This is a genomic window from Mucilaginibacter dorajii, assembly GCF_024808255.1.
Taxonomy (GTDB): domain Bacteria; phylum Bacteroidota; class Bacteroidia; order Sphingobacteriales; family Sphingobacteriaceae; genus Mucilaginibacter; species Mucilaginibacter dorajii.
This window is the reverse complement of the sequence record NZ_JANTYS010000002.1, coordinates 1-115,343: the sequence shown is the minus strand read 5'-3', so window position 1 is coordinate 115,343 and position 115,343 is coordinate 1. Positions and strand designations below refer to the sequence as shown.

91 protein-coding genes and 1 tRNA gene (1 of these 92 running past the window's edge) are annotated in these 115,343 nt (G+C 42.6%); 65 read left to right on the top strand and 27 right to left on the bottom strand.

Going from position 1 to position 115,343, the window contains the following annotated elements:
- The 3 genes from sucC to FHS10_RS02510 all read right to left on the bottom strand — a co-directional run.
- Positions 1–607 carry the 5' portion of an ADP-forming succinate--CoA ligase subunit beta gene (sucC, locus tag FHS10_RS02520; protein WP_259087356.1) on the bottom strand. It extends 587 nt beyond the left edge of the window, so the window shows 607 of its 1,194 coding nt (coding positions 1–607); it begins with the start codon at positions 605–607; the stop codon falls past the left edge of the window.
- 273 nt (positions 608–880) lie between these two features.
- Positions 881–1,345 carry a ribonuclease HI gene (gene rnhA / locus FHS10_RS02515; RefSeq protein WP_259087353.1) on the bottom strand — a complete coding sequence of 155 codons (465 nt, stop codon included), beginning with the start codon at positions 1,343–1,345 and terminating at the stop codon, positions 881–883.
- Positions 1,346–1,421: 76 nt separating this feature from the next.
- Positions 1,422–3,524, bottom strand: a complete 2,103-nt coding sequence (locus tag FHS10_RS02510) for a heavy metal translocating P-type ATPase (protein WP_259087346.1) — start codon at positions 3,522–3,524, stop codon at positions 1,422–1,424.
- A 116-nt stretch (positions 3,525–3,640) separates the two neighbouring features.
- Here FHS10_RS02510 and FHS10_RS02505 point away from each other — a divergent pair.
- A tRNA-His gene (locus FHS10_RS02505) sits at positions 3,641–3,714 on the top strand.
- Here FHS10_RS02505 and FHS10_RS02500 read toward each other — a convergent pair.
- Together FHS10_RS02500 and FHS10_RS02495 are read right to left on the bottom strand one after the other, a co-directional pair.
- Entirely contained in the window at positions 3,710–5,233 is a 1,524-nt protein-coding gene (locus FHS10_RS02500) for a recombinase family protein (RefSeq protein ID WP_259087345.1), read from the bottom strand. The genes FHS10_RS02505 and FHS10_RS02500 overlap by 5 nt on opposite strands.
- A 16-nt stretch (positions 5,234–5,249) precedes the next feature.
- Complete coding sequence (locus tag FHS10_RS02495; RefSeq protein WP_259087343.1) at positions 5,250–5,408, bottom strand: hypothetical protein; 159 nt, start codon at positions 5,406–5,408, stop codon at positions 5,250–5,252.
- 204 nt (positions 5,409–5,612) lie between these two features.
- Here FHS10_RS02495 and FHS10_RS02490 point away from each other — a divergent pair, with 204 nt between their 5' ends.
- The 33 genes from FHS10_RS02490 (at position 5,613) to FHS10_RS02330 (ending at position 45,519) form a co-directional block, all read left to right on the top strand.
- Positions 5,613–5,777 carry a hypothetical protein gene (locus tag FHS10_RS02490; protein ID WP_259087342.1) on the top strand — a complete coding sequence of 55 codons (165 nt, stop codon included), beginning with the start codon at positions 5,613–5,615 and terminating at the stop codon, positions 5,775–5,777.
- Positions 5,778–5,964: 187 nt separating this feature from the next.
- A complete protein-coding gene (locus FHS10_RS02485) occupies positions 5,965–6,372 on the top strand; it encodes a plasmid mobilization protein (protein WP_259087341.1) in 408 nt (135 codons plus the stop codon).
- Positions 6,357–7,634 (top strand): relaxase/mobilization nuclease domain-containing protein, encoded by a 1,278-nt coding sequence (locus FHS10_RS02480; protein ID WP_259087335.1) that lies wholly within the window; start codon positions 6,357–6,359, stop codon positions 7,632–7,634. The genes FHS10_RS02485 and FHS10_RS02480 overlap by 16 nt, the downstream gene beginning before the upstream one ends.
- 9 nt (positions 7,635–7,643) lie before the next feature.
- Complete coding sequence (gene mobC / locus FHS10_RS02475) at positions 7,644–9,716, top strand: conjugal transfer protein MobC (RefSeq protein WP_259087334.1); 2,073 nt, start codon at positions 7,644–7,646, stop codon at positions 9,714–9,716.
- Positions 9,717–9,814: 98 nt separating this feature from the next.
- Positions 9,815–10,417: an RNA polymerase sigma factor gene (locus FHS10_RS02470; RefSeq protein WP_259087329.1), complete on the top strand. Its 603-nt coding sequence runs from the start codon at positions 9,815–9,817 to the stop codon at positions 10,415–10,417.
- Positions 10,418–10,546: 129 nt separating this feature from the next.
- Positions 10,547–11,722, top strand: a complete 1,176-nt coding sequence (locus FHS10_RS02465; RefSeq protein ID WP_259087328.1) for a FecR family protein — start codon at positions 10,547–10,549, stop codon at positions 11,720–11,722.
- Between the two features lie 385 nt (positions 11,723–12,107).
- Entirely contained in the window at positions 12,108–15,398 is a 3,291-nt protein-coding gene (locus FHS10_RS02460) for a SusC/RagA family TonB-linked outer membrane protein (RefSeq protein WP_259087326.1), read from the top strand.
- A gap of 16 nt (positions 15,399–15,414) precedes the next feature.
- The gene (locus FHS10_RS02455) at positions 15,415–16,878 is read left to right on the top strand and encodes a RagB/SusD family nutrient uptake outer membrane protein (RefSeq protein WP_259087325.1); all 1,464 of its coding nucleotides are present in this window, start codon (positions 15,415–15,417) and stop codon (positions 16,876–16,878) included.
- A gap of 104 nt (positions 16,879–16,982) precedes the next feature.
- On the top strand, positions 16,983–19,688 hold the full coding sequence (locus tag FHS10_RS02450) for an alpha/beta hydrolase family protein (RefSeq protein WP_259087324.1): 2,706 nt from the start codon (positions 16,983–16,985) through the stop codon (positions 19,686–19,688).
- A gap of 137 nt (positions 19,689–19,825) precedes the next feature.
- Positions 19,826–22,474: a sugar-binding domain-containing protein gene (locus FHS10_RS02445; protein ID WP_259087323.1), complete on the top strand. Its 2,649-nt coding sequence runs from the start codon at positions 19,826–19,828 to the stop codon at positions 22,472–22,474.
- 8 nt (positions 22,475–22,482) lie between these two features.
- Positions 22,483–23,526 carry a thioredoxin family protein gene (locus FHS10_RS02440; RefSeq protein WP_259087322.1) on the top strand — a complete coding sequence of 348 codons (1,044 nt, stop codon included), beginning with the start codon at positions 22,483–22,485 and terminating at the stop codon, positions 23,524–23,526.
- An 8-nt stretch (positions 23,527–23,534) separates the two neighbouring features.
- Positions 23,535–24,668 (top strand): aldose epimerase family protein, encoded by a 1,134-nt coding sequence (locus FHS10_RS02435; RefSeq protein WP_259087320.1) that lies wholly within the window; start codon positions 23,535–23,537, stop codon positions 24,666–24,668.
- A 199-nt stretch (positions 24,669–24,867) separates the two neighbouring features.
- Positions 24,868–27,735: a M16 family metallopeptidase gene (locus FHS10_RS02430; protein WP_259087318.1), complete on the top strand. Its 2,868-nt coding sequence runs from the start codon at positions 24,868–24,870 to the stop codon at positions 27,733–27,735.
- A gap of 285 nt (positions 27,736–28,020) precedes the next feature.
- Positions 28,021–28,560, top strand: a complete 540-nt coding sequence (locus FHS10_RS02425; protein ID WP_259087316.1) for a GNAT family N-acetyltransferase — start codon at positions 28,021–28,023, stop codon at positions 28,558–28,560.
- Between the two features lie 48 nt (positions 28,561–28,608).
- Complete coding sequence (locus FHS10_RS02420) at positions 28,609–29,559, top strand: NAD-dependent epimerase/dehydratase family protein (RefSeq protein ID WP_259087315.1); 951 nt, start codon at positions 28,609–28,611, stop codon at positions 29,557–29,559.
- Positions 29,560–30,302: 743 nt separating this feature from the next.
- A complete protein-coding gene (gene ltrA / locus FHS10_RS02415) occupies positions 30,303–31,487 on the top strand; it encodes a group II intron reverse transcriptase/maturase (protein WP_259087310.1) in 1,185 nt (394 codons plus the stop codon).
- A 277-nt stretch (positions 31,488–31,764) separates the two neighbouring features.
- The gene (locus FHS10_RS02410) at positions 31,765–32,373 is read left to right on the top strand and encodes a Crp/Fnr family transcriptional regulator (RefSeq protein ID WP_259087305.1); all 609 of its coding nucleotides are present in this window, start codon (positions 31,765–31,767) and stop codon (positions 32,371–32,373) included.
- A 586-nt stretch (positions 32,374–32,959) separates the two neighbouring features.
- Positions 32,960–33,520: a helix-turn-helix transcriptional regulator gene (locus FHS10_RS02405; protein WP_259087304.1), complete on the top strand. Its 561-nt coding sequence runs from the start codon at positions 32,960–32,962 to the stop codon at positions 33,518–33,520.
- Positions 33,521–33,743: 223 nt separating this feature from the next.
- On the top strand, positions 33,744–34,661 hold the full coding sequence (locus tag FHS10_RS02400) for an RteC domain-containing protein (protein ID WP_259087303.1): 918 nt from the start codon (positions 33,744–33,746) through the stop codon (positions 34,659–34,661).
- 119 nt (positions 34,662–34,780) lie between these two features.
- Positions 34,781–35,284, top strand: a complete 504-nt coding sequence (locus FHS10_RS02395) for a hypothetical protein (RefSeq protein ID WP_259087302.1) — start codon at positions 34,781–34,783, stop codon at positions 35,282–35,284.
- A gap of 104 nt (positions 35,285–35,388) precedes the next feature.
- Positions 35,389–35,760: a DUF4134 domain-containing protein gene (locus FHS10_RS02390; protein ID WP_259087301.1), complete on the top strand. Its 372-nt coding sequence runs from the start codon at positions 35,389–35,391 to the stop codon at positions 35,758–35,760.
- Positions 35,761–35,861: 101 nt separating this feature from the next.
- On the top strand, positions 35,862–36,197 hold the full coding sequence (locus tag FHS10_RS02385) for a DUF4133 domain-containing protein (protein ID WP_259087298.1): 336 nt from the start codon (positions 35,862–35,864) through the stop codon (positions 36,195–36,197).
- Positions 36,194–38,665, top strand: a complete 2,472-nt coding sequence (locus FHS10_RS02380; protein WP_259087297.1) for a TraG family conjugative transposon ATPase — start codon at positions 36,194–36,196, stop codon at positions 38,663–38,665. Before FHS10_RS02385 ends, FHS10_RS02380 begins: the two co-directional genes overlap by 4 nt.
- Before the next feature lie 69 nt (positions 38,666–38,734).
- Complete coding sequence (locus FHS10_RS02375; protein ID WP_259087296.1) at positions 38,735–39,121, top strand: hypothetical protein; 387 nt, start codon at positions 38,735–38,737, stop codon at positions 39,119–39,121.
- 32 nt (positions 39,122–39,153) lie between these two features.
- Positions 39,154–39,837 carry a conjugal transfer protein TraI gene (locus FHS10_RS02370; RefSeq protein ID WP_259087294.1) on the top strand — a complete coding sequence of 228 codons (684 nt, stop codon included), beginning with the start codon at positions 39,154–39,156 and terminating at the stop codon, positions 39,835–39,837.
- Positions 39,824–40,471: a hypothetical protein gene (locus FHS10_RS02365; RefSeq protein ID WP_259087293.1), complete on the top strand. Its 648-nt coding sequence runs from the start codon at positions 39,824–39,826 to the stop codon at positions 40,469–40,471. Before FHS10_RS02370 ends, FHS10_RS02365 begins: the two co-directional genes overlap by 14 nt.
- Positions 40,458–41,093, top strand: coding sequence for a TerB family tellurite resistance protein (locus FHS10_RS02360; protein ID WP_259087291.1), 636 nt, complete (start codon positions 40,458–40,460; stop codon positions 41,091–41,093). Before FHS10_RS02365 ends, FHS10_RS02360 begins: the two co-directional genes overlap by 14 nt.
- A gap of 51 nt (positions 41,094–41,144) precedes the next feature.
- Positions 41,145–42,323: a conjugative transposon protein TraJ gene (gene traJ / locus FHS10_RS02355; protein WP_259087289.1), complete on the top strand. Its 1,179-nt coding sequence runs from the start codon at positions 41,145–41,147 to the stop codon at positions 42,321–42,323.
- A 9-nt stretch (positions 42,324–42,332) separates the two neighbouring features.
- Positions 42,333–42,956, top strand: coding sequence for a conjugative transposon protein TraK (gene traK / locus FHS10_RS02350; RefSeq protein ID WP_259087288.1), 624 nt, complete (start codon positions 42,333–42,335; stop codon positions 42,954–42,956).
- Complete coding sequence (locus FHS10_RS02345) at positions 42,953–43,186, top strand: hypothetical protein (protein WP_259087287.1); 234 nt, start codon at positions 42,953–42,955, stop codon at positions 43,184–43,186. Before traK ends, FHS10_RS02345 begins: the two co-directional genes overlap by 4 nt.
- An 18-nt stretch (positions 43,187–43,204) precedes the next feature.
- A complete protein-coding gene (traM, locus tag FHS10_RS02340; protein ID WP_259087286.1) occupies positions 43,205–44,260 on the top strand; it encodes a conjugative transposon protein TraM in 1,056 nt (351 codons plus the stop codon).
- Positions 44,261–44,281: 21 nt separating this feature from the next.
- On the top strand, positions 44,282–45,277 hold the full coding sequence (locus tag FHS10_RS02335; protein WP_259087284.1) for a hypothetical protein: 996 nt from the start codon (positions 44,282–44,284) through the stop codon (positions 45,275–45,277).
- Positions 45,278–45,336: 59 nt separating this feature from the next.
- The gene (locus FHS10_RS02330; protein WP_259087282.1) at positions 45,337–45,519 is read left to right on the top strand and encodes a BF3379 family histone-like protein; all 183 of its coding nucleotides are present in this window, start codon (positions 45,337–45,339) and stop codon (positions 45,517–45,519) included.
- 131 nt (positions 45,520–45,650) lie between these two features.
- On the opposite strand, the gene FHS10_RS02325 is transcribed toward FHS10_RS02330, so the two are convergent.
- The gene (locus FHS10_RS02325; RefSeq protein ID WP_259087280.1) at positions 45,651–46,079 is read right to left on the bottom strand and encodes a hypothetical protein; all 429 of its coding nucleotides are present in this window, start codon (positions 46,077–46,079) and stop codon (positions 45,651–45,653) included.
- Positions 46,080–46,681: 602 nt separating this feature from the next.
- Between FHS10_RS02325 and FHS10_RS02320 the strand changes: the two genes are divergently transcribed.
- Positions 46,682–47,806, top strand: a complete 1,125-nt coding sequence (locus tag FHS10_RS02320; protein WP_259087279.1) for a leucine-rich repeat domain-containing protein — start codon at positions 46,682–46,684, stop codon at positions 47,804–47,806.
- Between the two features lie 62 nt (positions 47,807–47,868).
- On the opposite strand, the gene FHS10_RS02315 is transcribed toward FHS10_RS02320, so the two are convergent.
- From FHS10_RS02315 to FHS10_RS02300, 4 genes are all read right to left on the bottom strand, one after another.
- Complete coding sequence (locus FHS10_RS02315; protein ID WP_259087277.1) at positions 47,869–48,627, bottom strand: HNH endonuclease; 759 nt, start codon at positions 48,625–48,627, stop codon at positions 47,869–47,871.
- A 77-nt stretch (positions 48,628–48,704) separates the two neighbouring features.
- Positions 48,705–49,733, bottom strand: a complete 1,029-nt coding sequence (locus FHS10_RS02310) for a reverse transcriptase domain-containing protein (RefSeq protein ID WP_259087276.1) — start codon at positions 49,731–49,733, stop codon at positions 48,705–48,707.
- A gap of 174 nt (positions 49,734–49,907) precedes the next feature.
- Positions 49,908–50,219: a hypothetical protein gene (locus tag FHS10_RS02305; protein WP_259087275.1), complete on the bottom strand. Its 312-nt coding sequence runs from the start codon at positions 50,217–50,219 to the stop codon at positions 49,908–49,910.
- A gap of 3 nt (positions 50,220–50,222) precedes the next feature.
- Complete coding sequence (locus FHS10_RS02300; RefSeq protein ID WP_259087274.1) at positions 50,223–51,068, bottom strand: phosphoribosyltransferase-like protein; 846 nt, start codon at positions 51,066–51,068, stop codon at positions 50,223–50,225.
- A 332-nt stretch (positions 51,069–51,400) separates the two neighbouring features.
- Here FHS10_RS02300 and FHS10_RS02295 point away from each other — a divergent pair, with 332 nt between their 5' ends.
- The 8 genes from FHS10_RS02295 to FHS10_RS02260 all read left to right on the top strand — a co-directional run bounded on the left by FHS10_RS02295 (position 51,401) and on the right by FHS10_RS02260 (position 60,990).
- The gene (locus FHS10_RS02295; protein WP_259087272.1) at positions 51,401–56,443 is read left to right on the top strand and encodes an NACHT domain-containing protein; all 5,043 of its coding nucleotides are present in this window, start codon (positions 51,401–51,403) and stop codon (positions 56,441–56,443) included.
- A 39-nt stretch (positions 56,444–56,482) separates the two neighbouring features.
- Positions 56,483–57,265 (top strand): hypothetical protein, encoded by a 783-nt coding sequence (locus tag FHS10_RS02290; RefSeq protein WP_259087271.1) that lies wholly within the window; start codon positions 56,483–56,485, stop codon positions 57,263–57,265.
- Between the two features lie 548 nt (positions 57,266–57,813).
- On the top strand, positions 57,814–58,404 hold the full coding sequence (locus tag FHS10_RS02285) for a UPF0758 domain-containing protein (protein WP_259087269.1): 591 nt from the start codon (positions 57,814–57,816) through the stop codon (positions 58,402–58,404).
- Between the two features lie 390 nt (positions 58,405–58,794).
- Positions 58,795–59,346 carry a hypothetical protein gene (locus tag FHS10_RS02280; protein ID WP_259087267.1) on the top strand — a complete coding sequence of 184 codons (552 nt, stop codon included), beginning with the start codon at positions 58,795–58,797 and terminating at the stop codon, positions 59,344–59,346.
- 81 nt (positions 59,347–59,427) lie between these two features.
- The gene (locus FHS10_RS02275; protein ID WP_259087266.1) at positions 59,428–59,556 is read left to right on the top strand and encodes a hypothetical protein; all 129 of its coding nucleotides are present in this window, start codon (positions 59,428–59,430) and stop codon (positions 59,554–59,556) included.
- A 3-nt stretch (positions 59,557–59,559) separates the two neighbouring features.
- Complete coding sequence (locus tag FHS10_RS02270; RefSeq protein ID WP_259087265.1) at positions 59,560–59,727, top strand: hypothetical protein; 168 nt, start codon at positions 59,560–59,562, stop codon at positions 59,725–59,727.
- Between the two features lie 5 nt (positions 59,728–59,732).
- Entirely contained in the window at positions 59,733–60,803 is a 1,071-nt protein-coding gene (locus tag FHS10_RS02265; protein WP_259087264.1) for a DUF932 domain-containing protein, read from the top strand.
- Positions 60,804–60,840: 37 nt separating this feature from the next.
- Positions 60,841–60,990, top strand: coding sequence for a hypothetical protein (locus FHS10_RS02260; RefSeq protein ID WP_259087262.1), 150 nt, complete (start codon positions 60,841–60,843; stop codon positions 60,988–60,990).
- Between the two features lie 85 nt (positions 60,991–61,075).
- On the opposite strand, the gene FHS10_RS02255 is transcribed toward FHS10_RS02260, so the two are convergent.
- Positions 61,076–61,765, bottom strand: coding sequence for an adenylate/guanylate cyclase domain-containing protein (locus tag FHS10_RS02255; protein ID WP_259087261.1), 690 nt, complete (start codon positions 61,763–61,765; stop codon positions 61,076–61,078).
- 114 nt (positions 61,766–61,879) lie between these two features.
- Between FHS10_RS02255 and FHS10_RS02250 the strand changes: the two genes are divergently transcribed.
- From FHS10_RS02250 to FHS10_RS02240, 3 genes are all read left to right on the top strand, one after another.
- On the top strand, positions 61,880–62,653 hold the full coding sequence (locus FHS10_RS02250) for an adenylate/guanylate cyclase domain-containing protein (protein WP_259087259.1): 774 nt from the start codon (positions 61,880–61,882) through the stop codon (positions 62,651–62,653).
- Between the two features lie 119 nt (positions 62,654–62,772).
- Positions 62,773–63,309, top strand: a complete 537-nt coding sequence (locus FHS10_RS02245; RefSeq protein ID WP_259087258.1) for a Pycsar system effector family protein — start codon at positions 62,773–62,775, stop codon at positions 63,307–63,309.
- Position 63,310: 1 nt separating this feature from the next.
- The gene (locus FHS10_RS02240) at positions 63,311–64,054 is read left to right on the top strand and encodes an adenylate/guanylate cyclase domain-containing protein (RefSeq protein ID WP_259087257.1); all 744 of its coding nucleotides are present in this window, start codon (positions 63,311–63,313) and stop codon (positions 64,052–64,054) included.
- A 274-nt stretch (positions 64,055–64,328) separates the two neighbouring features.
- Here the strand turns inward: FHS10_RS02240 and FHS10_RS02235 are convergent, their stop codons facing one another.
- Complete coding sequence (locus tag FHS10_RS02235) at positions 64,329–64,721, bottom strand: DUF5071 domain-containing protein (RefSeq protein WP_259087256.1); 393 nt, start codon at positions 64,719–64,721, stop codon at positions 64,329–64,331.
- A gap of 342 nt (positions 64,722–65,063) precedes the next feature.
- On the opposite strand from FHS10_RS02235, the gene FHS10_RS02230 reads away from it, so the two are divergent.
- From FHS10_RS02230 to FHS10_RS02210, 5 genes are all read left to right on the top strand, one after another.
- On the top strand, positions 65,064–67,400 hold the full coding sequence (locus FHS10_RS02230; RefSeq protein ID WP_259087255.1) for a TonB-dependent receptor: 2,337 nt from the start codon (positions 65,064–65,066) through the stop codon (positions 67,398–67,400).
- A 5-nt stretch (positions 67,401–67,405) separates the two neighbouring features.
- Positions 67,406–68,197 (top strand): DUF4249 family protein, encoded by a 792-nt coding sequence (locus FHS10_RS02225; RefSeq protein ID WP_259087253.1) that lies wholly within the window; start codon positions 67,406–67,408, stop codon positions 68,195–68,197.
- A gap of 75 nt (positions 68,198–68,272) precedes the next feature.
- On the top strand, positions 68,273–68,500 hold the full coding sequence (locus FHS10_RS02220) for a hypothetical protein (protein ID WP_259087252.1): 228 nt from the start codon (positions 68,273–68,275) through the stop codon (positions 68,498–68,500).
- Positions 68,501–68,618: 118 nt separating this feature from the next.
- On the top strand, positions 68,619–69,620 hold the full coding sequence (locus FHS10_RS02215) for a family 43 glycosylhydrolase (RefSeq protein WP_259087250.1): 1,002 nt from the start codon (positions 68,619–68,621) through the stop codon (positions 69,618–69,620).
- Positions 69,621–69,674: 54 nt separating this feature from the next.
- A complete protein-coding gene (locus FHS10_RS02210; RefSeq protein ID WP_259087246.1) occupies positions 69,675–70,994 on the top strand; it encodes a hypothetical protein in 1,320 nt (439 codons plus the stop codon).
- A 168-nt stretch (positions 70,995–71,162) separates the two neighbouring features.
- Here FHS10_RS02210 and FHS10_RS02205 read toward each other — a convergent pair whose 3' ends face one another.
- Positions 71,163–73,046: a chloride channel protein gene (locus tag FHS10_RS02205; protein WP_259087244.1), complete on the bottom strand. Its 1,884-nt coding sequence runs from the start codon at positions 73,044–73,046 to the stop codon at positions 71,163–71,165.
- Between the two features lie 230 nt (positions 73,047–73,276).
- Between FHS10_RS02205 and FHS10_RS02200 the strand changes: the two genes are divergently transcribed.
- Positions 73,277–73,975 carry a Crp/Fnr family transcriptional regulator gene (locus FHS10_RS02200; protein ID WP_259087243.1) on the top strand — a complete coding sequence of 233 codons (699 nt, stop codon included), beginning with the start codon at positions 73,277–73,279 and terminating at the stop codon, positions 73,973–73,975.
- Positions 73,976–74,047: 72 nt separating this feature from the next.
- Complete coding sequence (locus tag FHS10_RS29275; RefSeq protein ID WP_374759819.1) at positions 74,048–74,326, top strand: 2Fe-2S iron-sulfur cluster binding domain-containing protein; 279 nt, start codon at positions 74,048–74,050, stop codon at positions 74,324–74,326.
- 333 nt (positions 74,327–74,659) lie between these two features.
- On the opposite strand, the gene FHS10_RS02195 is transcribed toward FHS10_RS29275, so the two are convergent.
- The 6 genes from FHS10_RS02195 to FHS10_RS02170 form a co-directional block, all read right to left on the bottom strand.
- A complete protein-coding gene (locus FHS10_RS02195) occupies positions 74,660–76,717 on the bottom strand; it encodes a hypothetical protein (RefSeq protein ID WP_259087241.1) in 2,058 nt (685 codons plus the stop codon).
- Between the two features lie 29 nt (positions 76,718–76,746).
- Complete coding sequence (locus FHS10_RS02190; protein ID WP_259087240.1) at positions 76,747–78,192, bottom strand: trehalase family glycosidase; 1,446 nt, start codon at positions 78,190–78,192, stop codon at positions 76,747–76,749.
- 148 nt (positions 78,193–78,340) lie between these two features.
- A complete protein-coding gene (locus FHS10_RS02185; protein ID WP_259087234.1) occupies positions 78,341–79,939 on the bottom strand; it encodes a solute:sodium symporter family transporter in 1,599 nt (532 codons plus the stop codon).
- Between the two features lie 9 nt (positions 79,940–79,948).
- The gene (locus tag FHS10_RS02180; RefSeq protein ID WP_259087228.1) at positions 79,949–80,959 is read right to left on the bottom strand and encodes a winged helix-turn-helix domain-containing protein; all 1,011 of its coding nucleotides are present in this window, start codon (positions 80,957–80,959) and stop codon (positions 79,949–79,951) included.
- Positions 80,960–81,036: 77 nt separating this feature from the next.
- Entirely contained in the window at positions 81,037–82,686 is a 1,650-nt protein-coding gene (locus tag FHS10_RS02175; protein WP_259087227.1) for a RagB/SusD family nutrient uptake outer membrane protein, read from the bottom strand.
- Positions 82,687–82,698: 12 nt separating this feature from the next.
- Positions 82,699–85,797, bottom strand: a complete 3,099-nt coding sequence (locus tag FHS10_RS02170) for a SusC/RagA family TonB-linked outer membrane protein (protein ID WP_259087225.1) — start codon at positions 85,795–85,797, stop codon at positions 82,699–82,701.
- A gap of 635 nt (positions 85,798–86,432) precedes the next feature.
- On the opposite strand from FHS10_RS02170, the gene FHS10_RS02165 reads away from it, so the two are divergent.
- The 6 genes from FHS10_RS02165 (at position 86,433) to FHS10_RS02140 (ending at position 96,674) form a co-directional block, all read left to right on the top strand.
- Positions 86,433–86,810 carry a hypothetical protein gene (locus tag FHS10_RS02165; RefSeq protein WP_259087224.1) on the top strand — a complete coding sequence of 126 codons (378 nt, stop codon included), beginning with the start codon at positions 86,433–86,435 and terminating at the stop codon, positions 86,808–86,810.
- Between the two features lie 185 nt (positions 86,811–86,995).
- Positions 86,996–88,453, top strand: coding sequence for a TolC family protein (locus FHS10_RS02160; protein WP_259087222.1), 1,458 nt, complete (start codon positions 86,996–86,998; stop codon positions 88,451–88,453).
- A 19-nt stretch (positions 88,454–88,472) separates the two neighbouring features.
- Complete coding sequence (locus FHS10_RS02155) at positions 88,473–89,654, top strand: efflux RND transporter periplasmic adaptor subunit (RefSeq protein ID WP_259087220.1); 1,182 nt, start codon at positions 88,473–88,475, stop codon at positions 89,652–89,654.
- Between the two features lie 42 nt (positions 89,655–89,696).
- The gene (locus FHS10_RS02150) at positions 89,697–92,948 is read left to right on the top strand and encodes an efflux RND transporter permease subunit (RefSeq protein ID WP_259087218.1); all 3,252 of its coding nucleotides are present in this window, start codon (positions 89,697–89,699) and stop codon (positions 92,946–92,948) included.
- Positions 92,949–92,954: 6 nt separating this feature from the next.
- Positions 92,955–96,239, top strand: a complete 3,285-nt coding sequence (locus tag FHS10_RS02145) for an efflux RND transporter permease subunit (protein WP_259087217.1) — start codon at positions 92,955–92,957, stop codon at positions 96,237–96,239.
- 3 nt (positions 96,240–96,242) lie between these two features.
- Positions 96,243–96,674 carry a MarR family winged helix-turn-helix transcriptional regulator gene (locus FHS10_RS02140; protein ID WP_259087216.1) on the top strand — a complete coding sequence of 144 codons (432 nt, stop codon included), beginning with the start codon at positions 96,243–96,245 and terminating at the stop codon, positions 96,672–96,674.
- A gap of 665 nt (positions 96,675–97,339) precedes the next feature.
- On the opposite strand, the gene FHS10_RS02135 is transcribed toward FHS10_RS02140, so the two are convergent.
- Entirely contained in the window at positions 97,340–97,966 is a 627-nt protein-coding gene (locus tag FHS10_RS02135; protein WP_259087214.1) for a TetR/AcrR family transcriptional regulator, read from the bottom strand.
- A gap of 12 nt (positions 97,967–97,978) precedes the next feature.
- Positions 97,979–98,728 (bottom strand): SDR family NAD(P)-dependent oxidoreductase, encoded by a 750-nt coding sequence (locus FHS10_RS02130; RefSeq protein ID WP_259087212.1) that lies wholly within the window; start codon positions 98,726–98,728, stop codon positions 97,979–97,981.
- A 240-nt stretch (positions 98,729–98,968) separates the two neighbouring features.
- On the opposite strand from FHS10_RS02130, the gene FHS10_RS02125 reads away from it, so the two are divergent.
- On the top strand, positions 98,969–99,823 hold the full coding sequence (locus FHS10_RS02125) for a helix-turn-helix transcriptional regulator (protein WP_259087211.1): 855 nt from the start codon (positions 98,969–98,971) through the stop codon (positions 99,821–99,823).
- 61 nt (positions 99,824–99,884) lie between these two features.
- Positions 99,885–100,475: a cysteine hydrolase family protein gene (locus FHS10_RS02120; RefSeq protein WP_259087210.1), complete on the top strand. Its 591-nt coding sequence runs from the start codon at positions 99,885–99,887 to the stop codon at positions 100,473–100,475.
- A 182-nt stretch (positions 100,476–100,657) separates the two neighbouring features.
- On the opposite strand, the gene FHS10_RS02115 is transcribed toward FHS10_RS02120, so the two are convergent.
- The 5 genes from FHS10_RS02115 to FHS10_RS02095 form a co-directional block, all read right to left on the bottom strand.
- A complete protein-coding gene (locus FHS10_RS02115) occupies positions 100,658–101,419 on the bottom strand; it encodes an alpha/beta hydrolase (RefSeq protein WP_259087209.1) in 762 nt (253 codons plus the stop codon).
- Positions 101,420–101,467: 48 nt separating this feature from the next.
- On the bottom strand, positions 101,468–101,869 hold the full coding sequence (locus FHS10_RS02110; RefSeq protein ID WP_259087208.1) for a DUF1634 domain-containing protein: 402 nt from the start codon (positions 101,867–101,869) through the stop codon (positions 101,468–101,470).
- A gap of 18 nt (positions 101,870–101,887) precedes the next feature.
- Complete coding sequence (locus FHS10_RS02105; RefSeq protein WP_259087206.1) at positions 101,888–102,721, bottom strand: sulfite exporter TauE/SafE family protein; 834 nt, start codon at positions 102,719–102,721, stop codon at positions 101,888–101,890.
- A 243-nt stretch (positions 102,722–102,964) separates the two neighbouring features.
- Positions 102,965–103,606, bottom strand: a complete 642-nt coding sequence (locus FHS10_RS02100) for a FadR/GntR family transcriptional regulator (protein ID WP_259087205.1) — start codon at positions 103,604–103,606, stop codon at positions 102,965–102,967.
- Between the two features lie 129 nt (positions 103,607–103,735).
- Positions 103,736–104,740, bottom strand: coding sequence for an LLM class flavin-dependent oxidoreductase (locus FHS10_RS02095; protein WP_259087203.1), 1,005 nt, complete (start codon positions 104,738–104,740; stop codon positions 103,736–103,738).
- Positions 104,741–104,949: 209 nt separating this feature from the next.
- Here FHS10_RS02095 and FHS10_RS02090 point away from each other — a divergent pair, with 209 nt between their 5' ends.
- Together FHS10_RS02090 and FHS10_RS02085 are read left to right on the top strand one after the other, a co-directional pair.
- Positions 104,950–106,497: a DHA2 family efflux MFS transporter permease subunit gene (locus FHS10_RS02090; RefSeq protein ID WP_259087202.1), complete on the top strand. Its 1,548-nt coding sequence runs from the start codon at positions 104,950–104,952 to the stop codon at positions 106,495–106,497.
- Between the two features lie 678 nt (positions 106,498–107,175).
- The gene (locus FHS10_RS02085) at positions 107,176–107,793 is read left to right on the top strand and encodes a TetR/AcrR family transcriptional regulator (protein WP_259087196.1); all 618 of its coding nucleotides are present in this window, start codon (positions 107,176–107,178) and stop codon (positions 107,791–107,793) included.
- A gap of 75 nt (positions 107,794–107,868) precedes the next feature.
- Here FHS10_RS02085 and FHS10_RS02080 read toward each other — a convergent pair whose 3' ends face one another.
- Positions 107,869–110,238, bottom strand: coding sequence for a glycoside hydrolase family 127 protein (locus tag FHS10_RS02080; protein WP_259087194.1), 2,370 nt, complete (start codon positions 110,236–110,238; stop codon positions 107,869–107,871).
- Between the two features lie 375 nt (positions 110,239–110,613).
- On the opposite strand from FHS10_RS02080, the gene FHS10_RS02075 reads away from it, so the two are divergent.
- Positions 110,614–113,589, top strand: coding sequence for a SusC/RagA family TonB-linked outer membrane protein (locus FHS10_RS02075; RefSeq protein ID WP_259087193.1), 2,976 nt, complete (start codon positions 110,614–110,616; stop codon positions 113,587–113,589).
- Positions 113,590–113,614: 25 nt separating this feature from the next.
- Positions 113,615–115,000 (top strand): SusD/RagB family nutrient-binding outer membrane lipoprotein, encoded by a 1,386-nt coding sequence (locus tag FHS10_RS02070; protein WP_259087191.1) that lies wholly within the window; start codon positions 113,615–113,617, stop codon positions 114,998–115,000.
- Positions 115,001–115,343 lie beyond the last annotated feature (343 nt).

The following is a 115,343-nucleotide window of genomic DNA, read 5'->3' as shown; positions in this document are numbered from 1 at the left end:
ATGAATCAGTAGCATCGTAAGCTTTGTATAAAGCAGCGATGAACTTGGTCATATCTTTAAATGCCTCGCCCGATAAGCCTAAGTTAAAAGCTATTTTACGGGTTTGGAAACCTTGCAAACCAACTTTAGGGTCAATTTCTTCTTTAAAGATCAATTCCGGGGTTGAGTGTGCAACTTCTTCAATGTCCATACCACCTTCGGTGCTGTACATGATAATGTTGCGGCCTTTTGCCCTGTCAAGCAAAACGCTCATGTAAAATTCTTTGGTTTCGCTTTCGCCAGGGTAGTAAACATCCTGTGCTACTAAAATTTTCTTAACCTTTTTACCTTCTGGTCCGGTTTGAGGGGTAACCAATTGCATGCCAATGATGTTGCCTGCAATTTCTTTAACCTGATCGTGGTTTTTGGCCAGCTTTACGCCACCGCCTTTACCGCGACCACCAGCGTGGATCTGCGCTTTGATCACTACCCAGCTCGATCCCAGGTCTTCTTTCAATTTTTGGGCAGCTGCAACAGCCTCTTCGGGTGTATCAGCAACTATGCCTTCCTGTACTCTTACGCCAAAGCTTTTTAATATCGCTTTGCCCTGATATTCGTGAATATTCATGCTTTTTGAAGAATTTGCGGTAAATCTACAATTTTTGTTTAAACGTGCGGGACGTTTGTTGAGTTTATTTGCCTGTTAGGGATTTAATAACAATGCTTTTACATTGGAGGGATGAAGGATTGTTGGATTAAGGAGTAAGGACTTTTGGATTGTAGGACTATTGGATTAAGGAGCAAAGACTTTGGGACGATGGACTTTTGACTGTTAGACAAAGAAGCAAACCCAATGACTAATGACAGCGTAGCGAAATGACCAATGACGCGCAGCAAATGACTAAATAGACTTTGCGTGTTCTACTTCGAAAACGGAATCAATTAGTAGTGGGGTTTGTTTGCCGGCTGCCACGGCCAGCTGATCGCAGCGCTCGTTTTCGGGGTGGCCGTTGTGGCCGCGTACCCAGGTAAACCGTACCTGGTGCAGCTTGCTTACTTCAATGTAGCGTAGCCACAGGTCTTTGTTTTTTTTACCGGCGAAGCCTTTTTGCACCCAGCCGTTCAGCCATCTTTTCTCGATAGAATCGATCACGTATTTAGAGTCGGAAAAGATCATCACCTGCTGGTTTGGGGTTTTTATAGCTTCCAGTCCTTTGATAACGGCCAGTAGCTCCATGCGGTTATTGGTGGTTTTGCGGAAACCCTCGGCCAGCTCTTTATAATGCTTGCCCGACCGCAATATTACCCCATAACCACCCGGTCCCGGGTTACCACTTGATGCACCGTCTGTAAAAATCTCGATCATGGTGCAAATATAGTAAAGCCCCCTAACCCCCTAAAGGGGGAACAAGAATTTAAATGCTGACCTCAAAACTCCCCCTTTAGGGGGCCGGGGGGCTCACTTTCTTAATCTTCAGTCTCAATGAATTACCAATTACCACCACATCAGAAAAAGCCATGGCAAAGGCACCCACCATAGGGTTTAAAAAGCCGAATGCGGCTATGGGGATGGCTACAATGTTGTAAGCGAATGCCCAAAAGAGGTTTTGTTTTATGGTGATGAGGGTATGTTTGCTGATCTGCAAAAACTTGATCACCGAATGCAGGTCGGTATTTAACAGCACCACACTGGCCGATTGGATGGCTACCTGGCTGGCATCATTCATGGATACACCAACATCGGCCTTGGTAAGGGCAGGGGCATCGTTAATGCCATCGCCTATCATAATGGTTTTGCCTTTTTGTTTGTAAATGTCTATAACCGCAAGCTTTTCGTCGGGCAGTTTTTCGGAATGTACCTCGGTGATGCCTATCATGCTGGCTACTTTTAAGCAGCGGTCTTTTTTATCGCCGCTTAACAATACCGGCACAATTCCCATTTTTTTAAGCTGAATGATCAGCGAAGCTGTTTCGGGTTTAACCTCATCGTCGATAGCTACCTGGGCCAGTAATGCCTGGTTTTTGTAAAGCGAAAGATTGAAATGATCGTTGGTGTTTTGCTTGGCGGTGCCTAAAAAGTAGTGATTGCCATCTACATCTTCGGCGCGCATGCCCAGGCCTTTTTCCTCTTTAACGGTTTTGAGTATCACCTTTTGTTTAGGCAGTTTGCTTAAGCCGTCAACCAGTGATTTAGCTATAGGGTGATTTGAGCGTTCTTCAATAGCGGTTATGATCCCCCTGATCTGTTCAAGATCCGCGCCCGCTTCGGCTTTGATCTGGTTAATGGCAAATTTGCCGGTTGTTAAGGTGCCGGTTTTATCAAATACTACATATTTGGTGTGGGCTACGGCTTCAATAGTATCGCCACCTTTAATCAGGATGCCGTTTTTAGCAGCCCTGCCCAGGCCAACCATAATGGCGGTAGGCGTGGCCAAACCCATAGCGCAGGGGCAGGAGATCACCATAACGGCAATAGCGTTCATGAGCGAGCGCTGCAAGCCTGCACCACCCACGAAATAAGTAAGTATAAAGGTGATGAGCGCTATGAATAAAACAGCGGGCACAAAAATGGAAGCCACTTTATCGCCCAATTTTTGCACAGGGGGTTTTGCTGCCTGCGCTTTTTTCATCAGGTCGATAATTTGCGACAGGATGGTATTGGAGCCTACCTTGGTAGCCAGCATATGGATATTGCCGTTTACCAGGATGGTGCCGCCAATTACTTTATCGTATTTCTCTTTTTCAACAGGTAAGCTTTCGCCGGTAAGCATCGATTCATCAACAGAGGCGCTGCCAGACAGGATCTCGCCATCAACAGGGATTTTATCTCCCTGGTTAACCAGCAAAGTATCACCCGGGCGAACTTCTTTGGCGCTGATCACTTCCACGCTGCCGTTGATAATTCGGTTGGCATTAACGTGCTGAAATTTGATGAGGTCTTTTACTGCCGATGTAGTTTGGGTAACCGAACGTTTTTCAAACACGTTACCTAACAATACCAGCGTAATAATGGTAGCGCAGGTTTCGTAAAACTGGTATTGCTCGCCTAAATTTTGGATAGTACCCACCAAGCTATATATAAATGCCGATGTAGAGCCGATAAAGATCAACACATCCATGTTGGGCACACCACCTTTAACCGAACTCCAGGCGCTTTTGCCAAAATGCAGGCAGCCTACAATAAATACCGGCAGGCACAAAAATAATTGTACTATGGGCTGATGTAAAAAATGCCAGGGTAGCAACATGTGCAGCAAAAGTGGGGCGGTAAATACGGCGCAAAAGATAAATTTGTTCTCTACCTTGTCATAAAACGGCGGATTATGCGTCGCGATATCATCGATTACTTTAAATCCTAAATTTTCTATGCCTTTAATTACTTCGGGAAGTTTGCTGTTGTCGTCGGCAGAGAATTTTACCTCTTCGCCGGCAAAATCAACAAGGATATTTTTTAACCCCTTTTTTTCGAGGAGTTTATGGATAGACATGGCGCAATTGTTACAATGCATCCCGGTCACGTTCAGTTCAATTAATTGCTCAGCCATAGTTACAAATTTAACTATTAATGATAATCGTTCTAAATTAAACAGGTAAGCCAAATGTAATTTTAAAAATAGTTTGCAAATACTCGGGAGTTTTCTACTTTTGCACTCTCCAAACGGTAGATGTAGCTCAGTTGGTTAGAGCATCGGTTTGTGGTACCGAGGGTCGTGGGTTCGAGCCCCATCATTTACCCTTTATGGGGCAAGGTCTTTAAAACAGATTTTTGCCCCATTTTTTTTGCCTGTAACTCCTTGTTTTTCATATATATTACAGACGCAGCCTCGTTCATTTTAGTGGTTCGACATCCCCCCTCAGAATAGGTCAGTTTTTCAGGAAAAAGCATCCCTACTAAGTATCTTTGACCCCCAATTGTCGAATCATCAAACCACCTATCCAGCATTTCCAGGTTCAAAATCGCTTTTTCTGCTATCGGTTTGATGTTTAAAAGGTTCGAACTTTGTTCCATAACCGTGTTCAGCTTCGCTTCCAGTCGCAAGACCTGCTCGCTGGCATCATCCTTTATTTTACGGAACTCCCCTGCATCAATCTCATCCGATAACATCAATTCCCTGGCTTTATCAATGCGGTTGTTATGCTCGTTGATCTGCTGGATCAATTCCTTGCGTTCTTCTTTAATGGAACGGGTTTGATTGTTATAGCAGTCTGTTACGGTTTCTACAAATAACTCTGAATAACCTTTACGCGGCAAAAACATCATTAATTCTTCCATGAACGCTTTATTTACCTCTTCAGCTCTATAACGCACACCACAGGATGAACGGCAATGGTAATAAACCCGGTAAGTTGACCTGCCTTTGGAAGCGCTGCCGGTTAACATTCTCGGGCATTTAGGGCATTTTAAAAAGTTTCGAAGCGGTAAGTCTTTAGGAGTAGCAATCGCTAAACCATAAACTTTCTTCCTGCCATCAAGCACATCCTGCACCTTATAGAATAGCCCTTCGGATATCAAAGGTTCGTGTAAAGCCTGTACCAGCCTTGCGGGTTCGTCTTTATATTCTGCTAATCTTATTTTACCGCAGTAAGCCGGGTTTCTGACACAGGTGTAAAAGTTGTTTTTACTGCACTTGATGCCCTTTTCCCGAATGGCATTAAGTATGTGTTCGCCTGAAAAGATGCCCTCGCTTAATTGCTCGAATACCCATTTCATTACAGATGCTTCCGGCTCTTTTACAGCAATATACCTCCTGCCATCTTCGCGTGCTTTATTCGCATAACCCAGCGGCGCTTTGCCCATCCAGCGACCTTCTTTTTTGGCCTGGCGAATTCCAAAAAAGGTATTTAATCCCCTGCGGTCATTTTCGATTTCCGGTGTTGTCAGATAAATGGCCAGCATCATTTTGTTTTCCGGAACACTGGTGTCTAAAGGCTGTTCGATTGCCTGCGGCTCAACACCCAGTTTTTTTAGTGTCGTTATCATTTGATAAGCATCGGAAGTGTTTCTGCTGAACCTATCCCATTTCGTAAATAAAAGCAGGTCTGTTTTACCCTTGTGTTTCTTTAGGTTAATGAGCAGTTTTTTCCACTCGGGACGATTAAAGGTTTTTGCGGAATGATCTTCATGAATCACATTTCGGACGGTAATGTTGCGTATTTCGCAATACTGCCGGAGTACGTGTTCCTGGCTTCGGGGCGAGTAACCCTTTTTCTGTTCGTCCGTGCTGACGCGGACATATAAATCTGCAATCTTCATAATTTTTTCTTTTAATTCATGATTTTCTGTTTTTGGGCGAAATGCCATTTTTCTGCCTTGAAACGCTCAAAATGGCTTCCGATACAGACAAGTTACTCAATTTATACAGGAAATCCAACATCAGTTCAGCGGTTTCGAGGCTGATATGCGTACCATGTTCAGCTAGTATTTGCATGGCTTTTTTCGGTGTTACGGTGCGCTTTTCTTCTCTTAAATAAGGTTGCATATATGAATTTTATGCCGTCAAACATCGCTCAACTTCGCCAGCCTTCATCAGTACTACTGATGGATATATTTTTAAGATTTTTTATTTATCAGTACTACTGATGGGCAGATTTTAGGACATGGCACCTTTGGCCATTCATTAAATAATAAGCCAATGAAAGATCATAAAGATCCGAATGTAAAAGGCCGTAAATACCACGGCAGCCCCTACCTCAAACTGAAAAAGGTAGGCCAATCCCCGAGACGGGGAATCAAGCAGCGGTTACGGTCGGCGGTTTCACTTGAATACGCCGGTCAAGCGGATCAGGTCAGCCGCTGATGGCCCATCCATTCAGTCAATCATTTAACCATTAACCAAAGTTTACAGCACTTCGGGAGGAGCTTTTTTGTAGCCCGCGTGGTCTAGGCAAAGATGTATTTTTGCATGCGCAAAAAATCTTTGCCGTCCTACCGTCCGGGGCATCACTCGGAACTCGTGCTGCCTGAACTTTATATAAGTGATGTTTATGCCTAGAAGAAAAATGGGTAATCCCGAAGAGTTACTCAGCCACAATATCATCATCCGGGTAACTGAAAGTTTGTTCAACAAACTGGAAAAGCTGCGCAAAGAAAGCGGCGTACTGTCCATCGCAGACGTGTGCCGAAAGATATTACAAAACCAAAAGATCAAGCTGTTTACCTACGACGCTACTATGAACCCGGTAATGGAAGAACTGGCGCTGATCCGGAAAGAACTCAAAGCCATCGGCATTAACATTAACCAGATCACCAGGCATTTCAACGCTGATAAAGTGGAAACGCACAGGGGTTTCTACGCTTTGAAGGTAGCTGACCAGTACAAGAAAGTTGATGAACGGGTAGAAATCTTGCTAAAGATCATTTCCAAACTGGCTGAAAAATGGTTGCAAGAATAAGCACGGGTAAGAGCATAAGGGCCATGCTCTATTATAATGAAAACAAGGTTGGCGAAAAAGAAGCCAATCTGATCATGGCCAGTGGTTTTGCCGGGGATATTGAAAGCATGAGTGTGGGACAGAAACTGCACCGCTTTACCCACCTCACACAACTGAAGCCTAATGTAAAAACCAATGCGCTGCACATCTCCCTGAATTTTCATTCCAGCGAAGATTTAAGCAATGCGAAACTACAGCAGATTGCGGCGGCTTATATGGAAAAGATCGGGTTTGGTGACCAACCATTTTTGGTTTACCGCCACCATGATGCCGCACATCAGCACCTGCACATTGTGACCACGAACATCACTGCCGCCAGTGAACGCATCGACCTGCATGATATTGGCCGTAAGTTATCAGAACCAGCAAGAAAACAGATTGAAGAAGATTTTAAGCTAGTAAAAGCGGAGAGCAAAACATTTAATATGGAAGCCGCTATAAAGCCTGTCGATATCAAAAAGGCTAAGTATGGTCATCTGCCGACTAAACGTGCTATGAGCAACGTGATAACTGCTGTAATAAGGGACTATAGGTTTACCTCCCTTGCGGAATTGAATGCAGCCTTAAAGTGTTTTAATGTGGTTGCACTTCGTGGCGAAGAACATACCGCGATGTTTCAGAAGAAAGGCCTGATGTATTCATTATTGGATGATAAGGGCAACCCTGTTGGCGTACCAATCAAAGCCAGCGCATTCTATACCAAACCTACTTTCAGGAATCTGGAAGTAAAATTTGAACTCAATAAAGGCATCCGGAAATTGTATAAAGAAGAACTGGCTAAAAGAATAGACGGCCTGTTTGATAATTACAGGTCGATAACCGCCTCCAAATTTGAAGCGGAAGCTAAGCAGGTTAGCATTACTGTAAATTTCCGAAAGAACGACAAGGGCGAACTTTTCGGTATCACCTATATTGACCATAAAAATAAGAATGTTTTCAACGGCAGTGATTTGGGTAAGGCCTACAGCGCTAAAGGAATCACTGAACGGTTCGGAAAAACAAACCGTTTCGCAAGATCGGAAGAGCAGTTTATATCGCGCCCGGCACAGCGCATAAGCAAAGGCCAGGAAAATACACCCGCTACTTACTTAGAAACACCAAAGCAGACCAATTTCCTGGCGATGGCGCTGGCGAAAACACAGCCGGATTATGGCGCAGGGGTGCCACGGAAAAAGAAACGCAAAAAACGAAGTCAGCAACAAGACCAGGAATTAACCTTATAAATCTACATTATGAATACAGGAGAAGATACACAAGGCTTACGAAAAATCATTGATCTGACCAGGTTGATTAGTCTGGCGATATTGAGTATACATTTTTACATGATCTGCTATAAGGCATTTCTGCAATGGGGCTGGACAGCGGAGCTGACAAACCGTTTAATTGGCAACCTTGCACGAACGGGATTATTCAATGGCATTCTTAAACCTAAACTGGCTGCCTTACTACTGTTAGTGATTTCCCTGCTTGGGGTGAAAGGCAAAAAGGACGAGAAAATCCAAAGGAACAGCATTGTTGCCTACCTGTCCTGCGGCTTACTGGTCTACTTCCTTAGCCCGCTTGTCTTCTACGTGCATAGTGGCATAGCCTTTACAGCGGTCTTGTATATCGGCCTATCGCTTAGCGGCTACCTGCTTATTTTAACAGGCGGAACCTGGCTGTCGAGGTTAATTAAAATCAGGTTAACTAAGGATGTTTTCAATTCAGAGAACGAAACGTTTCCACAGGAGGAACGGTTATTAGAAAACGAGTATTCTGTCAACCTGCCGGCAAAGTATAAGTTAAAAGATAAGGTTAGGGATAGTTGGATAAATGTGATTAACCCGTTCAGGGGGCTGCTGGTGTCGGGTACCCCTGGAGCAGGTAAGTCCTATTTCGTTATCCGGCATATAATCGAACAGCACCTAAAAAAGGGATTTACGATGTTCCTTTACGATTTTAAGTTTGATGACTTATCTAAGATCGCTTATAACAAACTGCTGCAATACCGACATAATTATAAAATTCAGCCAGCGTTTTACCTGATTAACTTTGATGACTTAACCCGTACCCACCGTTGTAATCCGCTCGACCCACAAAGTATGGACGACCTGACCGATGCAACAGAAGCCAGCCGCACCATTATGATGGGTTTAAACCGTGAGTGGATCAAAAAGCAGGGCGATTTCTTTGTAGAAAGCCCTATCAATTTCCTGACTGCTATCATCTGGTACCTGCGTAAATACAAGGATGGCAAGTATTGTACATTGCCGCACGTGATTGAATTGTTGCAGGTGGACTATGACCCCTTATTTGCCATCCTTAAACAGCAACCGGAAATACAGGTATTGATCAATCCTTTTATCTCTGCACATCAGAACAATGCTAATGCACAATTGGAGGGGCAGGTTGCCAGTGCGAAAATCGGGCTGGCACGTTTATCCTCTCCATCCCTGTACTACGTATTGAGCGGGCATGACTTTACGCTGGACGTTAACAATCCTGATGAACCGAAGATTATCTGCGTGGGTAATAACCCTCAAAAGCTGCAAACTTATGGTGCAGTGTTATCACTTTATATCTCGCGCATGATTAAGTTGGTCAACCGTAAAGGTCAGCAGAAAAGCAGCCTGGTGTTTGACGAATTCCCAACTATTTATTTCAACAATATGGACAGCCTGATCGCGACTGCCCGCAGCAATAAGGTAGCCACTACATTAGCTGTACAGGATTTTAGCCAGTTAAAGAAGGACTACGGCGCTGAACAGGCTGATGTGATTACGGGCATAGTAGGAAACCTGATCAGTGGCCAGGTTACCGGCGATACAGCAAAAAAGTTGAGTGAGAATTTTGGCAAGATCATGCAGGAAAAAGAAAGCCGGAACATCAGCAGTTCAGATACTTCTTTCTCGAAATCAACCCAAATGGATTATGCGATACCGGCATCAAAGATTGCCGCCCTTTCATCCGGTGAATTTGTTGGTTTTGTTGCCGATAACCCGGAACAAAAGATCGTGCTAAAAATGTTTCACAACGAAATTCAAAATGACCATGCTGCCATAAAACAGGAGGAAGAAAATTATAAGGACATTCCGGTTATTGAAAATGTGGCCCATGATGACGTAATGGTTTGTTATGAGCGGATCAAAAAGGAAGTGGCGAATTTGGTAAAGTCGGAACTGGAAAAGTTAAAGCCGGAGATCGAGCCTGTCCAGGAGAAGAAAAAGCCAGTAAAAAAGAAAACTGCCGGGGACAACTTGCCAGCGTCAGGAAGGCGAATTAATAAAAAAAACAAGATTTCTTCTGAGCAAACAATTTCTATGTAAACATTTCAATCATAGGTTAATCTGTCACTTTTTAAAGATTTTATAAGTAACATTGCCGTAAATTTTGCGTAAATTTAAAGCAAGGGAACAAGTAAATCATGTCGAAAGCGAGCCAATATTTATTGAACGAAGAGCAGTTGTTTAAGCAACTGTCCGAGGGCGATGAACGTGCTTTCGAAACCATTTACCGGTATTACAGTTCACGGCTGTTCCCTTTTGTTGACCGGATGGTTCGTCTACCCGAACTTACGGAAGAGATCATACAGGATGTATTTATTTTACTTTGGTCAAAGCGTGAGCAGTTGGTAGATGTCAGCAATAAATCTTCTTATATCTTTCAAATGGCGAGCAATAAGACGCTGGATTACCAGCGAAAGATTGCCAGTAATAAGCGGCTATTGGAAAAGGTAACTTATCTATCAACGGAGTTAAGTAACGAGACAGAAGAAAAAGTGCTTTACAACGATAGCGCTGCTGTGTTGGAAGAGGCCATTAATTTACTTCCGCAGCAACGCAAGCTGATTTACCAGTTAAGCCGTGTGGAAGGTTTAAGCCATGATCAGATTGCTGAGCGACTGGATATTTCAAAAAGTACAGTTGCCAACCAGATGGTATCTGCCATGAAGCACATACGCACATTTATGGAGAAAAGAGCAGACCTGTTTTCCTATGCTGTTTTCTATTTTCTTACCCGAAAATAGGTCGAGATTAAATTCCCATTATTTTTTTGTTAAAAAATCGATATCGCGAATAGTAGTTGCGTTTGAGTACTTACGTCTTAGAGATAAATGGTGAGAGTATTCACATATAACACAATTATTAGATAAGCTATGGCGGAGGACGAATCAGATATTGCCTACCTTTTTAAGAAGCTTGCCGACGGCACCGCCAGTAAGGAAGAGTTAGCGGCTTATTTTGAGTTGACTAAGGATAACAGCTTAGATGCTGAAATCACAGCGCTTATGCAGGCTGAACTCAAAGATAACGCACTTCCGGAGCCACAGGATATTGAACGAATTAATCGGGTTTACGGAAATATTGAGGCTGCTATAAGAATTCAGCAACCATCCTCTGAAAAGTCAAATTATCCTTTCTTTAGACGCTGGGCAGCAGCGGCAGCCATTTTAATATTGGCTGGTGGTGGCCTGTTATATTATACTCAAAATAAACCATCGAAAGATAATAGTCAATTGGTCGCTAATGATGTTGCCCCAGGCCACCAGGGCGCAACGCTGATTTTGGCCAGCGGTAAAAAAATCATATTGACTCAAGCAGTCAATGGCAAACTTGTCAAAGAAGCGGGTGTCACCATTAGTAAAACGGCAAACGGGCAATTAGTTTACAATGTTCAGGATGCGTCCCAAGGCAGTAAGATGAATACACTTTCTACGGACAATGGAGAAACTTATAAAGTCCACTTACCGGATGGTTCTGACGTGTGGTTAAATTCCGCATCAAGCCTTACGTATAACACGGCGCTTAATGACAACGGTAAACGTATGGTCAGTCTGACTGGTGAAGCTTATTTTGAGATTGCAAAAGATAAGGCACATCCTTTTATTGTACATACGGATAAGCAGGATGTAGAGGTATTGGGTACACATTTCAATATCAATTCTTATAAAGACGAGCCTGCTGTAGCAACAACACTTTTGGAAGGTTCAGTAAAAGTCACATCCGGTACAAATAAGCAAGTCATAAAGCCAGGAGAACAAGCCATCAATAATGGTGCTGGTATTAAGGTCGCTACAGTTGATGTAGACAATATAACAGACTGGAAAAACGGCGACTTTAACTTAAATCATGTGGATTTTAAAGTCGCTATGAGAAAGGTTGCCCGTTGGTATGATGTGGAAATCATATATGATAAGTCAGTTCCTGATGATATGGAAACCGGTGGGTGGATTTCAAGGAAACAAAAATTATCAGCGGTTTTGAAATTCATCGAATCTTCCCGATTGGTGCATTTTAAAGTAGAAGGTAAAAAGATCTATGTCTCAAAATAGTTTTATAAAGAAATCATCTCCTATGAACAGATTATTCACAGATTCAATCACCATTAAACCATTGAGAAGATGATAAGACATTTACGACGATAAAGCCGCGGCTTAAAAACGAACGCCAGAGGCCTCTTGAGCACAATAGCAAAACAGACCTAAAGCGAAAAAACCAGAAGTGCTACTAACACCCCTGGTCGCCGTTTGGACAATTAATTTGAAATCAACTGTTTACCAGCAGTATGCCCAAGTTTCGAAGCAAGAGGCAGCCTGCATAAACCAAACTAAACAAATGTATAAATTTTATACGAGGAAACTTGGTGTACCTGAGAGGCTATACCACAAAATATGGCTGATTATGCGATTAACCACCGTAATATTAATAGCATCCCTAATGCAGGTTAGCGCCGCGACTTTTGCCCAGCGCATTACTCTAAATCAGCGCAATACGCCACTGGAATCTGTTTTTAAGGAAATAAGGAAACAAAGTGGCTATGACTTTTTCTATGATGGAAAAGCGATTAAACCCAATCAACGTGTAAGTATTTCGGTTACGGACGTATCTGTAGAAGATGCTTTAAAGTCAGTATTAAAGGATTTACCCTTTACCTATGAGATTAGTGATAATCGCATAACTATCAGAAAGAAAGAAGCCACCTTTCTCGACAATGTTAAAGCTGCTTTTGCTGTTATTGATGTGCATGGCCGTGTGGTGGATGAGAAAGGTTTACCGCTTCAAGGAGTAACTATGAAGTTGAAGGATGAAAGCCAAGTTACCATAACCGATAAAGACGGTAACTTCATTTTAAAAAAGGTGAATGAAAATGCCATTATAGTTATTTCTTACATAGGTTATTTGACTAAAGAGGTTAATGCGAGTGCTGATCTCGGAACAATTACTCTAGAACTCAGTAATTCAAAACTGGACGAAGTAAAGGTCATTGCATATGGTCAGACTACAGAAAGATTATCAACAGGAAATGTTGCATCAGTAAGATCGGCTGATATTGAAAAGCAACCGGTTAATAACCCATTATATGCATTGCAGGGGCGCGTCGCAGGGGTAATTGTAACACCCAGTAGTGGACTTCCCGGTGCTCCAGTGACTGTTCAGATAAGGGGCCAAAATAGTTTAAATCAAAAAAGTGATCCTCTTTATTTAGTTGACGGAGTGCCATATACAAGTTTAGCGCCAGCTCTTACTGGTGGCGGAATCTCGAATGCTGTAGGCGCATTAGGTGATGGTGTTTCACCCCTAAGTTTTATTAATCCTAACGACATCGAATCAATCAGTATTTTAAAAGATGCCGATGCAACAGCTATATATGGTTCTAGAGGAGCAAATGGAGTAATACTAATTACTACTAAAACCGGGAAGCCCGGTACAACACAGGTAGATGTAAATGTTCAACACGGTATTTCTCAGGTCGGACATATGATTAAGATGATGAATACTCAACAATACCTCTCAATGCGGAGGGAGGCACTTACTAACGATGGTCGTATTTCACGGCTTAGCGATCCAGCTTATTCGGGAGTTTATCCTGATTTAATGTTGTGGGATCAGAATAGGTATACTAACTGGGAAAAAGTTTTGATAGGAGGAACAGGTAACAATACCGATATGCAAGCCTCTGTTTTAGGTGGAACCGAAAATATACAGTATTTGGTTGGCGGAAATTATCATTCTGAGTCTACTGTTTTTCCTGGTAGTAATAATCAAAATAAGGGAGGAACTCACTTTAGCATCACTGGAAATTCTCAAGATAAAAATTTTTCTGCTATGCTAACTGGCAGCTATATAGTCGAGAACTCGACTTTGCCAGCTATTGATTTTACAAATTTAGGGATTATTACTGAACCAAATGCACCACCTGCGTACAATAGCGATGGCAGCGTGAACTGGGCTTTATATCCTGCCACTGGTGCTGCAACAACTTGGTTGAATTTGCCATATTCTGCATTATTATCTCAACAGTATGTAGTTAAAAATAATACCTTAACCTCCAACGTAAGCTTGAGCTATAAATTCGGACATTTTTTAATTAAAACCAATGCGGGATACAATGAGTTGCGAGGAAGTTCCTATCAAGGTCAGCCATCGAGCAGTTATCCTCCGGACTTTGCTTTGGCAATGGGGGATTTGGCACGAACATCATCGTTTCAATCTAGTTTGGTAAAAAATTATAGCGTTGAACCCCAAATGAGCTATAATGCGGCACTTTCAAAGGGGACAATAAATGTTTTATTCGGAGCAGCTATTCAAAGTAACGCTGTAGAAAGCCAAGCTCTTAGTTTACAGGGGTTTTCAAGTGATGCGCTATTGATGAGCCAGGACGCAGCGTCTAACATATTAGTACATAGGAATACTTCATCGCAATATAAATACAATGCTTTGTTTGCACGAGTAACTTACAATTATGAAAGTAAATATCTAATTAGTTTGAACGCCAGACGGGATGGCAGCAGTCGTTTTGGCCCTGGTAATCAATTCGGAAATTTTGGATCGGCAGCAGCAGCATGGATATTTTCTGAGGAGAACTTCTTTAAAAATAAAATACCTTTTTTAAGTTTCGGTAAATTGCGCTTCAGTTATGGCACCTCTGGAAATGATGGAATTGGTGACTACAAGTATTTGCAACAATATATAAGTACAGGGACTACTCCTTATCAAGGCGCAACTGGTTATATGAGTAACGGGCTTTATAACCCTTACTATCATTGGGAAACTACACGTAAAATGGAACTTGGTTTTGAGTCCGGTTTTTTAAAAGATCGCATTCTTTTTTCAGCCAGCTATTTCCGGAATCGATCAGATAACCAACTCATAAATTACCCTTTTCCATCAATGGCCGGTTATGGAAATCTCGTGACTAACTTGCCAGCATTAATTCAAAATACAGGTATCGAGGTTACGTTAAGTACAGTTAATATTAAAACTAATGAATGGCAATGGGTGACTAATTTTAATTTTACCATCAACCGGAACAAATTAATAAGCTATCCAAATTTATCGAATTCTGCTTATGCACAAAGCGTAATTGGGCAGCCATTCTACGGCTACGTAGACGTATACAAATCTGCAGGCGTTAATCCAACAACTGGTTTGTATCAATTCAAGGATGCCAACGGCAACATCGTAAGTAATCCATCAACAAACGATTTTCCGAAATTTGGCAAGTATGTTCGTATTACGACTTCGCCAAAGTTTTATGGGGGATTCTCTAATACGGTCTCATATAGAGGCTGGAGTTTTGATGTGTTTTTACAATTTACCAAACAAATGGGCATTAACCCATTATATCAAAACTCGGCCTTTCCAGGCGCTTCACGATATAACCAGTTAGCTGAAATATCTGGATTAGAATGGAAAAAGCCTGGGGACATCGCCATCTTTCAAAAATTTTCAACTACCGGTTTAGGGTCCATCTATAGAGATTTTGAAAAGCAAAGCGATATAGCTTATACCGATGCTTCGTTTATTCGCTTAAAAAACGCGGCTTTGTCATATTCCATACCTGAAAAATGGCGGCAAAAGTTACGATTGAAGACTCTTAAATTTTCTATTCAAGGGCAAAATCTATTTACTATTACAAAATATAAAGGTTTTGATCCTGAAACCCAAAGCATGTTTAATTTACCTCCATTAAGAACTATAATGGCCGGAATAAAGATTGGATTTTAATTAAAATTTAAACGAAATGAAATCATTAAAAAATAACATATCCAAATTCAGGATCTTATCCAAAGTTTGTGTTGCCATCATTTTATGTTTATCAAGTTGCAAAAAGTTTGTGGAGGTCGATCCTCCGATCCAGGCAATTACTGGAACAGAAATATACAATTCAAATTCGGGTGCTGCAAGTGTTTTAACTGGGATTTATGCATCAATGGTGCAGGGTAGCTTTGTTCAAGGAATAAGTGGAATATCTTTAAGAACAGGCCTCTCTTCGGATGAATTAACTCTTGATCCAAGTAGCAATGATCAGAGCTTACAAAATTTGTATCAAAATGTATCGACTTATCCGACCGGATCAGAATTCTGGCCTGATCTATATGCATATATATTCAGAGCTAATGACGCGATAGAAAGCATACAATCTTCAAAAGGTATATCTGACCAGGTTAAAAAGCAACTCCTTGGCGAAGCCAAAGTAATCCGAGCATTCTGCTACTTTTACTTGGTCAACCTTTATGGTGATGTTCCGCTGCTTGAAAGCACAAATTATAAAATAAATTCCGTCGCGCCGCGGTCAAACAATGTTATAGTTTATCAAAAAATAATCAGCGATTTATTGGAAGCACAAGAATTGCTAAATGACGAATATGTTTCCGCTGATGCATCCACTACTACCTCGGAACGGGTTCGTCCCAATAAATCAGTTGCGACCGCATTATTAGCTAGGGTTTATCTATACACAAAGCAATGGGATAAAGCAGAGACCCAAGCATCATCAATTATTGCAAATAGTAAGTATAAATTGGAATCCTTAGACCAGGTTTTTTTAAGTAACAGTCAAGAAGCAATTTGGGCACTGCAAAACAGACAAACACTTGATAATCTAGATGGCCTTTTATTTAACCTTCTTCATTCAGATAACGGCCCCAACCCCTCTCAAGGACGGCCAGTATTTTTAAGTTCACAGTTATGGAAATCATTTGAATCTGGTGATAACAGAAAAATTCAATGGGCCGACTCCATATCTGCAAATGGGACTACCTACCCTTTTGTTCATAAATATAAAACTGATGGTAATAGTGTTTCTATAACAGAGTATTCAATGATGTTTCGACTTGGGGAACAATATTTGATCAGGGCGGAAGCTAGGGCACAACAGGGTAAAATAACAGGAGCAAATTCCGCAACTGAAGATATTAACTTAATTCGAGCTAGGGCTGGATTGGGAAATATTAATGCAAATAGTCAGACGGCAATAATAAATTTAATATATAAAGAGCGGCAAGTTGAATTATTTACCGAAGGGGGCCATCGCTGGTTGGATCTAAAACGAACAGGTGAGATAGAAAATGTTATGCCAACGGTTTCTATCAGTAAGGGAGGGACATGGGCGTCATTTAAAGCCTTGTATGCTATTCCCGTTGCAGATCTCAAAGCGAACCCAAATTTAACTGGGCATCAAAATCCTGGATACCCACAGCAATAGAAAATAAATTTTATTGTAAAGGCTTATTTTTTTATTACCGCATAGAAGCGCTATGCGGTACTAAAAAAGTTTAAGGAATTTATTCAAACTAATAAAGATAAAAAATGAAATTACTTTGGACGGTGTTTTTGCTTAACTTTTCTATCGTTACATTAACATGGGCACAAAAAAAGGTTATTGATAAAGATGCATGTGATAATTGGCCTTCCTTGCGAGATATAAATCTCAATAGTAGCATACTTACTAATGATGGCAAATATGTTGCGTTTCAGTATGGTTCCAAACAAAAAGGGAGTTTTATAATTGTAAAATCAATAGTTGGTAGTTTTAAATTTGAATTTAATGGGACAGATAATCTTTGCTTTACCTCCGACAGCAGAAGACTAGTTGCGTTGCTGCCAGGTGATAGCTTATTAGTGCTTGATTTACTAAAACAAAGTAAACAATACATTTTGAATGTGAAATCCTTTTCGACACCACATTATGGCAAAGCTCAATTTATAGCTTATCAACTCAATGGTGATCAACAGAAATTTACCGTTATTAACTTGGATTCTGAAAATGAAAAATCGTTTTATGGAGTGGAGCGTCAATGGATTAATAAGGAAGGAAATGCTATAGTCATAAAAAACATCAATGGACTGATCTGGCTTGATATTAAGACAAACATAGAGCGAGCAATTCCTGAAAGTTTTAACACGTTAAACTTGGCATTTGATAATAGTGGAAATAACATTGCATTTATATCCTCAGAGCAGGAAAATGTATCGCTAAGGTATTTTAACCATGGAACGGAGATTACCAAGGATTTAGCAAATAATAGTAAAGATGGTATCCAAAACGGCTTCTGTATTAGTGATGGCCAAATTTCCTTTAATAAACACGATAATAAGGTGTTTTTCCAAGTTAAATTGTCAAAAAAGAGCAGTTTCAGCACATTAAATAATCTTATAATTTCTAAAACAATAAATGTTTGGTCTTATAGGGATAAGGTGTTGCAAGAAAAACAATTATTTGAATTGTCAGAGCAATACAATCAAAATTATTTGGCTGTTGTGAATATTAACGATGGAAAAACTATTCAATTGGAAGATGAAAACTATTTTTTTATCCCTGATAGAATGGTAAAAAATTACGTTTTGTTAACCGCAAAAGTATCTGATGATGAATTTCATTGGAATAAAGAATTGAAATCGTTATATGTTGTCAATATTAACGATGGTAAGAAAACCAAAATTTTTGAATCAAGTTATCCTTCATTTCAAGATGCTATGATTTCGCCGGATGAGCGTTTCGTAGTTTGGTTTAATCGTAAGTCACAACAATATTACAGTTACGAGATCTCTTCTGGAGATATTCGAAATATTTCATCATCTATTACAGAACCATTAGGCATCAATCAACGGGGTGAAGCAGATAAATTAAGTAATCAAGGAGCAACTTACGATATGCCTGTTTGGTTAACAAAAGATCATACTTTATTAGTATACGATCAAAATGATATTTGGCAAATAGATCCAAATGGGAAAGGCAAACCTACTAATGTAACAAATGGTTATGGAAATAGAAATAAAATAAGATTTAGGGTATTGGGTGATTATGAAGCCGGTCTAAGCAAGCCGGACGAAATTCTACTTTGGGCGTTTAACTCTGAAAATAAACAAAATGGATTCTGGAAAGTTAAAAGACGTCAACATAAAGATCCTATAAAACTGACTATGGATTCTCATGCTTATTATTTTTCTCCAACGTCATTAGTTACTTGGAGAGGGGCTGACGATCCGACAAATTTTATCCCGATTAAGGCAAAGGAAGCAAACGTATTTGTCGTTAGAAGGATGAGCGCCAACGACGCTCCTAACTTATACTATACCTATGACTTTAAATCATTTGCGCCTATATCCGATTTGCATCCACAAAACAGATATAATTGGTTGACTGCCGAATTGGTTACTTGGACTTTACCTGATGGGTTAAAATCTGATGGGATTCTTTTTAAACCTGAAGACTTCGATTCAAAAAAAAAATATCCAATTATATTTAACTATTATGAGCGTCGTAGTGAAGGTTTAAATGTTTATCGGAACCCGGAATTATCAGGCGACAACATAAACATTCCTTGGTATGTAAGTCGAGGTTATTTAGTATTTGAACCTGATATGTACTACAAGACTGGTAAAACCGCTGAAAATATTATTAATGTTGTAAACTCTGCTGCAAAATATTTGGGTTGTTTTACCTACATAGATACAATGCGAATGGGCATTCAGGGACAAAGCTTTGGGGGGTATGAAACTAACGTAATCGCAACTGGGACAAATATTTTTGCGGCAGCTTGTGAAATGGCCGGGCCGACGGATATTATCAGTGAGTACGGTAGTCTTAGACCGGGAGGACATAATAATGAAGTTTCTGCCGATATAGGTCAGCGAAACCTCGGTGTTTTGCCTTGGGAATACCCCGCGATTTTTGTTGAAAACTCCCCCATTTTTCATATTGGTAAAATGACAACTCCACTTTTGATCGTGCATAATAGAAATGATGGGTCAATACTATTCTCACAAGCTGTGGAATTGTTTATGGCATTGAGGAGATCTAATAAGAAAGCGTGGATGTTGGAATATGATAAAGAAGGTCACTCAATCTATAATGAAAATAATAAATTGGATTTCACCATTAGGATGCAACAGTTTTTTGACCACTACTTAAAGGGCACTCTGCCGCCGAAATGGATGACACAAGGAATTGCTGCAAAATATAAGGGTATTGATTCCGGCTTGGAATTAGATACATCTGGACAAATTCCTTGATTGAAAAAGGGAATAAACAAAAGAAATTAAGCTAAAATAAAAGGATATAAACCAAGCGCGGGGAATGCTATTGTAGAGCATGCCCATGCGTGAGCTATGCACAAACAAAAAGAAAATAGAAGATCAAAATGAAAAGAATGATGAAAAAAATTAATCTATTGCTGCTTTTGACAGCAGCAATGACGGGGGTAGTATATGCGCAGCAAAGCTGGCAAATGAAGCCGGTGGTACTACAGACACGCTGGGCAAAAGAAGTGAACCAGATGCATACTCATGAAGGCTATCCGCGTCCGAATATGACCCGGAAAAACTGGACTAACCTGAACGGGTTATGGAGTTATGCGATCACCAAAAAAGAGGAGCAGCCCACCTCTTATGATAAAAATATATTGGTGCCTTATCCCATCGAATCTGCCCTGTCAGGAGTCATGAAGGGGCTTCAGCCGGACGAGAACCTTTGGTATAAAAGAACTTTTACTTCCCCTTCAGGCAGTAGTTGGGCTAAAACTCTCCTCCATTTCGGCGCGGTAGATTGGCAGGCGACTATATTCATCAATGGCCAGGAAGCCGGCAGCCATTCTGGTGGTTACACCGCATTTACCGTGGATATTACCGACAAGTTAAAAAAAGGAACTAACGAAATTGTTGTAAAAGTATTCGATCCTAGCGATAGGGGAATTGGCCCGCACGGCAAACAAGTGCTTAATCCGGGGAGTATCTATTACACACCAAGTTCAGGGATATGGCAGACCGTCTGGCTGGAAAACGTACCGCGGACTTATATCACAGCAATCAAGACCACACCAGATATTGATAAAGGAGAGTTACGTTTAAACGTAACCTTGAACGATGCAAAAGCCAACCAGCAAATCGATGCAATAGTAACAACCAATGGCAAGCAGGTTGCCATATGGCATGGCAAACATAATGACGAAAACAGTGTGTATCTTAAAATGCCCAACGCGCGGCTGTGGTCTCCCGACCATCCTTTTTTGTATGATCTGACGGTCAGGTTAAAACAGTATGGCAAAATCGTAGACGAAGTAAAAAGCTATTTCGGGATGAGAAAGATCTCCATCCAAAAAGATAATAAGGGGATCGACCGTATCAGCCTGAACAATGAGCCTTATTATAACTTAGGCGTATTAGACCAGGGCTTTTGGCCAGAAGGGCTGTATACCGCACCAACGGATGAAGCACTGGCCTTTGATATCAAAGCGATTAAAGCCATGGGCTTTAATACGATCCGCAAACACATCAAGGTAGAACCTGCCAGGTGGTACTATGATGCTGATAAAATAGGTATGCTGGTGTGGCAGGACATGGTTAATCCCAATCAAAATTTACCAGAAGGTGCAAAGGCAGCATTTGAGCAACAATGTAAAGAGACGTTGGAACAATTGCATAACTATCCTTCGATTACCACCTGGGTGTTGTTCAACGAAAAATGGGGGCAATATGACCAGGAAAGGCTGACCAAGTGGGTAAAAGAAACTGACCCAAGTAGGATAGTAAACGGCCATTCCGGCGAATATTTATACGTTAACGAACAATTGCGGAGTCCAAGTCCCAATGCTTATGTAAATGCGGATATGACCGATGTGCACAGCTATCCTAATCCAATGATGAGTATCAAACAGTCTGGAAAGGCGCAGGTCTGCGGTGAATTCGGAGGCATCGGGGTACCAATTGAGGGGCACCTCTGGGATGACCTGGTTGTGGGTTGGGGGTATGACGGGCTGGTTACACCCAAGCAAATGGAAAGCCAATTCGAATCAATGATCAATATATTGGTACGTTTGAAGCAACACGGTTTGTCAGGTTCTATCTACACCCAGCCTTATGACGTGGAGTCGGAGCAGAACGGGCTGATGACCTATGATCGAGAATTGAGTAAGTTGCCGCTCGAAACCATCCGAAAGATACAGGCCAAACTCAATCCTCCAACTACTAGTTATGCCGTCGCGACACAGGGACTTGAACTCAAGCCGGTAAAAGACGAAAGTAAAAGTTACCAAGAGCGTCAGGCTGCATTTGAAGCTGGTAAACGCGATTCAGTGTTGCTCAGAAGCCTAACCATTATGGCAGGACAGCAAAAAGATATTTCCAAGACTGAATTTTTTTGCAATGAATATGTCAGGCAACTGAAGAATCCTTTTTTGGAAACGAACTTGCAATTCATAGTTAGATATACCATTCATGAGGACTCACCTGCTTTCGGTCTGATGATCAATAATCTTGCTAAGGCGGAATCCGTATTAGGAAACCGCCGTGCCGCTTATAAAGTCCAGGAGATCATTTTCAATGATGAAGTTAAACCCCTTCTTAATGACAAACCTGACTGGTCGGCTATAGATGCAATTCTTAAGAAATATCCTCAAACAGACGGCGAGTTTGTAATCGGGAATGCAGTGGTATTTTATCTCGGCAAACTTATTGAAAAAGATCAAAACGCGTTGAACCCCTTTGTTGAAATTGCTACCACTTATGACGACCGGTTCAACGCGGGCTCCTACAACCTCTGGGCTTGGTACACCTTTGTCTATAGCAACGATCAAGGCCAGTTGATCAAAGCGCTTCGATGGATCGATAAGGATATTGAAAGAAAGACCAAAGACCCGGATCTGCATTACTCTTTGGACACGAAAGCCCATGTATTATATAAATTAGGCCGAATTGAGGAAGCGATTGCTTTAGAAAAGGAGGCACTCAAACTTTTACCGGACCAGCAGGAATACAAGGATGCGCTCGCAAAGATGGAGAAGGGGGCGCCGACTTGGAAATAAGAAGAATTATGAAAAAAAAGCTATTAGCCATTATCCTGACGCTAGGCAGTTTATCTGCTCAGGCACAAGTACGCTTTGACCACCAGTTATCTTGGAGTCAACTAAAAGCGAAAGCAAAGACAGAAAATAAATACATTTTTGTCGATTTTATGGCTACCTGGTGTGGCCCTTGCCGATCTATGGAGAATGCCGTTTATCCTAATACAATACTTGGCGAGTTTGTTCAGGCGCGATTTCTTGCCATCAAGGTGCAAACAGATCAGACCGCAAAGGACGACGAGTATACGAAAATGTGGTATTCGGATGCCAGGCAATTATCTGCTGAGCTGTCGGTAACAGCCTTGCCAACTCTGATGGTCTTCAACCCGGAAGGCGAACCGGTTGCAAGGATGGCCGGGTACCAGGAGGCAGATGCCCTGATGTACTTTTTGAAAGAGGCTTTAGATCCCGGAAAGCAATATAATCATTTACTAAATCAGTATTTTGCCGGTAAACGTGCCCCTGCCTTTTTGGAAACCCTGGCCATCCAAGCTGAAAAAATGGGGCGGGCAGTCATGGCGAGAAAGATTTTGGGTATCGATGAGCTTAGCGTTATGGGTAAGATCCCCCCGTTCAAACCGAAACTCGATTTTAGCGGCTACTGGGTGCTGGATACAACTCAGACAAATTTTGGAAACCTGCCTAAAAACGTGATGTGTACTTCGCTATCTGTTAAACAAGGCACTTCGGGTATTCATTTGTCGAGAACGACCCGCGGCCGTTCTGGAGAATTGATTCAATCGACTATCGACCTCAACTTTTCGGGAACGCCAGAATCAATTCTATTAAAAAGCAGCCAGCGCAACAAAACCGTGGTGCTTTATCCGGGTGATGATCAGAGTTTGGTGGAATACGCGGAATATAGTTTCCTGAATAGACTGGAGCTGGAGTATATAGTGAAGGATATATGGGATCTTTCCGCTGACGGGAAAATTCTGACCATCTCCCGGCTGGTAAGAGATAACGGCTCTGGGTATACAATAAGAGGGATATATAATAGACAATTACTATAGAATATCTTATGATTAAAAAATATATGCCCATTGTCCTGGTGGTAGCAATCTTTGCTGCAGCCTGGGCGGTACAGCGAAAAACTGATATGAAATTAATGCCCGATCCCGAAAATTTCCGTCATATTGCGGACGGAAAAAATACAGCCCTCTATATCCTGAGTAATGGAAAAGGCATGACCGCCGCCATCACCAATTACGGCGGGCGGCTGGTATCGCTCATCGTCCCGGATAAAGATGATGTGCCCACAAGCGTAGTGTGGGGATTTGACGGACTTGACGGCTATATTAACAGCACCGAACCCTACTTCGGGGCAACCATCGGACGCTATGGCAACCGGATTGCTAAAGGCCAATTTCAATTGGATGGAAAACAGTACCAACTTTCGGTTAATAATGGGCCAAACACGCTACATGGCGGCAAGTTCGGTTTTCAGCACCGCGTATTTGACGCAGTTCAAAATGGCGATAGCACTTTGGTGTTAAGCTATGTTTCCCCAGCAGGCGAACAAGGTTTTCCCGGTACACTAAAAGTAAAGGTTACCTATACACTTACGGCTGCCAACGAATTAAAGCTGGATTACGAAGCCGGTACCGACCAAACCACGATAGTGAACCTCACCAATCACGCCTTTTTCAATCTGAACGGCGAAGGAAGCGGCACCATCAGCCAACACCAGCTGTTTATCAATGCAAATGATTATACCCCGGTTGATGAGGTTTTAATACCGACTGGGAAAATAGAACGGGTTAAAGGCACGCCATTTGATTTTTCCAGGTCAACAACCATCGGTACGCGGATTAATGATAACCATGTGCAGTTAAAAAACGGCAAAGGCTATGACCATAATTTTGTCCTGAACTCGCACAGCCAGAGCACGCCCATAGCAAAAGTTGTCGGTGATAAAAGCGGGATATTAATGCAGGTGTACACGGATGAACCAGGGCTTCAATTCTATTCGGGCAATTTTATGCAGTCAAAAAACAAGATGCGCGAGGGGCAGGATGATTTCCGAACTGCCTTTTGTTTGGAGACCCAGCATTTCCCGGACAGCCCGAACCAACCATCATTTCCTTCCACGGTCTTAAAGCCAGGAGAAGTGTATCAAAGTCATTCTATATACCAGTTTGGTATAGTTAAATAAAGAAGCTCCTGGTGAGCAGCCATACGATAATTATGGTTTTTAAAAAAGTGTGAAGGTATCCCGCATAGCGGGGTGCCTTTATTGGAAACTTACCAGGTAATGAAGCTTAGCGAGTAAGCAAATGATCAATTTCGAGAACAGCGGGGACCGCCTGAACTCCGGTTCCCCGTTTTTTAAATTTAAAATGAAGAAGAACAGCATGAATAAAATAAAAATCCGGATGGCCTGTGCGGGCCTGGTATTGGGGAGTTGGTTGGGTTTAATGACCTTAAACCAGCAGGCCTTAGCACAGGCCAACTGGAAAAATAAGAACACCACCGGTTCACCCGAACGCATCCTGCCGCTGGACCCTGCGGTTAGGACAGGCAAACTGCCGAACGGTTTTACCTACTATATCCGCCACAACGAAGAACCAAAGAACCGGGTCGTTTTTTACATGGCCAACAAAGTGGGTTCGGTGCTGGAAACGGATGATCAACAAGGACTGGCGCATTTCATGGAACACATGAGCTTTAACGGGACCAAACATTTTCCCAAGAATGAACTGGTGAATTACCTGCAAAAATCAGGCGTTCGTTTCGGTGCCGACCTGAATGCTTATACCAACTTTGATGAAACTGTCTACCAGTTACCATTACCCACCGACAACCTTGAAATACTGAAAAATGGGATACAAATCATGAGGGACTGGGCGCAGGAGGCCACGCTTGATCCTGTAGAGATCGATAAGGAACGTGGTGTGGTGCTCGAAGAAAAACGGCTGGGCATGGGGGCGCAGGAAAGAATGCAAAGGCAATACTGGCCGGTGATCCTGAACGGTTCGCGTTACGCATCGCGCTTACCTATCGGGCAGGAAGAAATACTGACCCAATTTAAGCCGGAAGTAATCCGCCGTTATTACCATGACTGGTACCGACCCGACCTCCAGGCATTGATTGTGGTAGGCGATATTGATGTCAAGCAAATGGAGCAAACCATCAAGGCTAAATTCGCAGACCTCAAAAATCCTCTTAAAGAAAAAGTAAGGACGAAATATACCATACTCTTAACTGGAAAGAACCAATTTATCGCAGTAACCGATAAAGAAATGAGCGCGACCGTGGCGGAGGTACTCATCAAACATACTGCCCCTAAATTACGCACTGAAAACGATTACCGGCAATGCATTATCCATGAACTGTTTAACCAGATGCTCAGCCAGCGTTATGCTGAATTATCACAACAAGCCACCCCGCCTTTTGTGCAGGGTTCGGGGGGGATTGAACCGTTTCTTGGCGGATTGGATGCTTTCGGCGTATCTGTAGTAGCCAAACCTGGTGAACTGGAAAAAGGGTTTAAAGCCGTATGGAGGGAAACGCAAAGAACGAAACTATTTGGATTTACACAAACTGAACTCGACCGGGCTAAACAAGCCTATCTCAGCCAAATGGAAACCAGTTTTAAGGAGAAAGATAAAACCCAATCCGAGGCTTTTGTTAAACAATACCTGCAATACTTTCTGAACGCAGTCGCCGCGCCGGGCATTAGTAAAGAGTACCAAATTGCGCAACAGCAAATGCCGGGTATCAGCTTGTTTGAAGTAAATGCTTTAACCAAAACCTATATCAGAGAAACCAATCGTGATATCCTGGTATTAGCCCCGAATAAAGATAAAACCGCCCTCCCGAATGAGGCGACCATGAACCAATGGATCAAAGCAGTAGAACAGGAAAAACTGGAGCCTTATAATGACGAGGTAAACAAAGCCGGATTGCTAAGTGCTGAACCCTTACCCGGAAAAATAGTTTCGGAACAAAAAGATGCAAAATTAAATATCACTACACTGATTTTAAGTAACGGTGTCAAAGTATTTCTGAAACCCACTGATTTTAAGAACAACGAGATCCTGTTCAGCGCCTTTGAACCGGGAGGCACATCTGTTTATATAGATGCGGATTACCAAAGCGCTGCAAATGCCGCCGGCATTGTAGCCAACTTCGGCGCGGGAAATTACGACCTGAACCAATTACAAAAATTCCTTTCAGGCAAACAATTACAGGTACAGCCCCTGATCAGCGACAGGATACAGGGTTTCAAAGGAGGAGCTGTTCCCAAAGACCTGGAAATTGCCCTGCAATTGCTATATGCACAATTTACATCACCAAGAAAAGATACCGCCATCTTCCGGGGAATCATTGAACAATCAAAAGCAAGTCTGACCAACCGGGGTCTTGACCCGGTTATGGTATTTCAGGATTCCGTATCAGCGATCTTAGGCAATTATAACGTTCGCCGCACCGGGCCTAGCATCGAAAAACTCGACCAGATCAGTCTTGACCGGGCTTATGCCATCTACAAAGAACGTTTCGCTGATGCATCCGGGTTTACATTTACTTTCGTGGGAAGTTTTGATGTCAATACGATTAAGCCTCTGCTTGAAAAATATTTAGGCGCTTTACCTGCAACCAACAGCCATGAACAGGCAAAAGATTTAGGTATTCATATTCCGCCTGGCAAAATTGAAAAGAATATTTACAAAGGCAGCGAGAACAAAGCCACCGTGCGCCTGGTATTTTCAGGCCCCTTTGATTATAGTTTGGCAAACACCATCCAGCTTGATGCCCTGAAAGAAACCCTGGAGTTCCGCCTACTGGAACGCCTGCGCGAAGACGAAGGCGGCGTTTACTCCCCCAGTGCACAAGCTTCATCCGTTAAATATCCGCATGGGCGCTACAGTTTCGTAATCGCGTTCGGATGCGCCCCGAAGAACGTAGATAAACTGATCGCTTCCACTTTGAATGAGATCAGGAAATTAAAAACAGAGGGGCCACCGCAAGGGAATATCGACAAATACAAAGCAGAGGAACGCAGACAGCAGGAAACACAATTGAAAACCAACGCCTACTGGTTACATTATCTCGACACCCAATTGCAGAATGGGGATGCGCTGGATGAACAGGATCAGTACGCTTCTCTACTGGACAAAATTTCACCTACGAGTGTAAAAAATGCTGCTAATCAATATCTCAGCTGGGATAATTATATCCGCCTGGTATTGCTGCCGGAAAAAACACAGGGACAACCTTAATGAGCTTATCTGTAACCCCGGGCAATGTTCCCGGTCATTAAAAGGTAAAATTGGTTAAGCAGGAGCAATGCGCGAGGTAAAGCCCTGCTTTATTAAACGACAAGAAGGTAGAATCCCGAAATGGGGCATATTGACAATTTGAAAACAAGTTTATGATAAACGCCCATAGAAGTTGTGGAGCCCTTTATGCGGAGCCAACTCAACCTACGAAGCGGTTATCCTCAACTAATGGCCAATATCAATCAGGTGCGTTGGCGGCCTTTTTATTCAATTTAGAACATATTAATGGAAATCAAAAAAGCAGACCTAACCGATATAAATATGATCATGGAAGTTATATCCGAAGGGCGAGCAATTATGAGAGAGAACGACAACTTGGCGCAATGGACGAATGGTTATCCTTCCAGGAGTATTATTTTAAACGACATTAGTCGCGCGGAGGCTTTTGTTTGCACGGCTAAAGGAATTATCGTCGGCTATTTCAGCTTGGCAATTGGTATAGAGCCTGATCCTAACTATAAGGTAATTGAAAACGGTAAGTGGCTGGATGACAAACCTTATGGCGTTCTTCATCGCCTGGCTTCGGGAAGAAAAGTAAAAGGTATCGCTCAAGCGGTTTTTGATTTTGCTTTTACTAAGATTGGCAACATTAAAGTGGATACACATAAGGAGAACAGACCAGTGCAGTATTTTTTGCGGAAATATGGCTTTACCTATTGCGGCGTCATTTATCTGAAAGATGGATCGCCAAGGGATGCCTTTCAAAAACTTGGAATCATCGATAGCGAAGATCAAGTTTCAGAATGGGACGAATTGACAAATTAATTTTTTCCATAACTAATAAAAAAATAAACGACAGCATATCATATCTGAATGAGTAAAATATTAATCATAGGTGCCTGCGGGCAGATCGGAACAGAGCTTTGTGCGGCCTTGAGAAAGGTCAACGGTGCTGAAAATGTCCTTGCTTCGGATGTTAAGCTATTAAACGATACACCGTTTACTATCCGTCCTTACGTTCAATTAAACGTATTGGACAGACATACCCTGCACACACTGATTTTAAAGGAGAAGATCACACAGGTTTACCATTTGGCAGCAACTTTATCTGCTACAGCTGAAAAACATCCCTTAAAGTCATGGGACTTAAATATGCAGGGATTGCTTAATGTGCTGGATATTGCTAAAACAGACGGTTTGAAAGTGTTTTGGCCCAGCAGCATTGCCGTATTTGGTGCGAATGGCCCGAAAGCCTTCAGCCCGCAGCACGCCATTACCGAACCGTCAACCGTTTACGGTATCAGTAAAGTTGCCGGTGAATTGTGGAGTAAATATTATCATGATCTATATGGTGTCGATGTGCGTAGTATCCGGTATCCAGGCCTAATTAGCCATTCCGCTCCTCCAGGTGGTGGCACGACAGATTACGCGGTTGATATTTTCTATCAGGCATTGAGGTTTCGTCAATATACCTGTTTTCTGAAACCACATACCACGCTGCCTATGATGTATATGGAGGATGCAGTCAGAGCGACTTTACAATTGATGGATGCGCCCGCTGAAAGGCTCACTGTAAGAACTGGCTACAATATACATGCTTTAAGTTTTGCGCCGGAACAGTTAGCCCAGGAAATCGGGAAGCATCTGCCGACTTTCAAAATGTATTATCAACCTGATGCACGTCAACTGATCGCGGAAAGCTGGCCTGCCAGCGTTGATGACCGGTATGCCCGGAACGATTGGGGCTGGCAGCCGCAATACGACCTGAGTGCCATGGTGACCGATATGTTCAAGAACCTGAAACAAGAAATACCACAAACATGAGCTTTAAAATCGGAATGCTGCTGATTGTAGCCTTTGCCATTTTTATCGCTTACAAAATATCCAAAGATGATGACCAGGACTAACAGGGTCAGCATTTGCCGGACATTCGTTCTTTATAAAGTCAGTGTGCGTCCAGCAAATGCGCATCCATCAAGTAGGTGTAAATCCTACCGATGCAATAGTCAAAGCATCGAAGCATTATCGGCAACGGCGGAAGAAATGAAGCCGTTGAAGCCCGATGAAAACGCTCTGGTAAGCAGGGCAAGCGAGTTACCAGGCCATAACTGAAAGTGAACGCAAAGTAGCCTCGAAAATAAGGTACACCAGTGGTCGAGCTTCTACTGACTGAGCGAAGACAACATCTGATACCGAAATGGACTGATACGGTATCAGGCACTGGCGGGGTGATAGCGATGGCATGGAACAAACTGATGGATGGGTAACTGGAGAGACCCTCGTTATCCCGGTAAGAAATTGCCGGAGCAAGGAAGGCGCTATAACCTAACGCAGGGAAATGCGCCGGAAGATGACAGGGAGTCGGAGTGGTTCATAGTAGCAATGAAGTTCCGTAATGGGAATGGAGCGAAGGGACCATATTAAAAGTAAATTCTTTAACAAAGTGAGGCAAGACGACAATGATAAAAACGTCAACAAAAATGCAGGAACTGAGAAGGAGAATATACATCAAGGCGAAGGCTGAAAAAGCCCACCGCTTCTGGGGGATGTATGTTCACGTAACGAAAATGGAAACACTACAAGAAGCTTACCGACTGGCTAAAGCCAAGGATGGTGCGCCAGGAATCGATGGCGTTACCTTTGAGCAGATTGAAGAAACAGGTGCAGAAGTGTTCTTACTGGATATACAGCAATCATTAATGTCAGGCAGCTACCTGCCTGCACGGAACCGAATAAAGGAAATACTGAAAGATAACGGGAAAACCCGCACATTAGGTATTCCGACTATCCGTGATCGTGTAGTACAGGCAGCCCTAAAGTTAGTGATAGAACCCATATTTGAAGCGGATTTTCAAGATGGCTCTTACGGCTACCGTCCCAAAAGGACAGCACATACTGCTGTCAGAAGGGTTGAAAAGGCGGCCGTAAAAGGGTTGCGAAGAGTTATCGACCTCGACCTAAAAGCTTACTTTGATACCATCAGACATGACATTCTGCTGAACAAGGTAGCCGAACGGGTGGACGATGACAAAATCATGAAGCTGCTAAAACTTATGCTTAAGGCTGGCGGTAAAATTGGCGTACCCCAAGGGGGAGTAATCTCACCTCTACTTAGCAACATTTACCTGAACGAGGTAGACAAGATGCTGGAAAAGGCAAAGGAAACAACCCGCAATGGTGTGTACAATCAAATAGAATATGCCCGCTTCGCTGATGACATGGTGATTTTAGTAAGCTCAAATAGTAGCTGTAACTGGATATGGGATGGTGTAAACCGACGGCTTCGTGAAGAACTCAACAAAGTAAAAGTCGAGATCAATGAAGAAAAGACGAGGTACATCAACCTATACAAGGACGAGAGTTTCAACTTTATGGGGTTTAATATCAGGATGGTCAAAACCCAAAGCGGTAAAATGCGGCCAAACCTGATACCCAAAGAAGGAGCCCGTACAAAACTTCTGAACGCTTTAAAAGAGATATTCAGACGCTACAGATCGCAGCCTTTACAAAGGGTGGTGCAACTAATGAACCCGACAATCCGGGGCTGGATACAATACTTTAAATATGGGCATTCACATGCGGCATTTAGGTATATCAAGTCTTGGATTAGCAGGAAAGTCATCAGGCACATCCGAAGATCCAAAGGAAAAGGAGGCTTCGGTCGGCAGAAATGGAGTATGTCCCGCTTGTTTAAAGTATATAACATTTACAATGATTATACACTGGCGAGATGGAAAGTTGAACCGATATGATAAGTCGCATAAACCTTGATATGAAACTTTTAAGAGAGCGTAGTGCGGGAAATCCGCACGCTACGTTCGATGTGGCGGGTACTGGAAACAGAATGTACAACATTCGTGCGCCAGTACTCGACCCTACTAATACAATAGTTAGTTTTTAGTTAATTAAATGTGGCGTATCCCGGCGCATGACCGCCGGGTACGCTTTTTAATTAAAATTTAATGCCTATGTGAAAATCTTATGCTAATATTTTTATATCTATCTACTTATTTTCTAAAAATCTAATCTATGAGAAACCATGAAGAGATCATTAAACGACTATTTAAAATTTTGTGCAGATACAAGGAACAGCCTGTGGCATTGATGGAATTTTTGCTTAAGGAAATGACAGGTAAGTATTACCCTGATCGCTATTCGATGTATCATCAAGGCGATACGGTACGGGAAGCGTTTTATGTGTCGGATGGTTATGTAGCCTGTTTGGGTTTTGATGAATTTGACGACAAACAGGTGATCAGTATTATCGGCAAGGATTCGATCATTGCGGGTAAAAGTTTTACGGCCCAGGAGCCTTCGGCTTATGAATGGGTTTGCCTGCCGGGCGCTTATGTGATGCGTGTGAGTTATGTGTCCATGAAGGAAGTCTATGAGAAATTTCCAGATGCGGAAGAATTGGCCAGGTTGGTAATGGCGGATATTTCAGATAAGGAATTAGAGCGGTTGAAATTATTAAAGCGGGATGCGGAAACGGTGGTTTATACTTTTTATGTAAATCACCGGGAATTTCTGGATAATCCGGGCATGATGGCAGATAAGGAGTTGTGTACCTATTTGCTGATCAGCGAAAGTACCCTGCGAAATGTACGGCAGAAGTTATTTAAGGAGGGTAAACTGTGATTAGGTGGTGCTTGTTTATCACTTGTTCATTTTCTATCACTTCTTTAAACTCACTTTTTTAGCAAATCCTGAATGGTATTTTTTGCAGTTTCGAATCTTATTAATCAATCCTATGAAAATAATATTTGAGTTTATTTTAAGCCTGTTTGATAACAGGTTAGCTAACTTCCGTCCGGAATGTTGCCGGATAAGAGGTTACAATTATTTATATTTACGACCAGTAACAAAATTAGATCCTACAAAACAGACATAGCTTTTTTAACATATAGATATTTTTGCGTTTCATACGCTCCCCAACAGTCAGAGAAAAAGGCCATTTTCAAATGAATAGATACAGAAGGGAACAAATGCAACGCCTGCGGTCGCGCGGGTTTGCTTGTTCTATTTTCTGTATTTAGGTAATGGCCTTACCTCTCTGCTAAACGAATAGTCCATGGCAGCCCGCGCCATCTCAGCGATATCAGGCTGCTTCCCGGCAGGATTAAAAGGCGCATGGAATTGTTTCCCCACCAAATTTATTGTGTTTTGTCACCTTGCAGAATTGGTAAGCGGTGTTTTTAAATCATTTATTACCTATACCCTGTTTATGCGTACGATCAAAATTCAATTACCTTTAATTTCCTGGATATTTATCCTGCTTGATATTTCCCTTTTCTGTTTCCAGTTTGTCCGTGTTTATTTCCATCCCGGCGAAGGCAGGCACTGGCGTGCTACGATGTTATGTTTACTGGCCATTATTTACAATTGTATTTCGGGAAACCTTTTGGCGCTCTGGGTACATATCTCTATAAACGTGGCAGTTTTATTTTTGGTCGTTTACCTTTTAACTAAGAAAGTTAGGGATGTCTCTAATAATAAGGAGGAGGAACCGCCAGCGGAAACACCGGACATTCCCTTTCAAATGCTGGAGATTACTGAAGCGATGGCGGCGGTTTTCCTGGAGAACTGCCATCTCTTCCAATTTACGGCAAGAGAGATCGATGTTTGCCTGTTGCTTGCCAAAGGAATGACCTATACTGAGATTGCGGAAACGCTGCATATATCTAATTCAACGGTCGATTCCCATGCGCAAAAGATCTATAAAAAATCGGGCGTCAACAGCAGGGTTACCCTGCTCCATAAACTTTACCAGAATTCGGTAAAATAATCCGGTTTTTTTATGGGGATAATTCCTGAATTGTCCGCTTTCTATACTGTTTTGAGGCATATCCGCCTAAAATCGTGAACTTTCACTATTGTTTTTTTATGGGTTTTGGGCGCACATTTGGCAATAACCAATACAAATAATGCCTATGGTCAAATGATACTCATTCTGCTGATTTTCTAATGGTAGCCTCCGGGCGTCAGCGGGTTTATTTAAATCATCATATATGCGTAAAAACAATTTCAAAGTGGCTTTTCGTGAACTGCGGGGCAAGCTGAAAGTAATCTCAGGAAACGATGACCTGGGTTTGGTGGAAAAGTTCAACGAGGCAATTGCCCTAATCAGGGATTATTTGAAGGATGTCAGGACTTTGGTTCTGGCCAATCCTTTTAAGGATAAGCTGGAGCAAATCTATTTTTACAAGTTTGAGAAGCCGGAGTATTACGCCCTCAAAATTTACCAGGTGGCTTTGTTTACCCTACTCAGCCAGAAACCGGCAGGCCCGCCGGAAATGATCCGCAGGTTCTATCTCGAAGAACTGGAATACATCCTTCGTTATTTTAAACAATATGCCTTTTATTATGAGTACTACCGTTCGGGCTTTACCGCGATGGACGAAGTGCTTTTTGTGCCAGGTGCAGTGATGGCTTCCCCATTGTTGCACGATGTGCCTGAACTAGACCCTGAATATTCCACCAATGGGGATTACCTGTTTTCCAAATTCATTGCATACGAAGCGTTGCAGGAATATATCTTAAATGAATTGCTGGCATTAGACCGCCCTGCTGGTGTTTCAGGCAATGTTGAGATGGGCATTTCAGGCGGTACAGGTGCTAGTTTGGGTAGGCAGCGGTTTGAGTGGACGGGTGAGCTGATCAATGTGGTTGAACTTGGCTACGGCATTTATCTTTCCAAACAGCTTAATGGCGGTAATGCGACCCTGACTGATATCTTTCGTTGGCTCAATGATAGCTTCGGGCTGAAGATCGTTAACCCGGCCAATAAGTTGGCCGAGATCAAGCGGCGCAAAAGGATTAGCCGTACGCATTTCTTTGATTTTTTACAGGCGGCATTTATCGCCTATTTAGACGAAGACGATGCCTTTGACCCGGATGAACTGTTGGGAAAAGGCCGTTTAAATTAGTTCCAGGGGCGATTTAAATTTATTCATCAGTACTACTGATAAGCCCGTTTCCAGCATCCTGACCTTTGATTTTGTGATCCGGTGGCAATGGAGCCTCCGGAATAATAAACTACAATCTTATGTTAAAATCATTTTCATGGCCGGACTTTTTACTGGCCGCAAGCGTGTTCAGCCTGTTTTGGTTCCTGGTTATCGGGCTGCTTTTTTACCGTAAAGAAGTATTCGGCCTGTTGTCGGGCAGTAAGGCCGATGCGGAACCTTTACCACATGGCTGGCAAAATGAGGTGGACGAATTTGTTGAAAATTCATCTACGGATGACCTGATGGGCAAGTCTGCTTTGGATGACGGCGTAGCACTGGTATCGGCGGAGGATTTTTCTTTCGTGGATAAGACTGAGCAGCTTGGACTGGTAGCAGATGTACAGGAGGAAGTAAAATCTATTTGCAGCATCCTGGAAAAAGAAGACGGCGGCAAGGAGTATTTCCTGTCCCTGTTCGCGCTGGTGAAAGGCAAATACCCGGCGGTTGCTTCCAGTCCGGCACTATCAGCTATTAATGCCTTTATCCGTGAGCATGTGCCGTTCTTTCTTTCTGAAGAGGAACTGGACAGCCTTTGGGTATAGTTCTTTTAGTCTTTTTTAATAGCGGGTCGGGTTTGGTTTCCATTCCGGAAAAAACAGGCGGTACATCAAGGTACTGTCGATTTGGAAAACTAAACAAAGACAGCATGAAGAAAAAATTAAGGGTTCAAGTCAATCCCGTAAGTGCACACAGTGGTAAAAAGCGATTGCTGGCCAAAGGCTGGCTGCTGACGGTAACGCTTTGCGTTTACCAGATGCTTTGCAGTGTGACTGCTTATTGCCAGGATGGCGCGGCGGGGATAAATGAAGCGACCAATAAGGTCAAGGGGTATTTCGATTCAGGCTGTAACCTGATGTATGCCATCGGTGCAGTTGTGGGCCTGATTGGGGCGGTGAAAGTGTTTAACAAATGGAATGCCGGCGAGCCGGACACCAATAAAGTGGCGGCGGCCTGGTTTGGTTCCTGTATCTTTTTGGTGGTGGTGGCCACGGTACTAAAATCCTTCTTTGGCATATAAAAAGTAGGGTATTGATTCACAGATCACGGCGGGCGGGTCGCAAAGCCTGGCTAAGAATGGCACGGCGGCTTCGCCTGCCGATGATCTTAAAAATTTATATAATGAGTACAGTATATCAAATTAATAAAGGGATTAATAAACCCATAGAGTTCCGGGGCCTGTACGGCCAGTATATCGCCTACCTGGCGGTTGGGCTGGTCGTATTGTTACTGACTTTTATTATCCTTTACCTGCTTGGTACTGGCCTGATGGTCATTGTGCCGCTGGTATTTGCGCTGGGCGGCGGTTTGTTCTTTTCAGTCAACCGTCTTTCTAAACGCTTTGGGGTTCATGGCCTGCAAAAGTATATGGCTAAGCGGGGATTACCAAGTTACGTACGGTTCAGTTCCAGGCGGGTATTTACGACGTTGCGTTCGTCGGGAAAGGCGGGCGCATGATAGAGATCGAAAAAATACTCCCGGTCTGGAAAGTGGAAAGGGATGCAATGATCTCCATGTCAGGGGACATCACGTTTGCCTGGCGGGTGGAACATGCGGAAACAGGTACGCTGTCACAGCAGAATTTTGAGGCGCAGCATTTAGCGATGGTGAAAGCGGTGAGGGTATTGTTGCCAGATACGGTATTGCACAAAGCGGATTGGTATACCAAAGGTAAAGTCAAGGCAGATTTTGTGAGGGCCGGTGATGGTGTATTGTCGCTGGCCTCGGAACGCTTCTTTAATGAAAGGCCGTATTTAGACCACGAATGTTTCCTGTTCATCACTTTAAAGCCGTTGGGTCGTAAGCTATCATCCTCGGCCTATGCAAATATCCTGCGCAAGTCTATCACACCTGTTGAGGTGAAAGATGAAAAACGCTACAAAGATTTTGTGTCGGCCTGCGGGCAGTTTGAGCGGATCGTATCGGACAGTGGTTTTATGAGCCTGCGCCGGATGGCTGAACCTGAATTATGCGGCACGGCTAACACGGCGGGTATCATAGAAAAATACCTGTTCCTGTTACGCTCTAACCAGCAGCCGGTAATCAGGGATATTCATTTGCGCGAGGGTCTGCGGATTGGTGACCAGCATTGTGAGTTATATACTTTATCGGATGCAGCCGATCTGCCTGCCTTTTGCGGTAGCCGCATCAATTACGATAAGTATTCTACCGACCGCAGTAAATACAGCATTGGTTTTGCTTCGCCGCTCGGCCAGTTTTTAGACTGTAACCACATTTACAGCCAGTACCTGTTTATTGGCGATGCCCACAAAACGATTAAGGCGCTGGAAGCGAAAAAGCTACGTTTGCAATCGCTGTCGGCTTATTCCAGGGAAAATGCGATCTCGCGGGATGCCTGCAATGATTTTCTGAACGAAGCCATTGGGCAGCAGCGGTTGCCGGTTAAGGCACATTTTAATGTGCTGGCCTGGGCGGATGAGGTTTCCGAACTGGCAGAATTGAGGAATAAAGTGGGGTCTGCTATGGCTTCGATGGATGCGGTTTGTAAGCAGGAAACCGATGGCGCGGCACAGATCTGGTTCGCCGGGATGCCGGGTAATGCGGCTGATTTCCCCATGAACGACACCTTCGACACTTTTGCGGAACAGGCGGTTTGTTTCTTCAATATGGAAACGAGCTACCGCTCGTCATTGTCGCCTTTCGGCATCCGCCTGGGCGACCGCACTTCTGGTTATCCTTTGCACGTGGATATTTCAGATGAACCGATCCTGCGGGGCTGGACGACCAACCGCAATAAGTTTATCATCGGGCCGAGCGGTTCAGGTAAGAGTTTCTTCACCAATCACATGGTTAGGTCATACTATGAGCAGGGTGCGCACGTGGTATTGGTAGATGTGGGCCATAGTTATAAGGGGCTTTGCGACTTGGTTAGCGGCTATTATTTTACGTATTCGGAAAAGTCACCCATTCGTTTTAATCCCTTTTATATCGCTGAGGGTGATACGTTAGACACCGAGAAAAAGGAAAGCATTAAAACTTTACTGATGACGCTCTGGAAGAAAGATGATGAGAGTTATACCCGTTCCGAGTATGTGGCCATTTCCAATGCGCTGACATTGTATTATGAATATCTGGTGTTGCACTCTGATGTGTTCCCCTGTTTTAATTCCTTTTATGATTTCCTGATGGAGGAATACTTGCAAGTGCTGGAAGATGGCAAGGTACAGGAACGGAATTTTGATGTAGATAATTTCCTGTACGTGTTGAACCCGTACTATAAGGGCGGCGAGTTTGATTACCTGTTGAATGCGACCAGTAACCTTGACCTGCTTAATGAGCGCTTTATTGTGTTCGAACTGGACGAAATTAAGGAGCATGCCATTTTACTACCCATCGTGACCATCATCATCATGGAGGTATTTATCTCGAAAATGCGCAAGCTGAAGGGGGTGCGTAAGATGATCCTATTGGAAGAAGTGTGGAAAGCCATCTCTCGCGAGGGTACTGCGGAATACATTAAGTATTTGTTCAAGACCGTGCGTAAGTTCTTTGGTGAGGCCGTAGTGGTTACGCAGGAGATCGAGGACATCATTTCCTCGCCTATTGTCAAACAGGCCATTATCAATAACTCCGACTGCAAGATATTGCTTGACCAGAGCAAGTATCAGAACAAGTTTGATGAGGTACAGGCATTGATGGGTTTGACCGATAAAGAAAAGGCGCAGATCCTGTCCATGAACAAGGCTAACGACCCCACTAAAAAGTACAAGGAGGTTTTTATTTCACTCGGCGGCCAGCAGAGCAAGGTGTACCGTACAGAGGTAAGTTTGGAAGAATACCTCTGCTATTCAACCGAAGAAAAGGAGAAGATGAAAGTACAGGAATACGCCGCAAAGTACGGCGATATCCGTAAAGGGATCGCCGTACTTGCGGCTGAGCTCCGTAACGGAGCGAAGATTTTTTAACCATTTACCGCCGAAGGCAGCTTTAAGGCCAATTAAATAAATATAAAAGACTTAAAAATCAAAATCATTATGGAACTAGTATTCAAAACACGATCAACAAATTATTTAAGGCTGGCGCTTATCGCTGTACTATTTATTTCCTTTTTCGGTTGCCATTCACAGCCTGATTTTAACGGCACCTATGTCAACCATGCCTCCGGCGAGTTCAGTCTTGCTGATGACACCTTACAGGTGGAGCATGTAAAGGAACAGCAATATCTCATTCATCGAAAGACGGGTTACCGCGAAATCGCCGAAGATGGTAAGCCAGGCAAACTGCAATGGCGTACAGAGGAATGGCAAGCAGTTTATGATCCTGGTACCGGGGTGATGACCGAAAGCCGGAAAGGGCGCACGCTGACTTTTGAAAAAGGAACATTAACACTGGAGCGCAGCAACTACCGGCGAGTCAATTAACAGAATTATTTATGAGAAACAAACTAAAGAGAATGATAAGAACCTATATGGTTGTTCTGCCGCTGAGCGCCACGACCATACTTGTGGCTTTGCCCTCCGGGGCAAATGCCCAACTGGTGATCGCGGAGGTGATTAAGGCGGCAATCAAAAAAGTGGTAAAAGCCATAGACCTGAAGGTGCAGCGCTTGCAGAACCAAACCATTTGGTTGCAAAACGCACAGAAAACGGTTGAAAACCAGTTGTCCAAGTTTAAGCTGGACGAAATATCGGACTGGACGGAAAAGCAGCGAAAGCTTTATGCGAATTACTACGATGAACTGGTCAAAGTGAAGGCGATGATCGCTACTTATCAGCGGGTCAAACATCTGGCAGAAACACAGACCAACATTGTCCGCGAATATCACTGGGCGATTGCGCTGTTCAATAAGGACAAGCATTTCAGCCCGGATGAGCTGATGCACATGGAATCGGTCTATAAAGGCATACTTGAAGCGAGTATCAAAAATCTTGACCAGGTGTTTATCGTCACCAACTCCTTTAAAACGCAGATGAGCGATGGCAAGCGGTTGGAGCTGATCAATGAAGCCTCGGCCAAAATGGACGATAATTATTCGGACTTAAAGCAGTTCAACCAGCAGAATATTACGCTGTCGATACAGCGTTCTCAATCTGCACTGGAAGTGAAAACCTTAAAGCAAATTTATGAGGTCAATTAAAAAATGTGGCTATTGCCTGTGTATTATCGTATTGGTTTGCTGTAGTTCGGCTATCCAGGCGCAAACTTTTGCGGAATGGTTTAAACAAACGAGTACCCAAAAGAAGTATCTGCTGCAACAAATCGCCGCCTTACAGGTTTACACCGGCTTCCTGGAAAAGGGATACGGTATTGCCAAATCGGGCCTGGGCACCATCAAAAATATTACCGGGGGTGAGTTCGACCTGCATTTACTTTACATCAGTTCCCTGAAACAGGTAAACCCAGTGATACGGAATGATAAGCGGGTCGGTGGTATTTTATCCATGCAAACTGAATTGCAGAAGCGCTTCAATGAACTGGAAGGTCTGAATGTATTGCCCGCCGATAACCAGGCGTATATCAATTCAGTAAAGCAAACGATCACGGTCTTATGCCTCAAAGACCTGGACGAACTGGAACTGGTCATTACTTCGGGTAAACTGGAAATGAAGGATGATGAGCGTTTACAAAGACTGGGTAAAGTATATGAAAGTACGCTGGACAAGTACGCTTTTACACAGCAGTTTACAACCGACGTTATACTCCTGGTTATCCAGGTCAGGCAGCAGCAAAACGATACGCAATTAGTAAGGAGGTATTATGAAAACAATTAAAATAATGTTGTTGGGCCTGTTGTTATCCGTTTTCGGCTTGCAGAGTGCTTCTGCCCAGTCTACCGAAATACAGCAATTGTTATTGAACGTAGAAAAGCTGGCGCAGTTCAAGCAAATCCTTTCCGATATGAAAAAAGGTTATACCATCCTGTCAACGGGCTATAATTCGGTAAAGAATATCGCCCAGGGTAATTTTTCCTTGCACGAGACTTTTCTGGATGGCTTAATGCTGGTCAGCCCGGAGGTGCGCAAGTATTACAAGATTGCGGATATCATCAGCGATCAGTCCGCTATAGTTTCAGAATATAAGTCCGCTTATAAGCGGTTCAGCAGCAGCGGTAATTTCAACGCGGGGGAACTGGATTACCTGGGCAGGGTTTATGGATCTTTGTTTAACCAGAGCCTGGAAAACCTTGACCGGTTGATTATGATAATTACCGCCGGTAAATTGCGTATGAGCGATGATGAACGCTTGCAGGCGATTGACCAGATCCATGCCGACACGCAGGACAAACTGATTTTTCTCCGTTCGTTCAACCGGGAAACGACGGTTTTGGACCTGCAACGGCAAAAGGAAAAGGATGATATCTCGGGAACAGCAGCCTATTATAAGTTAAAGTAGCAATTATGACCTGCGAAGCAAGCTTGAATTCCTTAAAAAAATAAACAATTCATGAAAAACAAACCAATTTTAATGACCGCATTTATTGCGGCACTGGCCATGCTCTTGCCTTTTAGTTCCCATGCCGAAGGGCTGGCGGACTATCTGGGCGGGATGCAGCCGGTACTGGATAATGTCTACAATGAAATGATACCGCTTTGCGGTAACCTTATCGGCGTAGCACAGGGGTTGGCCGGTTTCGGTGCATTATGGTACATCGCTTCCAGGGTATGGCGGCATATCGCCAATGCTGAACCGGTAGATTTCTACCCTTTGCTCAGACCGTTCATGCTGGGTGGCGCCATTATCGCTTTTCAGGCTGTGATTGCCTTAATGAACGGGGTTTTGCAGCCGGTGGTCACGGCTACCGCCGCAATGGTCAAGAACTCCGATGATGCTATTGCCGCACTGTTAAAGCAAAAAGAGGCAGCGGTTAAGCAAAGCAGGCAATGGCAAATGTATGTGGGCGAGAGCGGTCGTGGTGACATGGATCGCTGGTACAAATACACCCATCCGGAAGACCCGAACCGCGAAAAGGAAGGCATGTTTGAAGGTTTAGGCAATGATGTGAAATTCTATATGGATAAGGCCAGTTATAATTTCCGCAATTCGATTAAGGAATGGATGAGCGAGGTATTACAGGTCTTATTTGCAGCGGCGGCTTTGTGCATCAACACCATCCGCACCTTTTACCTGATTGTGCTAGCTATACTCGGACCGCTGGTATTTGGCTTTGCTGTCTACGATGGCTTTCAGCATACCCTCACGGTCTGGCTGGCGCGGTACGTCAACATCTTTATGTGGCTGCCTGTCGCCAATATCTTCGGTGCTATACTGGGTAAGATACAGCAGAACATGCTCAAAATCGACATTACGCAGATCGGACAAGCAGGCGACACCTTCTTTTCGACCAGTGATACGGCATATTTAGTATTTCTCGTGATTGGCATTGTCGGCTATTTCACCGTACCCAATGTGGCCAATTACATTGTCCACGCCGGTGGTGGGAACGCGATGCTGCAAAAGGTCAACACCTTGGTGGTCGGTGGCACCAGTACCGCTGCTTCAACGGCACAAACCGGCGCGGGCATGGCGGCTGATGCAATGGGCAATATCTACCGGAGGCTCAAAGGCGGCGACCAGTCGGACGACAACGATTATTTCAAAGACAAGATATCAGGTAAATCATAAACACATATTATGTTTAAACAACTCAAAAATATCGATACGGCCTTTCAGCACATCAAGCGGTTTAGCCTGGTGCTGATCGCGGCCAATGTAGTGATCTGCTGCCTCTGGTCATTTGTAACCTATAAAGCGGTTACCGAAGCGCAGCAGCGGGTACATATCCTGTATAACGGCAAGGTGTTCGAGGCATTTGCTTCCACACGGAAGGCCAATCTTCCGGTTGAACTGCGCGACCATATCAAGGATTTTCATCATTATTTCTTTGACCAAAGCCCTGATGATAAAGAGATCAAGAAGAAGATCAGCAAGGCGCTCTACCTGGCCGATAACTCTGCTAAAAAGCAATACGATAACCTCGTGGAGTCCGGCTATTACAATAACCTGATCTCTGCAAATATTTCACAGGAGGTGGAGATAGACAGTATTAAGCTGGATATCAATACCGCGCCTTATCAATTCACCTGTTATGCCACCGAAAAACTGATCAGGGCAAGTAATACCGTCGTTCGCAAATTGGTTACGCAAGGCGTGATACGTGACCTGGGCGATAAAACGGATGATAACCCGCATGGCTTCCTGATCCAGCAATGGCAGATACTGGAAAACAGTGATGCCACTAATGCGCAGCAGCCATGAGGATATTTAAAAGAAAACCAAAGGCATTAAGCCATCGTCAGGAGCAGCGGGCAGGCCGGATCGCCGGGACTATTTTGAAAAGGCAGCGGCAGGCGGCGGATTACCTGAACAGTCGGACGGCGGGGATATCAGGCAAACACTGGCTGATCCTGCTCATTTTGTTCTGCGCCACGTTTGGCAGCTATTGCCTGTACCTGCTGATGCAGGCTGTTAATTCACTAAATCATTAACCTTTAAAATTATTAAAAATGACTAAGACAAAAATGGATAAGCGCAAAATGCTGCTTATGCTACCGTTCCTCATCCTACCTTTTTTGGCACTCGCTTTTTATGCCCTGGGCGGTGGTCAGCAGGTTGTTGCTGTGCAAGGCACAGCTGACAAAGGCATCAACACGGCCCTACCTGACGCGCAGTTTAAAAAAGACGCACCTGCTGATAAAATGGGCATCTATGAACTGACCAAAAAGGATTCTACCCATGCTGATGCGAATAGCATCGCAGCGGTTGCGGGTCGTTTGGGTTTCGACCAGGCAGACGATCCCCAAACCAAGGCCATCAACGAAAAGCTGGCAGCTATCAATAAACAGGTCAATACACCGGTTAACGCACCGAAATCTTATCCAGAAGTAAGCAGAGGTATTACGGATGATGCGCCTGTTTCCAAAGATGTAGCTAAACTGGAAAAGCTGATGAAAACCATGCAGGAATCCGGCAAGGGCGATGATCCTGAAATGGCGCAGTTGAATACCCTTATGGATAAGATCATGGCCGTTCAAAATCCCGGCCAGGTGAAGCAGCAGGTACTAAAGCCGGGTGCAGTAACTGATAGTGTATTTAAAGCCATTCCTGCGGTTATTGATGGCAACCAAAAGGCTACCGAAGGTTCCGTAGTGAAGTTACGTCTACTCGATACCATCACCATTAACGGCCAACTGGTGCCGAAAGGCTACAATATTTTTGGCCTGGCCAAATTCAGTAACCAAAGGCTTAACCTGGAAATACGCAATATACGTTTGGGGACTTCCATTATCCCCGTGAGCTTAACCGTGTTTGATCAAACGGATGCCATGATCGGTATAAACGCACCCGAAGCGATGTTGTCCGATGCGGCCAGTACAGGTGGTGCAGATGCCATTAGCAGTATCGGGCTGGGCTTTGACCAGAGTTTGACCACGCAGCTTGCCGGTGCGGGGTTGGATGCGGCCAAGGGCTTGCTGACCAAAAAGCTAAAGCGCATCAAACAGCCGCTGAAATCAGGTTACCCGCTATTATTACGCGACAATACAGTTAAAACTAATCATTAATGTTTTACTTAAATCATCATTATGAACAAGAACAATCTTGAAAATTTAAAAGCCGAAATGAAAGGCCTTAAATTCGACAAGCAACTCATTGTCGAAATGGAAAAGAACATGGAAAAAGACCTGCCTGCTTTCCAGCTCAAAGCAACGTTGCCATCAGATAAAGGCCAGATGGATGCTACGTTGCACTTTAAGCAATCCGGGCAGTCCGATTACTATTTCTTTAACAAGTTTGAACTGGCCTACAGTGCCAAAGCTAAGCCGCTGGAAAACGAGCAGAAATACATGGTCATTTCTCCCGGTGAGCAAGGCAAAAACATTATGCGTTCGTTTCAGAGTCCGGTTGATGCCATCGATTTCTTCAAGTCGCAGAAAGGTGCAAGCGAACTCGCATTAGGTAAACCAACCGAAAAAGACCTGCAATTTAAAACTGCACTGGCCACCATGAAGGATGGTAAAGTGGACTATGTAGCCAAAGAGTTTCAGCAGACCTATTACGGGCAAACCCTAACCAATTCTTTTTATGTGGACAAAGGCAAAGGGTTCAATGTTACGCAGGCTTCCAACATGCTGCAAGGCCGTTCCGCTTTCCGTGACGACCTGGTGAGCCGCTCCGGCGCTGGGTACCAGGCATGGAATGTGATCGCCTTTGATAAACCCAAAGACAATTATGGCAATTACAAGATCCAACAGTATAATGAAAACTACGGCTTTGACCTGAAACAGGTGTTAGCGGAATACAAGATCAATATGCCGGACGACCCAAAAAAACAGGAAGCCATTTATAATGATCTCAAAGATGGCAACCGTCCTGTGGTCAGTGTTACCGGAACTGATGGTAAAGAAGTGCAGATGCGCATCGAGGCCGTGCCGCGTTACGGCAACATCAACTTTTACAATTTGAACGGCAAGCCTGAAAAACGGGAAGACCTGCAAAAGGAAAACAGCCTGGGCACTTCACTGGCCAAAGATAAAGGCCAACAGAAACAGGTGGCAGAAGGCCAGGAAATGAGCATGTAGGCTAATTAAAATAGTAATTAATCAATTTTTTATATCTTCAATTTTAAATAATTTAAATTATGTCAACATTTCAAAAGTTAAAAGACTTAGTAGCAGCAACAGAAGCGGATGCCGTTGCATTCCATGAAAAAGGTAACAAAGCGGCAGGAACACGCCTGCGTAAAGCTTACCAGGAAATTAAGGTATTGGCACAGGCGGGCCGTACCGAGGTAACAGAACTGAAAAATAAAGACAGTAAATAACAGCAGATAAACTGTTTGGGTAAAAGCCTGCCGGAATTCCGGTAGGCTTTTTTCAATTCAGATTTATAAAATATTCGAGATTATGATCACGTTTTTTAAGTATAACCTTTAGCGTGCCTAAAACAGCATGTTTAAGTGGATAACAAAAAATAACCGAAGATTAACAATACGGCAAGTGTAGAAAAAATAGAAAGAAGCGAATATAAATTGGTTCCAGTCTGCAAACTTCCATATTTTTCGCGGGTTTCTGCGTCAACTTTGGTAATGTTACCTTGGATTCTTGCACGAACCAGCATGCGGTAGTCGACGTACAATAACAAAACAGAATTTAAACTTGGGATAACCAGGCTCCAGTTAGGCACATCTTTTCTTATGGCGATTAAAGCAAAATAGGCAGCGATCAGTAGATTATTCAAACTGAATACCTTGTCATGCATCCGGTCAAAATATTTCTGGGTATCTGCGATGCCGCTTTCTTCGATGCGCTCCCAGCGCAAGTCCATATCTTTTAATTCCTGTTCGGTCATGATGCCGAGTTTCCTGCATTCTTCATCAGTCATAATCTTACTAAGTGTTAAGCAATATACGACACGATCTGACATTAATCAAAAAACCTCCAAGTGGCTCATCACCGGCTTGGAGGAAGATCTTTATTGTGAGGGTGCCGTAGCGAAGCAAAGTTGGCTTTTGGAACCGCCCAATTTTAACCCGAAGGCAACGTCCCTTGTCACGCATCGGAATTGTTCGGCCCGCCGGTCCCCTTTGTGTTTGATAAGCCAGAGCGCAAATAGCGCAAGTCTTAAAGCCCGTCCTCCGCGGGCAGCCTAAATTACTAAATTTTCGGATAAAAAAACCCGCTAACTGAGATCACTCGGGTTAGCGGGCGTACATTTTTTGTGAGGTTGCCGTAGCTGAGCTGAGTCTGCCAGGAACCGGTCTAGCCCTTTTCCAAGTTGTTTCGGGCAGTGAGGCAATAACTTTCGCCTCCGCGGGGCATCTCGCCCCGTTTTATAATACCAGGGTTCAAAGGGCCCAGTCATCCTCGCTGATTTTGTCCGGGCCAGCGAAGTGTGTTAGACACGGGTCCGCCGGTCGTTCCGCCCTGTCCTCCGCAAGGAACACAAAGTTACGTAAATCCTGTATATTCGTTTTCGCTTAATTTATGATGACTGATATATCGCCTTTTGCTTCCAAACTTGATCTTTCTAACCAAGGGCTTACCGAAGTTCCGGAAGCCATTTTACGCTGTAAAAACTTGCGCAAGCTCAACCTTAGCCATAACCAGATCAAGATACTCCCGCCGGAACTAAGCCAGCTCAAGCGATTACAAAACTTAGATTTAGGCAATAACCAAATCAGTACGCTTTATGCCGGAAATTTCGATTTGCCGCAACTGGAGGTTTTAATCTTACGAAACAATAAGTTAAAAAAGATGCCGCACCAGATCGGCGCACTGGACAAGCTCAAAGTGTTGAATCTTTCCGGCAACCAGTTGGTGGAACTACCCAATGACATCACTCGGTTGGCCGATCTGGAAGAGCTAAGTCTTGCCAATAACGCCTTTTCCACATTTCCGGTACAATTATTAAAATTTTCCAAAATGAAGCTGCTTTGGCTTAACAATAATCCGCTGAGTGATTTACCGGTAACTGAACTTCACTCCAAGATGCCTGACCTCAAGTCGATCTATTGTTTCAGTCCCTTAAGCAATCATGATTTGGATCCAAACTATAAATTATTGCAAGCCAAAAAAGGAAATTGCCTGGCGCAGTTTAATTTGTTAGCTCTGAAAGATAAACCCAAAAAAAAGATGGAAAGCACGACTCCGAGCCGGATTATTTCAGGAAAAAAACATTTGTTTATAAGTTACTGCCACGCGGATATAGAATGGTTAAATAAAATCAATACCGCATTACAGACAATGGCGTACGAGGGGTTAGAACTAGAGATATGGGATGATACCCGTTTAAATGCTGGTGACCTCTGGAAAAAGGAAATTGAGTCAGCCATTGCTAAAGCAGATGTTGCAATTTTATTAGTGTCTAATAGTTTCCTTGCCTCGAAGTTTATACGCGAGCAGGAAGTTCCACCTTTATTAAAAAAAGCGGAAGAAAGCGGCGCGCGTATACTCCCGGTAATCGTCGGTTTATGTCGCTTTACAAAGAGTACCCTTAAGGATTATCAAGCCATCAATAAACCGGAGCGGCCCATGAACGCGTTATCTATACACGAACAGGAAAAGATCATCTATGATTTAACGAACGAAATCGATAAGGTATTTGAATAATTTTAGCGTTGTGTGCAAATGGGATTGCGTTAAAGTAGAAGCATCTGATGCATCAACCAATTTTAGGCACCCGTGTGTTTTTTTTTAAGTAGTTGTATCCCCAAGGTGTTATCCAATTCCTGATAAGGTCCGATCCAACTCATATCGCGGCTGGCGATATTGATCAAATAAGACAAGAACTTGTATCTGAAATTGATTAAAAAAATCTGGGGATTGATGATCTTATAAAGGATTTCACAGTTGATTTTCTTTAGATAAAGTTTGTCCTGAAAACGGGGTACCGACTTGAAATCTGAGGGTCTTAATTTGGTCGTGACAAATGGCCAGTCCACATTACTTTTCTTGTCCAGATAGGTGCGGACTTCTTGCAAATCGGTTTTTCGGTATAACGCCCGTTGTGATTGATACAAGGCCTCTATGCTTATTTTAAGTAAAAGCTTGGACACAGGTACTTCATTCTTCTCAAAATCCGGAACGTTAACGACGTACGAACCATCTTCTTTTATTTCAAGGACATTGTCTTCGGTTAAGCCAAAAACTGTTACCTGATTCGCAGTGTAATTCTTGTTCCCTTCAAAACTTAAACCATGTGATGTTCCTTTTGCCGGTTTTCCTTTTTTTGTCTGAATACCAGCCATCGGCCTAGACATTGCCAATATGCCATTTGATAAGGCTTTCGCTTCAAAATTGGAAAAGGAATTGTTGCAAACACCACATATAGCGCCAAGATCTAAAGTATAAGATTTATTCCCCAATCCTTCTGGTACAATATGTTCCAGAGAATTTTTTATAACAGGCTTATTACAAATAATACAGTCCATAAAGAAGTAAATCAACGGGAATTTAATTGCTATTAGAAACTGTCTGTTTATCAAAAAAACTCATAATAGCCGTCCTATTACGCTTTTTGCCTGTTTAAATCGTTCAGATATTGCCGGTATTCAATAAATTCTTTGTCATCTTGATTCAGATATATTATGAAGTTTATTTGACCCAATAGATGGTGGAAATAATTGGCTTTTTCATTTTTAATTTTTTCAATATGTGAAGCCATACCGAATTTTTTAATAAAATACATTTGTTGTCTTATCTCCAGACGCAATTCTTTTCGTGCCTGCAATTTTTCATTAACAACAATTCCTGTAACTATCTGTCGGTCACCTTTAGCCATTAATTTGGTTTTCTCTTGATTTAATACTAATCCCGTTTTCTTGAGTAGCTGTTCAACTTTGGTAATAATTTCGTTTTTGTTGAACGTGCCAGAAAAAGCTAAGTCATCGGCATATCTTGTGTATCTGATTTTTTGAGGTAAGCAAAACAATGCGATTTCGTCATCAAAGTCCTTCAATATTAAATTCGACAAATAAGGGCTGGTTGGAGCACCCTGCGGTAACGAGTCTTCTAGAGAACAAAGTTTAGATAACAGATTGGCCATAACCAGAGAGTAACCTAGGGTTTTAAATACATTACCTATTTTTACACGGTTAATCGATGTGAAAAAATCCTTGATATCAAGCGTTAATACTGTGGGTTGATTCCTGTGAAATATTAGATTTTGTTTTAAAGATGAAAGTGGAACATAGGCCTTGGCATAAACACTCGGTTCTACTTTGTATAAAATTTCATGCAAAATCCAATATTGGATTTCTTTAAGACTAGGCAAGGGTTCTGAAATTTTCCTTTTATCTCCATTCCGCTTGGGTACATCAAAGGTCTTGTAGAAATATTCAGTATGATCTATTGCTCTTGAGATATAGGTGGTGTTATAACCTACTAAACCAGATAGATGTTCCATATTATAGATGACTGGAACTCCGCTGTCAAATAATTTTTCAGCGTAAGCAAGGCATTTGGATATTTTATCAGCTGAATATCCTGCTTGAAGCGCTTTTTCAGTAAATTTCTTTTGGTAATGTTGAAAATCCATAAGTGGCAGTATTTGCCTGGAAGCACATCAGTGCTTCCAGGTAATATTGAAATCTGTTAAAGTTTGCGTAGCTCAGCGGAGCGAACTTTAACAGATAAGCTTGAAAAAGGGTTCGCATTACAGGGCAGTGACTCACCGCCCCGCACTGGATTCACCAGTAATGTCCTTTCCAAATTATGGTATATCATCTTGATCAGGTAAAAATATGAAATCTGTTGTGATTTTCGTAATTTTTGATTTTTCTTCTTTACTAATCCACTTGTCTTTGTCTGTACTTTTCATCTTTTTGCGTAATCCATTAAGCGCTTGGCGCCCTGCTTCAGATAATGATACTGCTCCGTTCGAGTAGATAATAAAGTTCTCCTTTAAAGCTTCTTCAGTGAGATCGGCGATTTCCTTAAATCCCAGGCCGCTATCAATTAGACTATTTATAGTTCCGTTAGTCTCTACGTTTGAAAGCAGAATATGTAAATATTTTTCTGTCATAAATTATCGAAGAAACGGTGCAGTATATTCTTTATCATTTTTGATATGATTAGACCAAAATATTGAAAAAGTATTGTTAGGTGTACGGGCCATTGTAACCAGCGCTTCTGACTTTTTATAGCCAAGCTTAAATTTGCCGCCGGCTTTTGTCATGGTTTCAATCTTTTTAATGATCGCCATTTTTTTCTCTACTTCATCTCCATAATAATCTGAAATACCCTTCGTCTCGATATACTTTTGGTAATGAGCAATATTCTTTTCGTCCAACAAGTTTACAGCTTCGCGCATGATCGTGATAGCCATGACTTTAATTTGTGCAGCGGGAATAAATTCATTTTTATCAATTTCGGAAAACGTGCTGCTTATTGTAGTTCCCGAACCGATAAAATCATCAATCAAAACAAGCAATTCGTTTTCCTCAAGTCGGAATGCGGAGTCGGTAATTTTATCGAATTGTTCAATAATTTTAAATTCTATCTTATCTAATGGTGAAGGCAGAAAAGATTTTACTGTTTTGACCATGTATAATAAAACATTCCCACTTTTGGTTTCATCTTCGTCTTCAGGTTTAATTACAGGAAAAAAATAAACTCTTTTACAATCAGCTAAATTTTCAACTGCACTTAGCAGCCTAAATAGTTCTTCCAACAAACCCAAATATTTCGAATAATTTACCCAAAGGTATCTTTCCGAAAGATCTAGTATCAAGTCCTGTTCGATTTCCGTTAAATTATTCAGAAGATAGCTATAACGTTTAAAAATCTCACTTTCATTGTCGTTTTTATCCCATTCTTTAGATTTAAACAATTCTCTAAGGCGCAGCCAATTTATAACAGTGAAGTCGCTCATTGAAGTTTACCGTTATGAAAATAAATTGTCGCTGAACTATTTGCCTCAGAATTTATCTCGTCAACTGATTTATCTAAAGTGTTGATTATATAACTATGGAGTATAATTAAGTGTTCGACTATTTTGGACGTCATAATTTTGATAAGGAATTAATCAATAAAAATAATAATTTAATCACGTTTGTATAACAAAAAAACACCTTTAATAACAAGTTGTCTTCCCGAAACACGGAAAGCTAGTTTTTTTGTTAAAAGCAATCAGAGATTTATGCTTAATCAATAAATAGTAAATTGCAAGATAAATTTACTTAGCTTTTCGACTTAACCTTATGTATGGCGGATAAAGGAACAGTTTTTCAAAAAGGTGGCGGCGGTACAAATTTTGAGCAGTATGTCCAGGCGGCTTTTTTAGCGACATTGGTTGTCAAAGGAAATGCACCTTGTTTGCCGACAAACGAAGTGGTTGAAATTGCGCTTCAAACCACTAGGAAAGGTTGGGATACCGACGATCTTGAAGTGACGGCAAAATCAGATTTAGGAACACATCGGTTACTCGTCCAAATTAAGCACAACCTGACATTTTCAGGTAAAGACACGATATTTAAGGAGGTAATCACTGCTTTTTGGAATGACTTTAATAATACGCAATTCAACAAAGAACAGGATCGTTTGGTCATTGTAAAAAGCCGTTTAAACAATCTTGAAAAAAATCATATCAAGGGGATATTAAACTATGCCAAAAACCATACCTCTGCGACCGACTTCGTGAATGAAGTTAACCGCATCAAAGAAAAGAAGGAAAGGCTCCAGCTATTTCAGAATATAATTACAGAGATCAACAATGGTCAAACTACGGATACGGAGGAAATTTGGCAATTTCTAAAATGTCTGGATGTTTTAGGGTATGATCTTTTGAATGAGGGCAGTGTTGACGAGACCCACCTGCTCAATTTGATCAAGTTGAGTAAGGCTCCTGATGCTAATGCTTCAGAGAGGGATATTTGGAATAGCCTATTGGTATTTATAAGTCATTTAAACCCGAACGGCGGTAACGTGACTTCCGAAAGTGTACGTAACGAGGAGTTTTATAAAAATTTCAGTCACAATAAATTTAATCCGCTAAATATAGCCCTAGAAAAGTTAAATAAAGACAGCTTAGTTTTACTGAACCCGTTAAAAAACACGATCGGACCGGATGGCAATGACTTACATCTTAACCGAACCGATTTGGCCAACACTTTAGCTGCCGCAATTAACGAGGTGCCCTTAACCATCATTACCGGTAAACCCGGCGTAGGTAAATCCGCGCTGACGAAGGATGTTTTAACTGGGTTATTTCCGGATGCTGCGATCTTTGCATTTAAAGCTGATCAGTTCAATGAGCCGCACCTGGCCAATGTATTAACAAACCAGGGGATTAGTGAACCCTTGGTTGATTTGTTCAGGTGGTTAGCTTTAATCCCAGAGAAAATCATCCTGATTGATAGTTTGGAGAAATTATTAGAAGACATTGATCCAAATAACGCTTTTAAGCAGTTATTAATTTTATTGCGGCAATTTCCCGAAGTGAAAATTGTCTGTACAGCCCGCAGGTATGCGGTAGATTTGTTACTGTTGAAATACAATTTAAAGGAGCAGCCATTACAGTTATTGGAAATCCCTTTACTTGGTGAGGCTGAAGTCTTAGCTGTCGCCGTACAATTTCCTCAACTAAAAGGGTTATTAAACAACCCCCAAATTAAAATGCTGATCCAAACGCCTAAGTATTTGGATTTTGCCGTAAAATCTTTGGCGAAAGAACAGGGCAATTTGCCAGATCTTACGATAATTGGGTTTAAAAATATGCTTTGGAACCAGTTGGTTAAAGACGTAACTAACAGGGCCAAAGGAATGCCTGCTAAACGGGAAGACGCATTTATGAAAATAGCGATAACCAGGGCAAAGGAAATGAAGTTATTTTCCAAGGTTGATGGTTTAGACGAAGAGGCTATCGTGTTTTTAGAGAATGATGAACTTATCATTCAGGAAAATGAAAATCGCAAGTATGCGCCTGCTCATGATATATTGGAGGACTGGGCTTTAGTCAATCATATTGACGCGTTATATGAAGAATATCCAACCCCTTCGGCCTTGTTTGCGCAGCTGGGCAATGAACCCGCTATTCGCCGGGCATTCAGGTTATGGATCGAAGATCACCTGATCGATGACAGTGTCAAGGTGAATGAATTTGTCAGGGTATCACTGACCGATCATAGTATTGAAAATTATTGGGCCGATGAAATATTGATCGCAGTTTTCAAATCAGACAACTGTGATAATTTCTTTGGTTATTTTTATCAGGATTTAACCCAAGCAGTCGCTTTGGTCAACCGCAGTATTCATTTAGTTCGAACAGCGTGTAAGGAGAGCAAAGAAGGATTGGCTAGCAACACAACACTTTTGCCGATTGGCTCAGGTTGGCATGCGCTTTTAAATTTTATCGAAGAAAATATCCCACTGCTTCTTGAAATCAGGTTTTCTATCATCAATCTGCTTACGGATTGGCACCTTCAACTGATTTTTCAACCGGAGATTGCTGAACCTGAATGCGGAAGCGTGAAGTCCATTTTATTGCAATTTATCGCTCAAATGGAGGATGGTGACCAATTTTGGAGCGGACATGATATGGAGGCAAAGCGGGATGAAATGATCGCCATATTCTTTAATTTGTCCCACCATGCCAGAAAAGAAGTTAGTGAACTGGTTAACCGGGCTTTAAGCTACAATGAGGATGATGGAAAATGGGAAGTAAAATCATTCTATGAAGCGGTGATCAATAAATGTATAGCCGGGGTTAATAATTACCGGTTACCAAAAGAAATGCCGGATCTAATTATTCAAACAGCGTTTTCTGCCTGGAAAACCAAACCGATATCGGTTGAAGCTTCAGATGAATATTCACGGCTTTTTGCGGGTCATCGTTTAAATAGCGATGAATGCTGGGGGTTGATCGATAAATATCAATTTATGCCGGTGAGTGTCTACAAAACTCCCGCCTATAACATACTTTGGCACCATCATTTTAAAGGGATAAAATTTATTACAGATCTGATCAATTATGCGGTAATTACCTATGAAAGGACAGATGGCGAATATAAACATGAATTTACTAAAGTTAAGCTTACGCTTACGGACGGTACTTTAGTCGAGCAGCGTGCTGCATGGGAATTGTGGGCTGCCTATCGCGGGATCACCGTAACCCATGACTTATTGCAATGTTTACTGGTTAGCCTGGAGAAATTTCTTTTAGAGGTCGCAGAGTTTAAAACTGATTTCAGCAGAAAGCGACTAGGAGAAATGTTTGATTTGACTTTAAGGAATAGCAATAATGTAGCCGCAACAAGTGTGCTAACTAGTGTTGCGATGGCTTACCCGGAAGAGGTCGGAGAAGCGATGATACCTTTATTGGGTGTTCAGGAATTTTATGATTGGGATAGCAACAGGTATCTCCAGGAGGGAATAACTACTTCCATGCCCGATCTGGAATGGGACGGCACAGAGGAAGAACGTCTTGCTTTTAATAAGCTTCCACACCGGAGCGCTTATTTTAACGGTTTACATGGGTTTGTCGTAGACTACCAATTTAGGATTGCAACGATCAATGATCAGATATTTAAAGTTTTTGACCATTTAAAATCTGTTGCGGATAAAGAGGATGTCGTATGGCAAAAAACGCTTATTGAGATCGACCGGAGATGTTGGAAAGCCAGTCTTCAGGAAGATTCACCCGGCACCGTTGTGATCCAACCAGATTATAACGATGACGTGCAGGAATTTATGGATTCAGGTAAAGAAATGATCGCCCGGCAAAGCACGTCTGCAAGGTATTCTCAATTAATTCAAAAAGCACATAAAAAAGAATCAGAGCCACTTTCACTCGCTCAATGGGACGAATGCTATAGTTATTATAAAAATAATCTGGACTTTCTATCGGATCGGCCTATCACTTTAGCCAATATTGGATTAGCTGATCTTTCGGCGCAATTAAACGACGAACAGCGAAATTGGTGCATTGGTGCCATATGGGAAGCTGCTATTTTTATTTTGAACGAAGCCAGGCACCAAACCCACAGCCCCGAAAGGTATTATAATCTCCATGAAAAACATGTAGTACTCCAGTCTATCCATTTGGTCATCCCATATGCCGATCAGGAGGAGATACCGGAAATCATTGCTTTTATGATCTGCATTGGAAGCGCGCATTTGGCAGATTATGAAATGGATCGTTTCATCCCTTATTTCAGGACTACTTTTTATGAGAATTTTCCCGACATCGCTAAAAGTATTTGGGCGGGTTTGATTGAATTAGCCCGTTTCAAAAAGGTTAATCCCAGGTTACCGTACCTTGATCACGGAACAATAAATGAAATTAAACAAAAGGAGGTTGAATTCATAAAGGAAATAGCGGGTAAGACTGCTTTTAAGTTAACGTCTGAGAGTTTAAATTTTACAGACTATGATGCTAATTTATTGAATGAAACGCTATTGCTTACGCCGATTAACCAATTTCACGACCTTGATTTTTCAAATTTTGTCATTAGGTTTATGGAACTGTTAACGGTAGATCTCAATCTCAAAGTGAATTACGGGTATAACCACCATCCCGAAAGCAGGCGGATTTTACACAAGTCTGTAACGAGAATCGTCAACTATTTAGCTGAATTATTATTGACCGCTGATGAAAAACTGGCTTGCCGCGTCATTGATTTGGTAGTTGACCCCATCTTTGCCAGTGACTACAGGAGTTTGTTTAACCGTGATAGCGGACTATTGGATTTTTGCAAAAGGGTTCCCGAGCAATTTCTTTGGACTTTGGACAAAGCGACTTATTACAATGAAGATCATGCTGGTAACAAGAAACTCATTGATCAGTTTTGGCTGATATGGGGGCACCTTTTTTCACGCGTTAAACCGGTTGGCGGGTCAGTGTTTGCAAATTTATTATTGTTAGACGCGGGCTGGAAGGAAGATGCGACCGAGTGGAAGCAATTAGATGCTCAAAAGGACTCTTATTATGATATGGTAAAATCAATTGGAACGGGCCGTGTGAAATCAATTGTGAAGTGCCTATCTACTATCGGAGAAAAAGAATTGTTGCCAATTGGGTTGACCTGGTTAGCTGATTTAATAAAAAATCAGCCGGATGAGGCAATAGCACTTGTGTCGAAAGATGGCGAACGTTTGATCAAACGTCTTTTTTATAATCATATTAGTAAAATCAAGGCGAATAAACTCTGGATAGATGACTACTTGTTTTTACTTAACAAAATGGTCGATTTAGGTTCTTCCCATGCCTATCTGTTCCGCGAAAACGTAATTACCTACAAAGCTGTGTGATTTTTGCTATTAACAAAAGATACTTCATTCAATATATAGATGGTCGGAGATATTCAGCATATTATTATCATTCAAAGCCTGGAGCCTGACGAAAAGCAAACAGGAGCAGAACTTTACGACGATGTTGTAAATCGAAGAATTGAACAGTTAGGAGATCGATCTTTCATAAAATCACAAGCATATTTTAGTGCTAACAGCAAAGCTGAAATATTAGCGTTCCTCGATAATATCCTAAATGACATAAATAATCGCCAAAATGGACTGGTCATACATTTTGAAATGCATGGGAGTTCTCATCTTGATGGGTTAATTACCGCCGATGGAGAATTAATAAGCTGGTTGGAATTGGTCACCAAATTTCGTCTTATAAATATAGCTACCCAAAATCAACTTTACCTGACTATGGCGACTTGTTATGGCCGTTATTTATTTGAAGGTGTTGACCCGGAATTGAAATCCCCTTATTCAGGCTATATTTCGGCCAGCCAATCAGTAACAGTACAGGAAGTAATGGATAGTTTTGGGGATGTTTTCGAAAGGCTGATTGCCGATGGAAATCTGATCCGTTCCTATCTCGCCTCTGATGCAGAGGGAGGGCGATTTTTTTACAAGGATTCTAAAACTACATTTGAACAGTTAATGGAGCATATAATTGATCGGATGAGAAATGATCCTTCATTTAAGGAAGAAGTCCTTGATCACCCAGCCTTAATTATGGGTAAAAACATGGGCATTATCGATGATGCAGGATTAGATTACATGATGGGAAAAGCACTTGCTGATATTTATCAGCGCCATAAAAAAGCATTTGAATTTGAATAACGATATAATCAGCATTGGGTTATACGATAGCCTGCTCGGGGAAATGCCGTATAAAAGCATAATCCTCACCAATTCGAAAGCCAAGTTCAAAACAGCAATACCAAATTTCACCGTACGAAGTGATATGTACGCTAGTGAAAAATTTGGGACTAAATCCCGTTTTCAAAAATTCTTTTGCGTTAACAAGCATATTTTCATCGTGATCCAGCACTTGCGGACAATTCTCCTTTAAAATTTCATAGTTTCTTTTGATGATCCGGAATATCTCGGGCAAGTTTGCACTGGCCTGCAGTTTTTGATTTTCAGTTTTCTGCCTGTTAAAAGTATTGCGGCAGGTATCGTTGCAAAAACGTTTATCTGTTCTCCCGAACAACGGTTTATGGCAGTGTGCGCAGGAGTTTTCTTTCTCGGTACCGGTATTTGGCATAGGATCGGCTCTTGGTTAAGTAACTGTTTTATTGCAGGATAAACGGTAGGATCGGGTAATTTGTTTTATTACCGGGTAAACCGTTTAGGCGGCGGAAGTTTGGGTTTTAAATCCGAATACCATGAAAGATAACATCATTGCCACCGAGAAATTTTATACGAAGCACCGGAATTACTTTTTTGATTTCAGGCAGGCCAAAAACCATAAGAATTTCATTAACCTGGTCTGTTCTGAGAAGCAGCCGGATAATACCTACAAGCGGGCTTGTATCATGATATGGGAGGATCATTTCGAATTCCTGATCGAGGCGCTTTCCTCTTTATTCTCCAATGCCGCGCACGAGGCCGGACGGCGGGGAAAGTCGGTGGTGCCTTTGGAGCGGTCTACAGGTATCAAAAGCTGGGATATTACCGACCGTCCGCGCGAAAAATTCCTGGCGCAGGGGCGCGCTGCTTTGTCGGATGCAGAGTTGTTGGCTATGCTCATCGGGTCAGGGACGCCGGGCGTTACGGCAGTTGACCTGGCACAGCAAATTTTGGATAGCGTAGCGCTGGATATGAAGCGCCTGGCTGAACTGCCGGTAAGCGCGTTAACGCGTTTTGCTGGTATGGGCGTAGCGAAAGCGTTGTCCATTATTGCTGCGATGGAGCTGGCACAGCGGCTGGCCAAACAGGAAGCGGGCGTGGTTTGGATGAAAGCGTTGCGAGGCTGATCAGGACAGCAGTTCCAGCAGCTTCTTTCGTGCCTCATTCAGCAGCTTCACTGCATTTTAAAAGATCGGCCGTTTTGGGCATCGCATTCGCATCACCCAAACCGGCCGAACTTTTTCCTGACACTTTTTAAGGTTTTTTAGGCTTGATGAAATTGGTATTAGGCTGTTTGTGTAGCAAATTTCTGAACCGCAGTGCGCCCAGCCAAGGCCAGGCCCTGCGGGTTTGCTGAAAAAAAATCTCCACACCTCCGCTGCGCTCCGGGTAGTATTTTTTTTCGCAAAGCCTTGTCTGTTCACCCTGCTCATCAGGTGAGGTTGCTTAACAAAAAGCCAGAAATGGCTCCTGCCGAAAGGTAGTAGGCAGGGTGGACAAATTAAATTCTATTAAAAATGGAAACGAATGTAAAAAACAACAACGGCGGAGTTGCAGCAGTCAACCCCGTTAAAGCGGACAAGGTGGCAAAGTTTGTAGCAGGTAACCCGGTAAATGCGGTATCAAAAGCCGAACCTGCCAAGGAGGAAGTTAAAAAAGAGGCGGACAAAGTACCAGCGACCACACCGCAACAACCGGAACCGCCGAAAACGGAAGCACTGAAAGCGGAGGTTAAGGCGGAGCAGGTAAACGAAGAGCCTAAGAAATTCGTGCTGAATTTAGAGGGTACGTTGAAATTCATCGAGGAAATGCACCGCAAGGCGAAACAGCGCACGAAGCTACAGGACACCATTAAAAACTTAGATGATTTTGAAATCGAGTTGCGGGACGAGGCAGATACTACCGATACCAATTATTACAATGGTTGCACGCTGACAATTGAGGACGATAACCGCAGGAAGTTTGAAACCAAAAACCCGACTATCATTTGGACAGTGGCACAGTTGGTTAACAATATGTGCGTGGATAAACTGGCCGAGATTGAAGCGGGTATTGTTATCCCGCAATAATTAAATGGAAACGCCCCCTGTTCCCAAAACACTAACAGGGGGCGTTGTTTAAGACATTTTCTAATCTTAAAACTTACAGCAATGTTAGAAATATTCATCGAGATAACCAACCAGCTTTTTTGGGAGGGATACGCCGAACAATTAGCCATAGAGAACCCAAAAGGGTTTCAAATGGAACTGGCACAGTTTACAAACAATTATAATTCATAAGATATGTACGATACCATTTTCTTATTGGTCAAGGCGACCATACAAACCAAACATAAAAATGTACACGAGGCTATTACCGAAATACAGCAAAAGGCCATCTGTACCATCAGTAACACCCAAAAGGTGAAAATACACGAACTGAAATTTATGGACTATAAACTCAAATCTTAAATAGCATGGCACACGATATTAATTTCAATGAACAGACAGGTAAACACAGCTTTTTTTCAGTAAAGGAAAAGGCGTGGCATGGGTTGGGGCAAGTCATTACAGACTACCCAACAAGCGCAGAGGCGATAAAATATGCGGGTTTAGATTACACCGTTGAAAAACGCAACCTGTTTACCTATGGTGATGATACCGACGAAAACACCGAGGATAACGATGTGGTAATGGAATGGCGTATTGATGTACCCAATCATTACGCAACCGTACGAACCGATACCGACCAAGTTTTGGGCGTGGTCGGCAAGGATTATGAAATTGTACAGAATGTTGACGCCTTTACATTCTTCGATGCCATTGTAGGTGGCAAAGACGGCATTTTATACGAAACCGCAGGGGCGTTAGCTAACGGGTCACGAATTTTTATAACCGCTAAATTGCCCGATTACATCCGTGTCGGGCGCAATGATTGCATTGAACGCTTTTTGTTCCTGACTACTTCGCACGATGGTTTGGGCAGTATTCAAATTGCTTTTACACCTATCAGGGTCGTATGTCGCAACACGCTTAATGCCGCCTTATCTAACCAAGTTAACTGCATTAAGATACGCCACACGGCCAGCGCAACCGATAAATTAAAGGAGGCGCATAAAATGATGGGTATCTCCAACAGTTTATCCGAAGAACTGGAAGCGATTTATAACCGCTGGTCAAGGGTAAGGATAACCGACAGGGAGGTTAAAAAGCTGATACAGCTGGCTATGGCACCGAGCAAGGAAGTTTTAGCCAACGTACAGAAAGGCGCAGATGATGAATTGTCCACCCATTTTAACAACATGGTAGACGATGTGTTTAAATATGCCATGATTAGCCCGACCCAACAGGAAGAAACCACAAAAGGAACTGTTTTTGGCGCATACAATGCAGTAACAGGATATTTTCAAAACGTCCGCAATTTCAAAAGTGATGAAGCTAAATTAAAGTCCATCATGTATGGTACAGGGCTGCAACGCAGCCAGTCGGCTTTTGACCTTTGCCACGAGTTCACGCAACACGGCCCGGCATCGCTTTCATTCAATTAATCATTATGGGGGAGCAATCCCCCTTTATCTTAAATTTATGAGTTTTATTATCATTGAGACATTTGGAGGCCCGGAGTTTGCAATTGTTGTAACCGACCAGGACGGTATTAACTTAGTGTTTGACACACGACAGGAGGCCGAAGAAGAAAAAGGCAATTGCCAGGATGCGATTGTTGTAGAAATCTAAGTATTCAAAAGCAAAGATATGCCCGAGTGCCGCCAAAAATATGAGCGGCCCTAACGGGCATTAAGATTGGTGAATGATCGTTTAACTAAGGTTGAAGTGGGGTTAAAGTTTTGTAAACCGTATAGTTTTTATTAGCGTAAGTGAAATTTTCTGTTTTCCATATCGTTTTATCTTGATTTGAAGCAACTTTGAAAGAATCGCTACTAACGTAGACGGTATAAGGATAACTTCGAATGTCAGACAATTTTGCAGCGAAACTTGGTGCACGGCCAATCCAGATTAAATCATTGTTATTCCTTATACCGGCGCGGACAGCAACGGCGTCACTGGTATCTATCCCGACACAATGGGTGATCAGAATGTTATTGTTCTTAATAGAAGCAAATCTTTTGGCTTTTTCATTTAGTACATTATGCACTATCCAATCAATTTTCCTGGCACATTTGATTGCGTTGGTATTTGGGGCGTCTCCTATAAAAATGCCCATTACTCTATCCCCATCAAAACTTCTTATCTCACCACCATGGGCTTTAATCAGCCTTGTGCAAATATTTAGATAAGCCCTTATTATTTTGGCAGTTGTTTCCCATGGACAATTGGCAGCTAAAGCAGATGACCCCGCTAAATCTGCATACAGAAAAGTGGCTTTGATTTTAACCGCACCACTGCCTAAACCTACACTATCCGAAGTAGGTATTACTGTCCCGTCCCGAACATCCCATTTTGTGCTTAAAATTTTCTCAACTTCCTCAGTTAATGTTTCTTTAATTGCCATTAAATATTATGATATATAAATACCTAATAATACGAAAAGCATCTCAAAATTAAAATGTCGATACTCTAAAAGTATCTTAATTGATAATCGCTAACTTTATCGTAAAGACCAACTATGCCAAATATCACACAATTAATAGCGTTAAAGGAGAAATACGGTTCTAAAAACAGCGTTAGTAATTTACAATTGAAATCTCTGAATGAAAACTTTAGGTTTTCAGCAGATCAAATAAAAAATTCATTTTCATATCAGGGATTAGATACAAGGATTTTAAATTTTTTTGAGAGTCAAGCCTCCGCAGATTTATTATTTCTTTTTATAGATATAACCGCGTTTTCTCAAAAATGCAAAAATCTCACAAACAGTCAACTAGCAATATATCTTGATAAATATTACGATTTAGTAATTCCTATTATCTATGCGCATGGAGGGGAGGTGGAAAAAATAATGGGTGATGGTATTATTGCAATCTTCGGACAGCCTTTTTTAACCGATAGTAAGGATGTTCTGTTCAGCAAAGCGGATAAGTGCGCCAAAGATATTATCGTATTGCTGCGAGGCACAGAAAGAGAGGTAAAAGTTGCTCTGCATGATGGTAGTGTAATGTATTATAAAAACAAAACATTAAACTATCCAGAATACACAGTGATTGGCAAGTCATTGACAGAGCTTTACCGATTAGAATCAGTTGCAATGAATAACTCGATATCATATTATCACGTTAGCCAATATGACAACAAGGAATTTTGCAAAGAAGGTGCATTTTGCATTACGAATCATTCTCCTTCTAAATGCGGATATTTCAACAAATCCAGTATTGTTCAAGTCAATTTGCAGGGAGTTGAGTGGTCATTTATTAAACACTATACCTGCACTTATAATACTTAGTTTGAATAAATAGATAGTTGAATAGGTAAGTTTTCTTTTTATATTGATTAATAGCTTATTAGCCAAAATCAGGTTTCGAGAAATGTTTAATTATATTTGAATTTATATATCACAATTAAATGGCTGAACAAGAAACATCAATCTCCGGCATATTGGAGAAAACATACCAAAACACATACGATTTATTAAAATTCGGAGAAACTAAAAATACCACATTGATCGCGTTTAATGGTGCTATCATCGTTGGGTTAGCCGCATTGCTAAAGGATGTAAAATTACCGGTGTTAAGCTATTATATGATTTATATAATAGTCATGTGTGCATTCTCAATCTTTATTAGCTTTTCCTCTTTAGTCGCCAAGATGAAACACAAAGCACATGATGTTTCTCTTACCAGAAGTGATAATGTGTTGTTTTTCGGGTGTATTGCTTTATTGACAGATGAAGAACTCGTTTCTAAAATTAAGCAATTGTATAATCTGGAAACAGTAAACGCAACGTATGAAAGGGATTTAGCAAAGCAACTTGTTATTACTAGCCAAATAACAGCAAGGAAATTCAAGCTTTTTAATACTGCCATAAGAATTATGTTTTTTGGTTTATTAACCCCATTAAGTGTTCTGATTTATTATGTCTTTTTAAATCACGACAACTAACATGGGCCTAAATCAAGAGATTACCACTAAAGTAAAAGAGATTCTAGACACAAATTTCGATGTAACAGATGTTACCTACGTGCCAGAAATTACAGACACAAAACTAACCTTCAACAACGGAGGCCTTAAATTTGAAGCGACAACGCTTTTTATTGATATGAGAGGTTCCACTAAGGTTCTAAATAATCATAACAAACCCACCATTGCAAAAATACATAAAGCCTATCTGCACACAACCGTGAAGATTGCTACTTCTTTGGGGGGACAGGTAAGAAGTTTTAATGGTGATAGTGTATTGGCTTTTTTTCAAGGCACCACGAAAAATTCATTAAGTAATGCAGTAAAAGCGGCAATGCAGATTTCTTATATGATTTCTTCATCTGACAGTGGAATTAATAAGCTTCTTGAAAAATATTCAGCTGTGGATTTCGGAATCGGCCTAGATGATGGTAAAGTTTTATGCACGAAAGTCGGTATTGGCGGAGATAATAACACCAAAGATTTAATCTGGATTGGAAATGCTATCAATAAGTCCGTTGTTATTAGCGATGAATGTAAATCTCCTAATCACATTGGAATCTCCAATTATGTATATAGCAATCTGAATGATGAAGTTAAATATCATACCCGAAAGAACGCTTTTGGTAGGGATGAACAAGTAAATATGTGGACAGCTTTTAATGTTATGTATAATGGCATATCAGAAACTTTCTACAAAACGAGCTACTATTGGACTGTGCAATAATATAGGAGTGATAAACTGGAAAACATCGGTAGTAATGAAAATAGAATTTTCATTACTACCGATGAATTACTGCATGCTTTTATAACTTATCAAATAGCGGAATTGAAGCCCTTTCCCATCTCATTATATTCTTTCAATCTTTCAGGAAAATCGGCCAACCACTTCAAATCAGCCACAAACTTCGACGTAATTTGTACCGATAAGCACCCGAAAGCCTCTCATGAAAATGGGAGGCTTTTTTGTTGTCATTTATATGAGATGCCGAAGAACGCTCTCATTTATAATCTCCATTTAAAATAGCCATTGCTTCAAGATCGACTTCTCCATCAATTTCGCTTTTCGTCGGAAATTTTGCGATCCGTTCAATTTCGCTCAATAAAAGAGGGTCGGTAGTATTTCTTGCAAAAATTGCTAATACGTTCCATTCCCACCCATCATCGCCTGTTTTTAGGATTTTAATTATTTCTGCGTTTATTCTATTTCCAAATGGTTTTAATACCTCCGCTATCGGCCCGGCAATTGGCCAGTTCATATCTTGTATCCACTCTAACAATTCGGGAATAATAGGCTTTAGTTGTTCAAATGAAAGTTTTTTAAGTCCGGCAATCACTTTCTGATCGTCTTTATGTTTTGGTATGAGTTCTTTAATATCCCTATCGTTTATCATCAAAATAAATCTACACAATTAATCGCTCCATCCAAAAGTGAATACTTTAAGAACTTGAAAAACCGCCTATTATAATCAACTCATCAATAAAGCGATTTGGGTTCTGCACCGTTATCTACCCTTTAGTTTAAGAGTAGTCTGAAAAAAAGCTTTTTTTATTTTATAGTTGATTATCAATAGATCGTATTTTTTGTTGAATTATTCAATGTTTTCCAAAGTAAAAGGCAGGTTCAAATCAGCAATAATTATTTTGTTATTGAGTCAGGGTAAACAGGATTAAGTGTGTCATAAGTGCAAATGAGCTAAAAAACGAAGCTCAAATTGAACATAACACACAATAAAATGCACAACTTAAAACACTTGTTACTCTTTTTACTTTTTAGCCCGCCTATGCTTTTGCTGGCGCAGTCTCCAAAAACATATACCATTTCAGGAACGATCAAAGACTTCGCTTCAGGCGAAACCTTACCAGGTGCCACTGTTCGCCTGTTGGAATTACCGGGCAAAGGTGTGAGTGCAAATACTTACGGGTTTTATTCTCTTACTGCATCAGAAGGAACATATACCGTGTTAACATCCTATACGGGCTATGCCACAGATACATTAAAAATTCAATTGAGCAAAAATACACTTGCTAATATTCACCTCACCTCGGGACAAGGCCAGCTGCAGGAAGTTAAAATTACCAGCAGTTCATCCAGAACCAGTAACATAATGATTTCGCCGGCCGGATTACAAAAACTCTCTGTTAAAGACATTAAAAACATTCCTGTACTGTTGGGCGAAAAAGATGTTTTAAAGACCGTTCAACTCCTGCCGGGCATTGTTTCTGCCGGTGATGGTAATGCAGGCTTCTTTGTGCGTGGTGGCGGTTCTGATCAAAATTTGATCCTGCTTGATGAGGCTACGGTATATAATCCATCGCACGTTTTGGGCTTCTTCTCGGTTTTTAATTCTGATGCTATTAAAGATATCTCGGTTTATAAAGGAGGGATGCCCGCAAGCTATGGCGGGCGCCTGTCTTCGGTAGAAGATGTACAAATGAACGATGGCAACAGTCAAAAGTTTGGTGTAAGTGGTGGACTTGGCCTTATCGCATCAAGGCTAACGGTTGAAGCCCCGTTGTTTGATCATAAAGGATCATTCATTGTTAGCGCACGCAGAAGCTATGCAGATCTATTCACCGGCCTTGCTTCAGATACTACACTTAAACACAGTAAATTATATTTTTATGATGTAAACCTGAAGGCCAATTACCAGATCGATGATAATAACCGGATCTTTTTATCAGGGTATTTCGGCAAGGATGTGATGAGTTTCAGAAATAATTTTGGACTTAATTACGGCAATGCTACCGGGACGTTGCGATGGAACCACATTTTTAGCAGCAAGTTATTTTCAAATACATCGTTGATTTATAGCAAGTACAATTATAATGTAGCTATCCAAAATAACTTCGATAATATAAAAATTAACTCTTCTATTACGGATTACAATTTAAAGCAGGATTTTAACTACTATTTGAACAGTTCAAATAAATTGAGTTTTGGACTTGAATCAATTTTTCACCTAACGCAACCGGGCACAGCGCTTTCCACGGCTTCGTCAAGTTATAATGATATTTTTTTACAAAAGAAGCATGCCCAGGAAACAGCCCTCTACTTATCAAACGAATGGAACGCTACCAATAAGCTAAAGATTACTTATGGTGTGAGGTTAAGTAATTTAACCGTTCTTGGTCCCGGAACCTTTTACACTTATGATAAAAGCGGCAGCAAATCAGATAGTACTTACTACCGAAGCGGCAAAGTGGTTAAAAACTATTTTACACCCGAGCCGCGGTTTGCAGCAAACTACCAGTTGAATGAAAATAACGCTGTTAAGCTTTCATATGATCGTAATGTGCAAAACATCCATTTGTTAAATAACTCAACATCTCTTTCTCCTACAAATATTTACCTGCCCAGCAGTAACAACATCAAACCCGAAATAGCCGATCAGGTTGCTCTTGGCTTTTATCGCACTTTTCATAACCGTGGCTACGAGTTTTCTACAGAAGTGTATTATAAGAACCTTCAAAATCAAATTGATTATAAAAACGGCGCCCAATTAACAGGTAATGAAAATATAGAAGCCGATCTGCTGTTCGGTTCAGGAAGAGCATACGGTTGGGAAACCTATATCAAAAAGAAGAGTGGAAAATTTACCGGCTGGCTGAGCTATACTTTATCCCGTACAGAAACAAAAATAGCCGGAATTAATAACGGCAATTATTATCCGGCTACACAAGATCAAACGCATCATTTATCATTAGTAGGCATGTACCAGGTCGGTAGTAAATGGACCTTTTCTGCAAACTTTGTTTACAATACAGGCAACGCGGTTACCTGGCCATCAGGGAAATTCGCTGTAGATGGTGCTCCGGTTTACACCTATGGCGATAGAAACAGCAGCCGTATGCCCGCTTACAACCGCCTTGATGTTGGTGCCACACTTTTAGCAAAAAAAACCGCCAAATATGAAAGCAGCTGGAATTTTTCGATATACAACGTATATGGCGCATCAAACCCTTATGCTATAATTTTTCAAACCGACCCGAAAGACGCCAGCAAAACCCAGGTGTTACAAACTACACTTTTCAAAATGGTACCCGCAGTTACTTACAATTTTAAATTCTAAAAAACATGAAAGACTTAAAATCAACAATATTTATGCTTATTTCCGTAGTCGCTTTTGCTTCTTGTAAAAAAACTATTGTTCCTCCCTTACCTGGTTCAACTCCACAGTTAGTTATTGAAGGGGCGGTAAGTGATACTACTGGCCCTTACCACATCAACATTTCAAAAACAGTTGAATTTTATGCAGATAATACTTATCCTAATGTTTCTGGCGCATCGGTAACTATTACCGATAAAACCGCCGGTGTTACTGATATATTAACTGAAACCTCCGCCGGAATTTATACCACACATGTGATTACAGGTAAACCGGGCAGCACCTATCAGCTTAGGGTGGTGGTTAATGGAAAAACATACCTTTCGACATCAACAATGCCCTATCCGGTGGTACTTGATTCTGTCTCATTTGATTATACATCTGTCAAAAATATGATTCAACCGGTTGCTCATTTTCAGGACCCCGTCAGCGCCACAAATTTTTACAAGTTTGCTATACAAAAAAACGGAATTAATTTAAACAGATTTCAAACTCAGGAAGACCTGTTATCTAACGGTAAATATATTCGTACAGCGCTGGTTACCGATACAGGGGCAATTAAAAAGAATGATCATGTAAATGTTTTCCTGGTGGGTGTAGACAAAGGAGTATATAATTTTTTACAGGAAGCCGAAAGTGTGGCTTTTTACAATGATCAATTGGCTACCCCCGCCACCCCGGAATCAAATATTTCTGGTGGATGTATTGGCTATTTCAGTGCGCAAACAGTAAGCAAAAAAAATGCTATTGTAACTAAATAATAACATAGCAGGCAAGTATTATATTAACTACAATGAGCTTGCCTGTTATTAAAATAACATCATATAATTTAGATAATGTTATTAGCCTTTGTTAGCGTGAACTATTTGCAGGCAGGGAGCAATAATCAAGTGGGCGAAGGAACTGAACTTAAATATGGCTATCGTAATCGAGTCCGGATGCAATGGGAAATACCTGCCAGCATGCAGGAGTTTGACGTTTTTAAAATAAGCCAGGTTGCTGAGGATAACATAAACCAGGCGAGCTGCAAAGTTTTGTTGATTCCTCATATTGCAGATAAATAAGGGCATTAATATTTTATTAATTCTTTGTTATACCGCAAAGCGTTATTTACAACCGATTTCACAGGAATAAAAGATTGTGTTGATTACCTGTTGTAAAACAAATTATTAAACTATGTTCATGCGAAACCTTTTCTTCGGAGAAACCAAGGTGTTTTTTTTGAAAAAAATTACCGTTGCTTTATTTATTACCGTAGCCGTGTTTTCTGGGTGTAAAACGCGCAAACCCATTTCTAAATTAGCTGAAAACCCATTTATCAGGCATATTTATACTGCAGATCCCTCTGCAAGAGTATTTCCGGATGGTCGGTTATATGTTTATCCTTCACATGATGTGGATCCACCGCGCGGGTGTGATTTGATGGATCAATACCACGTTTTTTCAACCGACGACATGGTGAACTGGAAAGATCATGGAGAAATATTGCGTGCCAGCCAGGTTCCATGGGGCCGCAAGGAGGGTGGCTTTATGTGGGCTCCCGATTGCGTTTATAAAAATGGTACCTATTATTTTTATTTTCCTCATCCCAGTGGAACCGAATGGAATAAAACATGGAAAATTGGGATTGCTACAAGCAAAAAGCCGGCAAGTGATTTTGTTGTGCAGGGTTATCTTGAATTGGGTAACAACAATTTTGCGATGATTGACCCATGTATTTTTATTGACGACGACGGACAAGCTTATTTTTATTATGGCGGTGGTAACAGATGTGTTGGAGCCAAAATAAAAGAAAATATGACTGAATTGGCACAGCCTTTAACATCGATGGAGGGATTAAAAGATTTTCATGAAGCTACGTGGGTGTTTAAAAGAAATGGATTATACTATCTTACTTATGCCGATAACAATAAAGTGAACGGAAAAGACGCAAACCGGTTAAATTATGCAACCAGTAAAAGCCCTTTAGGTCCCTGGACATACGGAGGCGTTTATTTAGATCCAACAGGTTGCGATACAAGCCATGGCTCGGTGGTGCAATATAAGGGGCAATGGTACGCGTTTTACCATAATGATGTGCTTTCGGGCCAGGGAAACCTTCGTTCCATCTGTGTGGATAAGCTTTACTTTAATGCCGATGGAACGATTCAAAAGGTCATTCAAACAGGAATGAAGGCGAAATAAAAGCTGCGCAGGTCTTATTAACCCGGTTTGTAATCCAATTTAGTACCTACTACAATGCATATTTCTAAGCTAATTCTCTCAAATAAGGCATGGTCATTCTACTCGCTGAAGGCGAAGTTTTTTACTATTGTTTTGACGGGGCTTTGCCTTGCCTTATCTGGTGGGGCGACGGCATTACCTCGCAAATCAATTGCAACGATTGTTGAGCGGTCGAAAGAGAAAGACTATAAATTCAACGCCACTATCTCCCGAAACGTTTTGGAAAATTACCTTGATCGGTCAATTACAATGCAAAGTTTGCTTGTTGGGAAAGGTGATTTTAACGATAACCTTAGGATGATTAAAAATATTGGAGCTAAATTTATTGGAAGAAGCGTATGCCAGTGGGGTGAAGAAGCTGATATTCCGAAAAATCTGCAACAGGAAAGGGAGCTTGCCCAAAAAATACACGCAAGCGATCCTGATATAATTTTGCAAGCCTGCATTTTTGAAATAGTAACCCTCCAGGTTAATAAGCTTGCTATTCCCAAATGGGCATTTACAGCCTTAGGCGTGCCGATAAAAAAACGGAACTTTAACTATGCGGACATGCTATATCCCGACGGAAAATTTAAAAATCAATGGGGAGAAGGATCGGTACCTGATGTAAGCCGGTTAGAAACTAAACTTTATTTTTATTACCTCGCCGTGTGTTATATTAACATTGGTATTGAAGGCATTCACTTTGGGCAAGTGGAGCTCATGAACAAAAATGATCCCAATCTTGATAATTATAACCAGGTGTTAACCTTAACACGGAATTATGCGGCTAAGCATGCCCGCAGGCATATCATTTTGTGCGATTCGCATGTTCCGGGTGGCGGTTTTGTACGAAACGGGAAATTGTTAATGGATTTTCATGCCTTTCCGTTAAGAATAATGGAAACACCCGGCCAACCTGAAGAAGCAATGTTAAAAGTTGGGCACACAGATGCGCTTTATGGCAGGAGTAAAGGTGGTATTACCCCAAGTGGATGGTCATGCGAGCACCTGCCATACCTGGTAGAGTTTGATAATTATGGAGTTAGTAAATACCCCGGAAAAGAAAAAGCCGGCGACATTCCATTTTGGGTTTGGGGTTATGACGAAATAAGTTGGTTTGCACATCAAAGTAAACAATATCGTGCCCAATGGCTAACTTATGCATACAATTGGGTTAAGAAAACAGACCTTAACGGTCATCTGGAAATGCCGGGAGGCCGTCAAACAACATCACCACTGGATCACAAAAAGTGGTATTACGCCAATAAACCAGGTACCGCGGTGCCGGATGGGCAGGGTGATGAGGATACAATACGCGAAATTTGGGCCCCCGGAGGAAATGGGGCGAAGTAACATTTGAGGGCAGGAGATAAAATGGTGCAGGTTTGTACAGATATCGACCCAAAGGCTTTTCATGAAAAGCCTTTGGGTCGATATCACAAAATAATTGATTCATGGTAATGACCGGAAGATTTATACACTTTTTGGTCCTGGAAGCTTAAATGAGGCCCTGTTTTTACTTTAAACCTTCGCGTTAATATCGGATAGTTTATTCCCTTTGGTCGATACCTTGATACCCTGTCGTTTCAATGATATTTTTACATGAGTGTTATCATCGGCTGTCATCTGCATCTGGTAGGCTTTTATGATGTCTTTATAAGAAAGTACCCCAACTAAGCTGCGATCATTTCCTGCAGATAAGATAGGCAATACATCTGTTCCTGTTTTCGACATCGTTTCTAACGCTTTGCGTAGTGTGTCCTTATTGCTGATAAACCAGCCAGGCTGTTGCTGCATTACCTGGCTTAACAAGGTTTCAGGCGATAATCTGTCATGGAAAATAGCAGTGATTTTTATGGTGCCAACGTAACCGTCCAAATTGTTCACAAGGATGAGGTAGTTATCATCTGTCGTATTTTTACTTAACCATGTTCGTACCTCGTCAACGGTGCTTTGATCATTAAAAACTATTCCTTCCTCGCTGGTCACCTGCTCTACGGTCATTTTCTGTAAAATATCGGGTTCAAACGAATCGGGCGTGAAAACACCCCTTCTGGCAATCTTTTCGGTCATAATGGTATTTTCCATTAAAAAGAAAGAAACAAGGTAAGCGGCGGTACACGCGCCAAGTAACGGAAGCAATGCATGCGACTGCATGGTAGCTTCCAGCGCGAAAACGATACTGGTAAGATAAGCCCTTGAAGCGCCAGCAAACATGGCCGACATACCGATCAAAGCTGCTAACGGAATGGTAATACCAGCTGTTGGAAATACCAGCAGTATGCCCGACCCAATAAGCGCGCCGGCCGCGCCACCGATGGTTAAGAGCGGGGCAAGCGTGCCGCCGGATGTGCCGCTGCCCAATGCGATTGCCCAGGATAAAAATTTGAAAAAGCAGAGCATACAAAGCAGCCTGATTGTCCAGGTACCCGAAAGCACCCCTATGATGTTGTCATAACCCACACCAAGTGTATGCGGGGCAAAATAACCAATGACCCCAACCGCAAGACCGCCAATAGCAGGCCACCACATCCAGTGTACAGGCAGTTTTTCAAAGCTATCTTCAATGAAATAGACTATTTTAGTAATACCAACAGACATAAAGCCTATCACTATGCCCATAAAGCTGTAAAGCCCCAAAGCGATATTTGAAGGGATAGCCAGTTCCGGCATGGTAAATACCGGGCCCGATTCAAACAGGAGGTGGTGCCCGGCGGCGCCGGTTATACAAGCCAATGCCACCGGTAATATGGAACGCGGCGAAAATTCAAAAAGCAATAGCTCTATAGCCAGAAAAACAGCCGCTATTGGTGTACCAAATATGGCAGACATGCCGGCTGTTGCCCCCGAGGCAAGGATAATTTTACGTTCGTTGGCGGTGATCTTAAAAAGCTGGCCCAAGGTAGATCCTAAGGCTCCTCCGGTAGCGATAATAGGTCCTTCGGCTCCAAAGGGGCCACCGGTTCCTATAGCTATGGCCGATGAAATGGGTTTCAGAAAAGTGATGGAAGGTTTAATGTTACTTTCGTTTACCAGGATCTGTTCCATTGCTTCAGGAATGCCATGACCTCTGATTGCTTTTGAACCATATAAAGCCATTAAACCCACCAGTACACCGCCTATAGCAGGTATGATAATAACCCATAACCCTAAATGATTACCTGCGGGACTGTGAAACCGTAAGTCAACAGATCCATAAAAAGAGAGATTGGTTACTAAATTGATGAGGGAAACCAGCACTTTAGCGATGAGGCTAATACAGAGGGCCACCACAACCGCATACACCGAAATCCTGATAAGCCGCGCCTTTTTATAAGCAACTGTTTTGGTGTCGTTTTCGCTTGTGTCAATTTCATTTAACAGAGGCGATATTGGTATGGCATTGGAAATAATATTTTTTTTCATGAAGATATTTGAAATTCAATTTTTCTGTATATATTGTTTATGCAACAAAATTGTTAATTTTAAATTGCAAAAATAGATAATTATAATTGTTTGAGCAATGTTTTAAATCAAAAATGAATTTTAAAATCATAGGGCAGAGGTGCCCATATTTGAAAAAGGATTTAAAAATGGCTACCATTGAATAGCCACCTAACTTGGTTAATATTGCACATCTTTATGAAAATGAAAGAATGAAGGAAGTAAAAAGCCAATGCGACGTAAGCACATGTTATTTGTGCAGCCACTGCTCCAATGACTGGGCAATGGCCATAGCTTCGCATAAAAAGAATTACGAAGTAAAAAAGGGGCAGCAGATTTTTAGTGAAGGAGAGCCGGTTACGCGGATATATTTTGTTTATTCGGGCAAGATAAAAACCCACAAACGCTGGGATGCTGAAAAAGAACTGATTATCCGCTTTGCCCAGCCAGGCGACATACTTGGCCATATGGGGCTGGGTAACGAGCCCATATATCCGGTAACTACAACTGCCCTCGAAAACTCGGTCATCTGCTCCGTTGATCTTGATTTTTTTGAATCAAGCTTAAATGTTAATCCCAGGCTCACTTATTCGCTGATGAAACTCTTTGCAAATGAATTGCAGGAATCAGAAAAAAGGATGCGAAACCTGGTACATATGCCTGTTAAAGAAAGAATCGCGCTGGCTTTGCTAAACCTTAAAAAACAATTTGGCGTTACCGAAGAAGGGTTTATAGCTATTGAACTATCGCGGCAGGACCTTTCATCCTTCGCGGCCGTAGCCTATGAAACCTTGTTTAAGGTAATGAACGAATTTCAGCAAAGTAACCTGATTCTTACAAATGGAAAAAATATCAAACTATTGAATGAACCGGAGCTTAGAACTATGACAACCGACAAAATTCTGCCTTAATTAAAATGGTGCAGGTTGGTTTTTGCTAAAACGAATAACTGTTTACTCACAGCTTTACAGCCTACAAATAAAATGGAGAATAATACAATACACCTAACGCTCTATCACCTGGGCGAAAGCCTTAGGATACAAATCTCTCCTGGGCAGTATCACAGCCTGATGTTGGTTATATCAGATCATTTGGCTATTCCGGGATTTGGCTTATGTTGCGGAATGGGTAGTTGCGGCACTTGTTTGGTGCAAATTGTTTCACCATATTCAAAAATTGGCAGAAATGTTCTGGCTTGCGATATACCCGTGAATGACGATTTAGCGAACATGATAATTTTAGTGCCGGATAAAACTTACTGAGTCTGTACATTTCAATATATCATAAACTCCTTAGAAGTTATTGATTACCAATGTTAAAAACATTGTTTCCAGTTGTGAAATTCGTAGCCTCCGAAGGGTAAAATGACGAAAGGAAGTCATCCCGGAACTTGTTTCGGGACACCTCAGGACGGGTAACTCGTATGACGTATATTTAGCGAGTGGGGTGCTGAAACAAGTTCAGCATGACATTGGGTTTCAATTCGCTTTGCCATTTTCCCCTTCACAGCCCGCGGATTTTAAAACGCGCAATCACAATCCTTTTTGTTTTTAAACAGCTTCTTAAGAGAGCGGTTCCTGTTCACATAGCCAGAGTTACAATTTTACCGATGCGGTTTCTCCATTTCGAATGATGTAGGTGGTTTTGTGCTCTCCCTTAATCACATTTACCACAATTTTTCCATCACTTCTCTTCGCTATTTTCAAGTCAAAAACAGTTCCAAAGGAATGGATATTGTTTAAGGCCATATTATTCCAGTCTTTTGGCAAACGGGGGGTACAGTTAAAGGTATTAAATCCGGTAGGCCTTATGCCAAATAAACCTTCAATAAATATCCGGCAATACAAACCACTCTCGGCAGATAGGTGCCTTTGGTTTCCTTCGGGATATGCTTCGACGGGGTAGGGTACATGTTCGCCCAAAAGCCGCCTGCGGGAGTAATAACGCAAAAACGCTATCGCCTTATCTGTTTCGCCGGCCTGCAACACGCCACGCAGGGCGTACAGGGTTGACCGGTCCCAAAAGGTATCTTTTCCTTGTTCGGTGGCTAAGCCATCTGCAGTCCATAATTGTGGTGAAAATAGGGCATCGATGGTGCCTTTACTCCGGTCAAAAATGCCCATGGCTAATGGCATACAGATCCAGGCGCGCAAGGTGTTATTGGTTTCGTAATACTTGTAGGTATTATACCCGTTTATGGTTGCACCAAAATACTGTTCAATAGCTGCTTTAAGCTGACTGGCCTGCTGGTTGTATTGATCTGTTAGTTTGTTGCCAATATGAAGTTGCTTGCCCAGTAGGGCAGCCGAGATCAAGGCATCGTAATACAGGCAATTGGTAGATAGATTGGCTTTGCCGGCCGGAAACCGGCCTTCCAGTTCATCAGCATCAGATGTTACCACTCCTTGCTGGTTGATGTGCCTGCGGCTATATTCCAAACACCAGGTTATTAATGGCCATAGCTTTTTGGCCGAATCGATGTTGCCATATGTAAGGGCGTACCTTGATGCACCGTAAGCAATCATGGCCTGGTCGCCACGGTCGCCGGCACCATTCCAGGTGGTATCTCCTTCGGCAACTATCGAGCTTGGGATGGGCTTGTATTGGGTATTCATGTACCGCGCAAACAAGCGGTAACAATTCATGGCCGACAAATTACCAATGCTATCGCCGGAAAAAGCAAAATATGGGCTGATATACTCGGCCTGGTCATTGGCCCATATAGCCGCGTAGTATGATAAACCGCCCGGGCCATGCATATAACCGCTTTTTGTTTTAAAAATGCTTTCTGTAGCACGGATTTTGGCAAATGCAAATTCGGTGTTTAATATGCTATCTGGTGTTTCTAATTGTAAGGGCCTTGAAATTTCGGCTACCCGGTTTTCCCTGGCTTTTTCTTCAGCATCGGGATCAACAGGTGTTAAAGCGCCGGGATGGTCAGTAGCTAAATAACAAATGGAAAAGCGGGCAGATTGGCCGGGTTGCAAAATCCGGCTGCCGTCATCTACAGATAACATGATCACGGTATGTGGCGATGTTTTGCTGGTAAGCGGGTTTGTTGTTACATCGCGTCTTAACTTTTCCATGGCAACCGTAACCGGTTTATTGCTAACGTTGGTGAACTTAAAGCGTTCTATGGCTAAAGGCTTGTCTATAGAGGGGAAAATGCTGCGTTCGATATCTACTAATCCGGTGTTACCCGCTTGCGCGGATATTAGCATAATACCATGTTGGCTTATGCTGTTAACTTTTAGTGGCATATCGCCGGTTACCACCCCCGGTGGATTATTAATTGTTAGTACTTTGTTATCGATATAGATTCGCGGCAGTTCATTATCCTGAAAAGTATAGGCTATATGGCTGCGGGTATCATCGGGCAGCATCCTGAAGGTGGGGAAAACCAGTGTACGGGTAATTGTTGCCAGGCCAGGCGAATCTATCCGGTAGCCAACCCAAAGTGACACTTTTTCGCCCGACATTTCAATATGGTCGGCGTGGGGAAGCCGGCCATCTGTTTTCCATAATATGCTGCCATTTGGCTGAATGGCCCACCTGTTATTTTGTACCGGTAAATTTTGTTGCTGTGCATAGCCTGCTAAACAGAAGAACAGGCTTAATAATATTAAAGAAAAGCAGGGTTTAAAAACTTTCATAAATAGGAACGATGGAAATTGCAATGAGGTTAATACATTTTGATGTTAACTTTTTGACCGGGAGCTACATTAGCTTCCACAAAAGATATCATCCTGTTTTGGTCATCCGTTCCTTTTTTTAAGGTAACAGCTTTTCCATTAATGTTAGCCCGTTGAAATGAACCATAAAACATCGCCTTCCATTTAAATGATGTTTTCCCGGTATTAGTAATTATTGATTGCTGCCTGTTTAAATGCGCCAGGTTGATGCTGGTATTCAAAAGGGATAAGTTAGTAACAGCCGCATTGTCCGCATTGCTGGTTTTGTAAATGGTACTCAGGGTTTTAGTCCGTGCATCAGGGGTAATGCCCATTAGGCCCTGTACAACACCTTCAATTATACCGTAGGATACTTCGGGGTATTCGCGCCTTGCTGTAGATGGGTTGGATAGGAATAGAATGTATTCCCTTGCTTTTTCCCAATTGCCAAATTTGTAAAGCAGGAAAGGATAGTAAGACATGTTTTCAACATTCCACCTGGAAGCCGCGACGCGTTTAATTGTTTTATTTGCCCTTACGGTATCTTTCAACGCATCAAACCAAAGGAGGAAGGTTTCTCCTTCTTGCATGCCAAACTGGTTATTGTTACTGTAATAGGTATAGTACTGGTTGCTTTTTTCATTCCACCAATCAGCCTCCAGGTGTTTTCTGTACTGTTGTGCTTTTTGCTCATAAAGTGCCGCTTCTTTAAACTTTCCTTTTGTCGCCATAATTTCCGAATAGGTGTGCATTCCCCTGTATAGCGCGGCAACCAGGTCGGCGCCGGTTTTTAAATTCGGCACGCCTTCCGAATAAGAAGGTAACCCACGGCAGCGGTGAAAAGAATCGTTTTCATTATAGGGCACCGGCGCATTGGGATGGGCGGGCCTTTTCAACATAGAATCGGGGGCAAGTACCCAGGCGTCTATATATTCTTTCACTGTTTTTTGCTGAAAATTGACAAAAGCGGGCGCATCAATATAATGGCGGTCCCCTGTCCATAGGTACATCCGCCAACTTGCATATAAAATGTCAAAATTGGCGGGCAGGTTATACCAAAATTCCTGGTCGTTTCTATAATCGTCGGGGGCCGGTTTCGCCCATTTGTTGATTTCCCAATAGGTACACCAGTTTTTTGATTGGGAAATATTTTCTGCAAACAGGTTAAACATGTTGGTATTCTGACGGCTTAAGCCTAATATTTCGGCTCCTATACATTGGTGGGATACATCGCGCATGCAAAATGCAGACCGGGGTGGAAGCGCCGATTCATACCAGGGACCTACCGGATCGGTATCCGCACCTTTATAATGCAGCGCTGTTTCCTTAGCCCAGTTAAACGACTCTACAAGTTCTTTATCAGATGAGTTAAAAATAATCCCCTTTTCCTGGGCGATAGTTTTGTAGCCTATGAAAAGAAATAAGAGCAAAGCCGCTTTGTATTTAAGCAAAACCATGTTGTATAAGTTATAATTATAGGTTAAATGAATTGGTATATTTAATTACATAATCAATATTTGACCATGTAGCTGAACTCAGCCTGTTTGGAAAAGTTCTATTCTGTTCTATTCTATAAAATTATTAAATATTTTAATAGTGCCAAAATTATTTTGAAAGAATAAACGGCGAGAAAAGAACAAACAATACCACCATCAATATAAGTAATATCGCGGTATAATAATGGCGGTTTTTCCATGGCTTTATATCCACTATATTATTAAGCTTTAGCGCGTACGGCACAGGCATAGGATATAATTTACCAATAACCAGCATCATACCACAGGTAAGCACAAATAAAATGGCCAGGATATGTAAAAAATGAATGTGTGTATCAAAAACTAATTGGGAAAGGGCATAGCATACAATAAAAAAGATCAAACCTGTTTTAGCCGCTACTGCCGGAACTTTTGTGGTAACAAAGCCCATAAACATAATGGTAAATATGGGTACATTAAAAAAACCATTAACTATTTGCACATAAGTATAAAAGCCATTTTTAACAAACAGGATAAGCGGGGCGATAAACATGGCAGCCAGGCAAACCGCGATTTCAAATTGTTTGGCTGTTCTTAACAGTTTTTTTTCGGGAACCTGCTTTGAACGTTTTTGTAACCAGGGCTTATATATGTTGAGCATGAACAATGTGCTTGAACTGTTAAGGCCTGCATTAAAAGTAGTAAGGGCGGCAACAAATATCACCGCGGCAATAAAGCCAGCTATAAAAGGAGGGGATACCAGGCTATCTAACCTCGGGAATACCTCGGCGGTATTGTGCATTTTTGAAAAAATATGCACCGCTATAATGCCGGGTATATTTAAAAGTAAAGGAGAGATCAGTTTGCCTAAAGAGGCTACAGCCAAACCTTGTTGCGAGGTTTTCAGGTCTTTTGACGCAAGCACCTGTTGAATAATATATTGCTCGGTACCCCAGTAATAAAGATTAACCAGTAACATACCAGTAAACAAGGTACCAAAGGGGATGGCATCAGCTGATGAGCCTATGCTGTTTAAATGTGCTTTATGTACCGTAAGTACCTGGTGCAAACCTGCGCTGATATTGCCATGCCCTATATATTTTAACCCAAAGAAGGGCAGCAGGATTCCGCCGGTAAAAAAACCGATGCCAAGCAGAATATCGAGCGTGGTAATTGCTTTGAGCCCGCCTAACATCGAAAAAAGACAGCCGATTGTACCCATTATCCAAACCAGGATCAGGATAACTGCCCAGTACTCCATTTTCCAGACATCTGAAAAATGAAATAAGCCATTAAAGGCTACTGCCCCCGCGTAAAGTACAGACGGCAGGAGGTTAAACACGTAGCTTACCAAAAATATAACCGAAACTAATTTGCCAACACCGCCGCCATACCTCGCGGTCAAAAAATCGGGTGTGGTTGCTATCCCCATTTTGATATACAGTGGCATGATAAACTCAGATACCAGCAACATGGCTAATACCGAAGTTACGCCCCAGGCCATAACGGTCATATTATTGGTGTAGGTTAGCTCGTTTTCGCCAATGATAGAGGCTGTATTGATATTGGTAAACAATAAGCCACCGCCAACTAATAAAAAACCAAGGCTCCTGTTGGCAAAAAACAACCCGTTTAATGTTTTGACCTTGGTTTTACCACTTTTGTACCACAATGTAAACGCCACTATCCCGGTAAAGAAAAGAAAGCCGATGATCATGGTGGTATTCATAGCGAATGCCTAAAGTGTATGCCTGTCAAATAGGATCATAGGAACGGTTAATTGTATTTTTTCTTTTGATAAAACAGCCTGACCGGCCATTTTTCCCATGTTTGAGAAATCAGCAGAAAACGTAGTGACCCCGATGATCTCTTTAGCGGGTTCGTCATTATGAGATAGTACCCCCAGATCTTTACCAGGCTTGAGTTTTTTGGTTTTGCAATCGCGTATAATCTGCCATAAGGCAAAGTTGTCCAGTGTAAAGTATACCTTCCCTTTTTCAACCGAACCGGCAGTATATTCTTCTTCTATCCGGCCTTTGATATCGAAATCCTTCAGAAACTTTTTAAAGGATTGTACAATCTCTTTCGGATCTAATGAATTTGCAGAATGATAAAATATAAATTCATCAAACTGTTTTATTTGGGGTGCCAGTTTTGCAAAAACAGCATAAGATGCATCGCCAAACTCCTGGGTAATATGGTTAAACTCCCCATCTAATTGTTCAAAGCGGTCAAACATCAGGAATTTATTACGTGGGATGGTTTCCAGTAATTCCTTTGTTTTGGGATGCGGAATTGGGGCTACCACATACATGCCATATTTACCTTTTATTTGCAGTAGGATAGTTTCAAATATCTCGATATTACCGTGGTGAAAGTAAGGGGTTAACTGAACGTTATCGCCAAGTTCATGCCTGAAATTGCGGTAAAACTGTTCTTCAAAAGTATCCAGGTTATACATCAGTAACGCCACGTTTAAAGTTTGCCCGGTATTGCCATTACCTACAAAATAACCCAAACGGTTTTTGGCCTCTACAATTCCGCGGCTAATTAAGTCTTTGTAGCCTTTTACAATGGTTTCCCTTGAAAAACCAAGCTCTTTAATCAGCCGGTTTACAGATGGCAGCATCTCGTCCTGACCAATTATCTTTTCGTCGATGGAATTGATAATCCCCTGTACAAACCGGTCATGCTTTGAATAAGATGGTATTTCTGCCAGCTTTCTTATTTCTTCAAAAATTCTATCCATTGGATACGCGTAGTTTTAGGCAAAGTAAGAAAAAAAAAGGCAGCTGCTTTGCTGCCTTTTTTTACACATCATTTGTTTTAGTTGTAATTAGGGTTTTGTTTCAGGTTAGGATTGATCTGTATCTCCTTGCGGGGAATAGGATAATAGTAAAAGCTGGGCACCCAGGTTCTTTTTTGCATGGTAACTACCTTGTAGGTAAAAGAGGTATTGGCAGATGATGTTGGCGTAATGGTAATACCCAAGCCATCTTTTGAACCAATCTCGGCTATGCCCCAACGGCGAATGTCAAAATAACGGTGGCCTTCAAAGCACAGTTCTATCCGCCTTTCATGCCTGATGGCATCGGTTAAAGCGGTTCCTGTTGCTGTTATTGCCGGCATACCGGCTCTGTCCCTTATCTTATTCAGGTAAAGTAATGCCTGCCCGCTGTTGCCAAGTGCTGCTTGTGCTTCTGCATAATTTAAATAAATTTCTCCCAAACGGAAGGATACCCATTGACAGGCGCTGTAGGGCTGAATATTAAAATTATAGCTTTCATCAACCATTTTCCTTATGGTGTAACCGGTTTTTGATGCATTCCATGGCGATAAAGAACTCTCTTTTGAATCGAGCCCTCCTTCATAAAACTGCGCGCCGCGGCCCTGGAAAGGAGAACCGTTAAACAGGATATCGGCATAAAAACGGGGATCCCGGTTCTGGTACGGATTGGCTCCGTTAGTAGCCCAGCTAAAGGGCGTTCCGTCGGCCATATCAAAGTCTTCAACCATTTGCTCCAGTACATTATATGCGCTATAGCCATTATAACCGTTCGGACTAAGATCGCGGTAAAGCGTGTTGTACCGGTCTTCCTGTACGGTAGCGCTAAACACCCTCGAGAAGATCACTTCGCTGTTAAAAAAGTCGGTAAAAATTGTGTTATAAGTTGTTGAATTACCATGCAACGAATATAGGCCAAGATCAATAACCGCTTTTGCAGCGTCGGAAGCTGCCTGCCACCGGCTGGCGTCATTTGAGGTGTTGTAGGTAGGGCTTGCAGCATATAACAACAGGCGCGATTTGAGCGCGAGCGCGGCGCCCAGGGTTGCTTTGCCATAGTCAGCACTGCTATAGGTTTTTGGAAGTATGGCAGCGGCAGCGGCAATATCGGTCAGGATAAAATCCCTTGTCTGGTCCCAGGTAGCCCTCGATTCGTTAAAGGTGTTATCATTAACGGTGTAAACTTTGGTGATCAACGGTACGCCGCCAAAACGCTTCAACAATTCAAAATAACATAGCGCTCTTAAAAAATGAACTTCGCCCTTCATGTTGTTGAGTTGCGCGCCATGGCCTACGGTATCTGCCTGTACCACATTTTGAAAAAACTGGTTTGTTTTTTGAATGGTACTGTACAGGGTTGTCCAATAATTAAGTGTTGAACTGTAGTTTAAAGGGAACGAGCTGCCCTGGTTATCAGGGGTAGCCTGACCCATAATATAGGTGTTTTCATTGCACCAGTTAAAATTACTGTATAATTCATCTGTTTGCGAACCCCATCCAAATCCACCATCTTTAAATGCAAATACGGATTCTTTATAGATCTGGTTAACAAATACCTGGATAAGCGCGGGGTCTGTCCAAACCGTATTGGTTGAGAAAGAGCTGGTTGGCTGTAGGTCGAGCACTTTTTTACAGGATATCCCCGTAAAAAATAAGAGTGTCAAACTAAAGATTGTATATATTTTTTTCATCACACAAATCATTTAAAATGTAACATTTACGCCAAGATTGATGATCCGTTGCTGCGGATAGATCCTGCCGTTATTCACAGTTCCGGTTGCACTTTCAGGGTCGAAGGAAGGACCAAAGCTGTCGATGGAGAACAGGTTATTCCCGCTGATGAATACCCTGGCTGATTTCACTTTTATCCGGGCCAGCAAATCTTTAGAAAAGCTATAGCCAAGCTCCACGTTTTTCAGGCGCAGAAAAGCGTCATTACGAAGCCAGAAAGTTGAGGGATAAGCGTTTGAGCCAAAAGTGCGGCTTGTTGGACCGTTGAAAGTGCGGGGGTAGGTATCATCCCCTTCTTTTTGCCAGCGCCCTGTGAAAAACTCCTCGGCCATATTTAGTCCACTGGGCATCAAAATTGCTTTGGATTTGGCCTGTCCCTGGAAAAATATCGTAAAGTCGAAGTTTTTGTAACGGCCGCCAAGGGTTAAGCCGTAAAGGATCTGTGGCGTGTTTGAAAGGGTGGTCCTTACTTTATCAAGGTCATTGATCACACCGTCGCCATTTATATCTTTATACCTGATATCGCCAACGCCTGTACCTGTTGGATGGGGAGAAGCATTTAACTCGGCAGTATTTTGAAAGATGCCATCGGCCTGGTAAAGTAACCATGAATCAATAGGATAACCTGTTACACGTTGGTAAGCCGGCACGTTTGCCGGTTCGGCTCCGTATATCACTTTATTAACCGCATAGGTCATGTTGCCGTTAACATTAAAAGAAAGATCTTCGCCCAGTTTTTTATTATAACCAAGGTCAAGCTCCATGCCTTTGTTGTTAACCTTGCCCAGGTTTACATCGGGTAAAGTTAAACCGGTATAATCTGGTACGGCTGAGCCTGGCGCAACCAGTATGTTGTTCCTTGACGACTTAAATACATCTACGCTGATGGAAAGCGCGTGAAATAATTGCGCATCAAGGCCAATGTTCGTGGTTGTGGCCACTTCCCAGGTGATATTTGTATTTGGTGTTGGGCCTAAAGAGAAGCCCGGAACCTGGGTAGCATTTGGCCCGTAATAATAACCCGCCCCCAGGTATTGTGATATTTGACCGGCCTGAAGCCCGTAGGTTTGTATGTACTGGAAGGCATTAACTGCATCATTACCGGTTTTTCCCCATGATCCCCTTAGTTTCAGATCGTCAATTACAGATGAGTGAAAGAAACTTTCCTGCGAGATGCGCCATGCGGCAGATAACGACGGAAAGAAGCCAAAGCGTTTACCTGCCGGGAAATTAGGCGAGCCATCGTAACGCATATTATAATCCAACAGGTACTTATCATCATAATTATAAGATAACCTGCTGATGAAGTTTTGGCGTGCAAACTGCGTGGTTATAGAATTATTGGTTTCGCCAACAGTGCTGCCGGCAAATAATTCGGTTACATTATTACTCAGAAAGCCTGTGCGGTAGGCATCCAACTCTGTATAGGTTTGTTGCTGTTGCTCGTAGGCTACAAATGCTTCGATACCATGTTTCTGAAATTTATGCTCGTAACCAAGTTTAACGTTAACCAGCCTGTTTACCGTTTGGTTATTGGTAATGCTTAAGTTAGGCGGAACGGTAGAGGTAAACTCATCATAATTACCTGTAGTTTTATTATAGCTATAGGCTGGTGGTGGCAGCGCGTTAAAGCCTTTATACTGGTTTGAATTTACATCGTACGCAAAATAGCCGTCGAGGTGCAGGCCCGGTGTAACCTTTGGCAATGCCCAGCTAAATGATGTTTTGGTTTGCAAAAAATCATAATTGTTGTGGGTGTAGCCAAGGTCGCCGTTCAGGATGTATACCATACTGGTAGCCGGCCCGCCGCCAATGCCTACGCCAACTTTACCGTTTGGATACACTGGGGTAAGGTAAGGATATGCATTCCACAACTGGCTGAATATGGCATTGGCATCATAACCCGGCGCTTCACCATTTTTGTATTCGTCGCGATACATGACATCTACGCCAATCTTGAAATTATCGGTAGCGGTAATATCAATATTTGCACGGCCGTTGTCATTTTTGTAATAATCTGTGCCACTGTTATACATACTGTTCTGAAACAGGTGCTGACCGGATATGTAATATTTCACCTTATCCGATCCGCCTCTTAAAGTAAGCGTGTTATTGGTTTGTGTAGCCCAGTTTCGCATCACCGCCTTCCACCAATCGGTATTGGGATGGCCAAGCGGGTCGGTGCCATCTTTATATTTTTGAATATCATCGGCAGTATACTCATGCTGCTGACCAACCAGGTCGTCATATTCATTTGCCGATTGCGCAAACTCCCATGAGTTTAACATTTTGGGTACACGCGTTGGCTGCGTCATAGAAAAGTTGGAGGTAAATGATAAGGTGGTTTTACCGGCTGTACCTCTTTTGGTGGTAATTAATATAACACCGTTTGCAGCCCTGGCACCATAAATAGATCCGGTAGCATCCTTTAAAACGGTGAAAGATTCGATATCTGCCGGATCGAGCCGGTTAAAGCCACGATCGGGAATTCCATCAATCACAACCAGCGGACTGGTGTTACCCAGTGTACCTTTTCCCCTCACCAGGATGCTGGCATCATCAGCGCCTGGTTCGCCGCTGCGGGTGTTAACAATTAGCCCCGGTACTGCGCCTGCAAGCGTATTGGATACGTTAGCAACCGGCGATTTCTCCAATTCGGTTCCTTTAATAGTACTTACGGCGCCGGTAAGGTTCGCTTTTTTTCGGGTGCCGTAGCCAATCACCACTACTTCGCCAAGGTTTCCGGATGTCTTGTCCGGCGCCATGGTTACGTCGCCATTCCAGTCTTTGGTAACCGCTACTGTTTTTTTCAAATAGCCAATAAAGGAAAAGGAAAGCTTTCCATTGGTTTCAGGAACGTTGATCTTGTAAAATCCATTCTGATCGGTACTTGTACCTTCAGAAGTTCCGTCGAGCAAAATACTTACTCCGGGCAGCGCCTGGCCATGTTCGTCGGTTACATGGCCCGAGATGCTTCTTTTTTGTTGGGAAAAACTTTGCTGATAACAAAGCAACAAAATAAGGCATACTAAATACATGCCCAGTTTTTTAGGTGGTACTTTTTTTTTCATAACAATTGGTTTGGTTTTGAATAATTGGTTATTCTGTTCTGTTCTATTCTTTAATAAAGGTAAGCAGTTTTTTGATACCTCCAAATGTTTTTTGTTTTTTTTAGTATAGCAGCAGATGCGCTATCCCGAAGCGTTAAGGAAAGGCAGTTCAAGCAGCCCCCGCACACAATGACCTACCGTGTACCCCTATCTTTCTAAAAAAAGAAAAATGTCATTTCGATAGAGCGAAGGGGATATGCGCGGGGTGCGAAAGAGAAATCTTATACAAGCGACAAGCGAACGTGGCCTGTCGTACAAGATTTCTCCTCACCTCCGGCGCACAACTCCCCTCAGGTTCGTTCGAAATGACAACGTTTTTGTTTAGTGATAAGATTTCAAGAGATGTGTACACACGGTAGCACAATGACGGTACAATATCACGGAGGCAAAGGGGGCGGGGTCGCTGCGGAATAATTTAAAAAGCTATAGAGTCAATTGAGTTTTTAACTGGGTAACCGCTTATGTAGCTTAGCTATTTGCGATTTGATTTAAGCCAGCCAGGAAAATTTGCGGATATTGCTTTAAAAACAATGTATCCAAATCATTACAAAACATTTTAGCCCGATGACTTATTTTTGCATTAGTTAAATCACACTGTGAAGAAGCATAAACAAATCATACAACAATATATAGTACTATCGCTTTTAGTGATATACCAGGTTATTGGTTTGGTCCATATTGCCTATCTGCCACGACAAAATGATGCTTTTAATTTGCATCCATCGTCATCTATAGATTTTCTTCACAAGAATACCAATAGCAACTTACCAAGGGTTCCGTTTCAAAGAAGCTTCCATTCCTTTGAAAGCAGGAAAGATTTAACAGCTCCTACAAAGGTTCTGATCCTGTTTTTCGCATTTCTGCTTATTGGCGGCACTGCTTTGATTATCGCTAAAAGGGCAAACGGCACTTTGGCCGCTCCGTATTTCCATACGTCCTCTTCTTATCTCAACCTGCGAACGCTCAGGATCTGAATTTAATTATCTTTTTAATTTGCTGATCATATGCTTACCCGCATCTGGCATCAGTAAATATAGCGTCAAACTCGTTGCCTTAACCGGCATTGAAGCTTTGAGGCGCTCAAACCCTGTTTCCTTCTTGAAAATTTAATCAGAATGACTATCAAAGGTCATCCATTATAACATCAACCTGTTTTGCCATGACGCGCATACCAATAAATATTTATGGCTTAAGGCCGTTTTTATTTGCAGGCTTACTTTCTTTATCATTAACCGCTGCCGCGCAAAATAATAAGAAGAAGCAATTTCCTGTACCTGAAAATGTGCCCGATACCAGTACGGTCGGTTTTCCGATAATGCCTAACGCTACCGATGCCGGTAAAAACGGCGGGGAGTATTTAACCCTCAAACAATGTATTGATTACGCTTTGATACATCAGCCTGGCTTGAACAAAGCCCTCATCAATGTGGATATTGCTCACACTACCAATAGTATCAACCTGGCTGCCTGGCTACCGCAGGTGAACGCCACCGGTAACGTAGTGCATTATATACAGCAATCAAATGCAAATATCTCTACAAACACGGGTACAACAACCGGCAACGGCTCTACCAGTACAGTTCGCAGCAGCTACACTAATACCTTTATCCCGGAGCTGGCGGTATCGCAGGCCATTTTAAGCCCGAGCCTTTTGTACGCGGCAAAAAGCGCGCCCTTATTAGTAAAACAGGCACAACAGGTTACCGATAGCACCAAAATATACCTGGTTTCGGCAGTGAGCAAGTCGTTTTATAATGTGCTGCTCACCTTACAGCAGATCAATGTTTTAAAGGAAGATACCGCACGGCTTGGTAAAAACCTACGCGATACCTATCACCAGTATAAAGGAGGGATTGTAGATGAAACCGATTACCTGCAGGCCACTATCACCCTCAATAATTCGGTAGCCCAGTTAAAACAGGCTAATGAAAATATCATCCCGCAATACGCGGCTTTAAAGCAGTTAATGGGATACGAACCCGAAAAGGATTTTAATGTAAGCATTGATACCGCCCAAATGATGGCCGATATCCAGATTGATACCACCCGCCAGCTACAATATGAAAAACGGATCGAATTTCGCCAGGTGGAAACCCGCAAGGATTTGCAGCAGCAGCTTACCAATTATTACAAGTATGCTTATTTGCCAACCATATCCGGTTTTTTCAACTACAGTTTGCAATACGCTAACAACAATTTTTCAAACCTGTTGTCAAAATCGTACCCCAGCTCCATTGTTGGTGTATCGCTTAGCATTCCCATATTTACAGGTTTTGCAAGGGTGCATAATGTACACAAATCGCAGTTACAGGAGCAGTTGATTCATTGGGATGAGGTCGACCTTAAATCGCAATTATTCAAGGAATATACTACCGGATTGGCGGGTTACAAAAGCAACCTGTTTAGCTTTAACGTACAGCGTAAAAACGTGGCTATGGCTAAGCGTGTTTACTTTGTAGTAAACCTGCAATACAAACAGGGCATTGTAGCCTATCTTAACGTGATCACCGCGGAATCAAACCTGATCACAGCCGAAATCAATTACACTAACTCGCTTTTCCAGCTGCTGTCAAGCAAAATTGACCTGGAAAAGGCGATGGGAGATATCACTTATTAATGCTAAAAAACCAAGTCCGATGAAGCGCGTATTTTTAAATGCCATTGTTATAAGTATTGTACTTTTTGCCGCCTGCCAAAAGAAGCAGCCGCCCGAAAATACCGAAGTGCCCGTAAACCTGTACAAGGTGAAGGCAAAGCGGGTTTTGTATTATGATAAGTATCCGTCAACCACGGCGGCACTGAGCCAGGTAACCTTGTTGCCACAGGTGCAGGGTGCCATAACCGGCATATTTTTTACCGAAGGAACCGAGGTTAAAAAAGGTCAAAAGCTATACGAAATAGACAAACGTATTTACCAGGATAGCTATGACGCCGCAGTAGCCAATCGTAAAGTTACCGAGGGGACTCTTTTACAGGCTCAGCAGGATGCTGACCGCTATGAGTACCTCAATAAATATAATGCTGTGGCCAAGCAGCTGTATGACCATGCCGTGATCACTTTTGATAACGCCAAAAGCCAGGTAAAATCGGCAGACCAGGCGGTAAGAGCGGCTAAAACCAATTTAGGCTACGCCGAAGTATATGCACCTTTTGATGGTACCATTGGCTTAAGCCAGGTGAAATTGGGTAACGTGGTAACCGCCGGCACTACTGTGTTAAACACTATTTCAACCAACGACCCTATGGCTGTTGATTTTGTGATCAACGAAAAACAGCTGCCCAAATTTGAGCGCCTGCAGCAAAGCAAACACGAGCCAACCGATTCGCTGTTCACCATTTTATTGGCAGATAACTCGCTTTACCCGGTAAACGGCAAAATAGCGGTGATAGACAGGGCGGTGAATTCGCAAACCGGCGCTATCACCATCAGGCTGGTATTTCCAAATCCTAAAGGGATGTTAAGGGTGGGTATGAGCTGCGTGGTACGTGTGCACAACCAGGAGCCGGGGCCGCAAATTGTAGTACCGGGCAAAGCCGTTGTGGAGCAAATGGGCGAATACTTTGTGTATACCGCCAAAGATACCATGATGAACAACCCTAAAGCGGGTGCCGATTCGGCAAAAAACAAGATCAAAAAACTGGTAGCGTTTCAGAAAAAGGTACAGGTTGGCGAAACCATTGGCCCCAACATGATTATCAAAAGTGGTATTGACGAGGGCGAACGGGTGATAGTTGATGGCGTGCAGTTACTGCACGATGGTTCAAAAATAACCACCGCCAACAAGGTAGGCCCATCCGCAGGCGGTAAAGCCCGTTAGTGGTAACATTAACAAACAAAAAATTTTAGACGAAGACATCCTATGATCGCTAATACTTTTATAAAAAGACCTGTAACGGCCATCGTGATATCTATTGTATTGATCATTACCGGTACCGTGAGTATCCTCATGCTGCCGATAGATCAATACCCCGATATTACGCCGCCTATTGTACAGGTTAACGGCCAGTTTACCGGTGCCGACGCGCAAACGGTTGAGCAAACCGTTGCCACGCCCATTGAAGAGCAGGTAAACGGAACTCCGGGCATGGAATACATGCAAAGCAACAATACCAACAACGGACAAATGAGCATGAACGTAACCTTTAAAATGGGTACGGATATAGATGTTGCCGCGCTCGATGTGCAAAACAGGGTAAGTATCGCTACCCCCCTGTTGCCTGCCGTGGTAAGCAGGCTTGGATTAACTGTACGCGCGGTAAACCCAAGTATGCTCATGATGGTGGCTATTTACGCCCCCAAAGGCACGCACAACATTACTTTTTTAGATAACTACACCAATATATTTATTCAGGACGCCTTGTTGCGTGTTCCTGGTGTGGGCAGCATTAACCGCTTTACAGATGATTTTAGTATGCGCATCTGGATGAACCCGGATAAAATGGCAGCTTACAGCTTAACCCCATCTGATGTAATTGCCGCGCTTAATGCCCAGAATGTGCAGGTAGCGGCAGGTACTGCAGGTGTGCCGCCGCAGGCTTCCAGTCAAACTTATGAGTTGGGCATCCTGGTAAATGGCAGGCTAAGTAAAGTGTCTGAATTTGAAAAGGTGATTGTAAAAACCATCCCGGCAACCGGACAACTGGTTTATTTGAAAGATGTTGCCCGGGTTGAGTTGGGTAAATTCACGTTCTCCAGTAACTCCTTTGTCGATGGACACAAGGCATCGTACCTGCAAATTTACCAGGCACCGGGTAGTAACGCTTTAGAAACTGCCAACGGTGTATACGCCGCTTTGGCAAAATTGAAAACTAATTTCCCATCTGACGTACAATACCGGGTTCCGTTTGAATCGGTTACGGTAGTTAAGGTTTCTATGGAAGATGTGGTGGGGACCTTATTGAAAACACTGGGCCTGGTTGCTGTGGTGGTATTCCTGTTCCTGCAAAACTGGCGATCAACGCTCATCCCGGTTCTGGCTATCCCGGTATCTATTTTTGGTACGTTCTGCTTTTTTATACCGCTGGGCTTTACCATTAATACCCTAACCATGTTTGGTTTTGTGTTGGCGATAGGTATTGTGGTGGATGATGCTATTATTGTGGTGGAGGCCGTGCAACATTATATTGATCATGAGGGCATGTCGGCCAAGGAGGCTACTTACCAGGCCATGAAAGATATTTCGGCACCGGTAATCGCCATCGCGCTGATATTGGCAGCGGTGTTTGTGCCGGTAGGCTTTATCCCCGGCATAGTTGGGCGTTTGTACCAGCAGTTTGCCATCACCATCGCCATATCGGTAATTATCTCGGCTTTTATCGCCTTATCATTAACGCCGGCATTATGTACACTATTGTTAAAACCATCGCACATTGATGCCGATGCTAAAGGTATTAATAAACTGTTTTTCAAATTCAACACTTGGTTTCAAAGGGTAACAGATAGGTATACCGAGGGTGTAAAAAAGAGCATAAAGGCATCGCGCTTTATCGTGATCCTGCTGGTGTGTATTTGCGTGGCCACGTTCTTTTTGTTCCAGCATAAGCCATCGGGCTTTATCCCTTCAGAGGATGACGGCAATTTGTATGTTACGTTCCAGTTACCACCTGCATCATCCACCGCAAGATCGGTTGAGGTGATGTCGAAACTGATGAAGGTTATCGGTTCAACGCCGGGTGTGGCACATTACGCGGCGCTATCGGGCTTAAACGTAGTGACCAATGCCAGTAACTCCAACAACGGTACCATTTATTGCCAGCTTGCCCCCTGGGATGAGCGCAGCAAAACAACAGAACAGGTGCCCGGTATTATAGGTGAACTGCAAAAACGGATTTCTGATGCTGGTATCCGGGATGCTAACGTAGAAGTAATTCAACCCTCGCCTTTACCGGGTATTGGCACAACGGTTGGTTTCAGTTTACAGATTGAACAGCGCAGTACTACCGATAACCTGCAGGATTTTCAAAAGGTGGTAGATAAGTTTGTGGCCGCCGCCAATAAAAACCCGGTTATCTCAAAAGCCTTCACTTTTTACACTTCGCACACGCCGAACTATAGTTTAACTGTGGATAGGGAAAAATGTGAGAAGCTGGGTGTTAACGTAGCCGATGTGTTCACTACCATTCAGGCTTATATGGGCAGTTTGTACATCAATGACTTTACCACCTATAACCGTACTTTCCATGTGGTGGTACAGGCCGATACGGCTTTCCGTAAAGTAGTTGCCAATATGGACAAATACTATGTGCGTAACTCGGCCGGCGATATGGTGCCTCTTGGTACGCTCATGAGCTATAAACCTGTTGATGCGCCACCGCTGATCTCGCACTTCAACATCTTCCGCACGGCGGAGGTAGACGGCTCTGCTGCTGAAGGGCACAGCAGCGGCGAGGCCATTGCTGCCATGCAGGAACTGGCTAAAAGGACATTGCCTGAAGGCTATGATTTTGAATTTTCGGGCCTGAGTTATGAAGAGATCAAAGCAGGGTCGACAACCATTTACATTTTCATGTTCTCTATCACCTTTGTGTTCCTGTTCCTTGCGGCCTTGTATGAAAGCTGGTCGGTACCGTTCTCTGTGTTATTAGCGGTGCCGATAGGTGCCATGGGGGCTATCCTGGCCTTGGTACTGGTACCAAGTTTAACCAATAACGTGTACGCACAAATCGGGTTGATCACGCTGATAGGGCTTGCGGCCAAAAATGCCATCCTGATTGTGGAGTTTGCCAAGGTGCGGGTAGATATGGGCGAGGAGCTCATCAAATCCACACTTGAAGCGGTAAGCTTAAGGTTGCGGCCAATTATCATGACGTCGCTTGCATTTGTTTTGGGCGTTTTGCCATTGGTATTAGCCACAGGGGCCGGCGCCGTAGCTCGCAGAACCATAGGCTTCACGGTTTTAGGGGGGATGATAGCGGCATCTACCTTAGCTATTTTCATAGTGCCGGTATTATTTGTGCTCATCACCCGCTTCTCCTACGGTAAAGAAAAACTGGAATACCTACAGGCGCATAAAGCCGACCTGGCAGAGAAAGCCAAAAAAGTGGAGGCCCAAAACATTGATCCCGAACTGGAATATGAGATTGAAAAATCCCGTGCATTACATAAAAGCTAATTAAGGATGATTTCAAATACATTTATAAAGCGGCCCGTAACCGCCATCGTGATATCGCTGGTGTTGATGATTGCCGGGGTAATTTGCCTGGTTAACCTCGCGGTTGATCAGTACCCCAATATCTCGCCGCCCAGTGTATCGGTTAACGGGTCATACACGGGTGCCGATGCGCAAACCGTGGAGCAAAATATAGCCACGCCCATAGAGGAACAGGTAAATGGTACCCCGGGTATGGAGTACATGACCAGCACCAGCACCAATAGCGGCAGCATGGGTATCAGGGTAACTTTTAAAATAGGCACCAATGTACATATAGCGGCGCTAAACGTTCAAAACCGTGTGGGTATAGCCGCACCCTTGCTGCCATCTGTAGTAAGTAAATTGGGCTTAACGGTACGCGCCAGTAACCCCGACCAGTTGATGTTGGTAGCTATTTACTCGCCAAAGCACAGTCATAATATTACCTTTTTAGATAACTACACCAGTACGTTTATCCAGGATGCTATTTTGCGCGTGCCCGGTGTGGGCGATGTAAGCGCCCGTACCGATAATTTCAGCATGCGCATCTGGATGAACCCCGATAAAATGGCATCCTATAGCTTAACTCCAGCCGATGTAACTGCTGCCTTAAACGCGCAAAACGTGTACGTTGCCGCGGGCTCGGTTGGTGCCCCACCGCAGGATGCCGCTCAAACTTACGAAACCGGCATATTGGTAAATGGCATGCTCAACAAGGTAAAGGATTATGAAAACATTGTGGTGAAAAGCATCCCGGGCACCAGTCAGCTGGTGCACCTTAAAGATGTGGCGAGGGTTGAGTTGGGCAAATTCACATTTTCAAGTAATGCTTTTGTGGATGGTAACCGGGCCTCTACCATCCAGATCTATCAATCGCCGGGAAGCAACGCCCTGCAAACTGCAGAAAACGTATATGCTGCTTTGGCCAAATTAAAAAAATCATTCCCCAAAGATGTTGATTACGTGGTGCCATTTGAATCGGTAACTATTATCAAAGTATCGATGCAGGAGGTGATAGGTACGCTGATTAAAGCACTTATTTTAGTGGCCATTGTGGTGTTCCTGTTCCTTCAAAACTGGCGCTCAACACTGATCCCAATATTGGCCATCCCGGTATCCATATTGGCTACGTTCATCTTTTTTATCCCCTTAGGCTTTACCGTTAACACCTTAACCATGTTTGGTTTTGTCCTGGCGATAGGGATTGTAGTAGATGATGCCATTATTGTGGTAGAGGCAGTGCAGCATTATATCGATGAGCAGCACATGTCGCCCAAAGAGGCTACCTATCATGCCATGAAAGAAATTTCGGCACCGGTTATCGCTATCGCACTCATCCTGGCATCGGTATTTGTGCCTGTTGGTTTTATCCCGGGGATAGTTGGGCGGTTATACCAGCAATTTGCCATCACTATTGCTATCTCGGTGATCCTTTCGGCATTTATTGCTTTATCCTTAACCCCGGCGCTTTGTACTTTATTATTGAAACCTACCAAGCCCGTAACGGATAAATCAAACTGGCTCGATAGGTTTTTCAGGGGCTTTAACCGGATGTTTGAGCGAATAACTTTCAAGTACACCAATGGCGTACACCGTAGTATTAAAGGCGCACGGTATATTGTTATTCTGTTGGTATGTATTTGTGTGGGTACGATCCTGCTGTTCAAAGTAAAACCCTCGGGGTTTGTTCCGGCAGAAGATGGGGGGCGATTGTACGTAACCTATCAATTGCCAGAGGCTTCATCTACTATCCAATCGGTAAACGTGATGAGCAAGCTCATGAAAATTGTGGCTTCAACCAAGGGGATTCAGCATTATACGGCCATATCGGGCTTTAACATCCTGAATGGTGGGGCCAACTCCAACAACGGCTCCATGTTTTGCATGCTTACCCCCTGGGATGACCGTACCACGCCTGATACCCGTGTGCCGGGACTGATGAATGTGATCAAGCAAAAAATTGCCAAAGCGGGTATCAAAAATGCCAACGTGGTAGTTGCCCAGCCGCCCCCCATCAGGGGTATTGGCCAGGCTGCAGGTTTCAGCATGCAAATTGAGCAGGGTAACTCAACCGATGATATTTACACCTTTGAAAAAGTAGTTAAAAAGTTTGTGGCGGCAGCAAAAGCCAATCCCGCAACGACTGGAGCGTACAGTTACTTTTCAGCCCATACACCAAGCTATCAGCTTAATGTGGATCGGGAAAAATGCGAGAAACTCGGCATCAACATCTCTGATGTTTTTTCTACCATGCAGGCCTACATGGGCAGTTTGTTTGTCAACAACTTTACCTTGTATAACCGCACCTACCACGTAGTTGTACAGGCCGATACAGCTTACCGGGCGCTCATCTCTAATATGAATAAATATTATGTGCGCAATTCGGCGGGGCAAATGCTTCCGCTAAGTGCCGTGATCAGTTATAAGCCTATAGTGGCCGCCCCGCTTATCACTCACTTCAATATCTTTCGCTCGGCCGAGGTTGATGGCTCTATCCCGCCGGGGTACAGCAGCGGGCAAGCTATTGAGGCTTTAAAAGAGTTGGCCGCCAAATCGTTACCACGCGGGTACACTTATGAGTTTTCAGGCTTAAGTTATGAGGAATTAAAGGCAGGGTCAACTACGGTATACATTTTCATGTTCTCAATCATGTTTGTGTTCCTTTTTCTGGCGGCATTGTATGAAAGCTGGTCGGTGCCATTTTCGGTGATGTTGGCCGTGCCGATAAGCGCGTTTGGTGCCATCCTGGCGCTTACCGCCGTGCCAACCATTACCAATAATGTTTACGCACAGATAGGGTTGATCACGTTGATCGGTCTATCTGCAAAAAACGCTATCCTGATTGTGGAATTTGCCAAGATCAGGGTGGATAGGGGTGAAGAGCTGGTAAAATCCACCCTGGAAGCTGTACGACTCAGGTTACGGCCAATCATTATGACCTCACTGGCTTTCATTTTAGGTGTATTACCGCTGGTATTAGCCACCGGTGCAGGCGCCGAATCACGAAATACCATAGGTGTGACGGTTTTAGGAGGAATGATTGCCTCATCCACCATTTCCATATTTATTGTGCCGGTGCTTTTTGTTTTATTTACCCGATTCTCCTATGGAAAAAAACAATTGGCCTATTTGCAGGAACATCATGAAGAACTGATGGAAAAAGCAAGGAAAGTAGAAGCACAAAATATCGATCCCGAGCTGGAATATGATATTGCTGAAACACACGCCCAACACAATGAATACAAGGCATCAGTAAAACAAAATAACAAGTAGCAAATGATGAAGAACACAGAACTGCTATCGCAAAACTTAAGGCTGATCAATTATTTTTACACCCGCAATCTGAGCAGGGAGCTCTCTTCCCTTAAAGTGAATCATCACTTTGAGGTGTTATTAACGCTGGCCAAACAAAAAAAGCCAATCACCCAAAATCAATTGGCAGAGTTGTTGCATATCGATAAATCAAGAGTAGCACACATCATTTTCTCAATGGAAGAAAACGAGGTAGTGATGGTGAAGACCAACCCGGCCGACAGGCGGCAGCATTTAATCTCTCTATCACCAAACGCGTTGAAATCCATCCCCTATATTGAAAAGAAGGTGAAGGAAGTAAATGAAATGGCAAACACCGGCATCAGCGAAGAGAAATTATCGGTTTTTGTAGAAGTAGCCGAGGCGATGATGCAAAATTTAACCAAGAAAAAGTAAGGAGAAAATCAGCTGGATAAAGATGAGTTAATTTCCTTAAATCGGCCTATCGTTTTAAATAAGCAATAAGTTCTATAGATTTTAGAGCCTGTTTAATTTTCTTTCAAATATATTTTTATACACCCGTCATTGCGAGTATCGATCAAGGATAAACCTGAAAAAAATAGTGATGACATCGTTAACGCGCTTGTGTAGAGACGCAACATTTTGCGTCTCCCGCGTGCAAATGCAACACGCAAATTTAAAATCTCACAAATCCACTCTGTATAGCGGGAGACGCAAAATATTGCGTCTCTACAAAAAAAAACATATTTGATAATCAACAACTTGCGTGGACGTCATTATAAGGTACGAAGCAATCCCCTACTTACAGAGTCGCTATGCAAATCCGCCCTGTAATTTGGGGATTATTAATATTATAATTTGATTTTTATAGGTATTAATGAGCTCCCTTTGGTCGGTTGTCTTCGTCGTTCCTCCTATCCATGACAAGTCCACCGTGTCATTGCGAGGCACGAAGCAATCGCATGCTATACAGGGCGAATCTGCACAGTTCGCGATTGCTTCGTTCCTCGCAATGACATAGCTTTATATTGTCATTCCCACCTTCACAGTCCGTGGATTTTACTCCTCGCAATGACGATCTTTTTATTTTTTAACAGCTCTCAGGCCGTCAATACAGTTAGTGAGGTAGTAATAATATCTTCAAAAAAGTGCCTGTCGGTAGTTGATTTAACTGATACCTGCATGCCTTTAACAGTATTGTTTAAAAAACGGGCCAGCGCTATAGGGTCCTTAACACTGTTGATCTCGCCTTTTTGCTGCCCCTGCTTTATAACTTTCACAAAGGTTTGCTCCAACTGATCTTCAGTGTCGCTAATCAAACGGTTAACCTCCTGGTCATGGCTTCCCAGTTCAATACCTGCGTTAACCATAAAACAGCCCTTGCGTTGTTCATCATTCAGGAGGTCTTTTACCACCAGCTCTAATAAATTGCGGATAGCATCTTTGGCAGATGCCGCCTCACTGGTAAGGGTACATAAATGGCTGCCGTAACTTTGCTTGTAGCTTTCCAGCGCCTTCATATACAATTGGTGTTTGTCGCCAAAGGTATCGTACAAACTGGAGCGGCTAATGCCGAGGCCATCTACCAGATCCTGCATCGAGGTTCCGTTATAACCTTTATCCCAAAAAAGGCAGATTGCCTTTTTCAGCACTTCACTTTCATCAAAATCTTTACTTCTTGCCATAAACAGAAAAAGCCCCGTTGTTAACGGGGCAAATTTAATCATTTTTAATGATGCTTAACGGTGACCGCCGCTGGCTATCAATATTTCGCCGGTTAACCAGCCCGAATCTTCAGAAGCCAGGAACACAGCTATAGGTGAAATATCTTCCGGTTGCCCAATACGGCCCAATGGTACCTGTGTTTCCAGTTGTTTTTGAAAGTCGCTGCCAATAAAGCCTGCTGTAATTGCGCCTTCAGTTTCTACCATGCCAGGGTTAATTGCGTTAACCCGTATTTTTTTGGGGCCTAACTCTTTTGATAATACTTGTGTTATGGCATCAACTGCACCTTTGGTTGCAGTATATACTGCGCTGCCCGGAGGCGTAATACGTGTTACTGTCGAGCTGATGTTGATAATACTGCCGCCGCGCTCACCAAAACTTTTTACCGCTGCCTGTGTTACCAGTAATAAGCCCAACACATTGATATTAAACTGGCGGTGATAATGTTCTTCTGTAATTGCTTCAATAGCACCAAATTCATAAACACCGGCGTTATTTACCAACACATCAACAGCGCCAAAAGCGGCCTCTGTTTCGGCAAACAGGCGCTCTACATCTGCCGGTTTTGATACATCGCCCTGTACAGCTACAGCTTTACCGCCGGCGGCTACAATATCGGCTACTACTTTTTCGGCCCCTTCTTTTGCCGAAGCATAATTAACAATTACAGCTGCGCCTTCGGCAGCTAAACTTTTAGCAATGCCCGCGCCAATTCCTTTAGATGCGCCGGTTACTACCGCTACTTTATTTTCTAATTTTTTCATGTCAAAAAGGCGTTCAGTTTTTAATCGGAATGAACGTTCCGAAAGTAAAAACTTTTTCGGATCAATCGTTCCGGAATTAGATAACATGATTGCACGATGACAAAACGGTGCTTTTGAATCGCGTCTATCCAGCCCCTTCAGGAAATCCCCTCACTTTATATATCATCAGTTTGTTACAATTGATACCGGGGTTTAAAAAATAGGTGCGCAACACGTAGCTTAGTACAAATAATTTTAAAGATGATACAAATACCTAAAGACCTGCTTGATCATCATTCGCATATCCGGCTGCGACTGTCGGACATGTACGGTATCCTTATTGATAAAAAACGGCCTTTCAGGTGCGACGATACCCTGCAAACCGCGCACTGCCTGGAGGTAATTTTAACAGGTAGTATTGTTGTTAGGTATGGCAGCTATGTACAGCATTTAATGGCGGGAGATATACAGTTCAGGAGGCGCGGTAATTACCAGTTGTTTCCGTCAGATGATTATACCAGTCTGCTCATCTTTATGGAAAATGAATTTGTAGATTATTTTTTGGACAGCCATGTGCCGGAGTTTAAGCAGGAAAAACTGAACGCTGATTTGCCTCCTTTCACTTTTAAAACATCAGAATTTATAAGTGCCAACATTGCCCAGGTTATCAGGCACATTGCACACCCACAGGAATATTCAAGGTGTATTGTTAAATTTGCCTCTCACCAGGTATTGTTGCAGATATTATCGGCCGATCAGTCAAAAACCTTTGTTTCGTTTTTAAAAGACCTGGTTAGCCAAAAAAAGGTAGACCTTGCCTATTTTATGGAGAATAACTTTAACAGGCAGCTTTCTATAGACGATATGGCCAAACTTACCGGGCGAAGCGTAAGCGCGTTTAAAAAGGAATTTACAGACAGGTTTAATACAACGCCTGTAAAGTGGCAACTAAACCGCAGGCTGGAGTATGCCGACTACCAGTTAAAACATTCGCACGATCCGGTATCTGCTGTAGCTTACAGCAGTGGTTTCGAGAATATTTCGCATTTTTCAAAAGTTTACAAGCAAAGATTTGGTGCTTCGCCCAAAAGTGCCCGCAGCGAACCTGTGCTTTAAAAACAAACAAATAAAGCTTCACAACAAAATTATGGCCCTGGTAAAGCTGCAATTTTGAGGTATGAAAACACTCCAAAATACCAACCCTGCATTGATATTGATTGACATACAACAGGGTTTTGATAACATTGCTTATTGGGGAGGCGAACGCAACAACCCCGATGCCGAAGTAAATGCCCGAAAATTACTTGATTATTGGCGGGCCAACCAACTCCCGCTATTTCACATTCAGCATTGCTCAATTAATCCCGATTCGCTGCTCAATGAAAATAACCCAGGTAATGCGCATAAAGAAATTGTGAAACCTGTGCCAGGCGAGCCGGTGATCAGCAAATCAGTTAACAGCTCATTTATAGGTACCGATTTGCAACAGCGATTGGAAGAGTCCGGTATTGATACCGTAGTAATTGTGGGACTTACTACTGAGCATTGCGTATCAACCACGGCCAGGATGGCCGGTAACTTAGGGTACCATACGTTTGTTGTAGCCGACGCAACTGCTGCATTTTCAAAAACAGGTATCAAAGGCGAACATTACGATGCAGAAACCATCCATTTAACTGCTTTGGCGCAAATTAATAATGAATTTGCCACTGTTTTGAATACCAATGAGGTGCTGAGCGCTTTTAAAAAAAACGACGATTTTCTTTAGCCGCCTGATGAAGAAACTTTCGGCACCTTACCTTCCGGTTTCGGAGGTGCTTTCTGTAGTGAAGTAAAGAAATGCTGATTTGTTACGGATTACATGGTAAAAGATACTAATGTTCTCAAAAGCCGCTCATTATCAGGATCGGCTTTTGGGAACACTTAGCAGCAAGGTGCAAATTTTATATGCTATTTTGCGGCGGCTTCAATTAATTGGGCTACTTCCTGTGGGTGCGATTCATACACTGAATGGCTGGCACCGTCAATTTCTACAGTTTGACTTTTTGCTCTTTTGGCATACAGGCGTTCCAGGTCGGGGTTAATGATACGGTCTGATTTTGCTACCATGTACCAGCTTGGTTTTACTTTCCAGGCGGGATTTTTAATAACAGCATGAAATACAGAATCAACCGTAGGCATTTGTGATTGTGCCTCAAATTCGGCTTGTTCTTTGGGCAGGTCGGCTGCAAAGTCCTGGTAAAATTTTGCCGGATCGATATAATCAAAACCATCTGCCGGTTTTTGGAGCGATTTATAGGCCGATGGGTAAAGTTTTCCGTTATCAGCTTCAGATTCGCCCGCATCTGGTGCATGGGCTGCAATATATACCAGGCCGGCAACTTTAGGGTCGTTACCTGCTTCGGTAATAATAGCGCCGCCGTAGCTGTGGGCTACCAGGATACAAGGGCCGGTTTGCATGGCAATTACACGTTTTACGGCGTCAACATCGCCGGTAAAGGAGGTTAGGGGCTGTTCAACTACACTTACATGGTAGCCCTTTTTTATCAGTATGTCATAAACTGGTTTCCAGCCCGAGCCATCCACAAATGCGCCGTGAACCAGGATGATATTTTTTACAGGTATTGATTGTTGCGCGCTTGTAATGTTTGCTGTTAAAAGCGCCGCAATAAGAACAATAAGCCCCTTTTTTAAATGAATGATGTTTTTCATGATATTTTAAACTATAAAATGTAGCTGATTTAATTAATTACTGTTTGCTTAAATTTTTAACCCACCGAAAATGCTGATCATCATAACCGATAATACAATGAAGGTTATGCCGATGTATAATCTGTCTTTTTCCAGTATAAAACCGATAAGGGAAAAGGCAATACGCAGGATGGGGGTAGCTATTAAAACGATAACCCCAAGCTGGATCACGCTTTTGGCATTGATGGTTTTGAGCCCGGTTATGATTTCGTTAGCTGTAGTGAAACCGGCTTTGGTGCCAATAAAAGTGTGGTACGATGGCATGCCAGAACTGCCCGATTGATAAAGATATATCAACCCGCCAAGCAGTACAATAACGCTGGCGGTTATTACTCCGTATCTTAATTGCAGGCCGATGAGTTGTTCTATGTCCTGATCGGCCAGGAAGTTTTTTGAAATGAATTTTTTCATGATGATGGTTGTTGGATATTAAAACTGGTGGTTATACCCGTTATAGATCATTTCGACAGCCACAAAAGAGATGGCAAGGCAAAATATATACTTGAGCACTTTAGGATCAAGGCGGGTGAGGAGTTTTGAACCGGTAAAGGCACCGCCTAAAACCCCCAATACTACCGGGAAAGCAATACCCGGGTCCATGTACCCTCGTTGCAGGTAAACAACAGCGCTTGCCGCAGCCGTAACACCGATCATAAAGTTACTGGTGGTGGTACTTACTTTAAAGGGGATATGCATGGTAGAATCCATAGCTAATACTTTTAACGCGCCCGAGCCTATTCCTAACAAACCCGATAACACGCCGGCTAAAGTCATGATAGAAAAGCCTGCACCAACATTTTTTAACTGGTAAGCTACCTCGCCATCTTTAGTTGGATAGGTACTGTTCAGCTTTAAACGGAATGACGCCTTGCTGCCCACGGTTAGTGCTTCCTGGTTCTTTTTGCGGATGGTCATCGCTGCCGAGAATAGCAGTATAACACCAAATAGTATGGCAATGGTATTTGTAGGCGTGTAAACCGCTATTACCGCGCCAACAACGGCACCTATGGTGGTGGCAATTTCTAAAAACATGCCTAAACGGATATTGGTGATGCCCTCTTTGACATAAGCGCTTGCCGCGCCCGAGGAGTTGGCTATAGATGCCAGCAATGCAGCGCCTATCGCATAGCGGATATCAACGTGAAAAACAAGTGTAAGCAGTGGAATTACTACCACGCCGCCACCTAAACCGGTGAGCGAACCAACCAGCCCGGCAAGGTAAGCACCGGCAAGCAGGATTAATGTAAATGTGAGAATAGTCATGACTGTTATGATTAAAATACAATACAAACATACGATGTATTTATTAAACATCAGATGTTTATTTTTGTTTTTACATTTTTTTGAGAAAGTTGGTAGATAGGGGGAAGGGAATAGTTTGTGCTATTGAGTGAAGATAGTCAATACAAAGAAACTGAATGATTATGCTGAAGGGGGGACGGCAAAGCGGCGAAAGACTTACGAAGTTTTTAAAACTTCGTAAGTCTGGTATATTAAACTATACCCCTAATAATTATTCTCCAGGATCTTTTGAATAGCCAATTGGGATTGGTTAATCTTTTTGCTTTTGATTGCTGTAAATAATCGCTCATGCAGGTAATGGTTCATGGCATAATAGCTGATGCCCTGCACATCTCTTGCAGATAAAAAGTTCCTGATAATCAGCGTAAAACTATAATACAATTCGGCCAACACGGTATTGCCGGACGCGTTTGCTATAGCCATGTGGAAGGCCACATCAGCATCTGCGCAATCCTGGGCTTTTTCGGCAAGTATGGCCAACCTGCGTTTTTCCAGGTTTTGGGCTATTTCGTTCAGCTGTTCGTCAGTATGATTAAGGGTGGCCAACTTTACAATCTCTTTTTCTAATAAAGCCCTGACGGCATTGATATCGTCAAAATCGGCCCGCCTAAGGCGCTGCTCCATACTGCCGGTTTGCAAATTGCTGTTTACAAAAGTGCCCGAACCTTGCTGTACTTTCAGGATACCGGAAATAGCCAATGTTTTAATGGCTTCCCTTATGGTAGATCGCCCTACGCCGTAAAGTTTCATCAATTCAGGTTCGGCCGGGATCTTTTCGCCTGCTTTAAACTTTCCGCTTGTAATATCCTCTTTTACTTGGTTTACAATTTTATCGTATAGTTTCATGTAGCGGGATGTGATGTTTTATTGCAAACATACGATGTTTTGTAAAAATTGCGAATTGACGTTGTGTCAATTCGCAATGGGTAGGTTATTTAAATGCTCCATCACCTCAAAAAATAGCTTATCGCTTTTTCATTCTTGAGACACGGTATTCAGTTCGTTAATCACCTGCGAGAAGAGTTCATAAGAATGCAGCCGCGCCGCCTGGTTAAATATATGCGAGGTAGCCATAATTTCGTTAACACCAGTTTTTTCAACAAAAGCCTCCAGTCTGGTTTTGAGCGATTCTTTACTGCCAATAAAGCTATAGGCAAGCATTTGGTTAACCGCCTGCTCTTCCAGCGGGTCCCAGGTCATGTTATCGGTGGGTGGCTGTAGTAATTTACGTTGCCCGGTGATGACACCTATAAACAGATGTTTTAAAGAGGTTGCCAAACGTTCTGCCTCCTCATCGGTATCGGCAGCAACCACGTTTACACAAGCCATTACATAAGGTTTGGCAAGGTGTTTTGACGGCCTGAATTGCGTGCGATAAAGCTCTATCGCCTCTAAAAAATAAGAGGGTGCAAAATGGCTTGCAAAAGCATAAGGTAAACCCAATGCTGCTGCTACCCTCGCGCTATCGGTACTTGAGCCCAATATCCATATCGGCACATCAAGCCCTTCACCAGGAATGGCCCTTACTTTGGCACCGGCGTTTTCGGCAGAGAAGAGGGTTTGCAGCTTTTGAATATCTGCAGGGAAATTATGCGGCTGATAATAGTTTTGCCCCCTGATCTCCAAAGCGGTCAATTGATCGGATCCCGGTGCCCGCCCTAAACCTAAATCAATACGGTTTGGATAAATTGATGCAAGCGTGCCAAATTGCTCGGCCACAATTAAGGGCGCGTGGTTAGGGAGCATAATACCGCCCGAGCCAACACGTATAGTAGAAGTACCCCCGGCAATATAGCCTATTAAAACAGCCGTTGCCGAACTGGCAACACTGATCATGTTATGATGTTCGGCCAGCCAAAAGCGACTGTAGCCTAATTTTTCGGCCACTTGGGCAAGCTCAAGGCTGCGCGGAAAAGTTTCGGCAGGGGTATGGCCCTGTATTACGGTAGCCAGGTCGAGAACAGAATATTTGATGTCCATGATCAAATTTAAGACGAATCAATTTGATTGTGGTGATGCCGCGCATTATATGACATCTATTCCATATTGGGAGTGATCAGGTTATTTTTTTGGGGAAAATCCACGTCGATATCCAATATCATTCCAATGTAATCATTCTATCAAATGTTTTAAACAATTGTTTTAATTAATCGATTGATTAATTTTGTGCCGGATTTAATAATTAAACAATGGCAGAAACAGGATTAAAAAAATGGATAATTACCATCACCGTAATAACAGCATCACTGCTGGAATTAATTGATACTACTATAGTAAATGTATCGTTGCCGCAGATACAGGGCAATTTGGGTGCTACTTTAACAGATGCCGCCTGGGTGGTTACCGGCTACAGCGTAGCCAACGTGATCATACTGCCTATGTCTGGCTGGCTGGGCAGCTACTTCGGTCGCAAAAATTACTTTTTAACTTCTATCATCATTTTTACTATCGCTTCTTTTTTATGTGGAAACGCGCATAGTTTAACAGAGCTGGTAGGCTTTCGTATTTTACAGGGAATTGCCGGTGGTGGACTAATTTCTACAGCGCAGGCTATTTTGTTAGATACCTGGCCAAAAAACCAGGTGGGTACCGCAACAGCTTTATTTGGTTTGGGCGCTGTAGTGGGGCCAACATTAGGGCCAACCATTGGCGGCTACATTACCGACCACGCTGCCTGGCGCTGGATCTTTTATGTTAATTTACCGGTAGGTGCTGCTGCCGCTGTTTTAGCATACATGTTTGTAAGGAGTACGCCTGCCGATGGTAAAGGCAAACCGATAGATTGGTGGGGCATTTTATTATTAGCCGTTGCTGTAGGAAGCCTGCAAACTATTTTAGAAAAAGGCGAAGATGAGGATTGGTTTTCAAGACCCTACATTGTTGTGTTAACAGTTACCGCGGTATTTGGTTTAATACTTTTTATATGGCGGGAGTTAACTGCCGCAAATCCCATTGTCAATTTCCAGATCCTTAAAAAACGAAGCTTTTCTGCCGGGATGATGACATCCTTTATATTGGGTGTGGGTTTGTACGGATCAACGTTTGTATTCCCCGTATTTTGTCAATCGCTTTTAGGGTTTTCGGCGCAACAAACCGGGTTGGTTTTACTACCCGGCGGCCTTTTCACCATCATTATGATGCCATTTGTTGGCAAAATGCTCAACAATGGCGTGCCTGCACAGCTAATGGCGACCGTAGGCCTGGTGCTGTTTTTCGTTTTCTCCAATATGCTGAGCCATTCAACCCTTTCGGTAGGTACAGGCGATTTCTTTTGGCCGTTGGCTATTCGTGGTGTTGGACTGGCCTTGCTGTTTGTACCGTTAACCACCCTTGCCATTGGTGATCTTAAAGGGCACGAGATAGGGCAGGGGACTGGCTTAAACAACATGATGCGGCAGTTGGGCGGTTCATTTGGTATCGCCGGTTTAACTACACTTATCCATATCAGGGAGGCGGTTCACCGCAGTAACCTGTTAGGGAGCATTAACATTTACAATGGTTATTTTACTGATCGCTTTAATGGTCTTTCGGCTGGTTTTATGGCCAAAGGTAGAAGCGCTTTGGATGCTGCACGCATGGCTTACCAGGCCATTGATAATAGCGTAAACCGCCAAAGCATGTTGCTAACCTATAATGATGCTTATTGGATTGTTGGCGTGGTCATGATCTGTGCCATCCCACTACTTTATATAGCCCCGTTTAAAAAAGGACAAAAAGCTGTTACAGATACACATTAATATACAGGGAAATCGCTTTTACCCACAAGTAATTAATCGTGTTATTAGTAAGGCACCTTTTTTGAGTTAGACACAAATGCCGGCCGACCCGGTTACCATTTAATCAATTTCACGAATTTTGGAATTGATCGATAGCATAAATCATGGCAAACGCATCTAAATAGTTAACGGGAATAAGCTGTTATTTAACAATAGGTAAGGGAATAAGCTTATGGCGTATGGAAGATATAAGCATCAAATTAATACCTTGTTTTTATTGCCTGGTCCTGGGTTAAATGATCCAGATACCGAAAGGACTTGTATTGACCAGCAAAAGGCACAAATATTAGGTGGCTAAATTGCGCGGTACATCATTTTTGTGTTAACCATGTAAAAAGACAAAATATTGATTATTAGATATTTAAATGATTTTTTATCTGAAATATGTTAAGTTATGTTAACCCAGTTTAGATGCTTTTGCCCTGTAGCACAAATTAAAATGTGAATTGAAAAAAAACGTGAAATTAGCTATAATCTATCTTTAAGGCAGTTAAATTCGTGTTTACTCAACGCTCAGCTTGTGAGAAAATAAAGTTAAATATTAAAAGCTATTTCTCTTTATTAGTATACCGATGTTTTTGACATCCATTTAAAAGCCCTAAATTGACAGGCATTGTCTAAATTTGTTACAAATAGCATATGGAGACAGTAGCAGCAGAAGTTTCGGCAGAGGAAAGGATAAAAAAGGCGGCCAAATTAATTTTTACAAAGAAGGGCTTTTTGGCAACAACAGTGAGGGACATTGCCGCCGAGGCTGATATTAATGTGGCATCTGTTAATTACTATTTCCGGAGTAAGGAAAAGTTATTTGAACTGATCATGGCCGAAACCATCGAGAAAACTTTTGCCGAAGTTGAGCCGGTGTTTTATAATACGTCTTTATCGCTGCTGCAAAAAATAGAATTAATGGCCGATCATTTTATCAATAAAGCATTGAATGAACCCGATTTGCCGCTTTTTTTGGTAAGAGAAGTGATGGCCGGTTCCAATAGTCTGCCCCTGATCAGGAATCTGCCGGCTATCATGGAATCTGATTTTGCCAAACAAGTGATGGCCTTAAATACCAGCGGGAAGATTCAGTACAATGCTTTTCATATTATCTTAAATATGGGAAGCATGCTTATTTTTCCTTTTTTAAGCCTTAACCAGGTCACCAATTTTGGCAATGCCACCAAAGAAGAGTTTTTTGAATTGATGCAAGAGCGTAAAAAACTCATCCCCATCTGGCTTGGGCAAATGATCGGGGCATCTGTTTAATCAGCACTATTGTTATCGGGATATTTAAATGATATTGATTTGCGTATACAAATCAATATCATTTGTTATTTCAAATCAATTCTTAACCATTCGGCTTCCATAAACCGGTCCGGCGCTGTTATCTTTTTTGGGCAATAATTTGATCACTACTTTTTGCTTGCCTTTAGTCAGCTCGATAGGTAGGGTATAGCTGATATCATAAAAGCGACTTTCTTTATATTGGTTCAAATCTTCTGTAGCCAGTTTTATCCCATCAACCATAATGTCAAAAGTACGGCCACGGTTATCCATTCCCCAATAGGTATTAATAAGCGTGTTTTGACCATTGGCATCAACTTTCATATCATATTGCAGGTAACCACCATTCTCTGTCGACCGCCATTTCTTTTGATGATCTTCGCCGGTTGTAGCATTTTCGCTTACAAAATTATGATCGCGCTCGGGTTGCATTTCGCCGGTACGTAAAATATCCATGGTGCGGGCTTCCAGTTCCTGCTGCTTTTTGCGCTGCTCGTCGTAAGCTTTTTGTTGTAGCACCCAGGCATCAGGTGTAAAAACATCCCAATAAACGGAATAGTATTCGTTTTTGGTTTGATTAAAGGGAATCAAAGTTACCTCGTTTGGTTTTGCAACGCCGGTGGTACTAAAGCTTAACTGTTTTTTGTCAACCATTTGCAGCCATTTGTTGGGATCAGTTTCGCTGGTAACAAAAACGGGTACGCCTTTAAGCGGATCGGGTTCGGTATTGCCTAAAACGCCGGCAAGTAATACCGGGCCGTAAAATACCGCGCGCCTGTTGGCATTATCGGGCATAGCTTCGGTATACAGGCTTTCGGGAGTAGTTAAGGTGATTTTATCGTTGTTTTTCCATTTGCGGTTCAATACAATGTAACCCTGCTCATCAATTACAACCGGCTGTGCTTTGCCGTTTATGCTGATGCTTACCTTATTTGCCCATTTAGGTTTACGGATGCGGATAGCCAAAGCAACCGGCTTTTTACTGTTGATGGTAAAGGTGCTAATGTCTGAAGATGGCAAACTGCTTTGTTGCGTTACCGAAATTCCTTTATCGGCCCATTTTAATACCGATGGAATAAACAGGTTAAGGTACAGGCTTCCATCCGCACCGCGGAAGTAAATGTTTTCGTTATACTTTACATGGTTTTCCATGCCGCTGCCTACACAGCAGGTAAAATCATCAAAAGGGGTGCTATAGCTTTTTTTGCCACCCATCCGTAAGGGTACAAAATAGCATACCATACCGGTTTCATGGTTTTGTGATGCCAGGATATGATTGTACAGTGCTTTCTCGTAATAATCCATCAGCATGGCCGATGGCTGCACCGCAAACAAATGCCTGGTTAATTTTAGCATATTGTAGGTGTTACAGGTTTCGGTGGTGTTTTCGGTAAGCCTGTCGTTCAGCTTGCGCGGCTCGCTCAGGTATTCGTAATTACTGTTACCACCGGTGGCGTAGGAGTGATCGTTAGTAACAGTTTGCCAAAAGAAACCGGCGATGGCCTGGTCCTTTTTATCGCCGGTAAGCTCGTAGCGGCGCGCGCTGGCAATTATTTTAGGGATCTGCGTGTTGGAATGTTTGCCAGGTAATATGTCTTTCCCTTCGGCCAGCGGGTCAAGAATGCGTTTGTCATAAAACTTGTATGATAGATCGAGGTATTTTTTATTGCCGGTAAAAGCGTATAGGTTAACCAGCGTTTCGGCCATACCGCCGTATTCGCAAAGCAGCATTTTTTGCAGTTTGTCGTCGTCAAGGTTTTTAATGGTTTCACCTGTCCAGTTGGCCATGCCTTCGCAAATCTTTAGGGCCTGGGTATTGTTTGTATATAAATAGGCATCAAGCAATCCCGCCATTACTTTATGCACGGTATACCAGGGCGACCAGCCGCCATTTAAATCGAACCCTCTTGAACGGATCTCGCCTTTGGCAACTTCGGCCCATAAAGTATCTTCTTTGGGGATGGCGCCAACATAGCCAGTTTTGCGGGCTACCTGGCATTCGTTTAGCTCTGCAACAATATAATTTACCCGTTTTAAAAACTCGGGGTTACGGGTAGAAGCGTAATGCATAGAAATAGCCGATAGGTAATGCCCCAGCGTATGCCCCGCCAAGCCCGATGATTCCCAGCCTTCATACATTTTACCCTTAGGCTTCAATCCCGAATGGGCGCGGAAGGATGATAACAGCCTATCGGGTTCAATAGTTAGTAAATAAGCCTCATCAACACGCATAGCCTGTTTAAAGGGGCTTTCAAGCAGGCTTACATCTTTCAGATCAAAGCTGTAGGCTTTAATAGGTGTAACATAAGCCACTTTTACCCTTTTATCCTGCCACTCGGGGACGTAAGATTGCGCGCGGACAGACTGTAGGCCTAAAAGACCAGCAACCGCGCAAAGTGTTAATTTAAAATACTGATTTGCCAACATACCTTTTTTACTACTATGGTTTCAAGTTATAAAATTAGCGGTACGTGTTTAATAATTAGCGGTAATAATTTGCTTGTTGTAACCGTATTTTAACCGGTTTTGCGAAAAACGCTTTTGATAGCTGCTAAATAATGGCATATCCTGGTGCTTCGCCCTTTACTGTTTTATATAAATATCATCATTATTTAACGCTATTGTAACAACAAAGTTAATATCCGGCAAGCTTTGGCAAGTTTTTGATAAAATGGAAAACCGGGGGCAAATAGATTTACATATCTGAAAATCAGAGACGTGAATGATAAAATTTTTAACCCCAAAAATTAGTTTATGAAGCTAAAGCGACTATTCAAAAAGCTCATTTTATCTTTAACTTGTATGGCTTTGTTTTGCGCCGGTACTTACGCGCAAACAACTGTATTAAAAGGAAAAGTATCAGATGATAAAGGTTTACCCCTCCCTGGCGTAACCGTACACATTAAAGGCACCAATAAAGGTGTCAGCACCGATCTTAATGGTAAGTATACCATTACTTACGCTGGTGCAGGTATCCTCACCTTTTCGGCAATTGGCTATACATCAAAAGAGATCAAGCTAAGCGGCCAAACCGAAGTTGATGTAGTATTGGCCGAGGATAACAAAATCCTTAGTGAGGTAGTAGTTACCGCCCTGGGCATTAAACGCGATAAACGCGTACTTACTTACAGCAGCCAGGAAGTAAAAGGTTCCGAGTTGGTACAAGGTAAAGATCCAAACATTGTAAACGATATTGCCGGTAAGGTATCAGGTGTACAGATCACCAGTTCATCGGGCAATCCGGGTAGCTCAACCCGTATCGTGATCAGGGGGGCATCCTCTTTTTATGGCGATAACAACGCTTTGATGGTTATTGACGGTATCCCGGTTGATAACAGCGAAACTGGTAACTTAAACTCAGGCCCCGGTACCAGCAGGATAGCTGACCTTGATCCTAATATTGTTGAAAATATCAACGTGTTAAAGGGCGCGGCCGCGACTGCTTTATATGGTTCATTAGGTGCCAATGGTGTAATTATCATCACCACAAAAACAGGCAGCACAGGCAAAAAGCCGACTATCAATTTTTCATCGGATCTATCGTTTGAAAATCCTTTGCTACCGCAGATCCAAAGCAAATACGCGCAGGGTACAAATGGTATTTATTACGATGGTGAAACACAAAAAACAAGTACCTCATGGGGACCCTTAATGGATACCCTTAAAATAAACGGACAAGCCGCGAAAAAATACAATCAGTCGGACCTGTTTTTCAGGACCGGGCACACCTATAATAATGTGTTTAGTATTAACGGCGGCGGCGCGGCCTCAAATTATTACATATCGTATTCCAACTTTAATCAGCAGGGTACGGTACCAACAACATCATTTATCCGTAACAGCATATTTGCTAAATACGGCGCGCAGATATTGCCAAACCTGACTACCACTTTCCAGCTAAACTATACCAACTCGCAAAATCATCGCTTGCCTGAAGGTTACGCCCTGGAAAGCCCGGTATGGACAATTTTTACCGCCCCAATATCATACAACCTGCAACCTTATGAAAATGCCGATGGAACACAACGACTTTACCGTTACTCACGCAACAACCCTTACTGGGTGCTCAACAACATCTCTAACACATCGGGCATAAACCGTTTTATGCCAACTTTTACTGCCGATTATAAGCCATTGAAATGGATCACCATTACAGAGCGTTTTGGGGCCGATGTTTATACCGAGCAGGATCATTACCATGAGTCGGCGCAATCGGTATCAAATCCTAATGGTCGTATCGTAGTGAACAATGCCAATTTCAGGCAGTTGAACAACGATTTGATATTGAGCGCAAATCACCAGTTTGGCGATTTTAATATCGATGCCATTTTGGGTAACAACATCTTTTCGCAGTATACCGAAGATTCTTACGCTAATGGGGTTGGTCTTTCAGTGGCCGATTTGGATAACATCAGCTCTGCCTCAACAGTAAGTTATTCAGAAAGCCACGCGCTTATCCGCAGGATTGGATTTTACCTGCAAACCAATATCGACTACAAAAAAATCCTGATTTTATCATTAACAGGCAGGTATGATGGCAGCTCGGTGCTATCAACATCAAATAATTTTTACCCATACGGATCGGCCGCGGGTAGTTTCATATTCTCGGAGTTTTTCTCTAAAGATTTTCAGGATGTGATGAACCTGGGTAAACTACGCGTATCATATGCAACCGTAGGTGGTAGTAACGTTGGCGCTTATTCACTTACCACCCCTTATTACAGCCAAACCATCCGCAATATTACTTTCCCTTACCAGGGGCAATCGGGCTTTTTGTTGAGCTCAACTTTGGGTAACCCTTTCCTGAAAAACGAAAGGATCAATGAGTTTGAGGCAGGTTTCGAAACAGGTTTCTTTAACAATCGCATCAGTTTAGAGGCATCTTATTTTGCCAAAAAAACAGTTGATGGTATTATTCCCGGTGTAAGTATCGCGCCTTCAACAGGCTATAGCGGTACTACGGTGAATACCGGTGTAATGCAAAATAAAGGTATTGAGGTATTATTATCAGTTGTGCCTGTCAAAACCAGGGATTTCAGCTGGAACATGACTGTAAACTTTACCCGTACCCGCAATAAAGTGTTAAACCTTTATGGTGATTTGCAGCAGCTGGGTAATGGCTTTACCTCGTTGATTGTTGGTCAGCCATACGGTATTATTTATGGTACCCGTTATGCCCGTAATGCCGCCGGTAAATTATTGATAGGCGATGACGGCCTGCCTTATGCTGATGCTACACAAGGTATTATTGGCAATACCAATCCTAAATGGACAGGTGGCGTTACCAACAACATCAGGTACAAACAATTAAACCTAAGCTTCTTTTTTGATGTGAAAAAAGGTGGCGATATCCAGAACAACGTAGATGGGTACGGCTATTTTTACGGAACACCAAAAGTTACTGAAAACCGTGGCCCGAGGGTTGTTGATGGCGTAAATGCTACAACCGGTTTGCCTAACACCGTATCAGTTAGTGGCCAGGCTTATTACCAGCGTATTAATGGTATCACCGAATCTGTGATACAGGATGGTACTTATCTTAAACTGCGTAACGTAAGTTTGGGCTACAGCTTAACACCATCGTGGTTAAAGGGCAGTCCGTTTAAAACAGTTAATTTAAGTGTAACCGGGCGCAATCTGTGGATATATGCACCACACTTTACAGGCGGCGACCCTGAAGTGAGCTCATTTGGAGCATCAAACGGTTCGCAGGGGATCTACTCATTCTCGACCCCAACCTCCAGATCATTTGACCTTAGCTTAAAACTCACACTTTAATTATCATTTATCAACAAAAAATATCATGAAAAAAATATTAATGATTTTAACGTCATGTGTCCTGATAAGTGCTTCGGGGTGTAAAAAATATATCGACGTAAATAAAAACCCCAACCAGCCTATTGATGTTGCCGAAGCGCAGATCCTGGCCCCGGTTGAGCTGGATATATCATCAAGTGTATTTGCGGGTAACGTAGCTGTTATTGCGCAGGAATATATGCAGGTAGCTGCCTTAAACCAGGTAGCGCCAAATGCAGGTACCTATTTAATGTACAACTCAGATATGGATGGCGATTGGACCAACCTGTATGTTACCTGTTTAAACAACCTGGTAACCTTAAACACAAAGGCCGTTGCCGATGGCAAATCAAACTATGCGGGTATTGCTAAAATATTAACAGCTTACTGCCTGGGTACAGGTACCGATTTATGGGGCGATATCCCATACTCACAGGCGTTTAAAGGCAGCACCAATTTTACCCCGGTTTACGATGCGCAAAAAGACATCTATACCAATATTCAAAGCTTACTGGATGCCGGTATTGCCGATATTGCAAAAGCCGGAACTACTACACCAGCTGGCGATGATTATTTTTATGCCGGCGATATGAGTAAATGGACCAAACTGGCCTATACTTTAAAGGCCCGTTATTACATGCACCTTACCAAAGCAACCGGGTATACCGCCGCTGCCCAGGCCCAGCTGGCGCTTACTGCTTTAGAAAAAGGCATGCAATCAAACGATGATGATTTTAAAATGGCTTACAGTGGCGCGGCAGGTGCAGAAAACCCATGGCAGCAAAACTTTATCTCGGCAAGCACGGTGGTTTTGGCTAATACTTTTGTTAATGGGTTTAAAACCCGTAACGATCCGCGCTTAAGCGTGATGGTGGCACCCGCCACAGCAACGGGTTTATATACCGGCCTTGGCGAAGGCTTAAATACCATTGGTCAATTAGAAGAATACTCTCGCCCCGGCGATTTCTACGGTGCGGCAAGTGCAACCAATTACATTGTAAATTATTCCGAAGCTTTATTTATAAAGGCCGAGGCTACTTTGATTACCTCGGGTTTTGCAAGCGCGCAAACTGTTTACCAAAGCGCGGTATCGTCGCACATGACTAAACTGGGTATCAGCACGGCAAATGCTACTACTTACCTGGCTACACGCGTATTAACCAGCAGCAATGCCGAGCAATTGATCATCGAAGAAAAACAAATTGCCAACTTCCTGTCGCTGGAGAACTTTACCGATTACAGGCGTACCGGTTACCCGGTGTTACCGGCTGTGCCTAACGCGCTTTCGGCTATACCTCGCAGGGTGTTATATCCTGAGGCCGAAATTATATCAAATCCGCAGCCACAGCAGTCGGCTAAGCTGACGGATAGGTTGTGGTGGGATTTGCAATAATTTCATTTTCCCCTAACATTTAATTTTACCCGTCTGTTCAAAACAGGCGGGTATTTTTGTGAGCACTAATTCACGGCAATTTTTTCGAATTTCACGAATTAAGTTAGCTCAAAACAGGAGTGATTTCATAGGTTGATTTCTTTTTTTAATTAATTGTATTATAAACATTAATTGTACTTTATTCCTTTGCTCTATGTTTTTGTAGCTTAATTGTTGCATATATAATTGTTTATATAACAATTATATATGAGGCCGTATCATAATTCAAATGATGCGGCCTCTATGTTTGCAACGTATTGGCTCCATGTTTATCTGTTTTCGTTGAATTTCTCAGCAAGGAGTA

Excerpts from the sequence above, each read along its gene's own strand:
- rnhA (WP_259087353.1), bottom strand. The coding sequence starts at position 1,345 with ATGATCGAGATTTTTACAGACGGTGCATCAAGTGGTAACCCGGGACCG.
- FHS10_RS02510 (WP_259087346.1), bottom strand. The coding sequence starts at position 3,524 with ATGGCTGAGCAATTAATTGAACTGAACGTGACCGGGATGCATTGTAAC.
- FHS10_RS02500 (WP_259087345.1), bottom strand. The coding sequence starts at position 5,233 with ATGAAGATTGCAGATTTATATGTCCGCGTCAGCACGGACGAACAGAAA.
- FHS10_RS02495 (WP_259087343.1), bottom strand. The coding sequence starts at position 5,408 with ATGCAAATACTAGCTGAACATGGTACGCATATCAGCCTCGAAACCGCT.
- FHS10_RS02490 (WP_259087342.1), top strand. The coding sequence starts at position 5,613 with ATGAAAGATCATAAAGATCCGAATGTAAAAGGCCGTAAATACCACGGC.
- FHS10_RS02485 (WP_259087341.1), top strand. The coding sequence starts at position 5,965 with ATGCCTAGAAGAAAAATGGGTAATCCCGAAGAGTTACTCAGCCACAAT.
- FHS10_RS02480 (WP_259087335.1), top strand. The coding sequence starts at position 6,357 with ATGGTTGCAAGAATAAGCACGGGTAAGAGCATAAGGGCCATGCTCTAT.
- mobC (WP_259087334.1), top strand. The coding sequence starts at position 7,644 with ATGAATACAGGAGAAGATACACAAGGCTTACGAAAAATCATTGATCTG.
- FHS10_RS02470 (WP_259087329.1), top strand. The coding sequence starts at position 9,815 with ATGTCGAAAGCGAGCCAATATTTATTGAACGAAGAGCAGTTGTTTAAG.
- FHS10_RS02465 (WP_259087328.1), top strand. The coding sequence starts at position 10,547 with ATGGCGGAGGACGAATCAGATATTGCCTACCTTTTTAAGAAGCTTGCC.
- FHS10_RS02460 (WP_259087326.1), top strand. The coding sequence starts at position 12,108 with ATGCAGGTTAGCGCCGCGACTTTTGCCCAGCGCATTACTCTAAATCAG.
- FHS10_RS02455 (WP_259087325.1), top strand. The coding sequence starts at position 15,415 with ATGAAATCATTAAAAAATAACATATCCAAATTCAGGATCTTATCCAAA.
- FHS10_RS02450 (WP_259087324.1), top strand. The coding sequence starts at position 16,983 with ATGAAATTACTTTGGACGGTGTTTTTGCTTAACTTTTCTATCGTTACA.
- FHS10_RS02445 (WP_259087323.1), top strand. The coding sequence starts at position 19,826 with ATGATGAAAAAAATTAATCTATTGCTGCTTTTGACAGCAGCAATGACG.
- FHS10_RS02440 (WP_259087322.1), top strand. The coding sequence starts at position 22,483 with ATGAAAAAAAAGCTATTAGCCATTATCCTGACGCTAGGCAGTTTATCT.
- FHS10_RS02435 (WP_259087320.1), top strand. The coding sequence starts at position 23,535 with ATGATTAAAAAATATATGCCCATTGTCCTGGTGGTAGCAATCTTTGCT.
- FHS10_RS02430 (WP_259087318.1), top strand. The coding sequence starts at position 24,868 with ATGAATAAAATAAAAATCCGGATGGCCTGTGCGGGCCTGGTATTGGGG.
- FHS10_RS02425 (WP_259087316.1), top strand. The coding sequence starts at position 28,021 with ATGGAAATCAAAAAAGCAGACCTAACCGATATAAATATGATCATGGAA.
- FHS10_RS02420 (WP_259087315.1), top strand. The coding sequence starts at position 28,609 with ATGAGTAAAATATTAATCATAGGTGCCTGCGGGCAGATCGGAACAGAG.
- ltrA (WP_259087310.1), top strand. The coding sequence starts at position 30,303 with ATGGAAACACTACAAGAAGCTTACCGACTGGCTAAAGCCAAGGATGGT.
- FHS10_RS02410 (WP_259087305.1), top strand. The coding sequence starts at position 31,765 with ATGAGAAACCATGAAGAGATCATTAAACGACTATTTAAAATTTTGTGC.
- FHS10_RS02405 (WP_259087304.1), top strand. The coding sequence starts at position 32,960 with ATGCGTACGATCAAAATTCAATTACCTTTAATTTCCTGGATATTTATC.
- FHS10_RS02400 (WP_259087303.1), top strand. The coding sequence starts at position 33,744 with ATGCGTAAAAACAATTTCAAAGTGGCTTTTCGTGAACTGCGGGGCAAG.
- FHS10_RS02395 (WP_259087302.1), top strand. The coding sequence starts at position 34,781 with ATGTTAAAATCATTTTCATGGCCGGACTTTTTACTGGCCGCAAGCGTG.
- FHS10_RS02390 (WP_259087301.1), top strand. The coding sequence starts at position 35,389 with ATGAAGAAAAAATTAAGGGTTCAAGTCAATCCCGTAAGTGCACACAGT.
- FHS10_RS02385 (WP_259087298.1), top strand. The coding sequence starts at position 35,862 with ATGAGTACAGTATATCAAATTAATAAAGGGATTAATAAACCCATAGAG.
- FHS10_RS02380 (WP_259087297.1), top strand. The coding sequence starts at position 36,194 with ATGATAGAGATCGAAAAAATACTCCCGGTCTGGAAAGTGGAAAGGGAT.
- FHS10_RS02375 (WP_259087296.1), top strand. The coding sequence starts at position 38,735 with ATGGAACTAGTATTCAAAACACGATCAACAAATTATTTAAGGCTGGCG.
- FHS10_RS02370 (WP_259087294.1), top strand. The coding sequence starts at position 39,154 with ATGATAAGAACCTATATGGTTGTTCTGCCGCTGAGCGCCACGACCATA.
- FHS10_RS02365 (WP_259087293.1), top strand. The coding sequence starts at position 39,824 with ATGAGGTCAATTAAAAAATGTGGCTATTGCCTGTGTATTATCGTATTG.
- FHS10_RS02360 (WP_259087291.1), top strand. The coding sequence starts at position 40,458 with ATGAAAACAATTAAAATAATGTTGTTGGGCCTGTTGTTATCCGTTTTC.
- traJ (WP_259087289.1), top strand. The coding sequence starts at position 41,145 with ATGAAAAACAAACCAATTTTAATGACCGCATTTATTGCGGCACTGGCC.
- traK (WP_259087288.1), top strand. The coding sequence starts at position 42,333 with ATGTTTAAACAACTCAAAAATATCGATACGGCCTTTCAGCACATCAAG.
- FHS10_RS02345 (WP_259087287.1), top strand. The coding sequence starts at position 42,953 with ATGAGGATATTTAAAAGAAAACCAAAGGCATTAAGCCATCGTCAGGAG.
- traM (WP_259087286.1), top strand. The coding sequence starts at position 43,205 with ATGACTAAGACAAAAATGGATAAGCGCAAAATGCTGCTTATGCTACCG.
- FHS10_RS02335 (WP_259087284.1), top strand. The coding sequence starts at position 44,282 with ATGAACAAGAACAATCTTGAAAATTTAAAAGCCGAAATGAAAGGCCTT.
- FHS10_RS02330 (WP_259087282.1), top strand. The coding sequence starts at position 45,337 with ATGTCAACATTTCAAAAGTTAAAAGACTTAGTAGCAGCAACAGAAGCG.
- FHS10_RS02325 (WP_259087280.1), bottom strand. The coding sequence starts at position 46,079 with ATGACTGATGAAGAATGCAGGAAACTCGGCATCATGACCGAACAGGAA.
- FHS10_RS02320 (WP_259087279.1), top strand. The coding sequence starts at position 46,682 with ATGATGACTGATATATCGCCTTTTGCTTCCAAACTTGATCTTTCTAAC.
- FHS10_RS02315 (WP_259087277.1), bottom strand. The coding sequence starts at position 48,627 with ATGGACTGTATTATTTGTAATAAGCCTGTTATAAAAAATTCTCTGGAA.
- FHS10_RS02310 (WP_259087276.1), bottom strand. The coding sequence starts at position 49,733 with ATGGATTTTCAACATTACCAAAAGAAATTTACTGAAAAAGCGCTTCAA.
- FHS10_RS02305 (WP_259087275.1), bottom strand. The coding sequence starts at position 50,219 with ATGACAGAAAAATATTTACATATTCTGCTTTCAAACGTAGAGACTAAC.
- FHS10_RS02300 (WP_259087274.1), bottom strand. The coding sequence starts at position 51,068 with ATGAGCGACTTCACTGTTATAAATTGGCTGCGCCTTAGAGAATTGTTT.
- FHS10_RS02295 (WP_259087272.1), top strand. The coding sequence starts at position 51,401 with ATGGCGGATAAAGGAACAGTTTTTCAAAAAGGTGGCGGCGGTACAAAT.
- FHS10_RS02290 (WP_259087271.1), top strand. The coding sequence starts at position 56,483 with ATGGTCGGAGATATTCAGCATATTATTATCATTCAAAGCCTGGAGCCT.
- FHS10_RS02285 (WP_259087269.1), top strand. The coding sequence starts at position 57,814 with ATGAAAGATAACATCATTGCCACCGAGAAATTTTATACGAAGCACCGG.
- FHS10_RS02280 (WP_259087267.1), top strand. The coding sequence starts at position 58,795 with ATGGAAACGAATGTAAAAAACAACAACGGCGGAGTTGCAGCAGTCAAC.
- FHS10_RS02275 (WP_259087266.1), top strand. The coding sequence starts at position 59,428 with ATGTTAGAAATATTCATCGAGATAACCAACCAGCTTTTTTGGGAGGGA.
- FHS10_RS02270 (WP_259087265.1), top strand. The coding sequence starts at position 59,560 with ATGTACGATACCATTTTCTTATTGGTCAAGGCGACCATACAAACCAAA.
- FHS10_RS02265 (WP_259087264.1), top strand. The coding sequence starts at position 59,733 with ATGGCACACGATATTAATTTCAATGAACAGACAGGTAAACACAGCTTT.
- FHS10_RS02260 (WP_259087262.1), top strand. The coding sequence starts at position 60,841 with ATGAGTTTTATTATCATTGAGACATTTGGAGGCCCGGAGTTTGCAATT.
- FHS10_RS02255 (WP_259087261.1), bottom strand. The coding sequence starts at position 61,765 with ATGGCAATTAAAGAAACATTAACTGAGGAAGTTGAGAAAATTTTAAGC.
- FHS10_RS02250 (WP_259087259.1), top strand. The coding sequence starts at position 61,880 with ATGCCAAATATCACACAATTAATAGCGTTAAAGGAGAAATACGGTTCT.
- FHS10_RS02245 (WP_259087258.1), top strand. The coding sequence starts at position 62,773 with ATGGCTGAACAAGAAACATCAATCTCCGGCATATTGGAGAAAACATAC.
- FHS10_RS02240 (WP_259087257.1), top strand. The coding sequence starts at position 63,311 with ATGGGCCTAAATCAAGAGATTACCACTAAAGTAAAAGAGATTCTAGAC.
- FHS10_RS02235 (WP_259087256.1), bottom strand. The coding sequence starts at position 64,721 with ATGATAAACGATAGGGATATTAAAGAACTCATACCAAAACATAAAGAC.
- FHS10_RS02230 (WP_259087255.1), top strand. The coding sequence starts at position 65,064 with ATGCACAACTTAAAACACTTGTTACTCTTTTTACTTTTTAGCCCGCCT.
- FHS10_RS02225 (WP_259087253.1), top strand. The coding sequence starts at position 67,406 with ATGAAAGACTTAAAATCAACAATATTTATGCTTATTTCCGTAGTCGCT.
- FHS10_RS02220 (WP_259087252.1), top strand. The coding sequence starts at position 68,273 with ATGTTATTAGCCTTTGTTAGCGTGAACTATTTGCAGGCAGGGAGCAAT.
- FHS10_RS02215 (WP_259087250.1), top strand. The coding sequence starts at position 68,619 with ATGCGAAACCTTTTCTTCGGAGAAACCAAGGTGTTTTTTTTGAAAAAA.
- FHS10_RS02210 (WP_259087246.1), top strand. The coding sequence starts at position 69,675 with ATGCATATTTCTAAGCTAATTCTCTCAAATAAGGCATGGTCATTCTAC.
- FHS10_RS02205 (WP_259087244.1), bottom strand. The coding sequence starts at position 73,046 with ATGAAAAAAAATATTATTTCCAATGCCATACCAATATCGCCTCTGTTA.
- FHS10_RS02200 (WP_259087243.1), top strand. The coding sequence starts at position 73,277 with ATGAAGGAAGTAAAAAGCCAATGCGACGTAAGCACATGTTATTTGTGC.
- FHS10_RS29275 (WP_374759819.1), top strand. The coding sequence starts at position 74,048 with ATGGAGAATAATACAATACACCTAACGCTCTATCACCTGGGCGAAAGC.
- FHS10_RS02195 (WP_259087241.1), bottom strand. The coding sequence starts at position 76,717 with ATGAAAGTTTTTAAACCCTGCTTTTCTTTAATATTATTAAGCCTGTTC.
- FHS10_RS02190 (WP_259087240.1), bottom strand. The coding sequence starts at position 78,192 with ATGGTTTTGCTTAAATACAAAGCGGCTTTGCTCTTATTTCTTTTCATA.
- FHS10_RS02185 (WP_259087234.1), bottom strand. The coding sequence starts at position 79,939 with ATGAATACCACCATGATCATCGGCTTTCTTTTCTTTACCGGGATAGTG.
- FHS10_RS02180 (WP_259087228.1), bottom strand. The coding sequence starts at position 80,959 with ATGGATAGAATTTTTGAAGAAATAAGAAAGCTGGCAGAAATACCATCT.
- FHS10_RS02175 (WP_259087227.1), bottom strand. The coding sequence starts at position 82,686 with ATGAAAAAAATATATACAATCTTTAGTTTGACACTCTTATTTTTTACG.
- FHS10_RS02170 (WP_259087225.1), bottom strand. The coding sequence starts at position 85,797 with ATGAAAAAAAAAGTACCACCTAAAAAACTGGGCATGTATTTAGTATGC.
- FHS10_RS02160 (WP_259087222.1), top strand. The coding sequence starts at position 86,996 with ATGACGCGCATACCAATAAATATTTATGGCTTAAGGCCGTTTTTATTT.
- FHS10_RS02155 (WP_259087220.1), top strand. The coding sequence starts at position 88,473 with ATGAAGCGCGTATTTTTAAATGCCATTGTTATAAGTATTGTACTTTTT.
- FHS10_RS02150 (WP_259087218.1), top strand. The coding sequence starts at position 89,697 with ATGATCGCTAATACTTTTATAAAAAGACCTGTAACGGCCATCGTGATA.
- FHS10_RS02145 (WP_259087217.1), top strand. The coding sequence starts at position 92,955 with ATGATTTCAAATACATTTATAAAGCGGCCCGTAACCGCCATCGTGATA.
- FHS10_RS02140 (WP_259087216.1), top strand. The coding sequence starts at position 96,243 with ATGATGAAGAACACAGAACTGCTATCGCAAAACTTAAGGCTGATCAAT.
- FHS10_RS02135 (WP_259087214.1), bottom strand. The coding sequence starts at position 97,966 with ATGATTAAATTTGCCCCGTTAACAACGGGGCTTTTTCTGTTTATGGCA.
- FHS10_RS02130 (WP_259087212.1), bottom strand. The coding sequence starts at position 98,728 with ATGAAAAAATTAGAAAATAAAGTAGCGGTAGTAACCGGCGCATCTAAA.
- FHS10_RS02125 (WP_259087211.1), top strand. The coding sequence starts at position 98,969 with ATGATACAAATACCTAAAGACCTGCTTGATCATCATTCGCATATCCGG.
- FHS10_RS02120 (WP_259087210.1), top strand. The coding sequence starts at position 99,885 with ATGAAAACACTCCAAAATACCAACCCTGCATTGATATTGATTGACATA.
- FHS10_RS02115 (WP_259087209.1), bottom strand. The coding sequence starts at position 101,419 with ATGAAAAACATCATTCATTTAAAAAAGGGGCTTATTGTTCTTATTGCG.
- FHS10_RS02110 (WP_259087208.1), bottom strand. The coding sequence starts at position 101,869 with ATGAAAAAATTCATTTCAAAAAACTTCCTGGCCGATCAGGACATAGAA.
- FHS10_RS02105 (WP_259087206.1), bottom strand. The coding sequence starts at position 102,721 with ATGACTATTCTCACATTTACATTAATCCTGCTTGCCGGTGCTTACCTT.
- FHS10_RS02100 (WP_259087205.1), bottom strand. The coding sequence starts at position 103,606 with ATGAAACTATACGATAAAATTGTAAACCAAGTAAAAGAGGATATTACA.
- FHS10_RS02095 (WP_259087203.1), bottom strand. The coding sequence starts at position 104,740 with ATGGACATCAAATATTCTGTTCTCGACCTGGCTACCGTAATACAGGGC.
- FHS10_RS02090 (WP_259087202.1), top strand. The coding sequence starts at position 104,950 with ATGGCAGAAACAGGATTAAAAAAATGGATAATTACCATCACCGTAATA.
- FHS10_RS02085 (WP_259087196.1), top strand. The coding sequence starts at position 107,176 with ATGGAGACAGTAGCAGCAGAAGTTTCGGCAGAGGAAAGGATAAAAAAG.
- FHS10_RS02080 (WP_259087194.1), bottom strand. The coding sequence starts at position 110,238 with ATGTTGGCAAATCAGTATTTTAAATTAACACTTTGCGCGGTTGCTGGT.
- FHS10_RS02075 (WP_259087193.1), top strand. The coding sequence starts at position 110,614 with ATGGCTTTGTTTTGCGCCGGTACTTACGCGCAAACAACTGTATTAAAA.
- FHS10_RS02070 (WP_259087191.1), top strand. The coding sequence starts at position 113,615 with ATGAAAAAAATATTAATGATTTTAACGTCATGTGTCCTGATAAGTGCT.